Here is a 115343-nt window from a genome sequence, read left to right as displayed (position 1 = left end):
AGAGAACTTAAAAAAATTATTGTTGTCGTATGTAAGAGAAATTGAAGAATTATCAAATAATATAGAGTTATTTGAGAAAAAAGAAGCTACCTTAAAGAGAAAAGTTTACTTACTAAATTCCATAATAATTCCACTTTCAAAAGATAGTGAAACAGGAAACTTTGATATAGAAAAAATTACAAAAGAAAAGTTTTATAATTTTTTAAAAAACGCTCTGAATGAACAGACTTTGGACTCTGCAATAGGTCACGATTCAATAAAACATTTTATAAAAGAACAGTTTGATTTGGATATTCCTCTGGAAAGAAAAGAAATTTATTTTGCTCCTGGGGAAGAGGCTATTGTAATAAAATTAGAAAAAAGGCCTGAAGAAGGAAAAATCTATACAAAGGAAGAAATGGACTATATGGAAGAAAACAATTTAATTGGATACTATTATATAAAAAGAAAATTTTAAAAATTAGAGAATTGTGTATGAAAATTACGATACGAATGGTTGGAAAGAAATATAAAATAAACTACAAAATTTATCAATAAATTTTATTATTCAAAATCCCTATATGTTCTGTGATTTAGAATGTATAGGGATTTATTTGATTAAACGACAAATTATAAATTTACAAAAAAGTTGCTTGATATTAGTTATCATATATGATAGCATAAAGAGTATGATAAAATGAGTATATGGTCTTTAAAGAAATCTATTAAGACAATAAAATGAAAAGTTATAAAGATTTAATGCAAGAACTTTTAGAAGACGAAAAATTCAGAGAAATTCACTTTAAAAAAGAAGCTCTTCATCATTTTTTAGATGAAATTGTAAAAGATGAAAAGAAAAAAGGCAAATTTATAGAAGCCCTGAATCTATTATAAAAATAAAGATAGTATAGAAGAAATACAGCAAAAGTCGGAATAAAACCAATTACGTTACCCTTATTAAAATAACCCCTGAAAATCAGGGGTTATTTTAATAAGGTATATATAATTTCCACTCATAATCAGTTAAAGCTACTTTATTTGCTATATGCAAAGGATATGGAAGCTTATAATTTGTATATGGTGTGGAATGAGCAACTCTCGTTAGTAAATATATTTGTTCAATTATCTCTTCAATTGTATAATCCGTATTATTTTCAAGAATTTTTACTTCAACTCCTTTTTGATTTAAAAAGGTTTTAGGATAATAGATATATGTATTTTCGTCAAGCTTTATAATCCATTCTTTCAGATCATCATATGAATTAATATTTGTATTTTTGTTAACTTCAACCAGAGTATATTTCGTATCATTATAAGAAATAAAATTCTTGATTATTTCAATATCTTCTATAAATCTTCCGTCCCTTAAAATAAATACATTTTCAGGCGAAACATTAAATTTTTCAATATATTTTTCAAATGCCTTAATATATTCTTTTTCTAAAATATCCAGATTCATTTTTTCATTTAATTCCAGATTTTTATGTTTTCCTATATACAATATATCTCCAGTATTATCAACTGCCGCAATACAAAGATTTGTTTTTCTTGCATAGGTATCGTGACTTAAATCTATTCCTATATATAAATTTTTCTCCTTATCTTCCATTTTCTTCAATATAAATGGTTTACATTCTGGAATAAAATTTCCCATTTTATAAACATAACTTTTTATGATAAACGGTTTTATATCTTCTAATTTTTCTTTTAATATAGGTTGAAGAATTAGATTATCTGGAAAATTTCTTACAAGTGGATCTATATTTCCTATATATTTATCAAGCAAAACTATAGCCATTACATTATCTTCTATTTGATTTATAAACTCTGTATTTTTTACTGTAAATTCTTCAGGATTATATAAAAATGCTGAGCTTTTAGTTTTAGAATCTCTTAAAAACTCAACCTTTGAAAATCCAAGTTCTGCTGCTGCACGATAAAAAACTGAATGTTTGTTATGGAATAATTCTTTTAAAGATTTTTGAACTTCAAAAAACTGTTTTTTTGAAGAAAAGAAGAATATTGCCTTAAGAGGTTGTTCGTTTTTATAGAAAGAATATTTGAAAACATCTTTAGCATAACGAGATTCGCCATTTTTAAATTTATATATAACATTTATAAATATTTTATATCCATCTTTCAATTGATAATTTTCATTAAGATTAGTAATTTTATTTAAGAATCCTAATGTTTTTGGTATTTTTTTAAATCCTTCAAATACTTTATTTTTATATATTTCGTGTACTTCTTTTGAAAAACCGTATTTTTCTGCATCACGAGTTGTAAAATTAAAAAGGTAATTCTCTGGATAAGCAACTTCTACTATTTGGTTATTTCCAATATCTATTTTTAAAATTCCATCCAAGCCTGAAATATATGGAAAACTTTTTCCAGATTTTATATTATATAAATATCCGCTTTTTATGGCTGATTCTAATGCAGGTTCTTTTGAAAGGAAAGTAAACTTAGGTAGTATTGATAAATAATACTCATTGGAAATATTATGTATTTTTATTTTATAAGTTAAGTGTGCATTTACATTTTCATTTGAATCTAAAGAAAACACTTCTGAATTTGAAATAAAATTATTTCCTTTTTTAAAATAAAAATCATTGTCAAGAAAAAGTTTTTTTATGTATTTGTATAGTGTCTTTACAAATAATTTTTTATCTTCTTCTTCCTTAATTATCTCTTCTTTTTCAACTTTATACTGAAAAACGTTTTTTGGTGTAATTTGAAAATCAATATCAGGTATTTCAATCCAGACAAGGTCGTTTGAATCCTGGAATTTAAAATTATTCACTCTTGAAAGATTTCTGGCAAATAATTTAGGTTCCATGTCAGGGTTGTAGAAGTAAAGTCGTTTAATTTTTTTAGGAATGTCAATTTTATACAAATTTAAATACATGCCCCTTCCCCCTCTCTCATATTATTAAAAAATCCTTGTCGTAATACTTTCCTTTATCAATGCCTATTGTGACAATATATCTTCTACTTTCTTTAGATATGGGATAAATTCTTATGGTGTCCTCATCTTTTTTTATTTGCTTTTTTAAACCTTTTATAAGTTTTTTTAATTGGTCCTGGTTTAATTCCGTTTCAAAAACACTGTATTGAACTCTAACTCCATAACTTTCAAGATATTTTACAACCTTTCTTCTTCTTTTATCATTTGTAATATCATAACTTACAACATAAAACATTTAATTCCCCACCCTATAAAATGGAATATATTCCTCTTCATCTCCAATAACAACTCTGGCATAATGCCTTGCCTGCTTTTGAAATATTGTTCTAATATAATTTGTTTCTTCGTCTAAATGATATCGCATTTTTTGAGATATCATCTCTTCGTATTTGGATATAAATTTCTTCATTCCCTCATCTGTAAAATATATAATATTTTCATCTTTTTTATTGAAATCATCTTTGCTTATTTCATTTCTATTAATTAATTTAAGTATAAAGTTGTCTATTATGATATTTCTAAATTCTTCAACCAGATCAAATAAAAGTGATTTTTTTGATATTTCTATGGTATGAAGATTGCCAAAATATGGATCTAATCCAACGATATTAATAGCTGCCATAACTTCGTTATACAAAAGATAGTATCCAAATGATAGCATGGCATTTACAGGATCTCTTGGTGGGTGCATAATGCGTTTTTCAAATTTGAAATTTTCGTTTTTTATTAATTTTTTAAATCCTTCAAAATAATATTTAGAACCAATTCCTTCAAATCCTCTTACTTCATCAATATTTTTTCCTTTATCAACTTTTTCTATAATCTTTCTAATCGAAGCAATTTCCTTGCTTAAAGTTCCTTTAGGTAAATATCTACTTCTATTAATCAAAAAATCATATGAATTTTTCAGTTTTCCTTTAACTATTGCTTTTGAAATTTTCAGTTTGAATTTTTCATCATAAGAGCGTTCGTATTGTTTTAATCTTAATAACACATTTCTGTATTCATCGGTATATAATTTTCCTCTGTATTTTCCAGTTTTCGTCATAAAAATAACTTCTATTTCATGATCAAGAAAATAGCTAATAATTGGAGTAGTAAGGGAAATATTCCCCATTAAATTAATCTTTTCAATTTTATTTAACGGAATCTCTGAAATAATAGAATTTTCTTTAGAAATAACAAGTCGTCCTTCTCTTTTAGAAAGCACAGCTCCTTGTTCTGTGATATACAAAATCATTTAAAAATCTCCTTATAATATAATTTCTATATCATCGCCAAATCTTTTTATTGTACCTATTTCGGTTCTTAACTCTTTTGAATCGCCCATCTTTTTAGCTATCATTCTTTTTAAATTTTTAATTTCTTTTTCTATTTCAAACTTTTCAGCATTTTTTTCAACAATCTTTTTAGCAATGTCATTTATGTCAATCTTATCAAGAAACATTTCTTCTATATTTTCTACAATTGCATATGGTGAATTATAATTACCCTGAAATTTACATGTGCAGTTTTCAAGACTCAACGATATATCTTTATTCAATATAATTTTCCGTATCTCTTCACAGGTTATTGGAACGCCTAAACTTTGTTTTATAATCATATCAATACGTTTTTTTGAAAAATTAATTGTTTGAGATAATTTCATTTCTATAAACTTTTTTGAATTTTCAAGATTAGCAAGTGATTTTATAAAAATCATTTCTTCCTCTTCTGTAATATATGCCTCTTTTTCTATCTTTTCGTTAATTTGTTTTAAAATATGGCATCCTTCAATCATTTGGGTAAAAATATTCTTATTACTTTTTGGCAGCGTTTTTCTAATTGAACTTTTAATTTTTTTAGATGCAGAATTTTTAGAACTGGTTGTTCTTTTTTTATATGTAACATTAAAATCATCATAATCATTTTCATTGAATATTTCTCTAAAAAGTTTATCAATTTCAGTTGCCTTATTTTCTTTTATATTATTCAGAAATTCAATTTGATTTTCAATGACATTAAAATCATTATCCACAAATAAACATTTTTTACCTGTCTTTTTATGAACACCAAGAGGCACTTTTATTAAATTCCCTAATCCACCATTTAAAGATGTTTGTTTTGGGAATATTTCAACATCGATACCTTCTTCTAATTCAATCCTATCCAAAATTTTCTCCATAATATATTTTATTTTATAAGCAGAAACAGGAATATCAAAAAATATCCATATATGATATCCTCTATTGCCAGTAAATTCAAAATAATGAATTATATTTTCCAAATTCAATTCTCTGGATAATCGTTTAGCAACTTTTTTACTATTTTCTTCATATACAAATTTATCTTCTCTATTTAAATAATGCTTTTTTATATCTATATCATATGCTGCAAATTTAACAGTATCATTCTTTTTTAAAAGATATATTCCTAAAGTTTTTTTGCCAGAAAAATGATCTTTTATATCATGAAAATTCAAAGGTCTTCTAATTGGTCTGTATCCACCTTCATATTGAATAGAAAAAACATCTTCTCTTCCTGAAAAAAGCGTCATAAAACGTTTTATTGCATTTTGAGATGGTGCTTTTAATTCGATTTTATCTGAGAGCTCTTTCACTTTAGATTCTATTCCTAATTCTTTGTATATTTTCAATGCTTTTTCAAATTTATTATTTTCTTCATAAATAATAGCAAGTTTACTCATATACTCCGAATCATTAATTTCAGAAACTATTTTTTCAAAAATTGGTTCTGCTTCTTCAAATTTTTGAAAATCAAATAATAAATTTGCATAGCGAATTAATGAATCATCATTAATTGTTAATTCATTAAATGCTTTTTTATAATATTCAATAGCTTTTTCAAAGTCAAAATCTTCTTCAGCCTTAAAAGCTAATTCTTTAAAATTCATATTATCACCAACTAAATAAATTTGAAGTATATATTATAATTTTAACATAATGAAATTATTATGTCAATATTTATAGGAGAAATTTAAAATAGTTTTTGGTGATTAAAAGATAAAAAAGCTCCTGCTTTTAATGCAGGAGCTTTCTATCTCTTTCAGAGAGTAGTGATATTCGAATAAACATCTTCAACGTGATATTGATTATACTACACTATCAAAGTTTCTATCTCTTTCAGAGAGTAGTGATATTCGGATAGTTTTTAATCGCACTGGTAGAGGTTTGTTGTTTAAAAACGGTTTCTATCTCTTTCAGAGAGTAGTGATATTCGGATGATGCAATAATCAATTTAATGGTTGAAGAAATAGATAAACGTTTCTATCTCTTTCAGAGAGTAGTGATATTCGGATACATCATGGGGTTCGCAAAAAGGCCAGAGGAGAAGTAATTCGTTTCTATCTCTTTCAGAGAGTAGTGATATTCGGATACTTCGACGGCATAACTGGCGCTGAGTTAGTGATTCAACAGTTTCTATCTCTTTCAGAGAGTAGTGATATTCGGATAGATTAAATATAATAGTTGGGAAGATGCATATCAAGCATTGTTTCTATCTCTTTCAGAGAGTAGTGATATTCGGATTTATATGATATAATTTTTTGAGGTGGCATGTTCCACCTCATGTTTCTATCTCTTTCAGAGAGTAGTGATATTCGGATGAGATAGAATAGAAGGTGAAAGGTTAGGTAGAATAATATTGTTTCTATCTCTTTCAGAGAGTAGTGATATTCGGATTGGTGTTTACAAGAGTCTTATTATAGTTATTTCAATATTTGTTTCTATCTCTTTCAGAGAGTAGTGATATTCGGATGTAAAATTTTTGTCGGTTACGATTGGGAGTATTATATACTGTTTCTATCTCTTTCAGAGAGTAGTGATATTCGGATGAGTGGGAGTATATAATATTCCCACACATTGAAAAGCTGGAAGTTTCTATCTCTTTCAGAGAGTAGTGATATTCGGATAAAAGAATAGTGGTTTAATTAAAGGTTATGTTGTTAGATATGTTTCTATCTCTTTCAGAGAGTAGTGATATTCGGATCAGAATAAAGATTGTTCTACATATTACAATTAAAAATCAAAGTTTCTATCTCTTTCAGAGAGTAGTGATATTCGGATTAAAGTACAATAAAACGCATAAAAGACAGGTAATAAATACTGTTTCTATCTCTTTCAGAGAGTAGTGATATTCGGATTATTAGGTAAAATGAAAAAACCATATGGTGTAGAATTTATTGTTTCTATCTCTTTCAGAGAGTAGTGATATTCGGATTTAAAGCAATACAAAAAAGAATTAAAAGAATTGGAAGAAGAGTTTCTATCTCTTTCAGAGAGTAGTGATATTCGGATAGAACGAAACTTAGCTCACAATTTAGCAGAAGTTGAAAAGAGTTTCTATCTCTTTCAGAGAGTAGTGATATTCGGATAGTTATGATGAAGGTAAAGACAGTCAAGATAAAGAATGTGTTTCTATCTCTTTCAGAGAGTAGTGATATTCGGATTAAAGTGGTTTTTTCTGGTTATTCTCAGAAAGGGCAACGAGTTTCTATCTCTTTCAGAGAGTAGTGATATTCGGATTTGTAAAAAGCAAGACGGGTTACAGAAAACAGCGTTACGCTGTTTCTATCTCTTTCAGAGAGTAGTGATATTCGGATTGGCAATATAAAGGTTGGTGCAAAGTATATAGAAAAGATTGTTTCTATCTCTTTCAGAGAGTAGTGATATTCGGATATAATTGGTTATTTAAAAAAGTATTAAACGTTGAATGGGATTGTTTCTATCTCTTTCAGAGAGTAGTGATATTCGGATAGCTGGTTTCTAGAATGGTTATTATTAGCGTTTTTTAGAAGGTGATTTTTCGAACCTGTTTTTTAATTTTGAAATTTTCGGCATTTTTTCGAATAAAATCTCTGTAATCCGCTTTTCATCTATATTCGTACCTGTTTTTCAGTTTTCTTTTGTTTAAGCTGCTTTCAGAGATTTTGTGTTTTTGAATTTAGGTCCGTATACGAACTATTTTTATTATAACATTCTAAAATCCTTTTGTCAAGTGGTTTTTGAAAAGTGTTACAAAATCATAAACCTCTGCGAACCTCGTAGATATGTTTTGGTTTATTTATGCGTATTTTATAATTTTGACTATTTTGCGAATATCTTTCTTTTGTTTTTCTTTTATATTTAGTTTTTTTATAAATCTTTTATTAAATGTAATTGCAACTTATATCAAAAAATCAGTTATTTTATATATAAAAAACCAGCCATCGTAAAGAGTAGATGGCTGGAAATTTTAGTTTATATGTATATTTTTATATCTTTCAGAGTTTATTACATTTTCCATTATTTCGTATGGATTTATGTCTTTTCCAGTCAATATGTATTTTAATATTACTGGATTATATCCTGATATTAATGCAGTTCCATTTTCATCGAATTTAACAGGAACATCATTTCCATAACTACTTACATTCCAGAATATTAGTTGTGGCATTGGGTATCCTGCTTTTTCGTACATTTCTTTTATTGCTTCAAAGTTTGTTTTGCTATTGTCTGATACAGCCATATCAAACTGCATATCAGATATTATGTATATTTTTTCAGGTATATCTTCTATAGTATATCCGCCTTTTTTGGCAGTTTCTAATATTAATTCAAATACTTTTATTATATTTGTATTCGCATCCCAATATGCCTGGGATAATGTCTGGACTTTTTCGTATAATGTTTCTCCTTTTATTTCCGGTAATTCAGGTTTTTCGGAGAAGGTTATAAAGTAATTTTTAAATTTCCCTTTATTTCTTTCAGCAAAGTATATTCCCAATGAAACTGCTACTGTTATTGGGATCAAACTTTCGCCACATCCGTACATTGATCCCGATGTATCCACTACTGCTATGGCATCTTCTTCAATTCCATAGTCAGGTAGATTTTTCCATAGCATTTCTGCAGTTTCATTTTCTTCCTTTAATACCATTTTTACTATATCATGGGGATATAATGTCCCTGCGTTTATTTTCTTTTTGTTATTTTTTACTTCTTCAAGATATTTTTCATATCTTTCAGCATCATGTTTATAAAATGCTCTGTGATATTTTTTCATTGCCCGGGATGGGACTATTTCATATTCAATGTTATCCCATTTGTTTTCGCTCATATCTCTTTCTACTATTTTTATATATTTTCTTAATTCAGACAACATTTTTCTATATGTTTTTGAGTCCATTTTAAAATATTTTCTGGTTATTTTGGCAAGTTTTACAGAGTGTTTAGAACTTGTGTTTTCGGACTTTAACCATTTTGCCAATAGACTTATTGGCTTGTTATCCTTATAGTTTTTTACATCTTCTATTATTTGTTTATACATAAATTCAAATGCTTCTGTTTCTACCTTTGTTCCAACAAAGGCATATAAATCGTCCCATCTTCCATATTCTGGTACATATTTTATTATCTGCACTGCTATTTCAGGGTATAGATTTCCTAACTTTTTTAATATATGTCTAAATGTTCTTCTTACTCCCTGACCGCCTCTTACATCCCTTGAGTAAAATAATATTTTTATAGCTTTTTCTTTATCTTCTGCAAATGCATTAAGGAATAATTCTTCAAATCTTTTTGGCTGGTTCATTAAAATCCCACATCTGTAAAAGAAATCAACTAAACTATTTCCGCTATTTTTTAAACTCAATGCTCCATTTCCTGTGTAATATACGTTTCCTTCTTCTTTTAATGCTTCCATGAAATTTTTATTCATACTATTCCCTCCTCCACAATTTTTAGTATTAAGCTAATTTTCCGGATTTAAAAATACATTGTAGTTTTATTTGCTGTTGAAAGTCTCTTCTCAACGCTCGAGACTTGAAAATATTTGAGTTTTTTTGAAAACAAGACTTTTTTAAAATTCATTTGAAATGTTGAAAAAAATAAGCTCAAGAATATTTTGTTGCAGTATAAGTCTTTGGATTTTAATGATTTTTCTCTTTGAATTCCATTCCCTTTGTGGAGGAGGGAATATAACAAGGCTCGTTCATAAAATTGTAGATGAAAAAATAAAAAGCTATCTTTTGCTGTTAGAGCCTTTAAAATCCGGATTTAAATTTTTTATTTAATAATATTTTCTAAAATATCATCTCCTTTCGGTTTTGGTGTATATAATAAAAAAAGAGTCTTGTCGCAACATAATACACTTATGCTACAACAAGACTCTCCTTTCTTCAGGATTTTGAGCCTTCCAAATTACATTGATATTATAATCAATGATTATTGCGTTTATATTATCAACACTTTTCTATTTTGTAAAAATATATTTATTATAATAAATTGTCAGAAAAATTGTGACTATTTATGTAGAATGTTAGTTATAAATAAATATTTTATAGCAATCTCAAAATCCTATTTATAGCTTTTAAAATAAAAAATTAAAAATAGCCACCTATATGCTTAAATAACAACTCTCCCGGAACATAATAAAATGTCCGGGAGAGTCTTTGTTATGGTTTAAATCAAAATAGATGATATATTTTGAATACTGAAACTGTAATTAAGGAAGTTACAGCCATGATTTTTATTAATATATCCAATGAAGGACCAACAGTGTCTTTCAATGGGTCACCTACTGTATCTCCAACAACTGAGGCTTTATGAGCTTCTGTTCCTTTTCCTTCACCTTCAAGATTATTGTTTTCAATGTATTTTTTTGCATTATCCCATGCACCACCTGCATTTGCTGTATAAATTGCAAGCATTACACCACTAAAGGTAGTTCCTGCAAGGAGTCCTCCTACAAATTCAGTACCAAAAATGAATCCTGAAATTATAGGAGTTAATACAGCAATTAAAGCAGGTGTTTTCATTTCTTTTAAAGCTCCTTCACTACTTATTTTTATACATTTATTATAATCAGGCTTGTTTTTTCCTTCCATTAGTCCAGGGATTTCTCTAAATTGTCTCCTTATTTCTTCCACCATTTTTTCGGCTGCATTTACAACAGCATCAATTAAATATGCACTAAAATAAAAAGGTAATGCTGCTCCAAATAATGCCCCTGCAATTGTTCTTGGACTTATTAAATTGATATTTAAAAGTGTTTTTAAATCAACTGCCATATCCGGATTAATTTGTGAATAGACATATGATGCAAATAAGGATAAGGCAGCAAATGCAGCAGAACCAATTGCAAATCCTTTTCCTATAGCTGCAGTTGTATTTCCAACGGAATCAAGCATATCAGTGATTTTTCTTACTTCTGGGTCCAGTTCTGCCATTTCACTAATACCTCCGGCATTGTCAGCAATTGGGCCATATGAATCAACGGAGACAGTTGCGGCTACAAATGAAAGCATTCCCATTGCAGCCATTGCAACACCGTATAATCCTGAAAAATAATTTGCAAGAAGAATTCCAAACATTAGCATAAAGACGGGATATAATACACTTTTCATTCCTAAAGCCATACCTTTTGAAATGATTATTGCAGGACCGCCTTTTGCAAATGTGGCTAATTCTTGTGTAGGTTTGTATTTGTCGCTTGTGTAATATTCAGCTAATAATCCTATTATAATACCAGAAATAATTCCTAACATAGCTGATAGCCATGGTGAAAATATGCCATATTTAAATCCAAGTAGCTTTAATTCATTTTGAGGAAGGTCTTTGAGGTAATAATATCCAGCTATTAAAGTAAATATTCCTGTAAAGGTTGCAGAGAATAGAAGTGAAGTGTTTAGTTCTTTGTGAGGGTTGTCTGTGCTTTTCTTTTTTATTACATAGAATATTCCCAACATTGCGCCTATTAATCCCATGATTGCAAAGATAACAGGATAAACTATTAATTTATATGTGGTTTCATAAGATATGATGGAATTGTTTTTTGATAGAATAAAGCTGGCATATAGTATTAATATTACTGAAGAGATAATTGCACCTATATAACTTTCAAGCAAATCTGCTCCTAATCCGGCAACGTCACCAACATTATCTCCGACATTGTCTGCTATTGTTGCAGGATTTCTTGGATCATCTTCTGGTAAGGCCAATTCTGTTTTTCCAACAAGATCAGCTCCCATATCAGCGGCTTTTGTATATATTCCACCACCGACTCTATCAAACATTGCAATTACAGAACAACCTAAAGCATAACCAGAGATGACCATTGCAAATGGAATATAGCTTATCCCCAGCCAATTTCTTATTACTTTTATATTTTCGATGTTGAGTAATCCCTGCCATTTTCCAAATATTATATATATTATAATTAGTCCCAATAATGCAAATCCTGCTACTGATAATCCCATTACGCTTCCGCCTTGAAAAGCAACTTTTAGTGTTTTTCCAATATTTTTGGTTGTTCTTGCGCTGTTGGATACACGAACATTTGCATATGTGGCCATTTTCATTCCGACATAACCAGCACTACCACTCATTATAGCTCCTATAACAAATGCAATGCCGGTATTTATATCTGTTACTATAGCCAGGATAATAGAAATAAATACAATGTATATTCCAACTGTTGTGTACTCGTGATTAATAAATGTTCTGGTGCCTTCTCGTATTGCTAAGGCTATTTCACTCATTCTTTCTGTACCTTCATCCAATTTTAATACAGAACGATAATTATACATTGCGAATAATAAGGCTAAAAGAGGTACTGTTATTAATAAATACAGCAACATTGTCCCACCCCACTTTATAGAATTTGTGATTACTTAATGAAATTTTGCACTAATTCTATTTAAATAAAATTTCTCTATTTTAATTATACCACTTTTTGATAGATAAAAGTAATATGTTATTTAGATTTTTCATCTTAACATTTCTTAATATAAGCAAAAAAATGCTAAAAAAATTTAATCTATACTACAGATGTAAAAATAAAAAATAGGAGGGAATGAAGATGAAAAAAAGTATAGGGTTATTTCTTGTTTTAGTATTAGTTATATTAGGTAAAGGTTTTGCTGAAAGATTGATTATTAAAGGATCAAATACGGTGTTTCCAATTGCTCAATTATGGATTGAGGAATTAAAAAAGAATAACCCGGAAATTGAAATTACACTTGAAGGTGCAGGATCATCAACAGGAATAGCAGCTTTGTTTAATGGGACTACGGATATTGCAAATGCAAGTAGATTTTTAAAGAAGAAAGAGATAGATAAGATGAATAGAGAAGGATTATATTTTGCGCCAATAGTTGTGGGATATGACGGAATTGCAATAATTGTAAATCCAAGATTGAAGATTAATAATATCACTTTAAAAACTTTAAAGGGGATTTATACTGGAAAACTTAGAACGTGGAATCAGGTTGATCCAAATTTACCTAAAAAAAGGATTGTTATTTATTCGAGAAATACTGCATCTGGAACATTTGAGACGTTTGAAAAGAAGGTTTTAGATGGAGAAAAGATGTTTCCTACTGTGAAGATGGTTGAATCAACTCAGTTTGAAATTGATCAGGTTGCGAGAAATCCATATGCAATTGCATATGTTGGAGTTGGATATGTTTCTGAAAAGGTTAAAGTGTTAACTGTTGAAGGCGTAAAACCAACAAAATTAAATATTTTAACTGCTAAATATCCGATTTCAAGACCTTTATATATGTTTATAGATGTAACCAATGGATGGCCTGAATCTGGACCTGTTAAGGAATATATCACGTTTGGATTGTCGAAAAAAGGACAGGAACTTGTTGAGAAGGCAGGATATGTAGCGGCATATGGTTTTTAATGAGGTGATTTTTTTGAGGGAGTTAAAAGATAAGTTGAATTTTATGCTTATTAATATAACTGCATTTCTGGGGATAGGGGCTTTGATATTGATATTTGTTTTTATTATTCATGAGTCTATACCGGCATTGAAAAGTGCCGGTATAGAAATATTCACGAGTTTTAACTGGTATCCAACTTATGATGAGCCTGAATACGGTATTTTAACTATGTTAATTAATTCTATTTTATTGACGATTTTTACATCGCTTATAGTTATCCCTTTAGGATATATTGTAGCTTTTTTTATGTATGAATATGCAAAGCCATTTGAAAAAAGATTAATAAAGTCTGCAATAGATCTTCTTTCTGGAGTTCCATCTGTGATTATTGGTATGTTTCTTGTAATTTATCTTTCTCCGTTGATGTTAGAAATAGGAGCATGGTCTCCGGAAAATATGTTGTTAGCTGTGTCAGGACTTGTTTTATTGTCTTTTCCGTATACAGCATCATTAATGGAGGAAGCTTTGAGTTCTGTTGATAAGAGTTTAAAGGAAGGAGCGCTGGCATTGGGAAGTGCACGATTTACAGCGGTATTTAAGATTGTTACTCTTGCAGCGTTGCCTGGAATAGTTAATTCCATTATTTTAACAATCAATAGGGTAATTGGGGAGACAATGGTTGTATTAATGGCTGCGGGAGGAGCGAATATGCTTCCACAATCTATTTTTGATCCTGTGAGACCATTAACTGCTGCAATAGCAAGTGAGATGGGAGAGGTGGAAATTGGAAGTATTCATTATTCTGCTCTATTTGTTTCAGGGCTTGTGTTATTGGTAATTTCTGTTATTCTTACTATATCTTCAAAAAATTTTGTGAGGAGTTATGAAAATGGCAAGAGATAAGGTTGTATCTGTTGTGTTTAGAAGTATTAGTTATTTGCTTTTTGTTATAGTATTTATAATATTTGCGTTTGTTATTTTTGATGGTATAAGGTTTTTTTCTTTTGGATTTTTTATACAATTTCCAAAAGATATGATGACAGAAGGAGGTATTTTTCCTGCAATATTGGGAAGTTTTTATTTGTTATTTTTAACTCTTGCAATATCGATACCTGTTGGAGTTTTAACGGGAATATTTCTTTCAGAGTATGGCGATAATAGAATTGGAAGATTACTTGATATAGCTATAACATCGTTGTCTGGAGTTCCTTCTATTGTTTTCGGACTTTTTGGACTCGCGTTGTTTTCTATTACAATGGGATTAAAAACATCTTTAATTTCAGGAGCTTTAACGCTTTCTGTTATGGCATTGCCAATAATTTCATCTGCAACTAAAGAAGCTTTAAAGGCTATTCCAGATGTATTAAGAGAATCGGCTTATGCACTTGGTGCAAAGAAAACGGAGATGATATTTAAGGTAATATTGCCTGCAGCTAAATCGAGAATTTTAACAGCTGTGTTAATTGGATCTGGAAGGGTTATGGGAGAAACTGCCCCGGTTTTGCTTACAGCTGCTGTTTTTTATTCAACGCAATTGCCAGGAAGTATAAAAGATCCTGTAATGACTTTGCCTACACATATATATAATATTGTTATGGCATATGGAGCTGATGCACAATGGATGGCAAAGGGAACAGCTTCTGTATTGATGATAGTAGTATTAATAATATATTCTTTTGCGTTTAGATTGAGGAGGAAGATAAATGGCAACTGAAACAATAATTAAAAGTTGTAATGATATAATTACTGTAAGAAATTTTAATGCATGGTATGGTGATAAACAGGCTCTTAAAGATATTAATATAACTATTAAGGAGAATAAGATAAGTGCTATTATAGGGCCATCTGGATGCGGAAAGTCTACGTTATTAAGAAGCATTAATAGAATGAATGATACTATACCGGAATATAGAATTAGTGGGGAGATTTGTTTTGAAGGAAAGAATATATATGATAGTAAAATTGATCTTACAATATATAGGAAAAAGGTTGGTATGGTATTCCAGAAACCTGTGCCATTTCCCATGTCTATATATGAGAATGTGGCTTTTGGTTTGAAGATTCATGGAGTGAAAGATAAGCAAAAGATTGATGAGATAGTTGAAATTTCATTAAGGAAAGCAGCATTATGGAAAGAGGTAAAGGATGAATTACATAAGTCTGCTCTTACACTTTCTGGCGGGCAACAACAAAGGCTTGTTATTGCAAGAGCGCTTGCTGTTGATCCAGAGGTTATATTGCTTGATGAACCTACTTCTGCTTTAGATCCAATTGCGACTCAGAGAATAGAGTTGCTTTTAGAGGAACTTTCAGAAAAATATACTATTGTTATTGTAACGCATAATCTTTCTCAGGCTATTAGAATTTCAGATTATCTTTATTTTATGTATCAGGGTGAATTAATAGAAAGCGGAAAAACTTCTGAGATAATAGAAAATCCACAAAATCAACTTACCGAAGATTATTTAAATGGAAGAATAGGATAATGGGGGTTATATAATGAAAAATATACATCATTTTGAGAATGAAATTTTGATTTTAAAGGCTGATATATCAAAGATGTTATCGTTGATTCTTGAGTCTTTTAATATGTCAATTAAAGCACTTGAAGGAAATGATAAAATGCTGGCTAAAAGAGTATTAGATCTTGATGATAAAATTGATAATTTAAATAGAAAGATAGAAGAAGAGGTTTATCAATTAATTGCAAGGTATAATCCCCTTGCAAAAGAGTTAAGATATATAATCACAATGATAAAGTTTTCCAATAATCTCGAAAGAATAGGAGATTTGTCCTGTAATATAGCGCAAAAAACATTTGAATTTGAAGAGTTAAACGAACATGCAAAATTAAATGAAAATATGCTGAAAATGATAGGTTTATCTTTAGAGATGCTTAAGGAGGTATTCAAAGCTTTTAATGAAAGGAATATAGAACTTGCAATAGAAATATGGAAAAAGGATAACATTATAGACGAACTTGAAATAGAAAATAGAAAAAATATATTAGAAGATTTTAAAAATGGGAAATACGATGAACGTTCTATTATTCCATATGTTTTAATAGCAAGAGATATTGAAAGAATTTCTGATCAGGTTACTAATCTTTGTGAGGAGATTGTGTATATTGAAAAAGGAGAGGAAATATTGAAATATATTTAGGAGGGGAATAATGGCATCTATTTTAATTGTTGAGGATGATAGTGATATTCGCGAAATTTTGAGGACATATCTGGAAATTGAAAAATATGATGTTTTTGAGGTTGAAAATATTCAGGAAATGAAAGCATTTCTTTCTAAAAATCATGTGGATATTATTCTTCTTGATATTATGCTTCCTGATGGAGATTCTGTGGAAATTCTCCCTTATATTCGTTCAGCAAATAGAAATACCGGGATTATAATTGTTTCTGCAAAGAATACAGATAGGGATAAGATATATGGGATAGAAAGTGGAGCTGATGATTATGTAACAAAGCCGTTTAATCCGCGAGAGGTTGTTGCAAGAGTGCGTGCTCTTCTAAAAAGACTTAAAAACGAAGATGAGAAATTGGAATTTGGACCACTTGAAATTTTTTCTGGAAATTATGTGGTTAAACATAAAAATAATGTAATAGATTTAACTGCAAAAGAATTTGAAATTTTGCTGTTATTAGCTAAAAATAATAAGAAGATTTTTTCAAGAGAAGAAATTATTGATAGAATCTGGTTTGACAGTGATTATATAACAGATAGAGTTGTAGATGTTCATATTAGTATGATTAGATCTAAAATAGGAAAAGGATGGATTAAAACTGTAAGGAATTTTGGATATAAGTTTAATCCTCAGGCATGGGAAGTGGAGGAATAATATGGATACGAAAATCCTGGATTTTATAGAAGAAGCGTATATTGAACTCGATAAGATAAAAGTGAAGGAAATTAATAAATCGGCAATGGATTTTGGATTTAAGAAAGGAATTGAGTTAATAAACATAATTACGTTTAATGAGATAGATGAGTTTATTAAAGCTATTATTAATAATGAAGATTTTGAAATAGAAACCACTGTCTATTTTTTTCAGGGAGAAAGTAAATATTGTTTTTTAAAATATCTATCAAATTATAATGTGTTGATTATAAAGGATCAAACAGAAAAGGAATTGGTAAAAAAGGTGAAATCTGATTTTATAACTTCATTATCCCATGAAATAAGAACACCATTGTCTGTTGCAAAAGGTAATATATATCTTGCTATGGATATTTTAAACGATAATGAAGCGATTAAACCATTAAAGAAGGTTAGAGATTCTATTAATAAAATAGAGAGGATTCTTGATCAATTGACTTTGTTATCGTTGGCTGAATTTGAGAATTATGTTTTAAAATTCGAAATTTTTGATCCTCAAAAGATTTTTGAAGATGTAAAAAATGATCTCGAGGAGAAAATTAAAAGAAAGAATGTTAGTATTGATCTGGATTTAAATGTAGAAATGCTTAAAGGAGATCCTTTTGTAATTTATACAATATTGAGAAATCTTATTTCAAATGCAGTAAAATATTCATATGAAAACTCCAGGGTATATGTATCTATTTTTGAAGATAAAATAATAGTAAAAGATGAAGGAATAGGAATACGTGATGAAGAAAAGGAAAGAGTGTTTGAGAGATTTTATCGTGGAGTTGATGCGAAAAAATATGCTCGTGGTTCCGGTCTTGGACTTGCTATAGTAAAATATCTGTGTAATCTTGCAGGTTATAAAATAGAATATAATTCTCAATGGATGGTTGGTTCTACGTTTATTATCCATTTGAATACAGATATGTAAAAAAGTATATGATATAATATATATGCAAATTACATAGTGGATGGTGATTGCAATAGATAGAGTAAAAAAGTATATAATGGAAGAAAAACTGATAGTATTTTTATTTGTTTTTTTAATAATAATTTCATTTATGTATAAAATTTCACCAGTTCAATATCCAGAATTAATAAACTGGAAAACAATATTTTTTCTTTCGGGATTATTATTAATTACTAAATCAATTGAACTATCAAATTATTTTCACCATATAGCGATATTTATGGTTAAAAAGGCGCATTATGAAAGGAATCTTGTATATTTTTTAATAATAATTTCAACTTTTCTGGCGATGATTTTGACCAATGATATAACGCTTTTTATTGTAATTCCTTTAACAATAAAACTAAAAAAACTGGTAAATTTTGATTTTTCTCGAATAATAATTCTTGAAATAATAGCTGTAAATATTGGTTCTTCATTAACTCCTATTGGAAATCCTCAAAATATATTTATATGGCATAATTATGGCACAGGTGTGTTTAATTTTATTTTAAAAATGATGCCTTTTTTTCTTTTGGAATTTTTCCTTTTGATTGTATATGCAACATTTCTTGTGAAAAATAAGAAAATGGAAATAGTTATTAGTGATGAAAAATACGATAATAACGCTTTTTTTAATTCGTTAATAATCCTTTTAATGTACATAATTTCTTCGAATTACGAAGATTTTTTTTATTTGTTTTTAGGAGTAATTTTTGTTTATTATTTAATTACTAAAAAATCAGTAATATCTAAATGTGATTGGAATATAATTCTTCTTTTTATTCTGTTTTTTATTAATTTTAATATATTATCCATGATACCTGAAATAAAATATTTTATTGAACATTTTGGTTTGAATAATGGAAAAAATTTGTTTTTGTTTAGTACAGGATTGTCGCAGATAATAAGTAATGTTCCTGCAACTATATTTTTATCTAACTACACAGATAACTGGTATTATTTAAGTTATGGAGTTAATTTGGCTGGAACAGGATTTATAATAGGTTCTCTTGCAAATATTATAGGATTGAGAATTTCTAAGATTGAAAATGGAATGAAAACATATCATAAATATGCAATACCATATTTTTTAATTTCATTGTTATTAATATCATTAATAATAAAATAAACAGGCGCGAATTTACGCGCCTGTTTATTTTATATAATTATTTATTGTGTTTTGCTGCTATATTTAATGACCAGGCTAATCCTCCAAATAATACAACACCTGCAAAAATCATGAATGCTATTGCGCTTCCTGACATATTTTCGCCCCCTTAATCCTCTACTGTAATTTCAGTAACCTTTTCATTATACTTTTCGTCTTTTGAAGGCATTTTAGCAAGTATATATCCAATTACTGGAACAGCTAAGAAAATAACAAAACCAACTGTTAATGCCCATGCTGGATATCCGCCGTATGGATTTTTCATTTCATCATAGATATTTAATCCTAAAATGGAGATTAAAACAATAGGAATAATGTATTTTAAAGAAATGTCAAACCAAGCACCGATTTTTACTTCAGAAACTGAATTGATGTATTCTCTTAATTTTTCTGCACCAAAAACCCAGCCAATAACAATTGATTCTAATATACCAACAACCAATAATGCATATGTTCCCATATAGTGATCGATAATATCTAACCAGTATAATCCTCCTTGTGTTGCAAATAAGAGTCCGAAGATAAATCCTAATACTGAGAAACCAACTAAGAATGTTTTCTTATTTACTTTAAATTTGTCTCCAGCTGCAGCTTCTGTTGCTTCAACAAGTGAGAATGCTGAGTCAATACCAAGTGTTAATAACATAATAAAGAATGCTAAACCAATTATTGACTGAACTACAGCACCGCCAGGGATTAATGAAATAGCCTGTGGATAAACAACGAATGCTAATCCAATTCCACCGCTAACTACTTCATCAACTGGGACCTGCATTTGTGTAGCCATATATCCTAAAACGGAAAATACAGCGATACCAGCAAGGAATGAAGTTGCTGAGTTACCAAGAGCAGTAATAATAGCATTATTAGCAACATCATTTTTCTTATCATTATAACTACCATATGCAATCATAATACCAAATGCAACACTTAATGAGAAGAATATCTGTCCAAATGCATTAGCCCATACTCTTGGTTCAGCTAATTTTGCAAAGTTTGGTTCAAATAAGAAATTTAAACCTGTGGCTGCACCTTCAAGTGTTACACCTCTGATTCCTAATAAAACTAAGAGAATAATTGGTAATGGAACAGTCCACATAACAGTTTTTCCAACTGATTCTGTACCTTTTCTTAATATTAAATATACCCATAACCAGGCAATTAATAATCCAATAACTATTGGCCATCTTAATCCACCTAATTGTCCAGGGCCATCTGTTAATTTTAAGAAGTCACCAAAGAAGAAACCTTTTGGATCACCTTTCCATGCAGGACCAAATGAGAAGTATAAATAGTTAAAAATCCAGGCCATAATAACGTTATAATAAAATACGATTATAGAACCAGTTAATACAGCCCACCAACCGATAAATTCAGCACCTTTCGAAATTTTTCCCAGAGCTTTTGGAGCACTACTTTGTAAACCCTGACCTATTCCAAATTCTGCCATTAAAATTGGTATACCAGCAAGAAATAGAGCAATGAAATATGGAATATAAAATGCTCCACCTCCATTGGAATATGCCATATATGGGAATCTCCAGGCATTCCCAAGACCTGCGGCAGAACCTACGGCTGCTAAAACAAACGCCCATCTTGAACCCCACTTTTGTCTAGCCAAAGTTAACACCCCTTTCTATGTAAAGATAATATATGTTAATATTTACATCTTAAGTTTTCGATTTTAATTACTTTATTAAAATTAGTACAAAAATATAACAAATTTCCATGAAAAATATTTCATACATGTAAATCATATCCTATAATACCATAAAAATTTTTTGTTGTCAATACCCTGTAATATAAGTGACAATAATAACAAACAAAACATTAAAGTCTTTTAATAAACCATCTGCTTGACAAAAAGTGATTTTTGTGATATAATATATATGGCAACTGAAATTCCAGTTGCCAATTTTTTTATATATAGGGGTGATAGGATGTTGTATTTAATCCTGGCAGCATTTATTTTAGGGTTTGTTCTTGGTATTAAGAATAAATTTCAATTTTTGAGAAAATGGAATGTTGTTACTATTGTCACTGTATTATTGCTTTTTTTTATGGGGTTTGAACTTGGTTCTGATAAGGATTTAATACAACAACTTTCTGAAATAGGATATCTTTCATTTATAATTGCTGTTTTTGCAATTTTAGGAAGTGCGTTACTGGCCACAATATATGAAAAGTTCTTTTTTAAAAGGAATGATGTGAAATGATATTATTGCTTTCTGCTGTTGTATTAGGAATAATAAGTGGATTTTTTATAGATATTAATCTTCCATCGAATTTAATTACTGTTTTGCTTATGCTATTGGTTTTTTCAGTTGGAGTTGATATTGGATCTGAAGAACGTATATTATCAAAGTTAAAGAGTAGTTTAAAGGTAATATTAATCCAGACATCTTTAACAATTTTTGGAAGTCTTGTTTTTGGTGGTTTTGTTTCGTTTTTTACTCAATTAACTTTTAAAGAAGCAATGGGTGCTGCTGCTGGAATGGGATGGTATTCTTTATCTGGAGTTATGATTAGCTCATTATATTCGCCGTTTTTAGGTGCTGTGGCATTTTTGTCCAATGTATTTAGAGAAGTTCTTGGAATTTTATTAATACCATTATATGCAAGAGTTTCTCAATTAGGAGCTATTGGTATAGCAGGTGCTCCGTCTATGGATACGCTTCTGGGAGTTGTTTCAAAAAGTGTTGATAAGGATAAGATTTTAATAAGTTTTGGTCATGGAGTTTTGCTTTCAATATCAATTCCTATAATAATCACTTTGATTTTTTAAAAAATAACCCCGAGAACCCGAATTTAAGAGTTCCCGGGGTTTTAGTTATATTGTAGCTATAACTTTCCTATATCTTTTCTATAATATATTCCTTTAAAAGAAATCTTTGAGATTTCCTCATACGCTTTTTCTTGTGCTTTTTCAAGTGTATCTTCCATAGTTACTAATGATAAAACTCTTCCACCGTTTGTAATAAGTTTATTATCTTTTATTGCTGTTCCTGCATGAAAAACAATTTCTTCTGTATTGATATTTATTTCATAGCCTTTTTCATATTTTCCCGGATATCCATTTGAGGCTGCGACAACACAGCATGAAACTTTGTTTTTCCATTTTAATTCTACTTCATTTAATTTTCCTTCTACTGTTTTTAAAAAGATTTTTGCAATATCATTTTCCAATAATGGGAGCATAGCCTGTGTTTCTGGATCGCCAAATCTTACATTATATTCAAGGAGATATGGCTCATTATTTTTTATCATTAATCCAATAAATAAAATACCTTTGTAATTTGATTTTTCTTCTTTTATACCTTTTATTGTTGGTTTTATTATTTTTTGTTTAATGTTTTCAAATAATGTTTCGTTTAATAAGGGATGTGGAGAAATTGCTCCCATACCACCTGTATTAGGTCCTTTTTCACCTTCAAATATTTTTTTATGGTCTTTTGCTGTCTGGAATATCTTATAATTTTCTCCATCAACAAGCACAAACACAGACATTTCATAACCTTCAATATATTCTTCTATAACAACTGTTTTTCCAGCCTCTTCAAATATTTTGTTTTCCATAAAATCATAAAGAGCTTTTTCTGCTTCTTCGTAATTTTTGGCGATTATTACCCCTTTTCCAGCAGCTAAGCCATCGGCTTTTATTACCACTGGATATTTTACTTCCTTTATCTTTTCTATTGCATCGTCTAATTTATTAAATACTGAATATTCTGGAGTTTGAACGTTATATTTTTTAGCGAAGTTTTTTGCATATGATTTACTTCCTTCAAGCATTGAAGCGCGTTTGTCTGGACCAAAAATTTTTAAGCTGTCTTTTTCAAATTCATCGACTATTCCTTCAACAAGATATTTTTCCGGTCCAACTATTGTAAGGGCTATATTATTATTTTTAGCGAATTCTTTTATGTCATGAATATTGTCTATATAGACATTTTCGCATTTGTTTTCATTAAATGTGCCACCATTTCCGGGGATACAGTATATTTTTTCGACTAATGGACTTTGAGATATTTTCCAGGCTAATGCATGTTCTCTCCCGCCGTTGCCAATAATCATTACTTTCATCTTATCACCTCAATGCTTAAAGTGTCTCATTTTTGTAAATATCATGGCTATTCCCAGTTCATTTGCAGCTTTTATTGAATCTTCATCGCGTATTGAACCGCCTGGCTGTATAATAGCTTTTATATTGTATTTTCCAGCCTCTCTAACAACATCATCAAATGGGAAGAATGCATCAGAAGCTAATACTATTGGGTGTTTTGCCCTTTTTAATGCATCTATTGCTGCCCATATTCTATTTGGTTGCCCTGAACCTATTGTTGCCATTTGATTACCTGCAACGACAATTGCATTTGATTTAGCATGTTTTACTACTTTAAAGGCAAAAATTAATTCTTTTTTTAGCTCTTCATCTATATCTTTTTCAGTTACCACTTCAAATTTATTAAATAGTTCTGTATCTCTATCCTGAACAAGAACTCCACCATCAATTGTAGAAAATTCCCTTTTTTCTGATGGTTTTTTATGAGCTTTTATAATTCTTAGATTTTTTTTCTTTTTTAAGGTTTCTAATGCTTCTTCTTCAAATTCTGGTGCAATTATTACTTCTAAGAAGAGTTTTTTCATTTCAAGTGCCGTTTCTTTAGTTACTGTATGATTAAAGGCAACAATTCCACCGAATATGGAGATTGGATCACATTCATACGCTTTTTTATATGCTTCTAAATTATCTTTTCCTATTGCAACACCACATGGGGTTTGATGTTTTACAGCGCAACATGCATTTTCATTATCAAATTCATTAACCACTTTCCAGGCAACGTCTATATCTTTTAAATTATTGTAGGATAATTCTTTACCATTTAATTGTTCGAAGGTGTTGAAAAATCCTTCTTCAAATGTGTTTTCATAGAATACTGCATCCTGATGAGGGTTTTCTCCGTATCTTAATTTGTTTTTTAGTTTTAATGAAGGGGTATAATATTTGGGGAATTTTTTATTGATTAATTTGTTTAAATAATTTGATATTAATGAATCATAATATGCTGTAAGATTAAAAGCTTTTGAGGCAAGGTATAATCTTGTTTCAAAGTCAATATTATTTTCTTTAATTTTTTCTATAACCATTGGAATATCCTCAGGATCAACAATAACTATTGTGTGTTCGAAGTTTTTAGCTGCAGCCCTTATTAATGTTGGACCACCTATGTCGATAAATTCTATCCTTTCCTGTATTGTAAGTTCTTCTTTCAATTTTTCTTCAAATGGATAGAGGTTTACATATACGAGATCTATTTTTTCTATGTTATGTTTTTTTAAAACTTCTAAATCTTTTTCAATATTTCTTGCAAGAACGCCTCCATGAATTTTGGGATGTAATGTTTTTACTCTTCCATTAAGTATTTCTGGGAATTCTGTAATGTTTTCTACGGGAATTACATTTATTCCATTTTTTTCAAGATATTTTGCAGTATTTCCTGTTGATATTATTTCATAGCCATTTTCAACAAGGTTCTTTGCCAATATTTCTATATCTTTTTTATCATAAGCACTAATTAAGGCTCTTTTCATATGCAACCTCCTGAAGTCTTAATATTTTATCTATTACCTTTGGATATAATTTATGTTCGAGTTTATGTATTTTCTCTTCAAGTGTTTCCAATGTATCTTCTCTTTCTATTTTGACAACTTCCTGTGTTATTATTTTTCCTCCGTCGAGTTCATTATTAACATAATGTATGGTTATACCGGTGTATTTTACGCCATATTCAAAGGCCTGTTTTATAGCGTTCAGGCCTTTGAATGCAGGCAATAACGAGGGGTGAATATTGATAATTTGATTTTCAAAATGTTCAACTATATATTCAGGGAGTATTTTCATATATCCGGCAAGAACTATTAAATCAGGTTCTTCGCGTTTTAGATATTCGAATAATTTTTGATTGTATTCTTCTCTTGATTTATATAGTTTGTAGTTTATTAATTCATAATCAATATCAAGTTTTATGGCTCTTTGTAAAACATAAGCGTTTTTATTTTCGCTTATTAGTTTGATTTTATATTTGTTTCTTAGCTTTTTTACTATAGCTTCAAAATTGGAACCATTTCCTGATGCAAGTACAATTATTCTTTTTTTCATTGAATTCACCTCTTTTAAAGGTTTATGCGAACTTTTTCATCTTCATCTGTTTTTATTATTTTTCCAATTTCATATATAGAAATATCCATTTCTTCGAGTATTTCTTTTACTTTTTGCAAATTTTCTTGAGGTAATATATAAATCATTCCTATTCCCATATTAAATACTCTAAAAGCCTCTTCTATTTTCACACCTGCGTTTAGAGCTCTTTCGAATACTTCAGGTATTTTCCAGTTAATATGAATATTTGCCAGATATCCTTCAGGAATAACCCTTGAAAGATTTTCTCCAATTCCGCCACCGGTTATGTGTGCAGCAGCATGTATATAATCTTTTATTTTAAGTGTTTCATTTACATATAATTTTGTAGGAGCTATGATTTTTTCATCAAATTTCATTCTATTTTCGTCCAATAATTTTCTAACAAGTGAATATCCATTTGAATGAAACCCGGAAGAAGGAAGCCCTATAACGATATCTCCTTCTTTTACCTTTTCTTTTCCTGGAATTTTATCTTTATCTACTATTCCAACAGCAAATCCAGCAACATCCACTCTGTCTTTTACAAGCATTCCTGGCAATTCTGCAGTTTCGCCGCCCAATAATTCGCAGTTTACTTTTTCAAGCACTTTTATTAATTCGTTTAAAAATGCAGCACCTTTTTCTCCATCGAGTTTTCCTGTAGCATAATAATCTAAAAAGAATAAAGGTTTTGCACCCATACATACAAGATCATTTAATACCATTCCAACAAGATCATTAGCTACTATATCCCATCTGTTTCTTTCTTCAAGGAGTATCATTTTTGTTCCAACACCATCTGTACTTGAAACGAGTACAGGATTTTCATATTCGTTAATTATATTTTTTAATGGAAAAAGTCCAGCATATAGCCCGGCATTTTCTTTTAATTTATCTTTAACTTTTGAAATCATGCTATTTGCTTCATCTATATTTACACCGCTTGATTTATAATCCATAATTTCACCTCTCGCTTTTATTTCATGAAACAATGAAAACAATAGTTATTATATTCGTCTTTTAGTATTTTTTTAATTCCTTCAAGAGAGACATATCCAAGAGAGTCGGCATTAAAAGCTTTTTTCATTTCTTCTATGCTTTTATTTGCAGCAATTAATTCATCTTTTTCAGGAATATCCACTCCCCATTTACATATATTTACTACTTTTGGACTGGCTATTCTAACATGAACCTCTTTTGCTCCGGCTTTTTTTAGCATATCCACTATTTTTCTCATTGTTGTCCCTCTTACTATGGAATCATCAACAAGTATTATTCTTTTGCCTTTTATAACTCCTTCTATTGGAGGTAATTTTCTTCTTACACCTATTTCTCTATCGCTTTGATTTGGTGAAATAAAGGTTCTTCCAACATATCTATTTCTCATTAAACCAAGGTCTATGGGAATGCAACTCTCTTTTGAATATCCTAATGCAGCGGAAAGACCACTATCAAGTACCGGGACAACAATATCGGCTTCTACGGGATTTTCCTTTGCACACATTTTTCCAAGCTCTTCACGCATCATATGAACGTTTTTCCCAAAGAGATTGGAATCTGGTCTTGCAAAATATATATGTTCAAAGAAACAATATCTTTTTTCCTGTGAATTTACAGAAAATTTTTTAATTCCATTTAATGAAAACTCATATGCTTCACCAGGCTTTATTTCCTGGATATTTTTTTTATCTGGTCCCAGAAAATAAAATCCGCTATCTTCAGAAGATATGTATATTCCATTTTCGTCTGTATAGTAATATAAAGGCCTATATCCATATTTATCTCTTAATGCTATTATCTTATCTTTAAATAACAATAATAATGAATATGAAGGTGAGATGTTTTCAAATATTGTTTTTGCTATTTCTTCGAATGTCCATTCTGATATTTTTTTATTTAGTTTTTTTATTAGTATATGTAATATTAATTCAGTGTCCGTTTCTGTCAAAAATATTGTTCCCTGTTCTTCAAGTTCTTTTCTTAACTGTTCAGCGTTCTCAATTTGTCCATTATGTGCTATAGCAAAATGTTCATTTTTGAATCTAACGTGGAATGGTTGTGAATTTTGAATTTCAGAACGTCCTTTTGTGGAATATCTTACATGGCCTATAACCATATGGCTATTTAGTTTTTTCATTGTTCCATTATGGAATACATCCATTACCATTCCCATTTTTTTAAATACTTTTAATTCATCTTCTGTGACATATGCTATTCCTGCTGATTCCTGGCCGCGATGTTGAAGGGCTATTAACCCTTCAACAACATATGGCACAGCGTTATTATTGTTTTTTAATAATGTTCCGAAAATTCCGCATTCTTCCATTAACATATTTAGTCCTCCATATATTCCTTGATGGAATTGAAATATGCATCGTATAAATTTTTATAATATATCTGTCCAAATCCAAAGTCTATACCGTAATTCATAGGCATTACTTCACCAATAGCTTTATATGGTATTCCTGTTTTCTTCATAAATGTTTCAAAGAGTTCTGTTTTTTCCGGAGAAACGGAAATAATAAATCTTGATTGATTTTCACCAAAGAGTTCTTCAAGTGAATTGCCAATATTACCTTTAAATCCTTTTTTGCCATTTAACGCAGATTCTATTATTGCAATTGCAAGACCGCCTTTTGAAACATCATGAACAGAATTTACAAGATGATTTTTGATTAATTCAAGCACTGTGTTTTGTAAATTTAATTCAAATTCTGAGTTTATTGTATCCAATTCTCCTCCTATAAAATCAAAAAGGATTTTTAAGTAAAGACTTCCACCAAGCTTATTTTTATCTAATTCAGTTTTTCCAATTAAATATACTTTATCTGAGGCCATTTTAAATTGCATATCCATAATATGATTTAAGTCAGCTTCACCAACCATGCCAATTACAGGTGTTGGTAATATGGCTTTTTCACCTGATTCATTATAAAAGCTAACATTTCCTCCGGTAACAGGAACAGATAATTCCTTACATGCCTGTGTAATACCTTCTATACTCTGTTCAAATTGCCACATTACCATGTCATTTTCAGGATTTCCAAAATTCATATTATCTGTTACACCGAGAGGTTTTACACCCGTAGCAACAAGATTTCTTGCTGCTTCATATACAACATTTCTGCTTCCTTCGAATGGATTAATATATGTGTATAATCCGTTGCCATCTATGGTTACACCAATACCTTTATTTGTTTCTTTAATCCAGAGTATAGAAGCATCGGCTTTGCCAGGAATTATTACAGTGTTTGTTCCTACTTTATAATCATATTGTTCGAAAATCCAGGATTTATTGGCAATATTAGGATCTTTTAATATTTTAAATAAGGCGTTTTTTAAAGGTATATCGCTTTTTGGAATTTCTTTCTTTAGTTCTTGGATATATGAAGGTGTTGATGTTTTTCTGTAAAAGGAGGGGGCATCGACAAGAGCATTTATAGGCATATCTGACATTAATTTGCCATTCATGTATATTTTCATATTTTTACCTTCAATTGTTTTGCCTATAACTGCATAATCAAGGAAGTATTTTTTTGCAATTTCGGCTAATTTTTCTTCAACTCCTGGTTCTACAAGAAATAACATTCTTTCCTGAGACTCAGATAATAATATTTCCCATGCTGACATTCCTTCTTCTCTTAAAGGTACTTTATCAAGGTGTAATTCGCAGCCGAATCCGCCTTTAAAAGACATTTCTGATGAAGAGCTCAATATTCCAGCAGCTCCCATATCCTGACATGCAAGAACACCAGGAATATCAAGTATTTCAAGTGTTGCTTCAATGAGATTTTTTTCTGAGAATGGGTCTCCAACCTGTACTGAAGGCCTTTCGTCCTTTCCAGATAATTCTTTTGAAGCAAATGAAGCACCATGTATTCCATCTCTTCCTGTTTTAGAACCAATATACACATATAATTTTTCTGCAGCAGGAGCTTTGGAAGAGGCTATTTTATCCTTTTCCACAAGCCCCACGCACATTACGTTTACAAGTGGATTTGTCTGGTAATTATCGTCGAAATAGGTTTCACCAGCAACTGTTGGAACGCCTATGGAATTTCCATACCCGCTAATTCCTGATACAACACCTTCGAATATATTTTTTGCTTTTGGATCTTTAATGTCTCCAAATCTTAAAGAGTCAAGCAAAGCAATAGGACGTGCTCCCATTGCGAGTACATCCCTGACAATTCCACCAATACCAGTTGCAGCACCCTGATATGGTTCAACTGCACTTGGATGGTTATGGCTTTCAACTTTAAACACAACAGCATAATCGTCTATTAATACATAACCTGCATTCTCATTTTCTATATTTTTTGGAAGTTTTTTTAATAATTCTTTTGAATGTTTGTATCCACAATGTTCAGACCATTGAGCGGAGAACATGTATGTTTCAACTTCATTTGGCTCTCTATTAAGCAATTCTTTTATTCTGTCATATTCAAAATCCTTTAATCCCAATTCAAGATATAATTTATTTTTTTCCATCTTCTATAGACCTCCTGATAGATAACAATATTTCAAGTCCATCACCATTTCCAAGTGTTCTTACAGAATTTCTTTCAGGGTGTGGCATCATTCCAAGCACAGCAAAATTTTCATTATAAACTCCTGCAATATTTCCAACAGAACCATTTGGATTTTCCACATATTCAAAGGCTATTCTGTGTTCTTGTTTTAACTTTATGTATTCTGATTCGCTTATATAATAATTTCCTTCAGCATGAGCAATTGGTATTCTTAAAACTTCTTTTGAAACGAATTTTGTAAATGAACATGTTTTGTTAATTACCTTTACATCTACATCTTTACATATAAACTTTAATGATGTGTTTTTAGTTAAAGCACCTGGTAATATTCCAGATTCAGTTAATATCTGAAATCCATTGCATATTCCAAGAACAAATCCCTGTTTTTTTGAAACGTATTTTTCTATTTCATTCATTACAGGAGAAAACTTTGCTAAAGCTCCTGCTCTTAAATAATCTCCATATGAAAATCCACCTGGAATAAATATTAAATCGTATTTTCCAATTTCTTTAAAATCATGCCATACATATTCTGTATTAAATCCAGCTTTTCTTAATGCAAACTCCGCATCTCTATCACAATTAGATCCTGGAAATACTATTATTCCTGCATTTATCATTTTTCTAACTCCCTTGTTTCGAGTAATTTTAATTCATAATTTTCCAAAACTGGATTGATTAAAGAGTTATATGTTATTTCTTCGGCGATTTTTTTAGCATCTTCTTCATTCTCGGCTTCAAGATCAAAAGTAATTAATTTACCAAATCTTACATTATCGATTTTATAATTCAATCTTTTCAATACTTTTTGAGTAGCTGCACCTTGAGGGTCTAAAATTCCGTTTTTTAATGTAATTAAAGCTTCAAATCTATATATTTTCATATGTCAATCCTCCTTAAAAATTCTGTGTATTTGTCAATTAAATCACCTTTTTCTTCTCTATATACATCTTTATCAAGTGAATCCATTGTATCTTTATCCCAGAATCTACAAGTATCAGGAGAAATTTCATCGGCTAATAATATTTTATCATTGTATTTTCCAAATTCCAGCTTATAGTCAACAAGTATTATATTTTTTTCTGTAAGGAATTTTGAAAGTATTTCGTTTATTTTTAAAGCATATTCTTTAAGTTTTTCAAGAACGTCTTTTTCCACAAGGTTTAAGGATAAAATGACATTTTCACATATCATGGGATCACCTAAAGAGTCGTCTTTTAATGAAAATTCAACTATAGGATTTTCCAGTTTTATTCCTTTTTCTACTCCATACCTTTTGCAAAAACTACCCGCGGTATAATTTCTTACAATAACTTCAAGAGGAATAATTTCAACCTTTTTAGCGATAAAAGAATTTTCATCTAAATCTTTTACGAATTGTGTTGGAATTCCCTCTTTTTCTACCAGTTCAAAGAAAAATGTTGTTATCTTTTTGTTGATTTTTCCCTTCCCGGAAATAGAATCTTTTTTTATGCCATTAAAAGCAGTTACATCATCTTTGAAATATATAATAACTTCTTCATCGTTATATTTGAATATTTTTTTTGCTTTTCCTTCATATAACATTTCAAATTTTTCTATATTCATTTTTTCCCCTCCAGATCCAGAATTCTTTTTGCAAAATATGCAGCGTTTTTCATTCCGTGATTTCCAATTCCCATTGTTCCTACTGGAACACCTTTGGGCATTTGAACTATGGAAAGTAAAGCATCAACACCATTAAGAGGTCCAACAGCATTTGGTACACCTATTACGGGAAGAGTAGTTAATGAAGCAACAACGCCTGGGAGAGCAGCGGCAAGACCGGCAACGGCTATGATAACTTTAAACTCGGAGGAGAGAGTAGAGAGGAATTCTGTTAATTCTTTGAGGTTTCTGTGGGCACTGTAAATTTTAAATTCGTGCTCTATGCCCCATTCATCAAATAAATCAAGAGCCTGTTTTACAAAAGTTTCATCGGATTTACTACCAGCAATAATTAAAACTTTTGACATAATAGACCTCCTTTTAAAAATCTTAATAAAAACAAAAAACGCCTCTCAGGAAGAGAGGCGTGATTCTATACAATAATCCCACACCCCTCTTCCTGTAGTCAGACAGTTTACGGCTGCCTGGTAGAGACTCCCGAGCCATATTCCCGGGATTATACAGGAAGAGGAAAAACATTTTTTATTAACTTATATAAATTTAAATATCCTTACACCGGCATTCTATCAAAAAAAATATGAAAATGGAATAACCAAATAATTAAAATAACGTGAATTCAACAATAACAAATTTTTACATAAATTCAATATTTGCTTCCTTGAATTTTAAAGAAAAATCTGGTAATATATAACTCGGTTGTGAAAGAGATTGCCCCCATCGTCTAGCGGCCTAGGACATTGGCCTTTCACGCCAAAGACACGGGTTCAAATCCCGTTGGGGGCGCCAGATAAAAACATGAGTGGGTGCTTAGCTCAGCTGGGAGAGCGTCTGCCTTACAAGCAGAAGGTCGTAGGTTCGATCCCTGCAGCACCCACCATTTTTAAATAGTGGCCAGGTAGCTCAGTTGGTAGAGCACTGGACTGAAAATCCAGGTGTCGACAGTTCGATTCTGTCCCTGGCCACCAAAAAATCCCCGAACTTAGTTCGGGGATTTTTTTATTTTAAAGTTATTAAACTCATTATTTAGTAGTGTTTGAAATAATTTTTGATACTAATATATTATTTTTTAACATTAAAGTTACTTTGTTTTAATTGATTTTTTCTGAAAAATTCTGTATGATTTTCAGGAAAAAATTTTTTCCTGGAGGTGGATGTATGGAAAACGTGAAACACGATTTTCTTGGAAGAACACTTGCGGTTATTAACGATCTTTCTATTCAGGAACAACTTTTCCTTTATGAAAAAACAAAACAATTAAAGAAAAAATGGCTTGAGAAACAGGATTTATCCGAATTTATGATTAATAAGAATGTTGGTATTTATATTGTTTTTATAGAACCAAGTACCCGCACTAAAGAATCCTTCATTAATGCTGCAAAATTCCACAAAAAAGCTAAAGTTACTATCTTTGATTCCAATCATTCCTCGTTTAATAAGAAAGAAAGCTATTTAGATACATTTAATATGCTAACCGGTTACAGTGATTATTCCATTTTTGTGATACGTTCTAAACTTGAAGGAACATGTAGATATTTAGAACAATCTGTTTCAAAATTTGCACTTAGAAATGGCCTTCCTATTCCTTCTTTTATTAATGCCGGTGATGGAAAACACGAACACCCCACTCAAGAACTCCTCGACGAATTTACCTTCCTTGAACAAAATAACTTCGATAACTCCTTTATTCATATTGCGCTTGTTGGCGATCTTCTCCATGGTAGAACAGTACACTCCAAGGTTAATGGATTAAAAATCTTCAAAAATGTTAAGGTTGACCTTATTGCTCCGCAGGAAATTTCTATGCCTTCACATTATATTTCCCAGATGAAAGAAAATGGTTTTGAAGTAAGAATATTTGAGTCTATAGATTCGTATTTAAAATATGGTGACGTTGCAAATATATGGTATTTTACACGTTTGCAATTAGAAAGAATGGGTGAAGATATTTTAGAAAAAGAGCATATTTTAAGAAAAGCAGTTACTTTCCAGAAATCCTACCTTGAAAAAATTCCTGATAATATTAAGTTTTATCATCCTCTTCCAAGACATAAACTTTATCCTACTATTCCAACATTTTTAGATGATTTGCCATTAAATGGTTGGGAAAGACAGGCAATTAACGGATACTGGACACGAATAATTTTATTGTCAATGTTTGGTGGAGCATTGAAAGCAGATTTTGATACTTCGAAAAGCGTAAAAGAAATAAAGGAGGATTTTGTTGTGAAAGCTCCTATTGTTGATGGAACGCATGGAGTGCAAAAGGAAGGGAAAAGAGGAATTAAACCTATAGAAAATGGAACTGTAATAGATCATATTGCTAAGGGTAAAACGGAAGAAGAAATTTATCATATGATTATGAAGATTAGAAAAATATTGAAGTTATATGATGTAGATAGTGCAGATGGAATTTTTAAGTCAAAGGATGGTGTGTTTAAGGGATATATTAGTTTGCCGGATAGATATTTAACTAAAAAGGAAATTAAAAAGTTATCAGCTATCTCACCAAATGTGACAGTTAATATTATAAAAAATGCTCGAGTAACTGAAAAATATAGAATTACACTTCCGCCAAGAGTATATGGTTTTGAAGAATTGAGATGTAAAAATGAAAATTGTATTTCACATCCAAATAATGGTGAAGGAATAAAAGGATCGTTTATAAAAAATAAGGAAGGTAAATTGGTATGTGAATTCTGTGAAACACCTCATACATTTGAAGAAATCTGGAATGTTTAGGTGGTTGATGTGAGAGTTTTAATTAAAAATGGGGATATTATTTCACATTCAACATCAGGGAAAAAGGATATTTTAATTGAAGATAATATTATTGTTGATATAGCGAAAAATATTAAAGATGATGTTGATAAAATAATTGATGCAGAAGGATTAACTATTATTCCGGGGATTATAGATATGCATGTTCATTTAAGAGAACCTGGATTTGAATATAAAGAGACAATAGAAAGCGGCCTTAAGGCCGCTGTTCATGGAGGAGTAACTACTGTTGGAGTAATGCCAAATACTTCTCCGGCAATGGATTCATTAACAACGCTTCAATTTGTTGTAGAAAAAAGCAAAAGAGTAAATCTTGCAAAGGTTATGCCTATAAGCGCAATTACTAAGGAAAGAAAAGGAAAAGATCTTGTTAATATTGAAGAACATATAAAAAATGGATTTAAATTCTTTTCAGATGATGGCTCCCCGGTTTATGATTCAGAAATAATGTTTAAAGCATTAAAAGAAACAAAAAAATATGATGGAATAGTTATTGACCATTGTGAAGATAGTAGATTTGGAAATACACCCTTATTTGAATCGTTAAATATAGCAAGAAATATAGAGATAGCAAAGTATTTAGATGCACATATACATATAGCCCATATTTCAACTAAGAATTCAATAGATTTATTAAAATACGCAAAAAGCAATAAAATAAAGGCAACATGCGAAATTACATTTCATCATTTATTACTCGAAAATCACGGGAAAAGTAATCCAATATACAAAATAAATCCGCCATTGCCGGATAAAAATACACAAAAATACTTAATAGATAATTTTGAATATATAGATATTATAATTAGCGATCATGCACCACATTCAATGGAAGAAAAATCAAGGGATTATAATCAGGCGCCACCAGGAATATCCGGGCTTGATATATTTTTTCCGGCAATTTATACAGTATCCAGAAAATACAATATTCCATTGTCAGATATTGTAGAAAAGGTTACATATAATCCTGCGAAGATTTTTAATTTAGAGAAGGTAGGAGATATAAAAACTGGATATTTTGCAGATATAACTATTGTAGATTTGAATTCAAAATGGGATGGAAAAATATATTCAAAAGGAAAAAATATGCCGTATAAGGAATTGGAAGGTAAAGTAGTAATGACTATTGTAAATGGTGAAATAAAATACGATGAAAGGATGAATGAAAATGAAATGTAAGGTTATAGGAAAAGAGAATACAGAGAATTATTTGTTTCTTTCAGTAGAAACATCTGAAATAATAAATGTTTTACCAGGTCAGTTTTTTATGGTAAAAACAGAGGATTATGATTTTCCAAAACCATTTTCAGTTATTTTTCAAAAAGGAAAGGTAATAGAATTTTTAATTGCTGTAGTTGGAGATTTAACAGGAAGATTAAAAAAATTGAAGATAGGAGATTTTATTGATATTAGAGGGCCTTATGGAAAGTCATTTATAGAAACTATAGATAAAAATAAAAAATATATTCTCATAGGCGGAGATTGTGGTTCAGCACCTCTTATGCATTTTAAAAATGAATATCCTGAGCTTGTGGAAAATGAATATTATGGTTTTAGAACAAATGAGATAAAAAGTATTTTGGATACGGATAAATTACATATTGACGAGGAAGAAGGAATTTCAGTTATTGAAAGAATAAAAAGAGAAAATCCATCAAAGAATACAGGATTTCTTGTGTGTGGAAGTTTAAATATGATAAAAGCAGTAAAAAATGAATTTAAAGGATATAAGGTTTATGCATCATTAGAAGCAAGAATGGGATGTGGCGTCGGAATGTGTAAAGGATGTCCTATAAAGACTAAAGATGGAATTAAGATGATTTGTAAAGATGGTCCCGTTTTTGATTTAAGTGAGGTGGATTTAGAATGGTAAATATATGTGGGATAGAATTTAAAAATCCTATAATAATAGCTTCCGGTCCCGGGGGAAATGGTCAGGAATTGGCAAAATATATAGATTTAAATAAATTAGGAGGTTTTACAGCAAAAACGGTTACACCAGATGAAAAAGAAGGAAATCCACCACCACGTATTGTAAATGTAAAGGCTGGTATATTAAATTCTATAGGTTTGCAAAATCCTGGAATAGATAAATTTATAGAAGATGATTTGAATTTTCTTGATTCACTGGATACAAATGTGATTTTAAGTATAGGTGGTGACAAAAAAGAAGATTATTTGAATCTAATAGAAAGATTAAACGATAGTAAAGCAGTTATATTTGAATTAAACCTTTCATGTCCAAATGTAGGTAAAAATGGAATTCCACTTGGAATTGATAAAGAAGGTATTTATTCGCTTGTAAAAGAAGCAAAGAAGATATCCAAAAAACCTATATTTATAAAACTTGGTGTGGAAACATTTCTTGAAGATCTTGTTGAAAGTGCTGTAAAAGGTGGAGTTGATGGAGTAACGCTTATTAATTCACCCAAAGGTCTTAAAATAGATATAAATACCGGAAAACCAATATTAAAAAGAGCAGTTGGTGGCTTTAGCGGACCGGCTATAAAACCTATAGCACTTGCAACTGTGTATAGAATAAGAAAAGTCTTTAGAGATTTGCCAATTATAGGAATGGGTGGTGTATTTACTTTTGAAGATGCAATAGAGTTTATAATGGCCGGGGCAAATCTTGTTGGAATTGGAGCAGGAGTTATGTCTGATCCAGAACGACCAATAAATATTATAAAAGAATTAGAAGAATATTTTAAAGTACATGACTATCAAAAAATATTTAACTGCGCATTGGAGGGATAATAGATGCTTGAAAAATATTTGAAAAGAAGAGAAAGTAAAAAATCCGTTTTGTTTGCGGGATTGGATAGTGATTTTGAAAAAATAGATGGAGATGTTCTGGATTTTAATAAAAAGATTATTGATGAAACTTCTGATATTGTATGTGGTTATAAATTAAATATAGCTTTTTATGAGAAGATGGGACATAAAGGTATTGAAATACTGGAAAAAACAATTGAATATATAAAACAGGATGAGAGTATTCCAATAATTCTCGATGCTAAAAGAAGTGATATAGGAAATACAGCAGCAGCTTATGCATATTATTACTTTAATGTATTAAAAGTTGATTCATTGACGGTAAATCCTCTAATGGGATTTGATACAATGCTTCCATACCTCGAATATCAAAATGCACATCTATTTGCATTGGCATTAACAACAAACAAAGGGGCTTATGATTTTGAAATTCCGGAAAAATTATATTTGAAAATAACAAAGATGATGAATGAAAAGAATAAGGAATATAAAAATAAAATTGGAATTGTAGTGGGAGCTACAAATAGTGAATTTATTGATGAAATAGTTGAAAATTCAGAAGACATGCTTTTTTTAATACCGGGAATCGGAGCACAGCAGGGAAATGTAGAGAAATTATTCAGAAATCTTAAAGGATATAAGAATATTGTAATAAATGTTTCAAGGGGTATTATATTCAATGAAAATCCACGTGAAAAGGCTAAGGAATACAATGAATTAATTTCAAAATACTATAATTTCTAAGGGGGTTAAAAAATGGAAATAATGGAGATATTGAAAAAGACAAATGCAATATTAAATGGACATTTTTTATTATCCTCAGGGTTGCATTCAGATACATATATTCAATGTGCTCAGGCTTTAAAATATCCAGAATATGCAGAGATGCTTGGAAAAGCTTTGTCAGAAAAATTTAATGAGAAACCTGATTATGTTGTTTCTCCTGCGCTTGGAGGATTGATTATTGGATATGAAGTTGCAAGAGGACTTAAAACACCGTTTTTATTTACCGAAAGAAATAAGGAAGGAGTTATGGAGCTTAGAAGAAACTTTTTTATTGAAGAGAATGCAAAGGTTATTATTATAGAGGATGTAATTACAACAGGGAAATCCACATTGGAGGTTGTAAAGGCTCTTGAAAAGTATAAGCCGCAGATTATTGGCATTGGTTGTATTGTAAATAGAAGCAAGAAAAAAGATCTTAATAATATTAAAATTCAATCATTGGTAGAAATTGATGCAAAAACATATGAACCAGACAATTGCCCCTTATGTAAAGAGAATATTCCAGCAGTAAAACCTGGAAGTAGAAAATAATAAAACAGAGGCGATATGCCTCTGTTTTTTATAACATTTCAATTTTTATTTGTGGAAGTAGCTTTAAGACATCTTCTTTTTTGCATAATTCTGTTCCTGGAGTTAATACAGCAGCATTTCCTGCAGCATTTGCCCATCTAAATCCTTCTTCAATTCCTTCGTTTTTTTTCAATATATATCCAGCTAAGAATGAATCACCGGCTCCAACTGCACTTTTTACTTCTAAATCAACAGGATAAGCATACATAGCCATATCCCAATTAGCATAAACACTTCCATATTTTCCCATTGATACAAGTATTTCATCTAAATGATATTTTTCAAGAACATATCGTGCTTCTCTGGCAATTTCATATTTATCATCTTCAGGGACATCTTTTCCCAATAAACGGGATAATTCATGAGTATTCGGCTTAATACAATCTGGTTCAGCATCAAGACCAGCAATTAAATTTTTTCCATCAGCATCAAAGAAAACTTCTGCTCCCCATTGTTTTAATGAAAAGATAAGACCAGTATAATAATCAGGATCAACACCTTTTGGTAAACTTCCTGATATAGCAACAGTATCTCCTTCTCTTACCAGCAATTGTAAGATGTCAAAAACTTTTTGAAGTTTTTCTCTTTTAACATGTTCTCCAGGCATACTCATTCTGTATTGAGTTTCTTCTTCAAGGATTATATTCATACGTGTTTCATGGGATATTCTAACTGAAGAATATATTACACCTTCCTGGTCAAGCATTTCTTCTATTTTTCGACCGTTATCCCCACCTAATAATGCAACAGCTACTGAAACACCGCCTAATTCTTTTATTACTCTTGAAACGTCTATCCCCTTTCCTGCTGGATAATCTTTTATTTTTTTTGCTCTTATTGTGTCATCGGGTATAAGCTTGTCAATATAAATATACCTGTCTAAACTTGGATTCATTGTTAATGTAAAAATCATTGTTCTCCCCCCCAATATATTAAGGAACTTTATATCCTAATGAAGCTTCATAAATCATAAACCATTGTTCGCGGGTTAAGGTTATTTCCAGAGCTTCTACAGCATTTTTGATTCTTTCAATTTTCCCACTTCCAACAATTGGTAAAATACCAACAGGATGGTTTAATAACCATGCATATACTATTTTTTCAATTTCTGAAATTCCAAAATCTTTTGCCACTTCTTTTAAAGCTTTTTTGATTCTTTCTCCCCTATCATCATCAGGGTCAAATAATTTACCGCCAGATAATGGAGACCATGCCATTGGATTAATTCTTTTTTCAAGTAAAAAATATATATTTTCATTGAAAAAGTGTTCTAGATTATAAGGTGAAATTTCTATTTGATTTGTTATTAAAGGAAAACTTAAACGCGATTGCAAAGTTTTAAACTGTTGTATTGTAAAATTAGAAACACCAAAATATAATACTTTTCCTGATTTTTTTAGTTCATAAAAGGCTTCAGCGATTTCATCTGGATTCATAAACGGATCGGGTCTATGAATTAAAAGTAAATCAAGATAATCGGTATGAAGATTTTTTAAAGATTTTTCTACAGATTCTATTATATGTTCTTTACTCGTGTTATAGTGTTTTACACGCCTATCTGGAAATTTATCCGATTTTCTTATTATTCCACATTTTGAAATAAGTTGCATTTTTTTTCGAATTTCGGGATTTCTTTCTAATAACCTTCCAAATATTTCTTCGCATTCTCCATTTCCATATATATCAGCATGGTCAAATGTGGTAATACCAAGATCCATGACTTTTTCTATAAAATATTCAAATTCATCTATTGTGTATCCCCAGGTGTTTAATCTCATCATTCCATGTATTATTCTTGAAAGATGTAATCCGCTGTTAGATAAGTTTACAACCATAATCCCCCTCCATATTGATTTTATAATAATATAGGTTATTATTATTATACCATATTAGAGAGTTACTTTACCTCATCTCTATTAACTTTGTACCATATTCTTTCTTTTTTAAATAATGAAATAAATGAATTGAATACAATAATATATTCAAAAATAATCATAAAAGGTATTGTGATTAATGAATTAAAAATAATTCCAGGAAGTTTAATTTTTTTGTTTAAGAAAACAGAGGCTAATAGAGTTCCCCAGATTATTGTAAAGTAGTATAATAAAATATTTTTTGTGAGTAATGGATATTTAAAGGATATAGCAACAGCAAAAATTGGAATAAAAAGCATTATAATAACGAAAGCATTTAATATAAATACATCAAACCTTTTATTAACAGATGCTTTAAAAAATTCTTCTAATCCTCCAATATACCATCTTTTATGTTGAAAAAATAAATCTTTTAAAGAAGTTGCGTATTGAATTTCTGTTTTTGGTTCAATGATAAAAAACTGTGTAATACCTATTTCATTTAATTTTATTGCCATGTGTACGTCATCAACAAGGGTATTTACATCTATTGGCATAATTTTTTTAAGAATATCTTTTTTAATAAATACACCGTTTCCCATAAAAACAGCTTTTGAAAATATATTTGAATATAAAATATTTCTACTAAATTCAAAATAGATTTCCTGATAATCAAAGATTAATTTTTTATGGTAATTATAAGCTTCAAAGTCTACATATATCATTTCTGTATTTTTATTGGCAAAGTATCTTATATGTTTTTCAAGATAATCATCTGGAAGAATAGCATCAGCATCTAAGAATAATATAACATCCCCTGAAGCATATTCAAAGGCCTCATTTAATGATTGTGGTTTTCCCTGTTTTCCCTTTTTTTTAAAAACTTTGAGATTTGAAAATTTGTTTTCTAAATCTTTTAATATTTTATAAGTATTGTCTTTTGAATTGTCATCAATTACAATTATTTCGTAATTTTTATATGAATTCTTTTCAATACTTAGAATACTTTTTTCTATAACCTTTTCTTCGTTATAAGTTGGTATGATTATAGTGATTTTAGGATGTTGTATATCCTTTAAATCTTTCATTTTAAACATTGTTCTATATAAATTTATATATTTACCCAGCAACTGGAACATCATGGATAAAATAAGTGAATATAATATTATTTGCAACATTTTCATCCCTCGTTTAATTGGTTTTTATCAATGAATTTTCTTAATGCCAATCCAATTTTTTCAAGTAAAGAATACATATCTCTATTTTTATTTAATCGTTTTAATATGGTCCAGAATAACCATATGCCTACAATAATACCTATTGAATCGTATATTAAGTCCATCATTGTATCAAATAAGCTTCCTTCCTGAGCTAAACGATAACCGGGATATCCTGCAAAGATTAAATCAGAAGTAAATTCAAATATTTCCCAAATTGTTCCCATGCTTAATGCAACTGAAAAGGTATAAAAGTTGACTTTTAAAATAAGAGTAGGGATTTTTTGTCTTGAAAAAGTTAGTTCAAGAGATAATATCAACGGGAAAATAATTAATGCCAGCCATATTCCTCCCGTTAAATGCAAAATATCATCAAAAGCATCATATTTGTCGTAAAAATCAAGGAAAAGTCCAAAAAAACTATGTAGAGCTATTTGAATTATGGTAAAAGTTTTAATTTCTTCAAAAATAACAAAATTTGTCATCCATTCAAAAGCCCATACAAAATAAACTCCTAATGCGTATATTGTATATCCAATAAAATATGGGAGATTAAAATTGTAAATTGAACCAATGATGGGAATTATATTTATAAGAGAAAAGAATAAGTTAAAATGATGAATTATTTTATAATACTTTTTATTTGGTGAAAATAAAGCTTCTCGTATTTCTGGTTCTTTAAAGAGAAATTTTGAAACTTCATAACTTTCTTTTTTTATATATTCAACTACTTTCAACAGGACGCCTCCTTAATTGAAATCAATCAAAATTTTTTTTAATTTCTTCGAAAGCTTTATCTATTTTTTCTTTTTCTTCTTTTGCAAGAATTAGTTTTTCTCTTGCTATTATAAGAAGGTCAAGACTTTTTTTGTATATTTCCAAAGCATATTCCACATCAAGATCATTGTTATGTTGAAAAGTATATGAAATCATTTCAAGCATAGACAAAATATCTTTAAAGGTCATTTTTTTAATATCACTTTTCTTTAAGGATAAAATTTCATCTATTGTCATTTTTTTCTCCTCCAATATTGTTATAATAATTTATACTTTCTATTTTCCCTTTGGCTTCACCATCTTTGAATTTGATTTCTACAGGATCTATTTTTAAATTTTTTATGGTATTGACAATTTCTCCATTTTGAATGACAATTGCACCGTTGCTTAAAAATGCACTAAATGGGCTATTTTGAGTTATTTTGATATATAATTCATCAATGCGTTGAAAGGACATATTTAATTTATTTTCCATATTTTTTTGAATAAGATTTTTTTCATTATTAATTACAGAAGAAAAGTTTATCAGTTTATTATTAATATGATTTGAAATTAAGTTTATAAAATCTAATCTGGAATTAAGTGCTTTCTCATTCATTTCAAAGAATTTGTTTATGTTATTGATTTTATTCGACATTTCCTTTAAGTAATTTTCTTGATTTTTTGTGATGTTATTAAAATAAATGGATAGATTTTCAGATAAGTTTTTTAGCTTAATTTCTGTTGTTGTAAAATTAGAGTTTATTTCATATATAATATTCTGAAATTTTTCATGTAATGTTTGGTGAAAGAACTCAATTTGATTATTAATAGCCCTTGCAACTTCGGTTGGAGTTGAAAATCTTATATATGAAACAAAATCAAGAATTGTGGTATCCTGTTCGTGCCCTATACCAGTAACAATTGGAATTTTGTTATTTGAAAAATAAGCTATATGTTGAGCCAGATTAAAATCATCAAAATACATTAAATCAGCCTGAGAACCGCCACCTCTTATAATAACTACTAAATCATAATCTATTTTTGATTTTAAAATATTTTTTAAAGCACTTATTATCCCTACAGGAACTTCTACCCCCTGCATGGGTGATGGATAAAGATGGATTAATGGTGGATATTTTGTTTTGTTTATATTTTTTACAAAATCTCCATAACCAGCTGCAGTTTCTGAAGAAATTACAGCTATTTTTTTTATTGGAGGTAACATTTCCAAAGTATTATTTGCTGTTCTTAAAAGACCTTCCAATTTAAGCTTATTTAAAATGACTCTTCTACGTTTTTCAAGTTTGGATTCACCTACTGGTGAAAGAGATTTTAAAGTAATAGCAATATTTGAAGATGATGGCCAAAAAGATAATCTTCCAACAATTTTCCAGCTTTTATTTTCTAAATCAGAAACATCTTTTAATTCTAAATTTTCAAGTAAAGTTTTTACATAATAACGTGAAAGGAATATGTTTATTTTGTATGTTTTACCAGTTCCTAAACGCTGAGACACCTCAATGAATAAATCTTTTGAGGTACTTAATTTAGCTCTTGATATATCTCCTATAAAAGTAATAGAATCAGAAAATAATTCAGTTGTTTTTAATTCTGAACTTACCCAATCTATTAAAGAAATTAAATCTTTAAACTGTTTCATTATTGCTATCTCTCCCGGATAAAACTACAGTAATTTCACCACGAACCTTATTTTCAGAAAAATGAGCCAATGCTTCGCTTACCTTTCCTCTAAATAATTCCTGATGTATTTTCGTCATTTCACGAGCTATAAAAATATCCCTATCGCCAATAATTTCCAGAATTTCTTTTAATGTATTGACAAGACGTTGTGGGGATTCGAAAAATACGAAAAGTATATCGATATCCTTTATATTTCTTAAAACTCTTCTTTTATTTTTTCCTCTTGGTAAAAAGCCATAAAACATATATTTAGATCCAGGGAATCCACTTAAAGCAATTGCAGCAGAAGGAGCATTTGGACCCGGAATAATGTCAATTTCTATTCCTTCCTCCCAGCATTTATTAATCAATTGGTATCCCGGATCAGAAATAACAGGCATACCAGCGTCGCTAACAAGAGAACAAATGTTTTTTTGCTTTACAATATCAAGAGCTTTTTTAAGTACTTTGTTTGCATTATATTCGCTAAAAGTAAATAATTCTTTTTTTCCAATTTCAAGACTATTTAGTAATTTTACGGTAACTCTCTTGTCTTCAACGAAAATAACGTCGGATTCTTTTAGAGTTTCAACAGCTCTTAAAGATATATCCTTCAAATTTCCAATTGGTGTTCCAATTATGTATAATTTTCCCATAAATTCACCTCAGTATAAAAAATAATTAATAGAAAAAACCGGCATTTAGCCGGTTTGGTGGTGCCGAGAGCGGGACTTGAACCCGCACGGGCAAAAGCCCATATGATCCTGAGTCATACGCGTCTGCCAGTTCCGCCATCTCGGCACAATTTTATTTTTGAATGACTTTATTGTTCTTCAGTATTATTATTGTTTTCTTCGACAACTTCGTATATTTCTTTATATTGAGAAACAATTTCATAAGTTAATGCCTTTAATGAAACTGTGAAATCAACATTTTCAACAGCAATATTTTCCGGCAATTGTAAAGCTATAGGTGTAAAATTCAAAATTCCCTTTATTCCTGTTTCAACTAACTGATCAGCAACCTTTTGTGCAGTTTTACCAGGAACTGATAATATAGCGATTTCTATATTTTTTTCAGAACAAACTTTTTTTAACTCTTTGATATCATACACAAGAACTCCTGCGGCGATTTGAGTTCCGATTTTTTTCTTATCTTTATCAAAAGCAGCTTTTATAAAGAAACCATTTTGTTCCAAACCGGTATAATTTGCAATAGCTGAACCAAGATTACCTACACCAATGATAGCTACATTCCATCTTCTGTGTAAACCAAGAATATTTTTAATTGACTTCATTAGTTTTGGAATATCGTATCCTACACCGCGTTTTCCAAATTCTCCAAAATAAGATAAGTCTTTTCTTATTTGACTTGCTTTTATTCCAAGTGATTCTGCAAGGTCTTTAGATGATGTTTTTTTTATTCCAGCACTTTCCTTGTTTTCGAGGCATCTATAATATATTGCCAATCTTTTAATTGTTGGTTTAGGTATTTTTGGATTTTTCATAATTACCCCCTGCCTATAAAAATTTATTTATTTTTCACAACGATATTTAATAATTTTCCTTTTACAAGGATAACCTTTTTAATTTCTGCATTTTCTACATATTTTTTAATTTTATCTAATTCAAATGCTTTTTCTTTTATTTCATCTTCGCTTGCAGATGCATCAACAATCATTTTATCTCTAACTTTTCCATTAATCTGGATAACAATTTCAATTTCATCAACTTTTAGAGCTTCTTCATCAACTGTAGGCCACTGTGCATTTAGCACGAAATCTTCATGTCCCATCATTTCCCACAATTCTTCAGCAAGATGTGGCGCAAATGGTGAAATAAGTATAACAAAATCTTCAGATAATTCTTTAAGTAAATCTTTATTCCATTTTTCTTGTGGAACAGAATTTAGATAGGCATTTAATTCGTTAATAAGCTCCATCATACCACTAATTGCTGTGTTGAATTGGAAGTTCTTTTCAATATCATTTGTTATCTTTTTAATCATTTGATGTAATTTTCTTCTTAAATTCTTCTCTTCTTTTGTTGTTAAGTTGATATTATTAATATTGCCATCTTTTGAGAATTCAATGATCTTTGTCATTGAATTCCACACTTTATTCATGAATCTTGCAACACCTTCTAATCCTGCATCATTCCATTCAGCATCTTTTTCAGGAGGACCCATAAATAACATGTATAATCTCAAGGTATCAGCACCGTATTTTTCTATCATTTCATCTGGTGAAACTACATTTCCCTTAGATTTTGACATTTTTGCTCCGTCTTTGTAAATCATACCCTGAGTAAAGAGATTTGAGAATGGTTCTTCAAAATTAACATAACCAAGATCATGAAGAACCTTTGTTATAAATCTTGAGTAAAGCAAATGCAATATAGCGTGTTCTACACCACCAATATATTGATCTACGGGAAGCCAGTAATTTACGTCATCTGAATCGAATGGTTTGTCCTCCATTTTTGGATTAATATATCTCAAATAATACCAGCTACTGTCAACAAATGTATCCATTGTATCAACTTCTCTTCGTGCGGGACCTCCACACTTTGGACATGTTGTATTTATAAAATCTTCGTTTGTTGCCAATGGACTTTTTCCAGTAGGTTCGAATTTTACATCTGTAGGTAATTTTACAGGTAAATCCTTTTCAGGAACAGGAACTGTTCCACATTTTTCACAATACACTACAGGTATAGGTGCTCCCCAGTATCTCTGTCTTGAAATTAACCAGTCTCTTAATTTGTATTGAATACTTTTTTTACCATAACCATTTTCTTCAAGCCACTCTACAATTTTTGTAAGAGCTTCTCTGTTTTTCATTCCATTGAATTTGTCGGAATTAATCATTATTCCATCTTCTGTGAAAGCTTCTTCTAAATCTTCTGCTTTTAATTCTTTATCTTTTGGAGTAATAACAACTCTAATTGGAAGATTGAATTCTTTAGCGAATTCAAAGTCCCTCTGGTCATGAGCTGGGACAGCCATAATAGCACCAGTTCCATATTCAAATAAAATGTAATTAGCAACGTATATAGGGATTTTTTCTCCATTTACAGGATTAACAGCATAACTTCCAGTAAATGCACCATCTTTTTTAGCTCCCTGCGCAATTCTCTTAAATTTATCTTCTTTATTTACTCTATTTAAGAATGATTCTACTTCTTCTTTTTGTTCAGGGGTTGTTAATTCTTCAACGAGTGGTGATTCTGGAGCTAATGCCATAAATGTAACGCCCCATAATGTATCAGGTCTTGTTGTAAATACTTTTAATTCTTTATCTGTTCCGTCGATTTTAAAGTTAACTTCAGCACCAACACTTTTTCCTATCCAGTTTTTCTGCATTACTTTTACATTTTCAGGCCATCCTTCAAGTTTTTCAAGATCATTTAACAATCTTTCAGAGTAATCTGTTATTTTGAAATACCATTGTTCAAGTTTTTTCATTTCAATATCTGTTCCACATCTTTCACATTTCCCATTAACTACCTGTTCATTTGCAAGAACAGTTTTACAGCTTGGACACCAGTTTACAGCTGCATGTTTTTTGTATGCAAGTCCTTTTTCGTATAATTTTAAGAATATCCATTGTGTCCATTTATAATAATCTTCTGTACATGTAGCAATTTCTCTATCCCAATCATAACTTATACCGATTTTTTTAATCTGTTCTCTAATCGTTTCAATATTTTTAAATGTCCATTCTCCAGGATTTACGTTACGTTTTATTGCTGCATTTTCTGCAGGTAATCCAAATGCATCATAACCAAAAGGATGCAAAACATTGTATCCCTGCATTTTTTTATATCTTGCAACAACATCACCTATAACATAATTTTTAACGTGTCCAACATGAATAGTTCCTGAAGGATAAGGGAACATTGTGAGTACATAATATTTTTCTTTTTCATTCCTTTGTTCCGTTTTAAAAACATTTTTATCGGACCATTTTTTTTGCCATTTTTTCTCTATTTGAATATGATCGAATTCCATGATCTTCCCTCCTATTACCCAAGTGATAACTTTCTCATTTATTATACCAGATTTTTTGTGAAATATCAAATTTTATTTACCTCTTATTGTTGGAATATAAAGGTTTAGGTCCTCTGAAATATTATCAAGCTTTGAAGAAGGCATTTTTTTTAATCTGCGTTGGCCAGGTTCTTGAATTAAAAAGTAAACATTATCTGGATTTGCTGTTTGTATTTTGGCGTCATAAGGTATATCAATTGTATATGAGGTTTTTACAGACGGATCTTTAAAAAAATAAAATTTATAAGGATTTAATCCTGGTTTTAGCATTCCCTGAAATATATATTTGCTATTTTTATTTTTAATTCCTATCCAGACTTCTCTTGAGCCGGTAATATATATTTGAAAGTATCCTACATTCTGATCTTCCTGAGCTAGAGTTAGAAGTTTTTCAAGGTCGCTTAGATGTTTTTCAAGGTTTGTTTTATAGTTTATAAATTTTTCAACAACGCCATTAGGAGCAAAATATTTTTCTAATTCTGATAGTTTCAAATTCATTTGTGAAAGTGAGTCAGTTACCTTGGCATTTTGTCTATTGAACATACTTTCCATATAATTTTTGAATTTAGCATATCTAAATTCATTAGAAATTGATAATGTAATAGATATTATTGAAAGCAATATTGCTATGTATAAAAGAATGCGTGTGAACTTCATAATGTCCCTCCATTGGATATGGTATTATTTACATATTTCATTACTCTATTTGCTATTTTTTTGAATTTTTGAATGGTATTATCAACCTTTTTCTTTGGAACGCCAATATTTTGTGAAATTTCATCGTATGAATTATTTTCCAACCACATTTTTACAATATCTTTTTCCAGGTCTTTCATTTGATCTATAGTTCTTTCAAAAATATAATTATATATAGCCGATTGATGAAGATCAACTTCTGAAGGTACTTCAAAGTAATAATCGGAATCTTCAGAATAGTTTTCAAACATTGATTCAATACTTACAGCATCAGAAAGAACTTTATTTTTTTCTCTGTTGAGATATGTAATAAAAGATTTTATTTCAGAAGAAATATTAAGATAAGCAAATGTAGAGAATTTGGTGGTTTTTTCTTCATTATATGAATAGACAGCCTGAATTAATCCAACATAACCAATTTGCATTAAATCTTGAAATTCTGCCCAGGCACCAAAATATTTAGAAGCAATAGATATGATCATTGGCTCGAATTTAGCAATGATCATATTTAATGCTTCATTATCTCCAGCTTGTGCTAATTTAACAAGTGCTTTTTCTCTTAAGGTACGTAATTTATATTTACTCATATTATTTCACAACCATATATAAAAGGTGTTCAGCAGTATCATAAAAACTTTTTGAAAAATGCAATTCTAATTCTAATACGTCAGCCCAATATTTTGAGAAATCTTCATTAAATTCCCAGGTAAATGGCATTATTGAGAAAATATCAACTTTTTTAAATTTTTTGTGTAAAAGATTATATAAGGAATCATAAGTAAAAAGGTTAGATTTAAATGACATTATATTTGAAACCCCCACCTTCGCAGTTTTGAATTTCTCCATTGATTTTATTATACCAAATTCTTTTGAAAAAAAAGCATCGAGGATAAATTTATTTAAATTATCGACAGTTCCAATAAAGATACCGTCTTTTTTTAAAACACGGTATACTTCTGAGATAAATAAGTTTATATCTTCAGAATAGCTTAATACATCTCCCATAGCAATTATAATATCAAATGAGGAATTTTCAAAAGGTAAATTTTCTCCAATTCCTTTAAAAACTTTTAAATTTGTTTTTTTAAATCTTTCTTTAAGCATATTAACCATATTTTCAGCAGGTTCTAAGGCATAAACATCGAAACCGTTATCAAGGAAAATTTTACTCCAAAAACCAGTTCCTGCTCCAATGTCGAGCAATTTTCCATTAGAAATATCTATATTATTAAAAATAATTTTTTCAGAAACAGCATTATGCATTTGCCAGTATGAATCCTCATACATTTCATCATATTCTTTTGCTATTTTGTTGTAATATTCCCATGATTTCATAAATGTTCCTCCAGAGAAAAATAAAAATATAAAATAAAAACCCCGAATTAATCGGGGTGTTACTATGGAGCAGGTGATGGGACTCGAACCCACAACCTCTGCCTTACCAAGGCAGCGCTCTAACCTGTTGAAGCTACACCTGCAAACCCAGTCTATTATACTATAAACTTATAAAATAGTCAAGAGTTTTTCTAAAAAAATAATCTATAAAAATAAAGAAAAGCCGGTTTTACCCGGCTTCTTATAATTCAACTATTTTAACTTCATCTCCTGTTTTTAATAAAGCAGCATTTGCTTCATCTGTATCAACATGAAATTCTAAAGCATATTTTGGACTTACCCTTACTAAAACGTCACCAAAAATAAGTTTTCTATCACCTTTATCAACAATTACATATACAAGGTCTTTATCTTTAACGCCATATTTTTCTGCATCTTCTGGTAACATGTGAATATGTCTTTTTGCAAGAATTAAACCTTTTTTAATTTCAACTGAACCTTTTGGTCCTATTAATTTAATTCCAGGTGTTCCATCTAAGTCTCCTGAATCTCTAACAGGTGCTGTTACTCCTAATTTGAAAGCATCTGTTTGTGAAATTTCAACCTGTGTTTCTTTTCTAACAGGACCTAAAACTCTTACTCTTTCTATTTTTCCTTTAGGGCCTTCAAGAGTAACAACTTCTTCAGCTGCATACTGACCTGGCTGTTTTAAATCTTTAATTGGATGTAATTCATATCCTTCACCGAATAAAATTTCTAAATCTTCTTTTGAAAGATGAACATGTCTGTTTGAAACGCCAACAACAATACCTGGTTCCTTTACTTTCATTATAATACACCTCCGTATTTAAATAATATTTCCTTTTTTAGGAGAAATTAAAGGTTTTCTTATTACCATTTCTATATTTTTAGGTTTTACTACTTCAATATTCAAAGGACCTCTTCTTACAGATATCCACCCAAGGCCCGGCAATGCCAACTCTTCGTTTTCTTCAATCATCACTATTTCCTTTTCATATTCAATATCTAAAGGATAATTTTTCTCATATGGCGGATATAAAACTTCGCCTATTCTATTTTGCAATAAATCTTCCACGCGTTCTTCTTTGGTTTGATGGAAAGAAATATTTTCAGGTGCAAATATTAAGAATATTGGTTTTAAATCATCATGAGCAGGTGATAATATCTTAAATCTAAATAGTGAACTGATAAATATAACTTTTCCAACGTCGGGTTTAAATGTTTTTCTGCTAATAGTTCTTTTAGGAATCATTTCAACCTGAGTGTATATGTCAAAAAAATCTGTAAATCTATTATTTGTTTCAATTCCAGGTGTATCATATAATTCAATACCATAATCAGGAATTTTTCTCCTTACAACTCCTAAAGTTGTTCCTGGAAATGAACTTGTTGTTATTTTTACATTTGTTATTGTATTAAGTAAAGATGATTTCCCAACATTTGTTGTGCCAACAACAATAGCCTTATTAATATTTTGCCCTTTTAAAATCTTCATCAATCTATTTATACCAAAATTCTTTTTCGCACTTATTAAACGAATATTATCTTTTTTAATATTTAAGTCATTTTTTACTCTTTCTAATACCCAATCCTTTAATTCAGCAAAAGCAACGCTTTTGGGAAGTAGATCAACTTTGTTGATGATTAAGAATACATTTTTATCTTTTACTAATTCAAGTATTTGCTTGTCATAGGTACCTTCAAAATCAATTATATCAATAACCCATAGAACGGTATCGAAATTCTTGATAATCTTTTTTAATTCAGAAAGGAAATTAATATCGATTTTCATAGGCATTAATTCGCCATAATGTTTTAATTTAAAACATCTCTGGCATAATGCTTCTTCTTCATTTGAAAGGAATTTCTCAAAAACATGTTCAGGTAAAAAACCAGGCTTTTGAGGGTCAACAGTTTGTATTTCAACTCCGCAACCGTGACATTTCATATACAATCACCCCATTTTTATTTTGTTATTGAAAAGAAAATTAAACCAAGATATTCATGAAATGCGAGCGCATTAGCATATAATGCAGATATATCAGGTTTAAAATCTATCCATGTAACTTTTCCTCTGGTAACTAAATAGTTTGAAGGAACAGGAATAATTTCAACATCTTTTATATATGTTTTAAAAATTTTATATGAACGTGGTAAATGAATAGCCGATGTAACAAGATATACCTTTTCTAATTTCATATTATCAATTAAGTTTTTTACAAAAATAGCATTTTCTTTTGTTGTCATCGAATCAGGTTCCATAAATATGTCTGATGGTGAAACCCCAAATCTTACAAGATATTCCCTCATTACTAATGCTTCTGGTATATAATCAGTTTCTGGTAAACTTCCACCGCTAATGACTATAGGAAATTTTGTATTTTTATATAATTCATATCCCTTAAAAACCCTTTTGAAAGCCTGATCAGATAATTCTCCTATTTCTTCACCAGGAATGTTTTGAATAGAACCTCCACCGAGAATCACTATTATAGAAGGAATATTTTTATCTATTTTTTCATAGTTAATTGGTGGATATAAATCTTCCAAAGGGCGAGTAATATATCTTGCACTATATGGAATTGATAATAGGTAAATTATAGCCGCGACAATTATAACATACTTTTTGAAATTTTTCTGTTCCTTTGATTTTAATAAAAGGAGAATTACAAGGGCAACAAATAAACCCGGTAATTCAATAAAAGATTGTATAATTTTTCTTAGTATTATTACCATAAAACCCTCCTTTTAGCATTTGAAAAATTAATCCCAGATTTCCGGTTCAACTTTTAAGTCTTTATTATATTTTTCTTTAACAATTTTTTTTACATGATTAATAAGTTGCTGAACATCTTCAAAAGTAGCATTTTCTTTATTTATAATAAAACCTCCGTGTTTTTCGGAAATTTGAGCTCCTCCAATTGAAAATCCTTTTAAATTGAGTTTTTCAATTGTGGTGCCTACATAAAAAGTTGGTTCTGGTCGCTTGAATATGCTTCCTGCACTTGGATATTCTAAAGGTTGTTTACTCCAGCGCTTTTCCAACAAATTAAAAATCTCTTGTTTTATTTTTTCATGAATTCCCTTTTTTAATGCAATTGTTGCCCCTAAAATAATCAGATTATTTTTCTGAAAAATACTTGTTCTATAACCAAACTTACAGTTTGAATTACCTAAAAAAAGTATTTTTTTTGATTTTAGATCATAAACTTCAACAGTTTCGATTATGTTTTTCATTTCTCCACCATAAGCACCGGCGTTCATAAATATTGCACCGCCTAAACTTCCGGGAATTCCACATGCAAATTCCATTCCGCTTAAACTATTTTCCAATGCTATAAAAGACAATCTTGAAAGCGGAATTCCACTTTCAGCAATAATTTTTTCATTTTCAATTTCATATCCAGAAATATATTCAGTACTTATAACAACAAAATCATGAAATTTATCGCTAACAATTAAATTAGCACCACCACCTATTATTTTATACTCTATATTATTTTTATCAAGATAATTCAAAACCTCAATAAAAATATTTTTTGTTTTTGGAGTAACATATAATGCTACTTTTCCCCCAATTCTAAATGTTGTGTGTTTAGACATGGGTTCGTTTATTAAAACATTACAACCCATAAGATATAAATCTTTTGCTATTGTTTCAAGGTTGTTCATTTCAACATCCACTCCAGCATTTCTGATATTTCATCACCTGCTGGATGTTCTTTAACTATAGGTAATAAATCTTTATTTTTCACCAACATTTTTTGTATAGAATCAAGAATTAATGCTTTTTGCTGTTTAGAAATATTTTCAGTATATTTATTGAGTAAATAGTTAATGCTTTTGCTAACAGGAAGTTCAGCCATTGCCATAACAGCCAATTCCTGTATTTCGCCTTCATCGTTTAAATAAGTAGCAAGAATATCAAGATATTTCTCATCTTTTGTTAGTCTTAATAGTGCTTCTATGATTATTGGAAAAGCTCTTTCATCAGAATAAAGTTCGAGCATTCTTTCAAGATATGGGGCTAATTCTTTACATTCTAATTCTGATAAGATGTCTATTAAATATAACATGACTACATCATCAAGATTTTTTTGATTGAATCTTTTTAAAAATTCTTTAAATAAGTATTCTTTTGCTTCAGCACCCATTATATCTATTATATCCATTATTAGTTCATATGTTTCAGCATCACTGTCTTCCATCATATCAATCAATATAGGAATAGCTGTTACACCTTTTTCCTCGATTATTCTTTGTATAACATCTTCTCTTTTCATATTATTCCACCTCTTTTTCAAATACTATTTCACCATACATTTCTTTTATCTCTTCTATTCTTTCATCTTTGTTTAATTCCTTTAAGTTTGAGAAGGTTATTCCATCCTCTTCGTATTTGTAAATCTTAAAATGTTTATCCGCATAATTGGCAACCTGAGGCATATGTGTTATTACAATTAATTGTTTGTTTTTAGAAAAATCCTTCAATTTTTTACCTATAATATCAGCCATTCTCTGACCAACACCAGAATCAATTTCATCAAAAAGCATTGTTTCGACAATATGCATATCTCCAAGCGCCTTTTCTATAGCTAAAACAATCCTTGAGAGTTCACCGCCTGAAGCAATTTTTTCAATGGGTAATAATGGCGATTGTTTAGTAGTTTTAGCTTTTAATCTTATACTATATGTTCCATATCTTGAAGGTTCTTCTAATTTTGAAAATTCAAACTTAATTTCTGTATGTTCCATATTTAAATTTTTGAGTTCTGTTTTAATGGATTTTTCGATTTTTTTAAGAACCTTTTCCCCCTGAATCTTTATTTCTTCACCAATTTTGAATAACTCTTTTTTTATTTTGTCCATAGTTGGTTTTAATTCATTTATAAGCTTTTCCAATGAAAGAAGATCATCTAATTCTTTTTTAAATGAATTATAATGTTCAAAGACATCCTCAAGAGTAGGCCCATATTTTCTTTTTAAATTATTGATTTCGCTTAATCTATTTGATATTTCTTCAAATTTTTCCGGGTCACTTTCAATTTCGTATAATTTATTTTCAACTTCACTGTATAATTCGTTTATTAAATCCTGAATTGAAACGGCAATATCGAGTTCTGAAGAATATCCATATTCAGAAATATCAGATAAATCATCAACAACTTCTCCAATTAAAACATCTATGTTTTCTTCTTCATCTTTTAATAAAGCTAATGTTTTCGAAAGTTTATTCTTGATTTCTTCTATATTGCTTAATTTCTTATATTCTTCACGTAATTTTTCATCTTCATCTTCTTCTGGGGAAATGCTTTTTATTTCGTCAATTTGGTATTTTAATATATCAATTTTTCTATAAATTTCAGAAGGATCATCAGGAATTTTACTCATTTTGTTTTTTAAAGTAGTATATTCTTTAAATTTTAAATTATATTTTTCAATAAGAGAATTCAATTCCTTTTTTAGTATATTATATGCCAATAAATTGTGATATGAAGGTGTCCTTAATAATACTTGGGAATCTTGAGTATGAACTTCCATAACATATGAACCAATTTTTTCTAAAAAACTTTTTGGGATAATAGTTCCATTAGCTCTAAAGACAGCTCTTTTTTCGGTGAAATTTACATTTAAAATAATCTCGTCATTTTCTAAATTTAAAAAATCTTCAATTTCTTTTTTTATTTCATCAGAAACAGTAATAAAAGCTGAAATAGATCCATTTTCTCCTCTCAAGTTTTTTGGTATATTACCACTTAATAATGATATTAGGGCTTTAATAAACATGGATTTTCCAGCACCAGATTCTCCGGTTATAACATTTAACCCTTCGGAGAAATCAACAGAAATATCTTTAAATAATCCAAAATTTTTTATTGATAATGAATGAATCATATGGCACCTCCAACATCCGTAGATTATTTATATTTTACCTCATTTTCTTTAATTTTAGAAATCATTGTAATGAATTCAAAAATTTGACGATTGTAATCATTTATGTTATAATAAATTTAACCTTAATTTTACTTTAGTTTAAGAGGGAGAGATGAAAATGAAAGATTATATTTTCTATTTAAATGAAAAAAAAGAAACTCTTGTTTCACCTACAAGAAAAGTAGAGGTTAATATTGATGAAATAATGGAATTTGATAATTATTATGGTATAGAAAGAAAGTGGATAACACTTGATAATCATAATTCCATAGAAAAAATTAAAAGATTAGTTATACCTGAAAAATTAATAATGCTTACCACATTTAAAACAGCTTTTAATTCACCTCTTAAAGATTATTTGATTTACATTGACTTCGGTAAATATTCATCAAAAAATAACAGTATTGAATTTATAGATTTAGAATTGGATATTATTATAAAAAGAGATTTGAAATTTGTAATTGATGATATGGATGAATTGATTTTGGAATATAGAAGAAAAAATATCCAGCAATCTGATTTCTTTAATGTATTGGAATATAGCACATTTTTAATAAATCATTTTGAACAACTTGGTGTTTTAAACACATTAAAACAAAATTTGTCTGATGAATCTATTGAATGGTTATTAAATATTTAGGATTATTTAAAACTACGATGAAATATTTATTGAAGCCTATTTAATGTAAATTCAGGAGCGATTAAAATGAAATATCTTGTAATTGGTAAAAAGGAAGATTTTCAAAAAATATTAGATGAAATAACACTAAAAACAAATAATAAAATGCAATTTGGCGGATATTTAAATCCGAATCCGACCTCGTTTAAAGAAAACCTAAAGTATTTTGATAGGATTTTAATTGCCGATCCTTCACTGGAACATTATATAAAAAAAGAGTTAGAAGATGCACAAAAGAATGGTTATATTATAGAAATATTACCTGAAATTGCTGAAAAATATTTACAGAGAATTCCTTTAATTGTATTAAAAAAATTCAAATATTATTATTCTGAATTTTTTATTGAAAAAAGTGAAAATAGATTTCTTGATATAATTATAACTTTATTATTTTTAATTATTGCTTCACCATTATTAATAGTAATATATACCATAAACTATTTTATGTTAGGGAAACCTGTAATATTCAAACAAACTCGAGTTGGGAAAAATGAAAAAAAATTTTTGATGTATAAATTTAGAACAATACACAATAATCATATTAATAAATTCTGTAAGTTTTTAAGAAAAACAAGGCTTGACGAATTGCCGCAATTTTTTAATGTATTAAAAGGAAATATGAACTTTATAGGTCCAAGACCGGAAATGATTTCATTTCATGATATGTGCATGGAAAATATAGAATTTTATAATTATCGTCTTTTGGTAAATCCTGGTATTACAGGCTGGGCTCAGGTTAAATTTAAATATACAACAAACCTGGAGGATTATAAAATAAAAACAGAATATGATCTTTATTATGTAAAAAATAAAAGTTTGTTACTCGATATAAAAATATTATTATTAACCTTTTTAGCAATTTTTAAAGATCAAGGTTCTTTATGATATTTACAAATATAAAATTTTATGGTATAATAGGATTGCAATTTATGGCCCCATAGGATAACGGCTAGTCCATCGGATTCTCAGTCCGAGAGTCGGGGTTCGATTCCCCGTGGGGCTACCAGTCAATATCAGTAGAACCACTTACTGAACAATCTGCCCTCATAGATCGAGGGCAGATTTTGTTTTTATATCACTTTTATAAATTCCGGACTTTTAGCAATATCATCTGGGCTTATAAATTCAAGATTATCTTTTATCTTAACTCCAACATCTGCATATATTCTTGCAATCATTTCAGAACATATATAAGCATGTGGATTATCGAAATTCAAACTATTTTCAAAATCTTCTTCATTTGCAACTATTCCTACTATTTCAGAAATGCTATTTAAAATTAAGCTTTGTAGATCATAAGGCTTATTAATGTATTTTGTTGTTTCTCCATTTATAAAAGCTTTCAAATCATCTTTGATTCTTTCTCTAATTACTGCTTTAACTCTCTTATTCCTATGTCTAAAAACATCAAATTTTGAAAGTACTGAAATCGGATATTTTGCAATATGAACTCCATTCAGCCAGCTTGCCATAATATATCCATTTCCAATGTACATCTCAGCGTGAAGATAATCCTGATCCGTTAAATTTTTTATTAATTTTGCTGTGTTCTGCCCCAAAAGAGAGGCGATTATTTTGAAGGTTTCAACACTTTCTGTAGGAAGTAGTAGAATATCCCCAATTTCTAATTTCATTTTCTCACCTTCTCAATTTTTTTAAGTCTTACTAAGAAAGATTTTTTATTATCTATATATACATATTCCTCAACGATGTATCCTGGATACTTCATCGCTAGAATTTGTTTTGCTTCTTCCCAAGAATCAGAATAAACATATACGTCAATTGTAGTATCTTCTTCTTGATTTAAGTATTGTTCCACAACTACTTTACTTTGTTCTGAGTGTTGTAATTCTGTTATAGCGAAAGGCAAAATAAGAGCAATAATTCCAGCTGCAATTACTAACCAAAGTTTCAAATCATTCAAGTTCATTACTTTCATCTCCTTTCTCTAAATTCATATAAAAGACCATGCTTTCAATTATTGTGTCTATTATTCCATCAGAAACGTTAATGTGTAAATCTTTCAGCATGTTTTTAGCAACAGTTTTTGCATATTGCTTTTTTTGATTTCCGTGTAAGTCTTCAATTTTCGATACTTGCTCTACATATTCAACTGCATGTTTTATTACCTTCCTTATAGTTTTAACTTCGCTTTCAAGTTTTTTGGATTTCAATAACGAATTTACAAGGATATACACAACACCAACAGCTACATACACAATAGTTTTTAATAAAACTTCTTCCACAATAACACCTCCCGAAAAGTTTTCTATAAAAGGATTACACGCGCTAAAATTCGAAGATATTAGCGCTGTTTTTATACTTTTATGATTGTTTATATATAAATAAAAAAATAACACCTTTATAGGTGCTATATCTTTTTAAGGTTATATTTTAGTTTATTTTCTTGAATATTACTCAATAATTTTGAAGAATGTATGCTTCACTCCTTCAAATTTTGCAGCTTCAACCTTAAAAATTGTACTCGGTTTTTTCCCTGTTAAATTGAAAAAGAACAGATCACGATATACTGGACTTGATCTTAATTCAATAAATGCTCTATCCACAGCTTTGATACTTTCTTCCATTGCATCTCTTGACACATTGTTTATAACTATTTTCCTATTGTATCCAAGAAAATCTTTTTCTAAAGGATTGAATTTATATTTTTTTTGATGTAACCATCTATTCCAACCAACACAAGCAACAAGGAATTTTTCAAATGCGCTACAATTCTCACACTCTCCCATAACTGCAATAGCAAGCTTTGCTCTATAATCTTCCCAATCCATATTCTCAACCTCCAAAGAACTTTCCAATTAAAAAGCCTATAATTCCTGTTCCTAACGCACTACCTATTGCACCTAATAACCATTTTCCAGCTCTTCGTTCAAGGGCTTCATTCACTTTTTTTGAGATTAAACCATTATGAAGTTCTTCATTTAGTTTATCTATTTTTTGAGTGAGATTTTCGATTTCTTCTTTAAGTTGAAGCAAAATAACATTATGCTCAACGTTTTTTAATTTTAAATCCCCAATTTCTTTTTCATAGTCCATGTTTTCACCTCGCCAAAACTTCAACTTTATGATTTTTTTCTGTATAAAGACGTATTCTAAATATTCCTCTTGCTGTTGGTGCAAGTAATTTCTGCACCGCATATTTTTCATCATTCCATGCTGGAACAGTTACACCCACCACGTCTTTTTTTCGTATCTTTTTGTTCTTGGAATCATACTCAAAAATGGAAAACTTATGCATTTCTGGAATATGTGTATGACCAGCTAAATAAATATCAATGCCAGTAATAACATCAAAAAAATATCTATGCTGTCTCATGCTTCTTTCTGGAAATCTTCCACCGCTTGAACCATGATGACAGGCTATTTTGTAGTTTATTCTATTCTTGCTTCCTCTAAGTTTTTTCCCTTTTTGTTTTAAATTAATATCAACAACCATAAGATCATCGCTATATGGAATACCTTTTTCTTCACATAATAATGCAATTGGATCAACTCCCACTTTTCTCCATGTTCGCCTTTCGTGATTACCACCAACAACTCCCAAAATTCTTTCTCTAAAAGCATTAAATAATGCATTTACCTGTTGGATAGTTTCATGTGGGTTATCTCTTTGTGAATACACATCACCCAAAGAATTTGCAATAGCATTGTCAATTAAATCACCAAGAAAAATTATTTTTGCATTCTTTTCTTGCTCTAATGCTTTAATTATTTTGTTAAAATCTGAAGTTTCACTTCCTAAATGTAAATCTCCTATTGGCAAAATGTCAATATAATCTGTTTCAAATTCGTATGTTGCTACTTCCAAAATTCCACCTCCAAACATGAACAATAAAAAAAGAACCCCGAAGGGTTCTATTTTTCATTAGTTTTCTTTTGAAATTCTTGCTTTAACTTTGAAATTTCGTTTTTTAATTTTTCGTTTTCACTTATAAGTTCATTTATATACTCGATAATATCTTCTATAAACATATTTATATTCATGAACTTTAATTGTATTTTTTCTTTTTTCGTCATCATACACCTCCTAATTAGATAGTAGCTATTTTTTTTACACCATTTGATGTTTTAACATATAAATATCCATTATATTCTGCAATTGTTCCTACAGGACAAGTATTTAAATCACCAGTGTCCATGCGTCCAACTTTTATAGGGAAATAACTACTTAAATAAGGATTTTCTGCAGACTGATAAATAGCTAATAAATCATAATAATTTGCTCCATACCATGTATATCCATGAATAACAAAATCAAGTGATTTAAACTGTAAAAAATACCAACTTGCAGATATACCCATATAATCTGGATTGGATATAAACCTTATGCTTCTATTTTTTCCAGCATGATAAAAATATAAACTAGCACCTTTACCTCCGATTGCACCATCATATATTTCCCACCCACTATCTTCAAATATTATTTCTCCATATTCTGAACTTAATCTTAATGTTGCTCCTTTTATTTCGATATTTGAGCCATCATACTTAAAGTATTTCGAATCATCAGAACCTGAATATCCTAATTGTAATGTTCCATTTGTTAAGTCAAGTTTTGTTTCTCCTGATGAGTTTTGCAACACCCCAGCAGTTAATGTTCCTACATTTGCTGTAAGCGCTGAAAGTTCATTTACGCTTATATGATTTGCATAAACTTTATCTGCTGCTAACAAATCCGCAACTATACTATTTTTTGGAGCATTATCAGGTGTTAGTGTAATTGTAGGCGCAAGGTTTACTTCATCATAACCCACTGGCGTGATTTGATTAATTTCATCTACAAGAGAGTTAGTGAAATAAGCAATTGCTCCAGGAGGAACGCTAAAAGCAGGTTGCATAATTAATTTATCTGCGGTTATAGTTCCAGCTGCTATTCTCTCTGCATCTAAATATCCTGTTTTTATTTTACTTGCGTCTATACTTGCTATTTTAGCGTCATCTACAGCCAAATCTGCTATTTTCGCATTTGTTATTGCTGCATCTTTTATTTTAGCTTCTGCAATACTTGCATCTTTTATATGTGCTTCTTGAATTACACCTGTTGTAATATTTGCAGCATTAGTTATTATTTCATTTGTTCCAACCTTATCTGCAGTAATTGCACTAGCTGCGATTTTATCCGCTGTTATCGCACCTGTTGCTATTTCATTTGCTGTCACTGCTCCTGCTGAAATTTTTTCTGTTGTTATTGCTCCCGTTGCTATTTCATTAGCAGTAATTGCATTTGCTGCTATTTTATCAGTTGTAACTGCGTTTGCATCTAGTTTATCAGTTGTTATTGCATTACTTGCAATTTTATCTGCAGTTATAGCTCCAGCACTTATTTTATCCGAAGTAATTGCGTCTGTTTGAATATGGATCGCTGATATTGAATTAGCGGCTATCTCATTTGCAGTTACTGCACCTGTTGCTATCTTTTCTGTAGTAATTGCTCCTGCAATTATTTTATCTGAAGATATGGAATTAGCTTTTAATTTGGGTGTGGATATAGAATCATCTGCAATTTTGGTTTCTGTTATTGTTCCATTTGGGATATTATCTTCTACTACCTGTATTATGCTGTCAAGATTAACATAATCATATCCCACAGGTTTTAGATTATTAATTTCGTCAAGTAAAGAATTAGTCCAATAAGCTATAGCTCCTGCTGGTAAAGCTAATGCTTTATAACTCAATTTATCATTTAAATCAGGTATTACATTATTATTTAAATTATCTATTTCGTTCTGATTATTTGTTATATCAGTTTGTAAGTTCGGTATTGTTGTATTATTTAGAGTATTTATATCGGCTTGATTTTGTGCTATATTAGCTTCTGCATCATTTAAACGCTGACTTTCTAAATCTTCATCATAAACTTTTGCGGTTGTTGCTGAAACACTTGCGCTCCAATTACTTATATTGCCACTTTCATCGATAGCTCTGATTCTGAAATAATATGTTGTATTTGTATTTCCCGCATATGTGAATTGTGTTGCTGAAACTTTTATTGTTATTACGTTTTGTGTAAATTCGCTATCAGTTGCTACTTGTAATTCATATTCTTTGAAATCTTCTTCTGAGTTTGCATTCCATGAAACCTGTATTTTTTGAAATAATCCTGTGGCAGTTAATCCTGTTGGAACTGCAGGAGGAGTTTCATCTTTTGCACTTGTTATATTTTTTACTGAACTCCAGTTTGATTTCTTCCCCTCTGCATCTAAAGCTCGAACTTTTGCATATATTGTTTTATTTCCAGTTACTTCGATTTTTATTAGAGTATCCGAAATAATTTGGTTATCCCAATGAATTCCATCATATCCCCATGCAAATTCATAACCTATTAAATCACTTTCTGTGTTTGCATCCCAGGATGCTTTTATAAAACTTAATCCGTTCTCGTTTATTGTTGTTAATGATAGATTTAATGGAGTTGCAGGAGCTTTTCCGTCTAAATAGCTTGTTCTATTATCAACCTCATCAGTTTGTGTTTGAAGTGCTTGTACTTGCCCTTGTATTTCTTCGATTTGTGTTTGTTCAGGAGGTTTTACTACTGCATCCGACTTTATAGATTTGGTTATTATTTTATTATTAATATCAAAAGCTATATTTTTCCATTCTGTTATATCGATTACTGTTTCAAACTTTGATGGAGTAAGTTTATGATTAACTTTGTTGATAATGAATATACCATTTGCTATTCCTTTTGGCGCAAGAGAAACATCTATCAAATTTCCAGCGTAAATATCTGGATAAAATTCATTCATTCTAAGATTAAAGTGTATTTCTTTTTCTGAATTACTTTGCGCAACATCGGCAATATTTGAAAGCATACTTTGATTTGAATAATAAGATTTGATTTTTAATTCTGAATCAGGTTCATTAGTTGTATTTGGAAGCACAACATTGTCTAAACTTATTTTCTTTATAGGTCTTCCTTTAAATCCAACATAATCAATTCTATAATCAACACTACTTGAAAGATTTGTAATTTTTAAAACTAGTTTTTCCGGATATGCTGTTAATTCATCAACCCTTATTAATCCGTTGTCATCTCCTTGCTGAAAACTTCCTTTATCTTCAACTATAGTATCTCCTTCATATACTGTTAAAGTTACATATGTATCAAAATCTTTTCCATAGTCACTTGTGTATTCGAGTTCAAATGTAGCCTGTTTTCCAGCTGAAATTATTGCATTATCTCCCTGGAGTTTCGTATCTATAAGTAATTCTGTGTTTGTAGCTCCAATTTCATACCCTTCACTCTCAACAACAATTCTATTATATTTTTTATCTTTAGTTAATTCATAATTTGCAAAATTATTTTCATCAATATTTAGGGCTGTAGCTGGTTCGGTAAAGTTTTCAATTCGAGTTCTATACTTTACTTTCCCTTCCGGACTTACTGATAATCTTCCCTGTGTTGCATTCACTATTTCTTGAATAACCTGCCAATAAGTTTTATCTTGCCCTGCAATAAATACATCAAATGTCGTTGTTAATGATTGAAAATCGTGATAACTGCTATCTATTCCTGCTCTTGTTAATAAGTCTGCTATTATTTCATTTGGTTTCATTGCGGTGTATAATAACGGATATTCTAATTTCTTTTGAGAAGTTATCCATAATAAATCTTTTATTGCTATTTCTGCTTTTTTGTGTTTTTCTGCTATTCCTTGTTGTAATTTCCAGCCATAAAAAATAGGAACATCAATATGAGATGTTCCATTATCAACTCTAACAAGAATTTTAACTTCCCATATTTTATTTAAATAATTATCATTAACAGTTCCATTTATCTTTCCATTTACAGGATCGAAAGTATCATTATATTGCGTTGGAGTGAATTCATTGTTTAAGTTAGCTACTGTGATTTTTGCTTCATCAAATGCAGGTTTGGAAAGAAGTTGAATTCTATTTGTTGTTGTAATTTTTTGAACATAATTACTCAAATCATACCAATTTTGCCCATCTATTTTTGCATAAAATAATATCTTTTTATATCTCGTTGGATCTCTAATATATTGCAAATAACTTTGATCTATGCTCAAAGGCTCGAACATTATTTTCACCTCTCTTAGAAAAAAACATTAGCGGGCTTCAAATAGCCCGCTACTCAGATTAAACCATTTTGACTTTTCTGCATATAACAAAGAGTATTTCTTTTTAATTCTGGTTTGAAGTTTTGTACTTCGATCATTTTCAATTTTTTTAAAAAGTTAGAAATGATTTTTACTATAGTTATTAATTTAAGATACGAATTCTAAAAAAAGAATCCTATCACACTCCCAATTTTAAATATAACATTAATTATTTTATAAATCTTACCAGCATTATCTACCTTTTTTATTTTAAAATTAAGCTAATCCTCAATAGGATCATTTATTTCTAAGGTTAATTCGATAAGTGGCATTTTTTTACTTAGGAAATGTGATTTGAAAAGATGGTACTAAATCTAAATCAAAATCCAAAAAAACTACTTCATGATTTAAACCTCCTTAATATATATTTGCCAATAAGGCATAGATATTATATCATATTGTGTCACATATAAATTAACAAATTTAATTGTATTAAACAATAGGCATTTTTGCCGGAATTGCAAATGGTTTCTTAGCGTTGTAAAGTTCTTGAATGAATTCGTCTGTCCATATGTTTGGATCGTATGCTGCGATAAGAAGGTTGCTAATTTTTCCATTTCCTGAAATTCGCGTTTCTGGGTAAAAACAACTTCCAATCCTAATTTTATTAAAATTTAAAAAGCGTAATTCATTATCGCTTGCTAAAAAAGAACTTAAATCATCGATATCAAATTCACCTGTTTTTTTATTATATTTATAAATTTTAAATAAATCACTATTTAAATCATATATTATAGTATAAAAAATCCAATCTTCATCTGTATATGAAAAAATACCTATAGTATATTTTGATCTATTTTCTGATGTTCCAACTCTCATATCTGTGTTCCAACCATGAAAAATGTTTATAACTTTATCTATTCCGCCGTCTTCTCTATTACCTTGTAATCCTAAGATAGTTTTATCTTGTGAATAGCCATATATTGTTTTGTGCCAAAAGCTTATAACAAAACTATTACCAAAGTTTATAGGAATTTCTAGTAACCCAGCTGTTCTTGTTCCATTCACAAACGATGTTGTAAAGCTTTTATCTTCTGCTTGAACATGTCTTAAATAGACTTTTCCTGTCGAACCTGAAGGATAAAAATAAAATCTCCAGGTATAAACTGTTATTGATAAATTTGGTTTAACAGGAAATTCTTTAACTCCTGAACTTCTATGCCAATTACCATCTTTTATTGTTCCGTATATACCACTTCCATAGTTATAAGAGCCATCAGACCATTTAATATAAAATTCTGAGTAAATATAGCCTGATGTTCCAGGATCAATTTTATATTCATATGATAGTGCGAGTTCATGCGAATTATTACCAGTATTATCAGTATTTAAAATATCCAGATTTTTAAAAGAAAAACCTACAAAATAATAAACACCTTCACTAGCTTCCCATATAAATTCAGAATCATTAACTCCATCATAATATGTTAATAAATTCTCCGTACCTTCTTCCACTGCAAAACTTTTTACACCTTCAAAGGGAATATCGTCATCTCTGAGTGTTACACAAAGACTGCCATCATCGTTATAAATGAGGTTGTAAGGTGTTTTTATCAAAGCCATGATTTATCACTCTCCAATGTTTATTTCTTTTGGTATTTTAGTATTAGCTAAGGCGAGGTTTTGCATTATTTCATCTTTTTTAGCTGCATACATTGTTTTTAAAACTTCTGGAATAACATTTTTCATGAACAAATCAAATTCACTTTCAAAAACAAATTGTTCATATTCATACATTGTTTGAGTTTGCATTACTTCATTCCCTTGTTCATCAATTATTGGCATTTCTTCCCGAACTTCTTGAATATTGTAATTGAAAGCATATTTCACTCTTGTTTTTGATTTTCTAATATCATCAGTAACGCTAATTATTTGAATTTCAGAAGGTTTTACTGAACTTCTAACCATTATTTCACCTCCGTATAAAATAAAAAAGAGCCAATTAAGGCTCTTTTTTTGCTAAATCTATTAATAAATTTAATAGTAATTTTTTAAATTCCAACAATTTTATTTTAGCTAAATCAATTGTAATTCTTTTCTTTTCATATATTACTTTCTTTTTATGATTCGTTTTATATTCAATGGGTTTTTCCACATATATTTCTGTTTGATATTTGCCATCAATTATATTACCTATTATTACATTAGTATCATCATTTATTGCTTTTTGATTATTTGGGCCTTTGTTTTGTATTCTATCTTCAAAATGTGCAATAGAATTTCTAACATATCTTAAATTAGGAAAGATTTTATTAATTCTCTTAAAAAAAAGTTTTATATTCTTTTTTTTGTTAGTATACTTTTTCATTTCGCTTACTATTTTCACGCACATGTCTAATTTAATAAAATAATTCTCTGCATAATAAAAAGGTATAGAATATTGAAATAAATAATAATATTCAGGTTCATTAATTTTTTCTTTTACAAGCCAATACATTTCCAATGAATAAGCAGCTTGATTATACTGAGTAACTAGTGTTGAAATAAGATTCGTTAATTCAAAGTTACTATAAATTAGAAAAGAAATACCTTCATTATTAATATACAATTCTTCCATAAAATCCCCCCTTGAGATAATTATACCTCAAAAGAGGGGATTTTTTTATGCAAATTTCAAAGTTCCACTATCAAACAAATCTTGTACTGTTTTAGCTAACCAATCTTTAAATGCTGTTTCTGAATCAAATATAAAACTGTCATTTGCATTAACAATAATTGTATTATTTATAATTTCTGGACCCGAACGTTGCACTGTACTTGTATATTGACTTTGATAGGAATTTTCTACATTTTGTTCAACGTTCATATCAATTTCTGAAACTTTTTCATTAGCTTCTCTTACAATTTGACCAAAACTTTTTACAGCTCTTTTTCCTATGTCTACAACTCCAAAGGTTAATCCTTTAACTACATCTGAAACAATATTGTACAACAAATTAAAAGCACTTCCAATCATCCCAAATATTATATAAAATCCTCTTCCTAATGGAACAATAACTGAGTTATAAATCCAAGTTAAAACTGCTCCAATTGCTTGTAATCCAGCGAATAATGGATCGAGTAACGGTATTAATAATGTTCCTAACATTTGTCCAAGTGCTTTTAGTATATTCACGAATGGTTGTAAAGCACTATTTATTAAGGGTCCTACTACTGTCATTAAACTTTCTACAATAGTTGTTATTGGATTTAAAATAGCTACTACATTGCTAAGACTCATAATTGCTTGAATAACTGGTCCAAATATATCTCCGAGTAATCCTGTTATACCACCAAAAACGTTTTTTAAACCGTCTAATATTGGACCATAAATCGGATCTAAACTTATTTGTGATCCTAATTCTCCCATTGCATTTCCAAAACTTGAAAGGCCTCCGCTAATAGCGTTTCCAGCTGATTTGGCATTACTTTTAATCCAATTTGATATATTTTGTGCCCATGATGTTTTCATAATTCCATCAGCAACTAAAGTTCCCACATTTCTTATGCTTCCTGTTAATATATCAAATCCACCTGAAAAAATCTTTCCTAAACTTCCTAATTGATCTTTTTGAAAATTGTAGTATGTTTTTATTTCTTTGTTATCATTTAATTTAAGTATTATTTTGCCAATTAATTCTCTAAAAGGATTAAGGTTTTCTTCTGCTATTTCTCTTAAATTTCCCATTCCTAAGTTATTTTTGTTGTTATTTTTAGTTGTATTTGTATTTTCATTTAATGCATTTATTTGTTTTTTAAGTGTATCTTCTAATTTACCAATTTGTTTGTCCATATCTTTATTCATTTTAATCAAACTTACTATTGAATCTACAAGTTTTTCATATCCTTCAGTATCTTCAGAGTGTTTTGCTGTTGTTTCTAAAATAACTTTTAATTGTTTAGGTAAAATATCTTTGAATTTTGATAAATAACTTAAATTCTGTTCCACATAACCTTCTGCAAATCCTGGAAGTTTTAACGTATCGTTATTTATTGCTATAAGTAAATCTCGATATTTTCTTGCACTTTTTGCATTAATTATAGCTTCACCTTTACTTATTCTTGCTAAGATACTGTCACTTGTTTCTGTGCCAGGACCATATACAAAACCGTTTCTGTCAAGTATAGCTCCTGTGGCGAATTTTGGAATATGACCAACAGACATAAAAGGTTGTTCAGTATCTGATAAATGAATAGCTGTTCTATCAGCAACAAATGTTGCTTTTTCTTTAATTGAAGGTGTATATTTTTCTGTCTTCTTGGTTATCCAACCAAATAAATTATTTATAATTTCCTTAACGGTAGTGCTAAATGCATCAGCAAAAGCAAAACCGACTGAAAGTCCCAACATTCTAAAATCATTTATTAATGAAGGTTCTTCTTTTGATAAATCCAACATATTTTTAAGAATTCCACCCCGTATTGAATTTGGTTCATTCATCAGAATATCAATAAGATGTTGTGTATATTCTCTACCTGTTTTGTCTGCTATATCTTTTATCGACATTTCACCTTGTAAAATTTTTTGTAAATTTTGCATATCTTTTCTGACACCAGAAGATAGAAAGTTCATTGCTCCAACTGTAAATCCAACAGCTATACTTAATACCCAACCTTGTTTTAATAAATACTTTGCACCTAAACTTGTAGAAAGACCTGTTATTATAGAGTTAATTGTTTGTTGGTTATCTGTAGCTTCTTGCCATTTTACATATACAATCACTTCTTTTAACCCATTAATAATTGGAACAATTGTTAAGTTATACGTATCAAGAAATGTATTTAAATCCCATTTTAAGGTTGCCCATACGCCTTTGCTTAAGACAGTTATACTATTTAAAATACCCTTTGTTTCGTCACTCATATTCATTTTTAGTGTTCCAATATTTTCATTTAAACTGTTTTTTAAATCATCTATTATATCTTTTAGAGAATTGTTTTTTATGTAATCCCAAGCATCTCCACTTGTTTTTAATCCCCATTCTATAAATTGATTTCCTTTATTCCACAAATATTTAAAAGCGTTTTGAATATAAGGTTCTATCTCTTTCCATGTATTTTTTAACCACTCCCACGCTTTTCCGGTTATTTCAAAACTCCATTTTAGAAATTGTTCTCCTTTATTCCATAACCAAGAAAAAGCTTTTTTTATATATTCGCTTATTGTATCCCAATTATTTATTAACCAATTCCACCCAGAACCTAAAATATCAAAAGTCCATTTAATAAGTTGTTCTCCTGCTTTTATTATTAAATCAAAAGCATTTTTTATATATGGCTCTATTTTTTCCCAGTTGTTTTTCATCCAATCCCAAGCATTTCCAAGAATATTCCATGTCCATTGCACAACTTTATTTTGATTTTCATTAAACCATTTTTTCATAGCGTTGAAAATAGGTTCTATTTTTCCCCACACTTCTTTTGTTTTATCTCTTATTCCATCCCAATTTAATGTCCATGCTCCAGCTAATAATGCAACTCCAACTAATAGCCATGTTATAGGACTCATTATTAATGCTATTATTTTTGGAATCATTAATAATCCTATAGTAGCAGATAAAATTTTTACGATTGTAGAAGTGTAAGATGCAACAAATTCTTTGTTTTTAGAAATCCATTCTCCAATACCAGAAACTATTTTTTGAGTTTTATCAATTATATTCTTTATATTTTTGGCCAATGAACTTCCGAATATTCTAGCAACATTTATTGTACTTTCTTTAAGTTTATCCCATGAAGCTGATAATGTATTTAATTGCTCGTCAAGTTTTGATTCAAAATCCACATTACCAACATCTTCCAACGTTGCTTTATAATCTTCAAAATTATTTATTATTGCTAAAATCATTTCCTGTGCTGTATCAGAAACACCAAGAGAATTTAAAATTGCATTCGTTTCTGACGTTGATTTTCCAGCAGTCAATTTATATAATTGTTCCATTACTTTATTCAATCCCAAAAATTTTCCTTGAGCATCATAAATTTTAATTCCAAGCTTTTCAAAGGCATCTGATTTTTGTTGTAAATCTTGATATAAGTTTTGCAACCTATTAGCAGTTTGATCTGCCTGACCACCAAATACCTGTGTTCCAAAACTTAAAGTAAGTAATGCATTTTTGAAGCTATCTCCAAAACTTTTAGCAATAGGCAAAACTTCACCAATATTCGAAGCTAAATCCTGCATGGTTAATCTACCTTTTTGAACACCTGCAAACATTAATTTTTGAACTTCATCTGCATTCTTTATTTCATCACCATAAGAACGCAATACAGTCAATGTCGCACTGACTGCAGTAGGAATATCAGAGACACCAACGACTGCACCTTTTATTGAGCTCTCCAATATTTGCATAGCTTCTGCACCATCATATCCGGCAGATACAATATCATATAATGCATCAGCAAGATCAGTTGCAGATTTTCCGTATTTAGAAGATAGATTTAATAATCCCCTTTCCATTTCTTTAAATGTCATCTTTGACATCGTTCTTACATTAGATATTTTTCTTTCCAATTCTATAAAAGTTTTTGTCGCTCCACCTGCAGCAGCAGAAATTGCGCTTAATGCAATAGTAGCTGCTTTTTTTGCTTGTTCTGCAGTTTGTTTAATTCTTTCAAATCCCTTAGCTACATTGTTTATTTGAGGACTTGCTTTATCTATTGCACTTAATATTATCGCAAGGTTCGCTGTATTATTTAACATGATGTCACCACCTTAAGTTGCGTTATTCTGCTCTTTTAAAACTTCTTTTAATCCATTTTGTGCCATGGTGATTATTTTCATTTTTTCCCATTCCTGATCCTCTATACCAGCTGTTTTTGGTAAATGAATTATATTTCCTCTATGATCAAAATAATATGGTATTTCAAAGATAAGATCATCTAAATATTCCCAAAAATTCTCGCCGTGCTTTATAACCTTTGCTCCTTTAAATCTAAGATAAAAAATCTTAGTTATGATTTTTTCTTCTTTTAGAACGTTTTTATCAAACCTTTCTATTTCTCTACCAATATCTCGAATTATAAAACTCATATATCTATACTTAATTTTTTTTATTGTTTTCTCTGTTATTTTTTGATTAATAGACCAATCTAGTATATAACTTTGCAATAATTTAGTATATTTTTGTGTCTCAAAAAATCTTTTTTCTTTTATACTCAATTCTTTTGGATCTTTTGTTTCTATCCAGTCATTATCGAATTCATACAACATAAGAAAAAGCCTCCTTTCAGCGGAGGCTTAATCCATACATTTCCTGTAGTTTTACCCATAATCTGTTTATAATATTATTATCAAGTTTCTTGAGGTTTTCAACTGTAACTGGAACTTGTTCACTCCAACCTTTTATAACTTTTACTAGTACGTTCAAAGGAACTTGCACAGAATTTTCTACATTCATTTTGTAGCTCCCATCAGCATTAACTACCAAATCTTTTGGTGTAACTGCTTTCTTAATTTCTTCACCTAATTCAAAACTTAATTCTTCTAATACTTCAATGTAATCCTGTGTTTCTTTTTCAACTATTCTACCTTCTTCAAAATGGATTTTCACAGTTTTTTCACTTGCAAATAATCCCATAACCTCTACCTCCAATCTTAATATGTTCCAGTTGTATTTTGATAATCAGAAACTTCAATTACATCACCAGTATCAGGAATTAAAGCTGTAAAGTTTGCTTTGAACATTATTTTTTCTGCTCCTCCAATATCGTGTGTCATTTCTGAGAAATTGATTCTTGGAAGATATATTGTTAATTTTTCTCCTGTTGCTTTTTCTAATTTAATACCTATTGCTCCGTCCTGGAAGTTTTTAAATTTACTGTATTCACCACTAACAACAGAAGCATCAAAGATAATATCTAAACTTCCTGTTATTTCTAAATTACCTGCTTCTAATGTTTTTCTTTTCCCTGTTCCATCAAGTCTGTAATCGTCTGCATCTAAGTTATTACCTATATTTAGCTCAATACTTGAATAAAGATCGGTTGTTGTTTGAAAATCATCTGTGTATAGAGTTAATTCTTTAAAGAAAAATGGTTGATCATCTACATCAACTATTGTTCCTTCTGTTCCAGCTCCTACTACTTCCTCTTTACCTACTAAATCTAAACTGATTGAAGGTATTGAACCAACTGCTCCTGAGAATTTTAATGAATTTACTTTCATTCCTAAATATTTCATTTTTTGTCCTGAATGATCCACTTGAACTGTTGCAGAAGGTATATCTGAATTTAAATCAATAGGTGTAATTTTCGTATATTCATCACCACTATCAGCTGTTCCGTCAGGATCCACTAATGCTGCTTTACCTAAGGCAAGGTAAAATGCCAATCCTGCAGATGTTGGATAAGCTTCTAATTCAAGAGAGCCTTCTGCACCTTCTTTCGTAGGAGCAAGTGATTTTGTTCCTCTAATTCCAAGCAATGCCTCGGATTTTGCTGTTTCAATTTTGTGATTCAAACTTTCTGATTTGAAAGGCAACTTATATTTCAACGTTGCTTCAGTTGCGAACGAACTCTCTATTCCTAACAATACGCTACTTTTTGCACCTGTATAACTCATATATTATTCACCTCACTTGTTTTTATTCTGAACATAACAAAAAGATGTTCATCATCAGAACTAAATTCTGTATTCAATAACTGATAATTCTGCTTAAAATATTTTTCCAGAACTTCTACAATATCATATTTTTCTTGAAAAAACAATTCCGAATCTTCGCCTCTACTCATTGAAAACACACACACTATATCAACATTTACATTAATTTCATATCTCAATGAAGTCATTTGCTGATGAATAGATGAATCTAAAAAAATTGAAGCTGAAGATAAATAATCATCGGCTTTCAAAGCTCCAATACCTACTTTTTGAAAAACATTTTTGTTATTATATGTCATTCCTTTTAAATCTGATTTTATTGAATTTAATAAATCATTATACATCTTCCATCATTCCTTTTTTAAAGATTGTCAAAATCTTCTCTTTATTATCTTTCAATGTTCTTGCAAAGAAATATTTCCCTTTTGTTCCTGGATGTCTTACATGTTTAGCTACTGCCCAGTATTTTTTATCTCCCATATATCCTTGTGGTTTAGGTTTTGGCCCAATATACCAACTTAAAGCTTTTTTCCTTTTTGGGAAAATATCGTGTGCTTTAGTTCCATATTCTAAAAATATTGCATGTATTTGGTCAGTATAAACCTTTCCATGTTCTGTAGAAACTTCTGTAAAAACTTTATTTTTTATCTTAGATGAGTTTAACTCTTTATCATACAAGAGTTTTAAATAATTAGCTAATAAAGATGTTGCAATGCCAAAGGCCTTCCTTCTTCCAGAAGGCCCTAAATTTTTTCCTAATTGTTTTAGTCTTTTATTTAATTTCTTATCACCTACAATTTCAATCTTCATAACTCATCTCTCCAATAACCAAATCCCACTCATATTCTCTTGTAATCCTTTCAATTTCACGTATCAATGAAGTTTTTGAATAACTCTCCTGATAATCACCTCTCGTTGTTGTTTTTGCCGAATCCCAATCCCTAAGCAGTTGTCTCAAAGCATCTCTAACCGCAAGCATTAAAGATATTTTGTTTTCTGCAGTGTATAAATCATCTTTATTTAATCCATGATCACTAAGCCATGCTTCTAATTCTGAATCAGAGAAAACCTTCCCATTTGAATCCCTTAATTCAATTCTTATTCTCTCCAGATTTGTCATTATTATCAGCTTCTTTCTTTGAAGTCTTTACAGCTTCTATAACTTTTCTTTTAATCAAATCTCCAACTGGATAATTTTTATCTAATTCCACAATTTCGCCTTTTTTCCAAACTTTTCCATCTAAAGTCAATGGAATTAATACCTTATATTTCATTTTTCTAACCTCCAATTTTTAATTTTGTAAACAATAAAAAAATCCGCCCATCAGAGCGGATTATATTAAATAACTGTAGCACTTACTGTATAATCAGCATATGGCATAGAAGGAATTTGAGCAGCTGCAGCTTTTGTCCATAATGTAACTGGTTCTGTTGATTCCCATTGTACAACTGTTATACCTTTAAGTTCTTTTTTCTTCTTACCTGCATCTTCTAATAATGCTTCGGCTGTTGGACCAACGAGTGTATCTCCTGCTACTCCATTTCCAGGAAGCAATACGAATTTATCTTCATCAAAGAATCTTACTGTATTTCCACTCAAATCTCGTGCTTGTAAATCGTAGTGAGTTAATGCTGGTAATCCTTTTGAAGTAAAGTAAGAGTTCAATGTTCTTAAATCAAGCAATCTGTCTGAATTTACACCAAATATTGCTTTCCTTAAATTTACGTTTCTCAATAAGTAATTTACAACTTTTAAAGAGGTTACAGCTTTTGTTGGTTGAGGTCCTCCTTTTTCAATGACCATTGATACCCATGTGTAAATATCATTTTCTGGATCTGAATTTGTGGTATCGCTCCAAAGAGTTGCAACAGTTGGTTTGTTTTCAGAAGGCATGAGATAATCTATTGAGTATTGAAAACCATCATTTGTAAAATCAAGTTGTCCTTTACATAATGCTTGCATTCTTAAATATTCAATTTTGTTTTCAACACTATCAAATACAGCAGTTACGTCATCAAAAATCTTTCTTATTGTACTTTCTGGAATGTCATATCCTCTTTTTTGGAATTTTTTTAATTTAATATACTCTTCTTCATCAAGACTTCTTTTAATTTTTATAACTGGAATTTTTCCTGAAACTGTTGATACTCCATCTCTTCCCATAATAGCAGCTTCAGCACCAAATGGTTGAACTCTGGCCATTACCGGAAGATTATTTGCACCTTTAACCCATTCAAAAGATAATGTATCAATCTTTTTTCTTGGGAAAATGGCATCACCTAAGAATTTTCTGTCAGGTCTATTCAACATGTAATTTAAAAATGTTTTTGAATCCAAAAGATTTGTAATAGTTTTCATGCTATATCACGCTCCTTATATAAAGATAATATGTGATAATTGTGTTTTTGCTGTGGCATCAATACCTGTAAGTTTTGATTCTTGAACAACACCGTGAATTACGTAATTGGCCATTTCATCTTCTTTAGTCACATCTACATCATGTACTAAAATACCAACTGCTGTTTGTCTTCCATCACTTGCAGTAGAATCATATGGTCCAAATTTTCCACTTGCAGTTATTTTTCCTAAGACTGTTCCAGCTTTTAAGATTTTATCTCCATCTGAATCGGCAGTTACTGTTGAAGAATCAATTACACAACCTAACATTACAAAATGATCACTTACCAAAAATGCTACACTACCTGCATAATCTTTTTGATTAAGCATTTAAATCACTCTCCTTTCTTATTTCCAAAAATCTTCTATTTTAGGCGCTCCTGTTTTATCAACACTTAAAATACTTTCTATTTCAGATTCTAAATGTTCCATGCTGTCTGTTCCAGTTCCTTTAAATCCTTTGCCTTTTTTTAAATCTTCTATTTTAGCTTGAGTCAATTTTTCAATTACAGTTTTAAGTGTTTTTATATTCTTTTCTGTAGTTTTCACGTCATCTTTCATAACTATTGGCATTAGCGAATCTGCATACTCTGCAAATCCTTCTTTCATTAATAATTTTTCAGTTTGATAGATTAAATCTTTTTTGGCCAATTCTGCTTTCAACTTTTCGATTTCACTCATAGGATTAGTTTCATCATTTTCATCATTTTTGCCGGGTTCAGTTTCAGTTTTTTTGTTCGATTTTAATTCCTCAATAATCTTAGTTAATTCAGAAATCTGTGTTTTCAACGCTTCAATTTCTGTATTTTTTTCTGGTTCTTGTGTAGGTTCATTGTTTTGTCCATTTTCGTTTGTGGGATTATTCTGTGGTTCTGTTCCATTTTCACCTCCTTCACCATTTTCTGCAAACAACTGCAAATCAAAGTTAAAATCTAAATCTTTACCTTTCACTATTTCACCTCCATGATATTTTGGCAATAAAAAAAGGAGCCTAAAAGGCTCCAATTAATTTTGTGTATCAATAAAAAAACCGCTCATATGAGCGGCTTAAGTTATATTCTTTCTAAATATTTTAGTTCTTTTTTATCCATATCAGAAAGACCTGATAGTATTCTAATTATATTTTTACGTTCTTTTTTTAGAATTTGATCCGTTTCTTCAATTATTTTTGTAACCTCTTTTTTTATACGAGGATCAGTTACTTTCTTTAATTTTTTTATTGCCATTTCACGAAAATATGCTGCATCTTCAGCATAATATGGATCATCTTCATAATCTGTTATTGCTGAATTATACCTATATGCATATACTAAAGCATCTATTTTCTTTGCCATAGTAACACCCACTTTTTTAATTTCTTTTTTAAAGATTTATCTTCTTTAGGAAATGCTGATTTTATATTTCCAAATAAAACATTTACTATTACAACAAAATTTTTTGAATCAGGCACATCATCAATATATTTGGATATTTCATTTTCAGAATAAATTTTTACTATATTAAGTACAGAAACAGGACCTTCTTTAAACTGTTCACTATTGATTATACCATATATATCTCCAGATTTCAATGTATCTTTAACCATATCATTATAACTTGATTTACTTTTAAAATTATACTTATCTTTGTATTTGCGTTTTACATAATGAAAAGTAAGTAAATCAACTTCTTTACCAATCTCAAACTCTGGATTTTCAACGTCTATTATCTTTTTAAAACTTTTATCCCAATCTACATTGTTCAAATATTTTTCTAAAGATTTTCCTTCTTCTTCAGTTAAACTTTCTCTTTTTTCGATTTTTTTCAATAAAAATTGATTTCGTTGTTTATCTGTCATTTTGTCAAATGAAATTCTATCACTCATATTATCGTCCTTTTTCTTGTTTTTTTTATCAATTATACCATAATCTTCCAGAACTTTTTCATCAAAAATTTCAGTTTCAAAACAATTGCACCATGGATGATCAGGAACATGAGGATAATATTTTATCGGATATACACCTCTTCCAAGCCCAAAAGCATTTTGTGTCGCGTTCTTTTCACAGTTACAATCATATGCTCCGTATTTATGTTTATGTGAAAGATTCCATTTCATTCCTTTTATCCATTCCTTATCTTCAGCAAGTTTCAATGTAGTTGTTCTATATGCTCTTTCAATTTCAGCTTCTACAAGTCTTCTTGTAAGATAATTTGTCTTTTTTACTGTGTATAAATCTATTATTTCCTCTATTTTTTTATGCGACATCTTCTCAAATTCTTTTTCTAAATACTCCGGAATTTTTATTTTAGGCGATTTTATCTCCTGCAATTCCATCATTGTATCCCAAACAGACTCACCTGCAAGAATATTCTTTTTTAATGAATCAAATATCTTATCTCTTATTTGTTTTGAATGACCCCATAATCTTTTAGAAATAGTTAATCCATCTTGTGCTTGATAAGATATCAAATAATCCATAATATTTTTATTCCATTTTATATGTTCAACTAAATTTTCCATTCCTACTTTAAAATAAATTTCTTTCATGTCTTCAAAAGCCCTGAAACTTGATTCTTCTAAAAGATTTAATGTGGTAGATTTATATCTTTTATAGAACTTATTTATCTCTTTCTTCAAATCTTCTTTTATTTGATTTAAATAAATTGCTCTAATATTTCCCATATCGTCTTTGTATTTTTTTATTCTATTGTTTAAATCATAATAAAGCTCTTTAAATAATTTTGAATATTCGGTTCTATATTTTTCTTCAAGTTCTTTTATCGTTGTATTTAAATAATTCTTTCTTAATTCCAGCATTTTAGATTCAAAGTCTTGTTTTATCATTTTTTCACCAACCTAAAGGACTAGCTTGGTTTTCTTTTTCTAAATTTTTCATTTCCTCTTCCGCATTATTAATAATTCCTTCTTTTTGCAATTTCTCCAATTGCCATTTTTTGCTTAAAAGACCTGAAGCTTTAGTAACTTCATTTATTACATCATCAAAATCACGTGGAGTTATTGGTTCAAATTCTATCTGTGTTTTTATTTTTTGATCAAATATTAACCAACTTATTAATTCGTTTAATTCTTCCAATCCATTTTTTAAAGATCCACGAGCTAAATTAATATGTGAGCTTATTTCTATTAATTTCTTTTCTAAACCAGGCCCAGTGATTTGTCCTCCAGCTTTTAAAATATCCATCAAAACAACTTCAGGGAAAAGTTTTTCAATTGTCTTATTTATTTTATCTTGTTGAACTTGTATTCTCTCAGCCATTGCGCCATTTGATTCAAGAAGGTTTAATCCTTTAGAATCTCTTGGATAATGCAGAAACTTCCTTATTTTTCTTTTATCTTTGCTAACAATTATCTTAGTTTCTTTATTGGCCTGTTGTTTTGCCATAAAAGCTTCGCCTAAATCATCGTAAAGAATTGGATCTGCATGTAAATCAAAAAGAACATCAAGATATGATTCATATAGATTCAATCTATCCTGCAATCGAATTAACCCTATAATCCTATAATTTTCATTATCAATCCTTATAAAAGGAATTCCGTCATATAAATTCGGCTTTCTCTCTTCTTTATCACCTATTTTGGTTATTATTTCATCTTCGGTAAGAATCTTTTTTGTTTGTACTTTTTTTCCATCAATAAAAATCTCACTTTGAATCTCAACTTTTACTATTTCATTTGCCACTTTTTCAATTGAAACTGCGCTTGGATGATGAAGTATTATTTTTGTCCCTGAAATCTTATCAGTTGTATCTTCAAGAACAGCTTCTAAATTGACCTGATTATACAAGAAAAAATGTTTTGCAATTTCATATTTCAAAGTTTGCATATTATTATTTTCCCAAATACTCCAAATTTGATCTACTTTATCTTTTTCACTTCCATCACCAACAAGAGAAAGTTTTTTTTGCATTGTAAGAGCAATTGATATAATAATAAATTTTGGAATGAAATTATATAAAAAATCAACATCCTCTTGTTCATATTCAAATTCATCTTTAAACATCGAATCTAACAATTTAAAATCTATTTTGTCGTGAAATCTCATTCTCACCACTCCATTTCTTCTTCTATATAAGTATTTTCTATAATCTCATCTTCAATACCATATCTAATTGCATCAATAGCATGATTATCCTTATCTTCTGGGATAGGTAAGGCTTCACCATTTTTATTTTCTTTCCACTTATGTACTGTAAATTCATTTATTGTATTCTGACATTTTGGATCTATGATTATTTCTAATTTCTGTAAGAATTTATATCCTGTTTCTAAACTTCCCTTTCCTTTTTTTGCCCCACGTGCATTTACACCGTATTTTCTTAATTCTTGTATAGATTTAGGTTCTGCACTATCACAAGTAACTAATTCACTACCTATTTTTTCTTTGATTAATTTAGCTAATTCTTCATTGTCCAGTCCAGTTGCATATATTTCATCCAGGATAAACAGCCTATTTCTTTTCCTATCAAAACTCATTCTTACAAATGCAGCTGGATCATTAGCAAATCCAAAATCAAGCCCATTAATATATCTATCAAAATTATACTTAGAAGTATCTTCCACCTTCCAGTTTCTGAAAATAACATTGCCTAATATTCCCCAGTTACCTTCAATATAAACGTCTCTATAATACGGATCAGTTTCGCTCTCTATTCTTTCAATATCATCAGCAGTTAAAAATTTATTGTTTCTATATGTAGTTTTTAATATATACAAATCTCTTCCCTTGTTAATGAATTCTTCTTTGTCATCAACCCAACCTTGGAAAAATTCTTTGTAAATCCAGTGTGTTTGATAAATAGGATTAAACATCAAGGTAATTCTTTTCTTTACATCACTTTTACCCCTTAGCCTCTTTGTTAATTGTTTAAACGCATCGTATCTTATTTCAGTAGCTTCTTCGATAATAATATCTGTAATTACTCCTTTAGCTGGTGTAATTGATTTTAGTTTTTCAACATCATCAAGTCCTGCAAATAAAATTTGATTTCCATTAAATGCTGTAATTGTCATTTCTGATTTATTTATTTTGAAGTAATCTGTTAAGTTAAAATTTGCTATTCCTTTAAGGACTTCATTAAATGTAGAATGTCTGTTTGTTCTTGCAACATTTCTAACAATAAGAAAATTTCTATTTGAGGTTAAAACATCCAATATAGTTCTTTGACCTAAAATAAAATAAGACTTTCCAGAGGAAGCCCCACCAAAATATATTTGTGTCCCATAAGTATTTTTGAGGTTTTTGAAATATACATCATTAAATATCTTTTCAGGATGTTTAATCCTCAGAATCATTTATCTCATTCCCATCTATTACTAATTCAAAATTACCAGTGAATTGATGCTTTTGAATGAATTCATTTTCTTTTTCATAATACAATCTCATTGCTGAAACATCGCCTTTTAAAATCTTTTTTAATAATGCTTTATTGACTAAATTTTTACTGCGTTTAAAAAACTCTTCTGATTGTCTATTAAGTTCTTCAATAAATTCTTCTTTTCTGAGCCATTTGTATAAAGTTGACTCATCAATTTGTAGTAAAGACGCTATATCTCTTTTTGTGTAATCTTTTTCAATATCTATCAACATTTCAATTGCTTTTAATTGTTTTTTTGAAAGTCCTTTTTTCTTGACTTTTCTTGACTTATTTTTTCTCATTTCACATCACCTCTCTCATCTCCTCTTTTCAAAATAAAAAGCAGGGGCGCCCGTCAAACCCCTGCATGTCGCGACCTCCTTTCTATTCTGGAATTATGCCAGTCAGAATATTAACCAGCATAATAATTTAAATTAGTATAATTGTAATTAGTAATAAAAAATCCGGCATATAAAATGCCGGAAAAGTGCCGGAAGCTGCCGGATTAATGCCGAAGTGCCGGTATATTTATTTCAAGGAGGGAAGAGCTGGTCAGGATAGCAGGACTCGAACCTGCACCTCCACATCCCAAGTGTGGAATGCTACCATTAACACCATATCCTGATTTGTCACAACACTCTACAAAAATTCTACAGTTGTCACATAGTCACAAATGTTGTCGAACCTGTCGAAATCTGTCGATGTTTGTCGGAATAATAAAAAAAAGAGCCTGTTAAGGCTCCTATAAAATTATTTCTTCATCATGATCAGTATTTATATATTTTTCATCTTCATGTGTAATTTCGCTTAATTTTTTTGCAGATAAATTAGCGTATTTTTTAATAATTTCTTCAACAATTTCTTTTTCTTCATTTGTTAAATATTTTATAGCAGTTTCATCTTTAGAGTTTATCTTGTAAGTTTCATTTAAAAAATCAGATGAAAATTCCACATTAATATCAATTAATTTCTTTTTATTAAGATAATTTAAAAAGATACCTTCATCATTTTTAGCTCCTTTTGGGATAGGACCATAATAATAATGAATAAAACTTAAATTAGCAATTTGTTTTCCGAACCTTACTTTTGCTTCTTTTTCAATAAACCATAACATTTTAAAAAATGCAGTTTTGTATAAATATGTATAACCATATATTTTTCGTAGATAATAAAATATTGCAGAAATCAATCCCTCTAATTTTTCTATTACTAAAGATTCGTGATTAGAAAGTAAAATTTCTTCTAATTTTCTTAATTCAAATTCTTCCTCATATTGTTTTAATATGTTAGATAACTTATTTTTAACCCTTTGGTAGTCAGTGACAGATAAATTATCTTTGTTGTTTTCTAATATATTATTAAATTCTATAGGATCAGCAGCACGTTTAATTAAATCACTATTAGCTTTTGTTGGCAAAGAACCCCTTTCATATCTTTGAATAGTCGCTTCTCCCAAACCTAAAATTAAAGCAAATAAAGTTTGTGAAACTCCATACATTTCTCTAATTTTTTTAATTTCTTCAGGCAAAACTAAATTATGTTTTTTAGCGTATATTTTATAAGCCTTTTTCAAATTTTCATTTTCATAATATGGTTCAAATAGTTCTTCACCGCACTTTTCGCATACAGCGATAGTGCTTTTTATTCTTATCTCATCTTTTTTTATTTTAAATATTTCATCTTTTTCAGTAATAGTATAAGATACTAATTTTCCACACTTTTCGCAATATAACCTTTCTTTTGGTTCGGTTATTTTAAACATAAAACTCACCTCTCAGCCTCATGAAACGAAATAAGAACCATAAAATCATCTGGACTCGTATATTTTATTTTAATATAAATTTTAATTTCTTCGTTTTCAATTGAGGCATATTTAATAAAAATGTACATATCTCCATCATCAAAATCTGAATCCTTTTCTTTATCTTTATATACAAAATCTTCAGGAGTTAGTTCATTGTAAAGGAATTCATAAATATCTTCAACAGTCCATCCAAATTTTGCCAGGAATTCCTTGTTCTTAGTTCTACAGATAAATTGTATAGTATTATTTTCTATGGATTTTTTTAATAACATTAAAAACATCTCTATCATGATTTCCTCTCCAATCAAATTATACCATCAATTGATGGTATTTTCAAGTTACAATTTAAATGGGAGAGTTACCTTCCTCAAAGTACACTCTCCCATCATAATAAATTATACTACATTTTGTCCGGAAAAGTCAATGATATACTATATATTGTATTGTAAAATTTTTGTTAAGCTCTTTTGCATCAAATCATAAACCGTACTTTTAGGTAAATTCATTTTTTTAGAAATTTCCCTAATACTCAATGTTTTGTAATGATTTCCATTCTTTTCAAAATCATGATTTATATAAGCATGAAATAACACTATTTTTTCTTTAGTAGTTAAAATATTCATCCACTCATCGATTAATTTTAAAATCACTATAGAATCAACAATTTCTTTTGGGATTCCATTTGTAATTAAAGAATTGAAATCTTTAACTTTTAGTGCTTTAAAAGCTTTTATTTTTTGATATTCATCATTTTTAAAAGCACCTTCAACATGTATTTCTCCATCTTCATCAATATACAAGTGAATTCGTCTTCCCATTAATATTTGCAATGATTTTTTGTATTGTTGAAGTAAATCTATTATTGTTTCTTTATCTATTCTTAAACTCGCAAAAAAAGAAACAACTTCATACATTCAATATCACGCACCTTTATATTATCGCAGGTTTCTTTTTACCTTCTTTCAAAATTTTTGTATCAGCCTTGAATTCCACATGTATAATTACATCGTGAATATTTGAAAGTTGAACTAAATTATCTAATTCATCTGTGAGTATAGGATTTTTTGAATTTAAGACTTTTAATAGCGATTGAGCTTCTTCTAATTCCTCGATATATATTTGTTTCAAATGTCTTGAATTAAAGAAATTATACTTTTTCATGTTTCTCATCCCTTTCTAAATACAAAGATAAATTTGCTAAATTTGTTTTTGCAAAATTCTCAAGTTTAATCCACTTATACAGTTCTACATGTAATTGTCTTATATGTTCTTCAATATTTTCCTTAGCTTCTTCATTTCTTGCATTTCCAATTGAATTTTCATAATTTTTAATCATGGAAATGCATTTCTCTTTTTTTCTTCGAATATTTTCCAATGCTTCAAGATTATATTCATATTCAAGATGTAATTCTTCATTAATCATTATCCCACCCCATTTTTAAAATCTGTAATAATATTTAAAACCTTTTTCTCTACCATACTATCTTTGCTTAAATAAATATAAAATTCTGTTAATCCTTGATCTATTCTTAATATATGAGTTCCTTTTTGTATTCCTTCATCAACTATTTGTTTTACTAAATCTGTATCTGATACATAACCTTGAATATCAAAAGTATATGGTTCATCTATATTATCGATATTTTTATACAAATAAATGATAAATTGTAAGCCAGTTAAAAGATTTTTAATCATTCTATCTTCCCCTTATAAATTAATTCATAAACTGCCAACAAAAGATAATCTCCATGTTTATAATCATCACTATAATTTTCCATTTTGACTTCCAATAATGCATCTCTATCAAAATCATAAATCCAAAAATTTTCATAATACAATGGGAACTCTTCTTGTGCGTCAATTGAATTAAAATCAACTACAGCATAATTTTTAAATAATGTATTTAATATTTCTTCAGGTTCTTCAACTTGTATATCGTCATCATCGAATTTAGGAAATTCTTTTCTAAATTCATCAACATCATAAACTTTATTTATTTTTATATTATGCTTTTTGTAAAGGTTATTAATTTTTATTCGTGCTTTTTCCAAATCATAATAAAAAGCTGTTTCGATTAGTTTTGAATGTAATTCGGTTGCAAAACTTATAAATTTTGGCAATAACATTTTTGAAAAATTCCCTTTTGTTTTAAGCATTTCATTCCCTCCTACTTCTCAAACACAACCAGAGTTTTATTTTCTCCAGTGATGCTTGAATTTGTCTCAATATCAATATTTCTGTCATTTTCAAAAACTACACCCTCCAGGGCATCAATAAGAATCTTAAGTAAATTATTTGGATCAGGATGCCGCCTGTTTTTAAAGTAAAAATACACTTTCATTTTGTAAAAACTCTTATCGTTAGGAAGTCTAGTCCATTTTGCTTTTCTCATTGCTTTAACAGCAAGATAATGAACATACTCTTTAAATTCCCTTGCAGTTGCGGTCATATACATTCCATATCCATTCCCTCGTTTTCTATAAGCGTGATTCACCGAGGGCGGGATCCCTTCGATTTCAATTTTCAACTTCACACTTTCCCCTTCTTAACTTCATATTTTCTGCAAAAAGTTTAGCATTTTCAAGAGATAGTTGTTTAATTCTTTTTTTTAATATTTTATTTTTTTCTGCTAAATCACTATTTGCTTTCTTTTTTCGTAAAATCTCAGCTGTTAATTCTGCTTCTTTAGAAGTTATTAATAAACTTATCCCAAAAACTCCAGCAAATGTTCCACAAAAAAATGAAAGTAATATTCCCCATATCATTTTCACACCCCCATATAATTTGCTGCAGTAAACATCAATTTATCTATCCGATCTTTCTTTATTACCCTATACACTTGTTTTCCCCTATATAATCTAAGAACATAAAAATAATCATCTTTAGATATTTCAATCTTAGTAAATTTTTCAGGTAATTTTTCTAAAATCTGTTCATATTGTCTTTCAAAATTTATTACTCCAATCATTATCTCACCCCCGTAGATCCGAATCCTTTCGTTCCTCTTTCGGTATCTTCTTCAGCCTTGCCGAGTAAGATTTCAGCGTGTAATAATACAGGAACAATTAATATTTGTGCAATTCTATCTCCGGCTTTAATTTTTAATGTTTCTTCTCCTAAATTCAGCATTATTACTCGTACTTCTCCACGATATTCACTATCAATCACTCCACCAGTAACAACAATTCCTTTAGCAGCAAATGATGATCTTTCTTTTATAATTCCAACATGTTTATAAGGTATTTTCATTGTTAATCCTGTAGGAATAATTGCTCTTTGCATAGGTTTAATTTCTATATCAATTTTCGAACGAATATCATATCCAGCATCAGTCCAATGTTTTTTAAAGGGCTTTACCATATTGTTTTCATAATAAAGGCTAAACACAAATCATCCCTCCTCATCTACTGGAAAAAATTGCGGAAAATCATCATCTTTTATTTCCGGAATATCTCCAAAAGGTTCATCAATATTATTTTCAACCTCGTTAATATCTTTAAGGTATTTTTCCTGATACTCATCAGCGGGATCTTTCTTTTTCTCCAAAAATACAATATTGCTACTAACAACATAGGATTTATTATGCCATTGTCCGTTCTCATCTTGCCAATTATCTATTTGTAATTTACCTTCAACCATTATTTGCATTCCTTTTCTCAAGTACTGTTCCACAAACTCAGCGCTTTTGCCAAAAGAAGTAATAGGTATAAAATCTGTTTTGCTTTCTTCCTTCTCTTTTCTATAACTTCTATCTACTGCTAAAGTAAAATTTGAAACTTTTATATCTGTCGTTGTTAATCTTATTTCTGGATTTTTAGTAAGTCGCCCGATTAAAATTATCTTATTAAAACCTGCCATGTTTTCACCTCGCTAACGCAAGATCGAAGAAATGCGAATACTTTCCAAAAAAACCTAATTCAACTATGCCGGTCTCACCTTCTCTTTGTTTGCCAATAATAACTTCAATCCTTTCAGCTTTATTTTCATGTTCATCTTTTTCTTTTACTTTTTTTCTTGCATAATATGCTGGACGATATAAAAACATTACAATATCAGCATCTTGCTCTATTGTTCCAGAATCTCTTAAATCACTTAACATTGGTCGTTTATCTTCTCTGTGCTCAACGTTTCTGGAAAGTTGTGAAAGTAGGAAAATTGGAATGTCTAATTCAAGAGCAAGAAGTTTTAATTGCCTTGTTATTATCCCAAGTTCCTTTACAAGATCTGTAGTCTTAGTCATAAGTTGGAGATAATCAACAAATAGTCCTTGGATTTTATACTCTCTTTTTAATTTTCTTGCTACAGATTTAAGGCTATCAATGGTTAAATTAGTTGTTTTTCCAAGAACAATAGGAACTCTTTTAAGCTGATTTATAATATCTTTAATAATCGTTCTTTCATTCCCGTTTATAAATCCATGAGCAATTTTGTTATATTCAATGTGAGTTGCTGAAGCTAAAATCTTATTTCGTAATTGCTTTTGATTCATTTCTAAGCTGAAAAAGGCGCTAGGATATCCTTTTCTTGCCATATTCGTTGCTATATTGAGAGCAAAAGTTGTTTTACCCATTGCCGGTCTTCCAGCAATAATTATTAACTGCCCACCTTTGAATCCGCCTAAAAATTTATCTAAATCATTTATCCCTGAAGGTATTCCAACAAATTCATTATTCAACCTTCTTTTCTGCATTTCTTCTACTTCATCAAAATATGTTTCCAATGTTTCTTTTAAAGTTTCATATATTCTTTCACCGATAACTTCAATTCCCAAGACTCTTTTTTCTACATATTCCAAAATTTCATACACATTTGCGTTATCTAAAGTCTTTGAAATATTTTCAGCAACATGTTTTAATTGTCTTTTAATACTTTCTTCTTTAAGCTTTTTTATAGCATTTTCGAAATTAAAAAGATCAGGAACACTATCAATAAAATCTTCTAAAGTTTCTGGCGAAAGTTTCAAATCAGCTGATGCAGTAAAGACGTCTATTACTTCACCATTCTCAAGTTTGTTTTTTAAATATTCAAAAACAACACCGAAATTTGTGTTTTCAAAATCATCTTTTGTTAATACAGAAACATCAATAGAATCATCTAAGAACATATACCCGATTATCCATTTTTCTAAATCCTTCATGGTCTATCACCCACTCATTTTCGATTACTGAATCCATAAAATCGATCAATTCTTTATCCGCAAAACTTTCAAACATTAAAGCTCTTTTTAATAGCTTATACTTGTAGATAATTTTTTTATCAATGATTTTTGCGTATTTTGTATGTGAAAGATTGTACCGTTTAAAATGCAAATCTATTAAATCATCTAAAAATTTATAAAAATCCATATAATCATCCTCCATAAGGATATTCAATAAATAAAGTATCTGTATTTTCATTACTTTCAAGACTCTCATTCAAATAAGCATCAAACTTTTCAGAATTAAAAAGAGTAGAAGGTCTTAAATATTGCTTCATTTTAGGATCATTAATCCATTGTTTTACTTTTAAATCTATAACTTTAAAAAAATCTTCTTTTTGATATTTTTCTTTGAGTCTTGCATTAATGTATTTAAGATTTCCTTTTGTAGGTTTAAATTTCTTATTTGCTTTTTCGTTTAAGTAGTCCAAAATCTCAATCGCGACATTATATATATCTGTATCTTTATTATCTTTTATATCTTTATTATCTTTACGGCTTCTGTAATCAGCAAATAAAGCATTTTTTAGAAAGTTGCTGTTGCGTTGCTGTTCGGGTGCCGTTGCGTTGCTGTTGCGTTGCTGTTGCGATGCTGTTATAGGTGCTGTTCTAAGTGGTGTGTCATTTATTAGAACGGCATTTATTTTTATAATCATTTTTTCATATTGGTTTTTTGCCTTTATAAATTCGATTAATCCTGCTTGTTGCAATTTATTTAAATGGTTAAAAAAAGTAGATTTGTGTTTTATATCAACCTGCTCCATCAATACCCATGTCGGCACTGCTAAAGAATCAGGCCAATAGCGGCTATTGTATTCATCTAATATGATGAAGTACAGAGCAGTCTCTATCGGCCCCAGACCTTTAGCTCGGCGGATCATGTGAAATTGATTAATGAGGTCGATATAGGTTAATTCCATATAATCACCTCTTATTCTTTGCCATATTCATTCCAAAACTAAAACTCGAATATTAACTTGTCAAAGAGCTTTTTAAAAAAAGGGGCGGGGGGAGCCCCTAAGGATGTAAACTTAATTCCAGCCCTTCTTCTGCAATATAAACTGTTTTAAAAGTCAGTTCTTCTATTTCTTTTTTAAATCTTTTCGCATCACTGTTATTATCAGAAAGATGAATTAAAATTATTTCTTTAGTTTTGGTCAAATCATTAGCTTTAAAAAATTCTTTTAAATTACTTAATTCAAAATGACTTTTAAAAACTCTTTTTGCAACAACATCTGGTATATATCCTTTTAAAATATTTTCTACAAGAATATTTTTATCGTAATTAGCTTCAATCATTATATGATTCACATTTGGAAATTTATATTCAAGATAAAATGTATCTGTTGCAAATAATAGTGTTCCTAACTCATTATGTTTTATTAAAAATCCAACACTTCCAGGACAATCATGCTTTGTTGAAAAAGGTAATATTTTAAAATTTCCAATATTAAACATTTGTTCAGGAATAATTTTATGAAGTCTATAATGATTTATGTTCAAAGCCTCTATTGTTTCTTTTGTCATATAGCAACTAATTCCAGTTTTCAGAAAATCTGATGTATATTTTGAATGATCACCATGAGAATGTGAAATCAGGCACCCTACAACATTTGATAAATTAAAGTTCAATTCCTTTTTTACTTGTTTGATATTTATTCCAGCTTCGATTATTAATGTTTCATTTTCTCCAATAAGAAGATATCCGTTTCCTTTGCTTGATGATCCTAATATTTTCAATTTCATTAGAATCCAGGATCCTCCGCAAATAATTTTTGATGAACTCTTTTAGTGGCTGAAGTTTGTTCTTGTTTTTTATCTTTAACTTCTTCTTTGATTTCTTCTTGCAACGTTTCATGTTCTTGTGATTCTTCAATAACTAAAACTTTTTTATTTGCATTTTCTTTAATCTCTTGGATTGTTTCAGCTTCAATTTCTTCGAAAACTGGTTCAGGTTCTTGTGAATTTTCGTATTCATTTTCTGTTGTTTTATTGAATGCTTCGATTAATAAATCACTATCATCAGAAGTATTAACGAACATTTTGCAAGCTCTATTAATAACAGTTTTCTTTACCATTTGATCAGTGAAAATTTTGTGTGCGTTAGAATTTCCTTTCATTTTTCCCTGATTCCATGAATCTTTAATTTGATTAATATTCATAATTTCAACATAATTTGGCTGATCATCTTCAGTAACTATAACCGCATATGCACCAAGAATTTTATGTGGATCAATATTTCTAAAATCTTGTTTATGTTTTATTATTTTATAAACTCCTGTTTCTAAATCTATTGTGTATTCAAATTCGTCTCCTTCATAAATTATGTTTGCAAAAACATTTTTAACTCCTTTAAGTCTTTTTATAACTGCTACAGTTCCAAAATAGCTTCTTTGAAGTTGTAATTTATTACCATAAGGAATAAAATAACATTGTTTCTTAGCTGGTGATAATCCTTGAATAACCATATCTAACAAAGAATTTGTAATACTTTCTTTTGTGCATGATTGTAATACAGGTTTTCCATTTTTATCAGTCATGCTTTTTAACATTAACCATGCGCTTTTTAAAGCATTTGCATAACTATAATTTGGCGGAAATTGTATAACGCCTTCTTTTTCCAGTTCTTTTACTCTTTCTAACACTATTTCTGAATAAGATTTTTTAGGTGTAATGTCTTTCTGAACGTTTTCCATTTGTACGCTTTCTGTCATAATCTCACCTCTTCTAACTTTTTATTTTCTACTCTTAATTTCTTATCTTTGGCACTTACAAATAAATTAATTATTTGACTATTAGTTTCTGGTAATTCTACGATCGATTCTCTGTTATCAATAAACACAGGTGCATATACATTAAAATGGTCAGATAAAACGTTTATAATATCAAGACCTACACTAATTTTTGCTGCATTATTTGCATCTTGGAAAGGTACTCCTTCAATAAGCGTTTCACATGTTTCCTCTATTGAACCATTAACCAGAACATTAAAAAGTTTAAATTTTACCTGTTTAAATTTGCTGTTTATCTTTTCTTCAAGCATATCTACTTTTGTTTTTATAAATTCATCACATAAATATTCATATCCTTCTAATTCTGCAATTTGATTTGCTAATTCTCTTTCTTTATTTTGTAATTCTTCTATTCTTTTTTTAGCTTTTTCTTGTTGCTCTTTAAAACTTAATTTATTCTTTAGTTCATCTATTTCTTTTAAAATTTTTCTTTTTTCAACTTTCAATATCTCGATAGTATTTTCATCTGGTTCTTTTACTTCATTTTTTAGTTTCTCAATTTTAGCTTTTAATATTTTCTCTTCTGGTGTTTCTATAATTATGGGCTTAAAATTCTCTATTCTTTCTTCAATTTCTATTTTTTTAGCTATATATGTTTCAAGATCATCTTTGTTGTTATCTAATTCAATTTTCAATTCATTTATTTTCTTATTGATATTTTTGATTTTCTCTTCAAAGTCTTGATTTTTTTGTTCTAATTTTTCAATTTCGTTTTTATTTCTCATCCCAGAATATCTTATATTTTCAAGTATTTTATTTTTATTTGTTTCAAAATTTAATTCCATTTCTTTTATTTTTTCTTCTTTTTGATTTTCAGGAAGCATCTGTCCACACGTTGGACAAACAAATTGTTTTTCATCAATAACAAATTCTTTAGATTTTTCTTCCTGCCATTTTTTCCTGAGTTTTTCATTTTCTATTTGCAATTCTTGTATTTTTTCTTTGTTATATTGAATTTGCTCTTTATAATCTTTTTCCTTTTCCTGAAGCCTCTCTATTTCATTCTCAAAATCTTGAACATTGCTTTGAATGTTTTTGATTTCATATTTGATTCTTCTTAACTGCTCTTCTAATTCTCTTTTGGGTGCTTCTTGATTAAGCTGTTTTTCATATTGTATTTTTTGTAATTCATTTTGTTTTTCATAAATTTTGCTTTTTATTTTAGAATTTTCTTCATATATCTTTGATTCGTCAAGTATTTTATTTTCTATTTCTTCAAGTTGTTTATTGAGTATTTCAATATTTTTTTCTATTTCTTTAAAATCTAAATTATAATCTGCTAAAGACTGGTTTATTTCATCGATCCTTATTGGTATAGTTTTTATTTCATCATTAAGTTTCTTCTTTTTATATGAGATCATCTTTTTGAATTCATCAATTTCTTTATCCTTTAAGAATTCTTCTATTTTAGATAAGCTTCTTTTAGATTTTATTATTTCATCATTCGAAACATCTCCAACAATTTCAAGTAATAATTTTCTTCTTTCAGTCCAATGAAGCTGTTCATTGAAGTAAAGAGGATTCGTAACTAACTTAAATATTTTTTCATCTATTATTTCATTGATTCTTTGCTGATATTCTGATTTTTTCACTGGAATATCATCTATAAAAAAATCAGTTACATGACCTGTTAGTTGTTTTGTTGATTCTCCCCTTCGTTTAGTCCATTTTTCTTTATAAATTTTTTTAAAAGACGTTTCTTTTCCATCAATCTCTATGATTGCTTCGACACTGTGTTCTAATCCATGAATGACATTTCCATTTTTATCAAGTGTTTTGATTTCAAATTGAGTTCGGTTAGTAGAGTCTTTATCAAACAGGAGCCAAACAAAAGCGTCGAAAATAGAAGTCTTTCCAGTTGCGTTTGCACCAAAAATCGAAGTCTCTTTTTTATCGAAAGTTATTTCTAAATCTCGTATTCCTTTGAAATTTTTCATTTTTAATTTTTTTAAAATTAATTTCATCGCTTCTCCCTCCTCTTCAAATTTAAAAAAAATATGATATAATAATATTGGCAGAAATATGGAATTTTTCCCTATCTTCCGCGCTCACACTGTTCCCGCGGTGTGGGCGTTTTCTTTTAAAGGTAAGCTTATAAGTCTTGCTTGTTCTTCTTTGTATCGTTTAATCCCTTCTCTAATCTTCCATTTTTGATATGGGCCATGAATATCGAAAAATTTCAATAAGCCATTTGATTTTCTATTTTCCACACCAATCTGGATACTTCTAAAAAAAATCTGTATAATAATTTCATCTTGTGGATTGTCAATTCTATTTATTGTTTTCAAAATATCTTTAAAATACGTTTTATATGGTTCCGGCGATGTTCTTATTAACTTTTGTAATTTTACTTTTAATTCATCTTCAATTTCTTCCAGATAATTATATTTTTCCAATAAGTTTTGAATGATCATAGAATTGGCTATTGAGTTGCTGTTTTCTTGAATTAATTTCACTATCTTTATTTTCGAAACTGCTACCTCTCGTATTTCTCCCATTTTTTTCACCTCCCTCTTCTAGTATCAGGTATATCCCCACTAAAGTTTCTAAATATCTTTTACTAATTTTTGTTTTCATTGCATCACCTCCCTGCTAATGGTGTATCTTTAAAATCGAAGAGTTCTTCCACTGTTGTTCCTAATATCCTTGCTATTTTTATTGCTTTGTCGAGTGGGGGTTTGCTTTTTCCTGTTTCCCACATGGCTACAGTGTTTTGTTGTACATTTAAAAGCTTTGCTAGTTCTTTTTGAGTTAAACCTTTTTTTAAACGATAAATCTTTAATTTTTTCATTTACTCACCTCCTATATCATTTGAATCAATTTTTTTCTTCTAAAAATCATTTACATTGATATTATATATCAATTGAATTGATATGTCAATTACAAAAATATGAAATTTATATTAAAAATTGATATTCAAAATATAAATATCAATATTATTGATTTTAGTGTATAATTATTTTTGAGGTGAAATTGTGGAAAAATTTGCTGAAAGGTTGAAACGTGCAAGATTAAATAAAAATTTAAGACAAAAAGATTTGGCTGATTTACTTCATGTAGGTCAGTCCACTGTTGCTATGTGGGAAAGAGGAAAATCAATTCCTGATATTAAAATTGCTTCAGAATTAGCAAAATTATTAGATGTCTCAGTAGACTTTCTTTTGGGAATAGATAATAAAATTAAAAATATCGAAGACAACAAACTCAGTTTAAAGCAAATTCCTGTATATGGATATGTTGCAGCAAATAGTCAGCATGGTGAAGTTGCATATGAAGAATTACTCGATTTTATCGTTATCCCTGAAGGAATGCGAGGAGATTTTGGTTTAATAATCAAAGGAGACTCCATGGAACCTCGTCTTAAAGACGGTGATATTGCCGTAGTTTTAAAACAACCTATTCTTGAAAATGGCGAAATCGGAGTGATTATTATTAATGGAAATGAAGGCGTAGTAAAAAAATATTATCAATCTGAAAATGCTATAACATTAATTAGTTTAAATGAAAATCATCCGCCAATAGTAATCCCAAAAAGAAATTGGGACGACATAATTATTGTTGGTAAAGTAGTAGGGAAATATGAAAGATGGGAATAAAGCGAGACCTCGAGGGTCTCGCTTTTTTAATTAATATATCAGGTGATATATTAATTCAAATAAAAATGGGGGGATAATATGAGCATCAATTGGAAGCTAGAGAATTGGAAAAATAAACTTTTTTTTGGGGATAATTTAGAAGTTATGAAAAAATATATACCAGATGAATTTGTTGATTTGGTATATTTAGATCCACCTTTTAATTCGAAAAGAAGTTATAATGTTATTTTTAAGGAAATGGATAAAAATGATTCGCCTGCTCAAATAAAAGCTTTTGATGATACGTGGCATTGGGGGCCTGATTCTGAAGAAACGCTAATAGCTATTCGAGAACATCCAAATTCAACACCAAAACTAATAGATTTAATTAATGGTTTTGTCAAAGCGTTAGGAAGAAATGATGCTACTGCATACTTAGTTATGCTTACTATTAGATTATTAGAAATATATAGAATAATGAAACCAACTGCTTCAATTTATTTGCATTGTGATCCAACAATGAGTCATTATATTAAAGTAATTATGGATCAAATATTTGGAGTAAAGAATTTTAAAAATGAAATTGTATGGTGTTATAAATCAAGACCAAATTCAAAGAAAAGATTTAACAGAAAACATGATATTATCTTATTTTATACTAAAACTAATAAATATTATTTTGATTATACAAAGGTTTTAGAACCTTTATCTGAAGAAACAATAAAAAAATATAAATTAATTGACGAAACTGGAAGAAAATACCGACTTTGTGGAAGAGGAATTGTAGGTTCCCCTATAAAAAGTGCAAAAGATGTTGATCCTATTTGGGAAAAAGAACATCCTGAATTAACTGTTCGAGTTTACCTAGATGAAAGAAAAGGATTAACTGAACCTGACTATTGGTATATAGAACAATTAAATCAATCAGCTAAGGAAAGATTAGGCTATCCTACACAAAAACCTCTTGAGTTATTAAAAAAAATTCTTTCTGTATCATCTACTGAGGGAAATATTGTTTTTGATCCATTTTGTGGTTGTGGAACTACAATTGATGCTGCGCAAAACTTAAATAGAAAATGGATTGGAATAGATATTACTCATTTAGCTATTACTTTAATAAAGCATAGGTTGTCTGATAGATATGGTATTGATATAAAAGATACATTTGAAGTTCACGGAGAACCTTTAACAGTTGAAGCAGCTAAAGAATTAGCTTTAAATGATAGAATGGAATTCCAAATTTGGGCTTGTGGGTTGGTTGGAGCTAAACCATTGGAAAAAAAAGGAGCTGATGATGGAATCGATGGAATAATATATTTTGATGAAATAGAAGAAGTTAAAAAAGCATTGGTTCAAGTAAAAAGTGGTAAAGTCTCCGTCAAAGATATTAGAGATTTTGTTGGAACAATTGAAAGAGAAAAAGCCCCTTTTGGGATTTTTATAACTCTACAAAAACCAACTCGACCAATGTTAAAAGAAGCTATAAGTGCTGGAAAATATAAGCCAAAATATTCTGAAGATTCAATACCAAAAGTTAGAATAATTACTATAGAGCAGTTATTAAATGGGCAAAAATTATATATTCCTTTACAAAGAAAATATTCTAGAAAAGCTCCAAGAAGAAAAGAACCAGTAAAGAAAATAAAATTATTTTAGTGAGGAAAGATAGAAAATTATGATAAGAAAATAATTGTTGTATTATGTATTTGCTTTATTTTAGTTTTTATCTTTGATTTAGCTTTCGGATTAGTTAAATTGTAAATAATACTAAAATTTTAACGGCGAATTGGAGGGATATTATGATTAAACTCATGACCTTTTTGACTCTTATTTCTGGAAGTATTTTAGGTATATTAATTAGCGGAATAGCTAAAGATATTACTTTTAATGGGATGAATGTTAATAACCTACTATTTTATATATTAGGTTTTCTTTTTTTATTAGAATTTATAATTCTCTTTTCAAAAGCAATGCGTATGGAGATTATTAAAAAAGATATCAATAAAAAGAATAAACTTATAAAAGCATTAAAAAAAGAAGCTGATTCTTTAATTAATAAAGCTGCTGAAATAGAAAGGAATTTGACAGGTAAAGAATGGACTTATAAAAAGAAAATGGCTAAAGCTGAAAAGTTAAAAAATGAAGCTAAAAATATTTACGAAAAAATTCATAATATAGAAAAAGAGATAGAAGATTTAGAATTTCATTTAAAAGAATTAATGGGTAAAAAAAATAATCAAGATAAAAATGAAGATATATCTTATGAAGGGAAGATAAACTCTAAAGAAGAGGATAAAAAATATAAGGAAGAGCCTAATTCAAATGTTGATATTGTTCTTGCCAAAGCACAACAAAAAGCGCAATATATTATAGCTGAAGCAGAAAAGAAAGCTAAAGAAATTCTTGGTGATGCTTATGAAAATGCAAAGGAAAAGGAACAACTTGAAAAGAAAATTGAAGAATTAAGAAAAATTGAAAAAGCTTTGAGAAACACCATAAATGGTTATGGGAATGAATATATTATACCAACTTATACTGTTTTAGACGAGTTAATTGAAGAATATGGATATAGCGAAGCATCTCAAAAGATTAAAGAAATTAGAAAAACCATGAGAAAAATGATTAAAGATAGAACAGCCGCAAAATGTGATTATGCAGATCATTATAGAGCAGATAACGCTAAAGATTTTGTTATAGACGCATTTAATGGAAAAGTTGCTACTATTATGGCAAAAGTAAAACATGATAATTATGGTATTTTAAGGCAAAAAATTATAGATGCATTCCATCTTGTTAATAAGTTAGGGAAGCCATTTCAAAATGCGCGAGTTACAAATGAATATTTGCAATTGAAATTAGATGAATTGAAATACGCAACATTTTTAAAAGAATTAAAACTTAAAGATATGGAAGAACAAAGAAGAATCAGAGAACAAATGAGAGAAGAAGAAAAAGCAAGAAGAGAAATCGAAAAAGCATTAAAAGAAGCTCAAAAAGAAGAAGAAATGTTGCAAAAAGCTATGGAAAAGGTTAGAGCCGAACTTGCAGTAGCTACTGAACAGCAAAAAGCAAAATACGAAGCTCAATTAGAAAAATTGAAACAAAAACTCGAAGAAGCCGAAGCACGAAATCAAAGAGCTATATCTATGGCACAGCAAACAAAAGCTGGTCATGTTTATATAATTTCAAATATAGGTTCTTTTGGTGAAAATGTTTATAAAATTGGTATGACAAGAAGATTAGAACCGCTTGATAGAGTTAGAGAATTAGGAGATGCAAGTGTTCCATTTCCATTTGATGTTCATGCTTTAATTTATAGTGAAAATGCTCCGGAGTTGGAAAACAGATTACATAAATTCTTTGAAGAAAAAAGGATGAACAAAGTAAATTTAAGAAAGGAATTTTTCAAAGTAACTATAGCTGAAATCAAGGAATTTCTTGAAAAAGAAGGAATTGAAGCAAAATGGACAATCCAGGCTGAAGCAGCAGAATATAGAGAAACATTAGCTATTGAAGAAGGCTTAAAGAAAGGAACATATACAAAAGATAGATTTGGACATTTTGTTCCTGTTAAACTCGAGGAGTACGAGAGGAATTGAGGGGATAACCTCTTGGAGGCTAAAATAAAAATAAGATTTAGGAGGGATACCATGGAAGTTATTGAACTACCAAACAAAGTTACTTTAGATAATGTTTTAACCTTAATTAATTTAACTCAGCAATCTTTTAATAATGGAAATGAAATTTTATTCGATTTTTCAAAAGTTAGTTTTGTAGATCCTTTTGGAGCAAATTTTTTGGTTCTTTTGATAAAAAATTTAGAAAACAAAGGAATTAAAATTAATGTTAATATTTTAGAACTAAATTCAGATGTGTTTGATTACTTAAATAGAATGAATTTTTTTGATAAGTTAGGAATTGATTATTTAGAATATCCACATGTTAAGCATGATTCGAATAATCGCTTCCTTGAAATGAAAGAAATATATTCAATAGAAGAAATACCAGATGTTGAAAAGCATTTTCAAAAAGTAATAAAAGATGAAGATTTAGCAAGATTTTTAGGATATCAAATCAGAGAATTGCTGGATAATATATTCTCTCATGCCGAAAGTTCGATCGGAGCTTTATTAATGTCTCAAAAATATCATTCCAGTTCTACTGAAAAAATAATTTTTAGTGTTGGTGATCTTGGAGTCGGAATACCTGCAACTTTAAAGCCTTTTTTCCAAAATATAAGTATGGATCACTTACTAATAGAAAAATCTTTGGATTTTGGTGTTTCTAGCAAAAAAAATAGTGGAATATATTTTGGGAGTGATCATCGGGGTGCTGGATTATATTATATAAAAAGATATGTTCAAATGAATAAGTGGAATTTGTTAGTAATTTCAAAAAAAGGGTTGTATTTTATAAAAAGAGGAAAAGAAACTATAAAAAAAGAATTTAAATATAATATAATAGATGGGACGCTTTTTGCATTGTCTATTAATAATGAAAATATTTTTGATTATGACATTTTACATGAAATGCTTTTAAATGAAACATCAGAATACTTGAATAAAAATGTAAATAGTGATATAATACTAGATGAAGATTTCGACGAAGAATGGTAAACAAGGGGGCGATTATATGCTCATAAAACTTTTTGAAATGTATAACACTGATATTTTAGGGACAAGATATGAAGGAGAAAAGTTAAGAATAATTTTAAAAAAATATCTTGAAAATACAAAAGATATTATATACATAGATTTTAATAACATAAATGTTGTTACTCACAGTTTTTTAGATCAAGCCGTAGGAACGCTTTTTTCTGAGTATGGCCCTATAGTATTCAAAAGGATAAAATTTAAGAATGCACAAAATTCAGTAAAATCAATAGGCAAATTAATAAAAATAGATAGAGTTAGAGATTTTATTTTTAAGCCTGATAAATATGCTTATAAAAAAGTTCCACTTCATATTTTAAATCATTTTAAAAGTAATTATCATAGAATATAATGCCGGACTAAAATTCCGGCATTTTTTTATTTTGCAAAATAACAAAAATGTAGTATAATATATGTTGATATTAATCTTAAAAGTTTAATCATATTAATTAAATTATTTTGCATCACTTCAGTAAGAAAATATTAAAATGTGTTTGAGGTGATGCAAATGATTATAGTTCGTGTATTAGTTAGTGAAGAAGATTTAGACTTACTTAAAGAGTTTGGATTTATGTTTTGGGATGAAAGAAAACTCAATCAAGACGAACTTTACGCATTTTATAAGTTTTTGCTTTTACTACAAAAGGTTAGCAAGGAGGGAAGTGAATAACTATGAAAAAGGCTGCAGCTTATGCAAGAGTTTCGACAAAAGATCAATCAAAAATATCAATTGAAGGGCAGTTTAAAACAATAGAAAATTTTGCAAAACAATATGGATTTAAAATTGTAGATTATTTTTCGGATAAAGACTCTGGAAAGAAAATGAAAAGAGAACAGTTAGACATTCTTTTAGAAAATGCATATAAAGGGAAATATGATGTAATTCTTGTTGAAAAGTACGATCGTTTTTCCAGAGCTGGTATTGATGGACAGGTTATAATTCAGGATTTAGAAAAGAATTACAATGTTCTTGTTATTGCTGCTTTAGAACCTTTCGATGTTTCAACGCCTCAAGGTCGTTTTACAAGAACTATAATTCTTGCTTCTTATACACTTGAAGGAGAAATGATTTCGCAAAGGACAAAAATGAGAATGAAAGATATTGCCTCAAAAAAATACTGGATGGGTGGGAATCCACCTTTTGGTTTTGATAGTTATCAAATTATTGACGATGAAGGGAAGAAAAGAAGAAAGCTAAAAATAAACGAAGAACAGGCTAAGATTGTAAGGGAAATTTTTGAATTAAGATTAAAAAATATTGGTTATTCTGAAATCGCCAAGCGTTTAAATGAACGAGGTATAAAAAATGCGCGTGGAAATCTATGGAGAGGATCAACGATTTTAGATATGATCAACAATCCATTATACGCTGGGATATATATTTATGGAAAAGGTAATAAGAGAAGTAGGAAAAGATCATCAGAATTGAAAGATGCAGTAATTATAGAAAATTTTGTTGAACCTATTATCAGCAGAGAAGTTTTTGAAGAAGTAAATAGAAAAAATGGGAAACTAACTAATGCATTAACAAGACATAAGTATCTTTTAAAAGGGTTAATATATACTGAAAACGGAGACAGAATGGTAGGAGCAGGAGGAAAAACTCCATCTTATGTTTCTTCCGCCTGGCATTCTGGAAAAACAAGAGGATATATAGGTATAGCCAAAAGCAAAATTGAACGTGAAGTATTTTTACACGTTAAGCATAGGTTATTGGAATTTGATTTTGACGATGATGAATTTTGGGAAGAATTTGCTGAAACACTTAATTATGTAAAAAAATTAAAAATGAATATTGAAAATGAAAAAGTTTTAGCTTTAAGAAAAAGATTAGAAGAGATTGAAGAACAACTGATAAATATTACAAATGCAATAAAAGCAGGAATAATTAATGATGAAATAAAAAAAGAAAATGAGTTGCTAACTAAAGAAAAAAATGATATCATAAACCAAATTAAAATGGCAGATATGCATTTTGATACGGAAACACCTGAAAGATTAAAGAAAAAATGGAGAGAAAAAATTCAAGCGTTAGAAAATTATGATGAAGATAAATTAATAGAAATTTATAATCAGCTAATTGAAAGGATTATCGTTTATAAAGATAAGTTTATTGAAATTAATTTTAAACAGATTGAATAATACTGTGGTTTTACTATTCCGTTTAATACGGGGTGGGGCTGCCATAAAAAACAGCGACGTTTATTAAAACGTCGCTGTTTTTTTATCAAGTTTTTGTTAAATAATTGATTTCCCAGAAATTCCACAGATATTCTGGTCCTTTTTTATATAATAATTTTAATGAATCAAGTTTTTTATTGTTTGAATGCCAGAAATCTATAATGGCGAACATTCCTGATATTGCAATATATTTATCCCAATAATTATTTGCTGTAATTCCCTTTATTAAAAGATTTTTATCTAATTTATTTTTCAATTTTTCTTTTAACATTTCATATGAATATTCTCTTTTTTTAATATATTTTTTTTCGTTCCAATTAATTTGTTCTATGTTATTTGAATAGGATAAAAAATGTGCAAATCCCTCGTCAAAAAATAAATATTTTAATTGATTTTCGATTTTTTGTGGATATTGAAATCTTTGATGAATGTAGTAATGAGCTAATTCATGAGTGATTAATAAGGATATATTTTCTTTTAACTTTGGAAGATTGTCAATATTTTTTCCAAGTAAATATATATCGAAAATCATCAAAGTATTTCCGTTTTCATCATATCTTATCATTGCTTCGTAGGGAGATGGAGCGCCAATGATTGGGAAAATAATGAAGCTATTATCTGTATTATCAGATATTTCAAATATATTTTTCCATATATTATAATTACAAGGTTTAAATGAAAAAATGATATTTTTGAATAAATTATAAGTGTTTTTAATTTTTTGATAAGATTCCTCTGGAGGTGCTTCAAATAAAATTTTTCCATTTTCAATAAGAGAAAAGATTTTATTGTTTGAGATTTTTTTTAAATTTTTTTCCATTAAATATGTATCTATTATTTCTGTATTTATTTTCATTTTCCATTTTTCTCCTTTCATGAGTTTTTATATTTAATATAATATATTATACATTATTTTTGGTGGAAGACTTTACTTTTTGAAATTTTTGTAGTATAATATATGAAAATTATTATAAAGAGGTTTTGTGTATGGGAAATTATTATAATAGAAATATAGTTGTAAATACAAATTTTAATAGCGTAAATTGGTGGTGGACGCCCGGTGGGTGTCTACTGCTTTGTCATGCTTCGGAAAAATGAGGCATTAAAGCGAGTGATTATTAATTAATGTAGGCAGTCACCGGATATCCAAATTGGATATCCGGTTTTTTTATTTTAAATTACAAATTTGAAAGAAAGGGGTTGGTTTTATGGGTAAAAGAGAAAGAGTTTATTTGTCTGTTGAGGAGATGCCAAAATACTGGTATAATGCATTAGCTGATTTGCCATTTGAACTTGATCCACCTTTAAATCCACAAACTAAGGAAATAATGAAACCAGAAGAATTAGAGGCAATTTTTCCAAAACCAATTGTAGAGCAGGAAGTTACAAAGGAGAGATATATAAAGATTCCTGATGCAGTTTTAGAGGAATATGCAATTTTCAGGCCAACACCACTTATTAGAGCAACTAATCTTGAAGAATACCTTGAAACACCTGCAAGGATTTATTATAAATATGAAGGTGTTTCTCCAACCGGCAGTCATAAGACTAATACTTCTATTCCTCAGGCATATTATAATAAAATTTCTGGTGTTGATACTCTTGTCACTGAAACAGGTGCTGGACAATGGGGAAGCGCTTTATCTTATGCAGGTCTAAAATTTGGATTGAACATAGAGGTATATATGGTTAAGACAAGTTTTGAACAAAAGCCAATGAGGAAACATCTTATTAATCTTTTTAATGGTAAGGTTACTCCAAGTCCAAGTTTAGATACTGAATTTGGTAAAAAGATGATTTCAATGGATGAAGATAATCCAGGTAGTTTAGGAATAGCAATTAGTGAAGCATTGGAAGTTGTATTTACCAAAAAGAATGCAAAATATGCTCTCGGCAGTGTTTTAAATCATGTTTTATTGCATCAGAGTATAATAGGACTTGAAATTAAGAAACAGCTTGAAAAGATTAATGAAAGTGCTGATGTTGTTATAGGATGTCACGGTGGAGGTTCCAATCTTGGTGGAACAATTTTGCCGTTTGTTCCAGAAAAACTTTCTAATGATAATATTAAATTTCTTGCATGTGAGCCGAAGTCCTGTCCTTCTTTAACTGAAGGTGAGTATAGATACGATAATGGCGATACTGCAGGTTTAACTCCTTTAATGAAAATGTATACACTGGGAAAAGAATTTATTCCTCCTAAGATTCATGCAGGTGGATTACGTTATCACGGTTCTGCACCAATTATTGCAAGGTTAAAACATGAAGGGCTTTTAGATGCTGTAGCTTTTTCACAGGATGAAACTTTTGAAGCTGCAAAATTGTTTGCGAAATTAGAAGGTATTGTTCCAGCTCCTGAATCTTCCCATGCAATTGCTGGTGCAATTAAGGAAGCAATTGAAGCAAAAGAAAATAAAGAAGAGAAGGTTATTGTATTTACATTGTCCGGTCATGGGCTTCTTGATTTAACAGCGTATTCTTAATAAAAAAGCCAGCCAGGATTGATCCTGGCTGGCTTAAATTATAGTATAAACTCATTTATTATCACAATATATTCTAATTTTTAAGGTTACACTTTTGTTTATGCACCTATTTCAAGAAACTTAAATTGTGAAAGATATAAATTGTAATAAAATCCTTTTTTAGACATTAGTTCATCATGATTCCCGGATTCAATGATTTTTCCATTATCAATATAAAATATTCTATCGGCATTTCTAATTGTGGATAGTCTATGAGCAATAACAAATGATGTTCTACCTTTTAATAATTTTTTAATCCCATCTTGTACTAATTTTTCTGTGTGTGTATCAATATTTGATGTCGCTTCGTCTAAAATTAAGATTTTTGGATTTGCGAGTAAGGCTCTTGCAAAAGAGATTAATTGTCTTTCTCCAATTGATAATCTTACACCTCTTTCGTTAACTTTTGTATCATAACCTTTTTCTAATTTCATAATAAATTCGTGAGCATGAACAGCTTTAGCAACATTGATAATTTCTTCATCTGTGGCATCCAATTTTCCATATCTAATATTTTCTTTTATAGTATCTGAAAATAGAAATGTATCCTGCAGCATAATTCCCATTTGAGAGCGTAAAGATTCAAGATCCACGTTTTTAATATCTATTCCATCAATTAATATTTTACCTTTTTGGGGATCGTAAAATCTGCTAATTAAATTAATTACAGTTGTTTTTCCTGCACCGGTTGGTCCGACTAGAGCTATAGTTTCTCCTGCATTTACTTTAAAAGACATGTCTTTTAATATAATTTCTTTATCGTATGAAAAATATACATTTTTAAATTCAACTTTTCCCTTTATTTCAGGCATAATTCTGGCATTTTTTGAATTAACAATAAGTGGTTTAGTATCCAGTATCTCAAATATTCTTTCTGCTGCTGAAATATTGGTAACAAGCGAGTTATAAAAATTACTTAAATTCATAATAGGTCTCCAGAACATACCTATATAACCAATAAAAGCTACAACAGTTCCAACGGTTATTTCATTTAAATCTATCATTTTGGTACTTAAATAAAATACAACAACACTTCCAATTCCCCAGGAAACCAAAACCATTGCCCAGAACCAATCATTTATTTTTACAGCATTAACAAATGAATTCATCATTTTTTGAGTTAAAAATCTGAATTTTTTATTTGTTTTATTTTCAGCAGTAAACGATTTAATAATTCTAATTCCTGATATATCTTCATGTGTAAAAGCATTTAATTCAGAACGGTTTTTTCTATAATTCATCCATCGTTTTCTACTAATGTTTTCAATTAGAAATAAACCAAAAAGCAGAAATGGCAATATTATCATTGATGCAAGGGCTAGTTTAAAGTTCATCGAAAACATTATTATTGCTACAAAAACAAGAGTTAAAAATTCAGGTACTAAACTTGTTATACTATTAGAAAATAGTTGTTGAAGTGAATTTACATCATTCACAACACGTGCTAAAATTTTTCCTACAGGTTTAGTATCAAAAAAGGAAAATGAAAGTTTTTGTATGTGTTCGTATAATTCATGTCTAATATTCACAACGATTTTATTTGTAATTTTACCCATTAATATAATGCGCATTCTTGAAATAAAAAGTGAGAGCAGGTTTAAAAACATTACAGCTACTCCAACTATTATTAAACCGTTGAGATTATTATTTGCAATGTATTTATCTATAGCTATTTTAAAGAAATAGGGGTTTATTAAATTAATACCCATTACTATAATCATAAGAAAAATAACCATAATTGTTTGTTTAAAGAACGGTTTTAAGTATGAAAATATTCTTAAAATAGTTTTTGTTTTTTCAAATTTTAAATTCATTTATACCACCTCATCTTCAATTAAATCCTCAAAGTCCTTAAATTGCTCAGCATAAATTTCATAATATCTTCCTTTCATATTTAATAATTCATCATGTGTTCCTCTTTCGATGATTTCGCCATTATCAAGATAAATTATTTCATCGGCATTTTTTACAGCAGAGATTCGATGAGCAATAATAATTTTTGTGTTTTGTAGTTCTTTTGAATATATACTTTTTAATAATTCATATTCTGTATCCATATCAAGAGCTGAAGTTGCATCATCAAAAATTATTATAGGAGCTTTTTTTATAAGCGCTCTTGCAATTGTTAATCTTTGTTTCTGGCCTCCCGATAATCCCAGCCCTCTTTCTCCAATAATTGTGTCAAATTTTTCTGGTAATTTCATAATAAAATCATAAGCCTGTGCTTCTTTACAGGCGCTTATTATTTCTTTATCATCAATATTGTCTTTTCCATATTTTATGTTTTCTTTTACTGTATCTGAAAATAGAAAAGTATCCTGGAAAACATAGCTTATATTTTTTCTAAGTGTGTTTAAAGAAAAATCTTTTATATTTATTCCGTCAATTAAAATTTCACCTTCATCGATTTCATAAAATCTGGATAATAAACTTATTAATGTACTTTTTCCACATCCAGTTGGACCCATTATTGCAAGTGTTTTTCCAGGTTTAATCTTAAAATTTATATTTTTTAATACGTATTCATTATCATATTTAAAACTTACATTTTTAAATTCAATCTCACCATTTAATTTTTCAATCTTTATTCCTTTAAAATCTTCCGTATCTTCCTTTAAAATTTTTTCTATTTTTTTAGCTGAAGCATTTGCCTGAGAAAAAATATTGGAAAGCCATCCTATTAGTCGCATTGGCCATACAATCATCCACATATAACCGTTGAAAGCAACAAGAGTACCAATAGATATATTTCCTTTTATTACTAAAGCTCCACCTACAGTTACAACTAGTATTAAAGCGCCATTGCCAAGAAATTCAATTGTGGGAAAATATTTGCCCCATATTCGAGATTTTTCAAGATTTAATTCATAGTTTTCGTTATTTAATTTTAAAAATTTCATGATTTCATATTTTTCTCTTGCAAAGGCTTTAACAAGACGAACGCCAGAAATATTTTCCTGAGCTGTGGTATTTATCACAGCAGCCTGATCGCTTATCTTATCAAATGCTTTTCCTATTTCATTTTCTAATTTAGTTGCAAGATATGCAATAGCAGGAGCTGAAATTAAACTAATTAAAGCGAGTTTCCAGTTTAAATAAAATAAAACAAGACTTCCAAGAATAAAATATAATGCAAACTCAACAGCAATACTTATTCCAAAACCAAGAGCATTCCAGATATTATCTACATCTTCTCCTATTCTGGACATTAATTCTCCAGTGTTAGTTTTATCAAAATAGGTAAAAGGTAACTTTTGAATATGTTTAAAAAGGTCGTTTTTGATATTTTTGCTTATCTGAGAACCAGTAAAATCAAATAAAAATTCCTGAGAATACCCCATTAATGCTCTGAAGATAGTTATAAAAAATATACCGGATAAAACAGGAAATAATAAGTTTCTTTTCCCACCAACGATAATGTCATCTATAACAATTTTATTCAGGTATGGGAGTATCAGCTCTGCTGATACTCCGCCAATTAGGCATAAAGATGCAATAATAATAAATCTTTTCTGTTGAGAAACATATTTTAAAATACTTTTCATGATATAACCTCCTAAATCTGTGAGCGTTTTAGTTCAATTAGAATATCTTTTAACTTGTCCATAACGTCAAAACCTTCATAATATGATGTTTTTTTGTTTTTCAGCAAAAAATCATTCTTATACTTTTTCATAAAAATCCCCTCCTTAAATTTTGTGAAAAATTTATAAAAAAGGGCTATGGTATAAATACACCATAGCCCTTTATGTAGATAAATATAAAAAATGGGCTATGGTGTGATAACCATAGCCCAAATTTTATGTCTATATTCAACAACAATTGACCTTTATTTGAGCGAGGTTATCACATGAAGTAGACACACTTCTCCCACTATCAAATTGTAATAATTCAAATCTTACAAATGCTAATTTATTCATGTGATACCCTCCTTCCGTGAAATTTTTCATTATTTACAATATAACATATTTTTTTTATATTAAAAAATGCTATTATTAATAATGACTTTTAATTAAACGGAATTATTATAAGTTATAACCAAAAAACCAATTTTTTCTTAATGAGTAAAAATTTTAAGGAATTTCTAAGTGAAAACTAAGTTTTCTTTAAGTTTTAAAGGTTAATATATAAGTATCGAAAGACAGGAAGGAAAACAAAAAATAAAAAAACAAAATTACTATGGAGGTGTTATTATGAAGAAATTATTAACAGCATTATTAGTAGGTGGATTGATGACAGGTTCAATTTTTGCATTTAATGCAAATGCACCAAGGGTATATCAAGAAACGTCAGGAACAGTACCAATGTATCAAAATTATCAAGGAGTACCAGGTGGATATTTATTTACTGAAGAAAATATGCTAACAGTAACTGGAGTAATTGAATCAATAGAAGAAAATGAGGATTATCCAGGATTATTGGAAATAAAAGTTAAAACAGAAGCAGGAGAAGAAATAGAATTACATGCAAATGCATATTTTGCTGGAAGTTTAGAAATAGGACAAACAATGGAAGTAACAGGATGGTCGGTGGAAATAAATGGAGAAAAAATCTTTAGACCAGCAGAAACAAAAATAGACGGAGAAGAAGTATTATTAAACGGTTTTAGAGGTTCAGCAAGAGGAACAGGATATGCATCACAGACACAATATCCAGCACAACCTGGAGCATATGCAAAACCAGCACCAAGAGGTAGAGGTCATGGTGGAAGAGGAAGATTTTAATAAACAGGGCAACAGCTTGTTGCCCTAATTTGGTAATTAACAAAATTGAAAATTGCGAAACAAGTTGTTGCGCATTTAAATATCTTTATCCTTTTTAACCAAATTCATATTATTAATTATCTCTTGACTTATTGCTTTATACTTCTCTTCAAGACTATCATAAGCTTCTTTTAACCTTGGATTTTTTCTAAAAGCATTTTCCTTATATTCTTCATAATCATATAATTTTATTTTTTTGATTTTTATCACCATCCTAATTTTATGTTTAAAATTATTTTTTCAATTCCTTATAGTTACGATAAAAACAGTTGTTGATTTAACTTCCTGGTTGCAAAATATTTTTAGTTTTCAATTCCTTATAGTTACGATAAAAACCGCGGAAAAAGTTGGAGTAACGAGACAGACAGTGAAGTTTCAATTCCTTATAGGTACTGTAGAAAGTGTATACATTCCGTTTTCACGAGATAATTTTTTTAAATTTCAATTCCTTATAGGTACTGTAGAAAGTATGTTAAATGCAAAAGAATTTAATTTTTATTTTTAATTTCAATTCCTTATAGGTACTGTAGAAAGTTAAAAGAGTGCCTTCAGGCTTAAAAGGATTTATTGTTGTATTTCAATTCCTTATAGGTACTGTAGAAAGATATAAACAGGGATTATTTAATATAACAAGAATTTAATTTCAATTCCTTATAGGTACTGTAGAAAGGATAATACATCAGAAAGTTTTGGTAAAATTACAGACAGATTTCAATTCCTTATAGGTACTGTAGAAAGAGCTTTACATTTACCAGCTTATTATTGGTTAGTCTTATTTCAATTCCTTATAGGTACTGTAGAAAGAAATTTAGATATTGCCGAACAGCTTAACAAAGATTTATTTCAATTCCTTATAGTGGATTTGACCAACAAAAGTGGGCACCGAAAAGTTAACAAAGGAATAGTATAATAAAACCAGAAAGAAGGTGACCACATGAGTAAGAACGGTAAAAGATATAGTGCCGAATTTAAAGAACAAATAGTGAAATTGCATGAAATGGGAAAAAAGGTATATGATTTAAGTCGCGAATATGGCATAAGCAATGTAACGATATATAAGTGGATAAAAGAATCCAAACCGGTAATAGAAGGTGGTATCAGCAAAAAAGAATATGAGAAAATGCAAAGGGAACTGCAGCAATTAAGAATGGAGAATGAAATATTAAAAAAAGCTACAGCCATATTCGCACGAAAACAACAAGACAAATAGTAAGGTTCATAGAAAAATACAAAAAATATTACCCAGTAAAAACAATATGTAAAGTACTAAAATTTCCAAGGAGCACATATTACAAAGCGAAAAATCACAAAATAAGCAATAGAGCAAAATTTAATGAAAAACTTGATAAAAGTATATTGGAAATATATATAGATAGCCACAAACGCTATGGAGCTCCAAAGATGCATAAAGTGCTTGAAAAGAAAAATATAAAGGTAAATATAAAAACAGTACAAAAACGGATGAGAAATCTAAAAATTAGATCAATAGTAGCGAAGAAATTCAAAAATCATAAAACAAAAGAAAAAATAAAACAATTACCAAATATAATAAACCAGGATTTTGAAACGACATCAATAAATCAGAAATGGTGTGGAGATATAACCTATATATACATACGCGGAACAGGCTGGACATATTTAGCAAGTGTAATGGATATGCATACAAATAAAATAATAGGATATTCATATTCCAAAAAAATGAATAAAGAATTAGTAATAACAGCGCTGAAAAATGCCTGTATAAATGTAAAAGAAACAAAGGGAATAATATTTCATAGTGATTTAGGAACACAATATACAAGCAAAGAATTCAATGATTTACTAAAACAGAAAGGAATACAACATTCATACAGCAAAAAAGGAACACCATATGACAATGCAAAAATAGAATCATTTCATTCGATTATAAAAAAAGAAGAAATATACGTAAATAACTATAAAAGCTTTGAAGAAGCAAAAATAAAAATCTTTGAGTATATAGAATCATTCTACAACAGAAAAAGAATACACAGTTCAATAAATTATCTGACTCCACAGGAAAAAGAAGATGAAGCTCTAAAATTGTTAGAAAAAAGTAACATAGCTTAAAAGGGACTATCCAAAATACTGTGTAAATTAATTATAGTTGGTTATAAGAGATTATTTGTGTTTAGGAATAAATATGATGTTTATTCTTAATAATTCAAGAAAATTCAATACTTTGTGAAATCAAAATATTAGAGTTATAATTTTTAATGAGATATTAAAAATTGTTTGAATAATTTTTTTAATAATCTTTTTGTTTTTTAAGAAGCTAATTTTTGAGTTTTCACTCCTTTTGCACAATTTAGTGCAATCTTTTAAGAAATATTCACTTTTCAAAGTTTAATATATACAGAATTTTGAATTTTCTTTTTAATCGTTTGTTCTGTAAATAGGCACTCTATCATCTCCAAAATATATTCTTAACTCATTTAATATTTGTCCCCAATCCCTAATTCTTGTAGTCCATTTTTCCGTTATTCTCATTGCTGCAAAATATATTGCTTTTATCAATGAGTCATCTGTTGGAAATACGCTTTTGTTTTTGGTTATTTTTCTAAATTGTCTATGAACATTTTCTATTGGATTGGTTGTGTATATCAGCCTTCTTATTGGTTCTGAATATTTAAAATAGGCTGATAATTTATCCCAATTATTTTCCATATTTGTACTGCCAAGGGGTGAGTTTCGCCCCATTTTTTTTCGAAATCTTCAAGTGCAGCTTCAGCAGCTTCAAGACTTGGAGCTTGATATATAGGTTTTAAATCCTTAACAACAGCTTTTCTATGCTTATGAGGGACATATTTAAATGTATTTCTCAATTGATGGACAATACACATTTGAACTTCAGCATTAGGGAAAGCGGTATGGATTGCATCAACAAAACCATTTAACCCATCAACAGAAGCGATTAAAATATCTTTTAACACCTCTGGCTTTTAAATCATTCAAGACATTCATCCAGAATCTTGAGGATTCAGTTTTTTCTATGTATATACCAAGGATATCCTTATATCCATCAAGATTAATACCTATGACGTTATATATAGCCTTTCTTTTAACAACACCATCTTCTTTTACTGAATAAAATGAAGCGTCCAGATATACAATAGCATATATCTCTTCCAAAGGTCTATTTCTCCAATCATTTATTAAAGGCATTACAGAATTAGTAATCATACTGATTTTCTCTGGAGAAACTTCCACATCATATATTTCTTTAATATGGTCTCTAATATCCCTGACACTTAATCCTTTTGAATATAGCGATAATACCAAATCCTCAATAACAGAAATATGTCTTTGTCTCTTTTTAACAATTTGTGGTTCAAATTCTCCATTCCTATCCCTTGGAACTGTTAATTCCATCTCACCATTTTTAGTTATTACAGTTTTTTTAGAATAACCATTTCGATAATTATCGTTATCCTCAGGTTTTCTGGAATACTTTTCATATCCAAGTTCATAATCCATTTCTGCTTTCAACATTTCTTCAAGCATTATTTTTACAAGCTTTTTGCTTATATCCTCAACATCATTCCAATCCTTAATTCCATTTTCTTTTATATATTGTTTTATGAAATTCCTATCCACATTGCCAAGAATCTGTTCATTTTCCTCTTTTCTTTTTCTCGGCATTACTATCCCCCCATGTAACCTTTTTTTCAAAATCCCCTTTCTCTTTCACCACACTACTGGGCTTCTTTTTTTCACATATTCATTCTTTTTATTTTTCTATTTTTTTATTTACACACTTTTTATTATACTACCGCTTAAAATGCTATTTTTTTAGGTTAAACTCAGGCTGTCCACTAATTTGGGGTAAGTGCATAGGTACTGTAGAAAGTTAAATTTGCTTCTAAGTTTAAATTTTCAATTTCTATTTCAATTCCTTATAGGTACTGTAGAAAGTATTGTTGGAACTTGATTCATTAAATCATCATCTTGATTTCAATTCCTTATAGGTACTGTAGAAAGTGTTTCCTCTATTTCATCCAAAACAGCTGGATTTTATTTCAATTCCTTATAGGTACTGTAGAAAGTGGGAAAAATTGAAAATCATAAAATTATTTTGAAGTGAGGATTTCAATTCCTTATAGGTACTGTAGAAAGTCAAATAACATGATTAAACAACCTCCTTAATTGGTATATTTCAATTCCTTATAGGTACTGTAGAAAGCATCAATTCCACTCCCTCACTAACAACTGTATAACCGATTTCAATTCCTTATAGGTACTGTAGAAAGTTATTTAAAAAGCTCATGTTTGAAGCTGTTGAAATATTATTTCAATTCCTTATAGGTACTGTAGAAAGCATGCATTAGATACCAATAAAAAAGTTCTTAAAAAATTATTTCAATTCCTTATAGGTACTGTAGAAAGAAGAATTTAAAAAAGCATATCAATTTAGATTAACAGAATTTCAATTCCTTATAGGTACTGTAGAAAGGTAAGAAGTTATATATTTTATCTTTTCCTATCCATCATTTCAATTCCTTATAGGTACTGTAGAAAGTTAATTCCACCATAAGTAACGCTATCATGAGACTGATTTCAATTCCTTATAGGTACTGTAGAAAGCGGAGAAAACGAACAAACAACTTCAATTATAGCATCGATTTCAATTCCTTATAGGTACTGTAGAAAGCATAGAAGAAAGACGACGTAATTGTTGAATTATTAAGATTTCAATTCCTTATAGGTACTGTAGAAAGAGTAATTTTTTTATAGTTTCTTAATTAATATAATTATTATAGATGAATTATATCATATTTTTTTATTTAATTTTCTATTTGTCATTTTTTTTTACAAAAACGAAATTAAAATTTCGGTCTAATTCCTGTATTTTACTGATTATTCCATATCGACAGAATCTTATATAAATTTATTATTTTCTTTTTTATCAATTCCTATTACTTCTCTTTTACTATAATTCATACTTCTAAATTCATATATTATTATAGAATCGTTATCTTTAACCTTTGTTTTTAATTCATATTTTAGTTTTTCCAGATTTGCTTTTGTAATTTCACCCTCAAAAACTGAATTTTGCACCCAAGTTAAATATTTTCGACATACTTTCAAAAATTTTGATACTCTTTTTTCATTTGCATCATAATATAATATTACAAACATATTTACCACTCCATTACAAAAGGTTTGTATTCTTCTTCTCCAATTAAGTGTTTTTCAAGTTTATATAATTCTATTTTTATTAGATATCTATAGCTTACTCTTTTATTTAATTTATAATGTTTTATTGTTTGTTTTAATCTTTCTTCTAATTTTTCAAGAAATTTTTGTTTTCCTTTGTTGTTCAAAAAGACTCCACTTATTCCAGTTTCAAAATGTTTTTCGTTTATTATTTTTTTATTTATGACATTAAATATTGTTCTGTCTCCTATTACTGGTTTAAATATTTCTGCTATATCAAGATTTAATGTGAATCTTCTAAAATTTGTAGTATGTAAATAACCTATCCTTGGGTCAAGATGAGTTGTATATATTTCTTTTAAAATCATATTATATATTATAGAATTAGAAAAACTTATCAATGCGTTTATTCTATCTTCAGGAGGTCTTTTGCTTCTTTTGGAAAATTCAAAAGCTTCATTTTCTATAATTATTTTAAATGTTTTATAATACTCTTTTTTTATTTCTGCTTCAATTGTCATAATTTCTTTAATTTTCGATTTCTTTTCTAATTTCATTAAAAGAGATTCTATCTTCTTTATATATTCCTCAAGATTTTTTTCTCTACGATTATAATATTTTAAAATTTTTAAGGAGTTTTTTGTTGCTCCTATTACAAAACTTTTTGCAAGTTTGCTTCTTTTTATTTCATTTATATAATGTTCAGCTTGTTTTAAAATCATATATCCCGAATTATAATGCTCTCGAGGATAATAACTTCCCATATAATATCCATAATAATTATAAAATGAAACTATTATTTCCTTTTGACTTAAAAATTCAAGCGTTTTTTTAGTAATATTTACTTCTCCAAAAATCAATATTTCTTTTAAATTTTCAATAGGTATGTATCTTTTTTTGTTGTCAGAAGTTATAAAAACTATTGAATTATCTTTTCTTTTTAATTCGCCACTACTAAATATATATATGGTCTCTTTCATTTTTTCATCCCCAACAAAAATTTTGATATGAACAAGTTTTACAATACTTTATTTTTTCTGGCATTGGAGGTAATTCTTTATTAATTATGGTTATAATTTCTTCTTCTATTTTCTCTAATTCTTTTTCTTTTTCTTCTGTTAA

General features: G+C 29.2%; 120 protein-coding genes, 7 tRNA genes, 1 pseudogene, 2 CRISPR repeat arrays and 1 riboswitch (2 of these 131 only partly in view). Of the genes and pseudogenes, 34 read left to right on the top strand and 94 right to left on the bottom strand.

The window, feature by feature from the left end:
- Both MARPI_RS01990 and MARPI_RS11065 read left to right on the top strand, forming a co-directional pair.
- On the top strand, window positions 1–457 hold the 3' end of the coding sequence (locus MARPI_RS01990; RefSeq protein ID WP_014295922.1) for an STIV orfB116 family protein. Its footprint begins 1235 nt before the window's first position; only the last 457 of its 1692 coding nucleotides appear in the window; its start codon lies beyond the left edge, outside the window; the stop codon is at window positions 455–457.
- A gap of 260 nt (window positions 458–717) precedes the next feature.
- A complete protein-coding gene (locus MARPI_RS11065) occupies window positions 718–873 on the top strand; it encodes a hypothetical protein (protein ID WP_156865381.1) in 156 nt (51 codons plus the stop codon).
- Between the two features lie 94 nt (window positions 874–967).
- Here MARPI_RS11065 and ago read toward each other — a convergent pair whose 3' ends face one another.
- The 6 genes from ago to MARPI_RS01960 form a co-directional block, all read right to left on the bottom strand.
- Window positions 968–2887 (bottom strand): protein argonaute, encoded by a 1920-nt coding sequence (gene ago, locus MARPI_RS01985; RefSeq protein ID WP_014295921.1) that lies wholly within the window; start codon window positions 2885–2887, stop codon window positions 968–970.
- Window positions 2888–2903: 16 nt separating this feature from the next.
- Complete coding sequence (gene cas2 / locus MARPI_RS01980; RefSeq protein WP_014295920.1) at window positions 2904–3182, bottom strand: CRISPR-associated endonuclease Cas2; 279 nt, start codon at window positions 3180–3182, stop codon at window positions 2904–2906.
- Window positions 3183–4187 (bottom strand): CRISPR-associated endonuclease Cas1, encoded by a 1005-nt coding sequence (gene cas1 / locus MARPI_RS01975; RefSeq protein WP_014295919.1) that lies wholly within the window; start codon window positions 4185–4187, stop codon window positions 3183–3185.
- Window positions 4188–4199: 12 nt separating this feature from the next.
- Window positions 4200–5840, bottom strand: coding sequence for a CRISPR-associated primase-polymerase type A1 (locus tag MARPI_RS01970; RefSeq protein WP_014295918.1), 1641 nt, complete (start codon window positions 5838–5840; stop codon window positions 4200–4202).
- 139 nt (window positions 5841–5979) lie between these two features.
- Window positions 5980–7701: a CRISPR direct-repeat array (repeat unit 36 nt; unit sequence GTTTCTATCTCTTTCAGAGAGTAGTGATATTCGGAT).
- Window positions 7702–8179: 478 nt separating this feature from the next.
- Window positions 8180–9643: a DUF2828 family protein gene (locus MARPI_RS01965; RefSeq protein ID WP_014295917.1), complete on the bottom strand. Its 1464-nt coding sequence runs from the start codon at window positions 9641–9643 to the stop codon at window positions 8180–8182.
- Between the two features lie 748 nt (window positions 9644–10391).
- The gene (locus MARPI_RS01960) at window positions 10392–12563 is read right to left on the bottom strand and encodes a sodium-translocating pyrophosphatase (protein ID WP_014295916.1); all 2172 of its coding nucleotides are present in this window, start codon (window positions 12561–12563) and stop codon (window positions 10392–10394) included.
- A gap of 221 nt (window positions 12564–12784) precedes the next feature.
- Between MARPI_RS01960 and MARPI_RS01955 the strand changes: the two genes are divergently transcribed.
- Genes MARPI_RS01955 through MARPI_RS01920 form a run of 8 tightly spaced genes read left to right on the top strand, consistent with a single transcriptional unit; the run spans window position 12785 to window position 19553 of the window.
- On the top strand, window positions 12785–13615 hold the full coding sequence (locus MARPI_RS01955; protein ID WP_014295915.1) for a phosphate ABC transporter substrate-binding protein PstS family protein: 831 nt from the start codon (window positions 12785–12787) through the stop codon (window positions 13613–13615).
- A 13-nt stretch (window positions 13616–13628) separates the two neighbouring features.
- Window positions 13629–14498, top strand: coding sequence for a PstC family ABC transporter permease (locus tag MARPI_RS01950; RefSeq protein ID WP_014295914.1), 870 nt, complete (start codon window positions 13629–13631; stop codon window positions 14496–14498).
- Complete coding sequence (gene pstA / locus MARPI_RS01945; RefSeq protein WP_014295913.1) at window positions 14485–15309, top strand: phosphate ABC transporter permease PstA; 825 nt, start codon at window positions 14485–14487, stop codon at window positions 15307–15309. Before MARPI_RS01950 ends, pstA begins: the two co-directional genes overlap by 14 nt.
- Window positions 15299–16081, top strand: coding sequence for a phosphate ABC transporter ATP-binding protein PstB (pstB, locus tag MARPI_RS01940; protein ID WP_014295912.1), 783 nt, complete (start codon window positions 15299–15301; stop codon window positions 16079–16081). Before pstA ends, pstB begins: the two co-directional genes overlap by 11 nt.
- 13 nt (window positions 16082–16094) lie before the next feature.
- Window positions 16095–16757: a phosphate signaling complex protein PhoU gene (gene phoU / locus MARPI_RS01935; protein ID WP_014295911.1), complete on the top strand. Its 663-nt coding sequence runs from the start codon at window positions 16095–16097 to the stop codon at window positions 16755–16757.
- 10 nt (window positions 16758–16767) lie between these two features.
- Window positions 16768–17445, top strand: a complete 678-nt coding sequence (locus tag MARPI_RS01930; RefSeq protein ID WP_014295910.1) for a response regulator transcription factor — start codon at window positions 16768–16770, stop codon at window positions 17443–17445.
- Between the two features lies 1 nt (window position 17446).
- A complete protein-coding gene (locus tag MARPI_RS01925) occupies window positions 17447–18403 on the top strand; it encodes a sensor histidine kinase (RefSeq protein ID WP_014295909.1) in 957 nt (318 codons plus the stop codon).
- A 43-nt stretch (window positions 18404–18446) separates the two neighbouring features.
- The gene (locus tag MARPI_RS01920) at window positions 18447–19553 is read left to right on the top strand and encodes an SLC13 family permease (protein ID WP_041638444.1); all 1107 of its coding nucleotides are present in this window, start codon (window positions 18447–18449) and stop codon (window positions 19551–19553) included.
- Window positions 19554–19590: 37 nt separating this feature from the next.
- On the opposite strand, the gene MARPI_RS11000 is transcribed toward MARPI_RS01920, so the two are convergent.
- Window positions 19591–19689, bottom strand: a complete 99-nt coding sequence (locus MARPI_RS11000; protein ID WP_014295907.1) for a MetS family NSS transporter small subunit — start codon at window positions 19687–19689, stop codon at window positions 19591–19593.
- Between the two features lie 12 nt (window positions 19690–19701).
- Complete coding sequence (locus MARPI_RS01915) at window positions 19702–21222, bottom strand: sodium-dependent transporter (RefSeq protein ID WP_041638442.1); 1521 nt, start codon at window positions 21220–21222, stop codon at window positions 19702–19704.
- Window positions 21223–21532: 310 nt separating this feature from the next.
- On the opposite strand from MARPI_RS01915, the gene MARPI_RS01910 reads away from it, so the two are divergent.
- Window positions 21533–21808, top strand: a complete 276-nt coding sequence (locus MARPI_RS01910) for a LysO family transporter (protein WP_041638440.1) — start codon at window positions 21533–21535, stop codon at window positions 21806–21808.
- A complete protein-coding gene (locus tag MARPI_RS01905; RefSeq protein ID WP_014295904.1) occupies window positions 21805–22377 on the top strand; it encodes a LysO family transporter in 573 nt (190 codons plus the stop codon). Before MARPI_RS01910 ends, MARPI_RS01905 begins: the two co-directional genes overlap by 4 nt.
- Before the next feature lie 56 nt (window positions 22378–22433).
- Here MARPI_RS01905 and purD read toward each other — a convergent pair whose 3' ends face one another.
- From purD to MARPI_RS01855, 10 genes are read right to left on the bottom strand one after another with little or no spacing between them, the layout of a single operon-like run.
- Complete coding sequence (purD, locus tag MARPI_RS01900; protein WP_014295903.1) at window positions 22434–23675, bottom strand: phosphoribosylamine--glycine ligase; 1242 nt, start codon at window positions 23673–23675, stop codon at window positions 22434–22436.
- A gap of 9 nt (window positions 23676–23684) precedes the next feature.
- Complete coding sequence (purH, locus tag MARPI_RS01895) at window positions 23685–25184, bottom strand: bifunctional phosphoribosylaminoimidazolecarboxamide formyltransferase/IMP cyclohydrolase (protein ID WP_014295902.1); 1500 nt, start codon at window positions 25182–25184, stop codon at window positions 23685–23687.
- Window positions 25165–25752: a phosphoribosylglycinamide formyltransferase gene (gene purN / locus MARPI_RS01890; RefSeq protein ID WP_014295901.1), complete on the bottom strand. Its 588-nt coding sequence runs from the start codon at window positions 25750–25752 to the stop codon at window positions 25165–25167. Before purN ends, purH begins: the two co-directional genes overlap by 20 nt.
- Window positions 25753–25766: 14 nt before the next feature.
- Window positions 25767–26732, bottom strand: a complete 966-nt coding sequence (gene purM, locus MARPI_RS01885) for a phosphoribosylformylglycinamidine cyclo-ligase (protein WP_014295900.1) — start codon at window positions 26730–26732, stop codon at window positions 25767–25769.
- A gap of 17 nt (window positions 26733–26749) precedes the next feature.
- Complete coding sequence (gene purF, locus MARPI_RS01880; protein WP_014295899.1) at window positions 26750–28105, bottom strand: amidophosphoribosyltransferase; 1356 nt, start codon at window positions 28103–28105, stop codon at window positions 26750–26752.
- A gap of 2 nt (window positions 28106–28107) precedes the next feature.
- Entirely contained in the window at window positions 28108–30264 is a 2157-nt protein-coding gene (gene purL, locus MARPI_RS01875) for a phosphoribosylformylglycinamidine synthase subunit PurL (protein ID WP_014295898.1), read from the bottom strand.
- Window positions 30251–30922: a phosphoribosylformylglycinamidine synthase subunit PurQ gene (purQ, locus tag MARPI_RS01870; protein ID WP_148265185.1), complete on the bottom strand. Its 672-nt coding sequence runs from the start codon at window positions 30920–30922 to the stop codon at window positions 30251–30253. The genes purL and purQ overlap by 14 nt, the downstream gene beginning before the upstream one ends.
- On the bottom strand, window positions 30922–31188 hold the full coding sequence (gene purS, locus MARPI_RS01865; RefSeq protein WP_014295896.1) for a phosphoribosylformylglycinamidine synthase subunit PurS: 267 nt from the start codon (window positions 31186–31188) through the stop codon (window positions 30922–30924). Before purS ends, purQ begins: the two co-directional genes overlap by 1 nt.
- Window positions 31185–31886, bottom strand: a complete 702-nt coding sequence (purC, locus tag MARPI_RS01860) for a phosphoribosylaminoimidazolesuccinocarboxamide synthase (RefSeq protein ID WP_041638732.1) — start codon at window positions 31884–31886, stop codon at window positions 31185–31187. The genes purS and purC overlap by 4 nt, the downstream gene beginning before the upstream one ends.
- 2 nt (window positions 31887–31888) lie before the next feature.
- Window positions 31889–32299 carry a 5-(carboxyamino)imidazole ribonucleotide mutase gene (locus MARPI_RS01855; RefSeq protein ID WP_014295894.1) on the bottom strand — a complete coding sequence of 137 codons (411 nt, stop codon included), beginning with the start codon at window positions 32297–32299 and terminating at the stop codon, window positions 31889–31891.
- 75 nt (window positions 32300–32374) lie between these two features.
- Window positions 32375–32476: riboswitch (purine riboswitch) on the bottom strand.
- A 186-nt stretch (window positions 32477–32662) separates the two neighbouring features.
- On the opposite strand from MARPI_RS01855, the gene MARPI_RS01850 reads away from it, so the two are divergent.
- From MARPI_RS01850 to pyrE, 9 genes are all read left to right on the top strand, one after another.
- A tRNA-Glu gene (locus MARPI_RS01850) sits at window positions 32663–32738 on the top strand.
- Between the two features lie 15 nt (window positions 32739–32753).
- Window positions 32754–32829 (top strand) — tRNA-Val (locus tag MARPI_RS01845).
- A 12-nt stretch (window positions 32830–32841) separates the two neighbouring features.
- Window positions 32842–32917: transfer RNA gene (locus MARPI_RS01840), tRNA-Phe, on the top strand.
- Window positions 32918–33116: 199 nt separating this feature from the next.
- Complete coding sequence (locus MARPI_RS01835) at window positions 33117–34691, top strand: bifunctional aspartate carbamoyltransferase catalytic subunit/aspartate carbamoyltransferase regulatory subunit (RefSeq protein WP_041638731.1); 1575 nt, start codon at window positions 33117–33119, stop codon at window positions 34689–34691.
- Window positions 34692–34700: 9 nt separating this feature from the next.
- A complete protein-coding gene (locus MARPI_RS01830) occupies window positions 34701–35909 on the top strand; it encodes a dihydroorotase (RefSeq protein WP_014295892.1) in 1209 nt (402 codons plus the stop codon).
- The gene (locus MARPI_RS01825) at window positions 35899–36603 is read left to right on the top strand and encodes an iron-sulfur cluster-binding protein (protein ID WP_014295891.1); all 705 of its coding nucleotides are present in this window, start codon (window positions 35899–35901) and stop codon (window positions 36601–36603) included. The genes MARPI_RS01830 and MARPI_RS01825 overlap by 11 nt, the downstream gene beginning before the upstream one ends.
- Window positions 36597–37487, top strand: a complete 891-nt coding sequence (locus MARPI_RS01820; RefSeq protein ID WP_014295890.1) for a dihydroorotate dehydrogenase — start codon at window positions 36597–36599, stop codon at window positions 37485–37487. The genes MARPI_RS01825 and MARPI_RS01820 overlap by 7 nt, the downstream gene beginning before the upstream one ends.
- 3 nt (window positions 37488–37490) lie before the next feature.
- On the top strand, window positions 37491–38249 hold the full coding sequence (pyrF, locus tag MARPI_RS01815) for an orotidine-5'-phosphate decarboxylase (RefSeq protein ID WP_014295889.1): 759 nt from the start codon (window positions 37491–37493) through the stop codon (window positions 38247–38249).
- 12 nt (window positions 38250–38261) lie between these two features.
- On the top strand, window positions 38262–38822 hold the full coding sequence (pyrE, locus tag MARPI_RS01810; protein ID WP_014295888.1) for an orotate phosphoribosyltransferase: 561 nt from the start codon (window positions 38262–38264) through the stop codon (window positions 38820–38822).
- A 28-nt stretch (window positions 38823–38850) separates the two neighbouring features.
- On the opposite strand, the gene MARPI_RS01805 is transcribed toward pyrE, so the two are convergent.
- From MARPI_RS01805 to MARPI_RS01710, 20 genes are all read right to left on the bottom strand, one after another.
- Window positions 38851–39774 (bottom strand): 1-phosphofructokinase family hexose kinase, encoded by a 924-nt coding sequence (locus tag MARPI_RS01805; protein ID WP_014295887.1) that lies wholly within the window; start codon window positions 39772–39774, stop codon window positions 38851–38853.
- 19 nt (window positions 39775–39793) lie between these two features.
- On the bottom strand, window positions 39794–40696 hold the full coding sequence (locus tag MARPI_RS01800) for an aldo/keto reductase (RefSeq protein ID WP_014295886.1): 903 nt from the start codon (window positions 40694–40696) through the stop codon (window positions 39794–39796).
- 62 nt (window positions 40697–40758) lie between these two features.
- The gene (locus tag MARPI_RS01795; protein WP_014295885.1) at window positions 40759–41892 is read right to left on the bottom strand and encodes a glycosyltransferase family 2 protein; all 1134 of its coding nucleotides are present in this window, start codon (window positions 41890–41892) and stop codon (window positions 40759–40761) included.
- 2 nt (window positions 41893–41894) lie between these two features.
- Window positions 41895–42668: a DUF2238 domain-containing protein gene (locus MARPI_RS01790; protein WP_014295884.1), complete on the bottom strand. Its 774-nt coding sequence runs from the start codon at window positions 42666–42668 to the stop codon at window positions 41895–41897.
- Window positions 42669–42690: 22 nt separating this feature from the next.
- The gene (locus tag MARPI_RS01785) at window positions 42691–42945 is read right to left on the bottom strand and encodes a hypothetical protein (protein ID WP_014295883.1); all 255 of its coding nucleotides are present in this window, start codon (window positions 42943–42945) and stop codon (window positions 42691–42693) included.
- On the bottom strand, window positions 42932–44350 hold the full coding sequence (xseA, locus tag MARPI_RS01780; protein ID WP_014295882.1) for an exodeoxyribonuclease VII large subunit: 1419 nt from the start codon (window positions 44348–44350) through the stop codon (window positions 42932–42934). The genes MARPI_RS01785 and xseA overlap by 14 nt, the downstream gene beginning before the upstream one ends.
- A complete protein-coding gene (gene rsmI / locus MARPI_RS01775) occupies window positions 44337–45026 on the bottom strand; it encodes a 16S rRNA (cytidine(1402)-2'-O)-methyltransferase (protein WP_014295881.1) in 690 nt (229 codons plus the stop codon). The genes xseA and rsmI overlap by 14 nt, the downstream gene beginning before the upstream one ends.
- Before the next feature lie 58 nt (window positions 45027–45084).
- Window positions 45085–45171: transfer RNA gene (locus MARPI_RS01770), tRNA-Leu, on the bottom strand.
- 22 nt (window positions 45172–45193) lie between these two features.
- Entirely contained in the window at window positions 45194–45877 is a 684-nt protein-coding gene (locus MARPI_RS01765; RefSeq protein WP_014295880.1) for a redox-sensing transcriptional repressor Rex, read from the bottom strand.
- 23 nt (window positions 45878–45900) lie between these two features.
- Window positions 45901–48384, bottom strand: a complete 2484-nt coding sequence (gene leuS, locus MARPI_RS01760; protein WP_041638726.1) for a leucine--tRNA ligase — start codon at window positions 48382–48384, stop codon at window positions 45901–45903.
- A 69-nt stretch (window positions 48385–48453) separates the two neighbouring features.
- On the bottom strand, window positions 48454–49077 hold the full coding sequence (locus MARPI_RS01755; protein WP_014295878.1) for a hypothetical protein: 624 nt from the start codon (window positions 49075–49077) through the stop codon (window positions 48454–48456).
- Window positions 49074–49703 (bottom strand): sigma-70 family RNA polymerase sigma factor, encoded by a 630-nt coding sequence (locus MARPI_RS01750; protein ID WP_014295877.1) that lies wholly within the window; start codon window positions 49701–49703, stop codon window positions 49074–49076. Before MARPI_RS01750 ends, MARPI_RS01755 begins: the two co-directional genes overlap by 4 nt.
- Before the next feature lies 1 nt (window position 49704).
- On the bottom strand, window positions 49705–50451 hold the full coding sequence (locus tag MARPI_RS01745; protein WP_014295876.1) for a class I SAM-dependent methyltransferase: 747 nt from the start codon (window positions 50449–50451) through the stop codon (window positions 49705–49707).
- A 65-nt stretch (window positions 50452–50516) separates the two neighbouring features.
- Window positions 50517–50594, bottom strand: a tRNA-Thr gene (locus MARPI_RS01740).
- 98 nt (window positions 50595–50692) lie between these two features.
- Entirely contained in the window at window positions 50693–51280 is a 588-nt protein-coding gene (gene pduL / locus MARPI_RS01735; protein WP_014295875.1) for a phosphate propanoyltransferase, read from the bottom strand.
- Between the two features lie 18 nt (window positions 51281–51298).
- The gene (gene yqeH, locus MARPI_RS01730) at window positions 51299–52420 is read right to left on the bottom strand and encodes a ribosome biogenesis GTPase YqeH (protein WP_014295874.1); all 1122 of its coding nucleotides are present in this window, start codon (window positions 52418–52420) and stop codon (window positions 51299–51301) included.
- 17 nt (window positions 52421–52437) lie between these two features.
- Window positions 52438–53208: a YdcF family protein gene (locus MARPI_RS01725; protein WP_014295873.1), complete on the bottom strand. Its 771-nt coding sequence runs from the start codon at window positions 53206–53208 to the stop codon at window positions 52438–52440.
- A gap of 27 nt (window positions 53209–53235) precedes the next feature.
- Complete coding sequence (gene murB, locus MARPI_RS01720; RefSeq protein WP_014295872.1) at window positions 53236–54144, bottom strand: UDP-N-acetylmuramate dehydrogenase; 909 nt, start codon at window positions 54142–54144, stop codon at window positions 53236–53238.
- Window positions 54141–54755, bottom strand: a complete 615-nt coding sequence (locus MARPI_RS01715; protein ID WP_014295871.1) for a HEAT repeat domain-containing protein — start codon at window positions 54753–54755, stop codon at window positions 54141–54143. Before MARPI_RS01715 ends, murB begins: the two co-directional genes overlap by 4 nt.
- A gap of 1 nt (window position 54756) precedes the next feature.
- On the bottom strand, window positions 54757–56367 hold the full coding sequence (locus MARPI_RS01710) for a DNA repair protein RecN (RefSeq protein WP_014295870.1): 1611 nt from the start codon (window positions 56365–56367) through the stop codon (window positions 54757–54759).
- Between the two features lie 157 nt (window positions 56368–56524).
- Here MARPI_RS01710 and MARPI_RS01705 point away from each other — a divergent pair, with 157 nt between their 5' ends.
- The 3 genes from MARPI_RS01705 (at window position 56525) to MARPI_RS01695 (ending at window position 58091) form a co-directional block, all read left to right on the top strand.
- Window positions 56525–57046, top strand: a complete 522-nt coding sequence (locus MARPI_RS01705; RefSeq protein WP_041638434.1) for a DUF402 domain-containing protein — start codon at window positions 56525–56527, stop codon at window positions 57044–57046.
- Between the two features lie 66 nt (window positions 57047–57112).
- Window positions 57113–57970 carry a sugar transferase gene (locus MARPI_RS01700; RefSeq protein ID WP_014295868.1) on the top strand — a complete coding sequence of 286 codons (858 nt, stop codon included), beginning with the start codon at window positions 57113–57115 and terminating at the stop codon, window positions 57968–57970.
- Window positions 57971–58016: 46 nt separating this feature from the next.
- Window positions 58017–58091, top strand: a tRNA-Glu gene (locus MARPI_RS01695).
- Between the two features lie 64 nt (window positions 58092–58155).
- On the opposite strand, the gene MARPI_RS01690 is transcribed toward MARPI_RS01695, so the two are convergent.
- The 48 genes from MARPI_RS01690 to MARPI_RS01460 form a co-directional block, all read right to left on the bottom strand.
- Window positions 58156–58719, bottom strand: coding sequence for a hypothetical protein (locus MARPI_RS01690; RefSeq protein WP_014295867.1), 564 nt, complete (start codon window positions 58717–58719; stop codon window positions 58156–58158).
- Entirely contained in the window at window positions 58716–59015 is a 300-nt protein-coding gene (locus MARPI_RS01685) for a hypothetical protein (protein WP_014295866.1), read from the bottom strand. The genes MARPI_RS01690 and MARPI_RS01685 overlap by 4 nt, the downstream gene beginning before the upstream one ends.
- Window positions 59002–59331, bottom strand: a complete 330-nt coding sequence (locus MARPI_RS01680) for a phage holin, LLH family (RefSeq protein WP_014295865.1) — start codon at window positions 59329–59331, stop codon at window positions 59002–59004. The genes MARPI_RS01685 and MARPI_RS01680 overlap by 14 nt, the downstream gene beginning before the upstream one ends.
- Before the next feature lie 168 nt (window positions 59332–59499).
- On the bottom strand, window positions 59500–59877 hold the full coding sequence (locus MARPI_RS01675) for a hypothetical protein (protein WP_014295864.1): 378 nt from the start codon (window positions 59875–59877) through the stop codon (window positions 59500–59502).
- Window positions 59878–59881: 4 nt separating this feature from the next.
- Window positions 59882–60142, bottom strand: a complete 261-nt coding sequence (locus MARPI_RS01670) for a hypothetical protein (RefSeq protein ID WP_014295863.1) — start codon at window positions 60140–60142, stop codon at window positions 59882–59884.
- 4 nt (window positions 60143–60146) lie between these two features.
- Window positions 60147–60914, bottom strand: coding sequence for a metallophosphoesterase (locus MARPI_RS01665; RefSeq protein ID WP_014295862.1), 768 nt, complete (start codon window positions 60912–60914; stop codon window positions 60147–60149).
- 47 nt (window positions 60915–60961) lie between these two features.
- A complete protein-coding gene (locus tag MARPI_RS11060; protein ID WP_014295861.1) occupies window positions 60962–61123 on the bottom strand; it encodes a hypothetical protein in 162 nt (53 codons plus the stop codon).
- A gap of 14 nt (window positions 61124–61137) precedes the next feature.
- Window positions 61138–65148 (bottom strand): phage tail protein, encoded by a 4011-nt coding sequence (locus MARPI_RS01660; protein WP_014295860.1) that lies wholly within the window; start codon window positions 65146–65148, stop codon window positions 61138–61140.
- 510 nt (window positions 65149–65658) lie between these two features.
- Window positions 65659–66789, bottom strand: coding sequence for a hypothetical protein (locus MARPI_RS01655; RefSeq protein ID WP_014295859.1), 1131 nt, complete (start codon window positions 66787–66789; stop codon window positions 65659–65661).
- Between the two features lie 6 nt (window positions 66790–66795).
- Window positions 66796–67134, bottom strand: coding sequence for a hypothetical protein (locus MARPI_RS01650; protein WP_014295858.1), 339 nt, complete (start codon window positions 67132–67134; stop codon window positions 66796–66798).
- A 34-nt stretch (window positions 67135–67168) separates the two neighbouring features.
- Complete coding sequence (locus tag MARPI_RS01645; RefSeq protein WP_014295857.1) at window positions 67169–67783, bottom strand: hypothetical protein; 615 nt, start codon at window positions 67781–67783, stop codon at window positions 67169–67171.
- A 45-nt stretch (window positions 67784–67828) separates the two neighbouring features.
- Window positions 67829–71908: a phage tail tape measure protein gene (locus MARPI_RS01640; protein ID WP_014295856.1), complete on the bottom strand. Its 4080-nt coding sequence runs from the start codon at window positions 71906–71908 to the stop codon at window positions 67829–67831.
- Window positions 71909–71920: 12 nt separating this feature from the next.
- On the bottom strand, window positions 71921–72418 hold the full coding sequence (locus MARPI_RS01635; RefSeq protein WP_014295855.1) for a hypothetical protein: 498 nt from the start codon (window positions 72416–72418) through the stop codon (window positions 71921–71923).
- 16 nt (window positions 72419–72434) lie between these two features.
- On the bottom strand, window positions 72435–72785 hold the full coding sequence (locus MARPI_RS01630) for a hypothetical protein (protein WP_014295854.1): 351 nt from the start codon (window positions 72783–72785) through the stop codon (window positions 72435–72437).
- A 17-nt stretch (window positions 72786–72802) separates the two neighbouring features.
- Window positions 72803–73768: a phage tail tube protein gene (locus tag MARPI_RS01625; protein ID WP_014295853.1), complete on the bottom strand. Its 966-nt coding sequence runs from the start codon at window positions 73766–73768 to the stop codon at window positions 72803–72805.
- Window positions 73765–74151, bottom strand: a complete 387-nt coding sequence (locus tag MARPI_RS01620; RefSeq protein WP_014295852.1) for a hypothetical protein — start codon at window positions 74149–74151, stop codon at window positions 73765–73767. The genes MARPI_RS01625 and MARPI_RS01620 overlap by 4 nt, the downstream gene beginning before the upstream one ends.
- The gene (locus tag MARPI_RS01615) at window positions 74144–74617 is read right to left on the bottom strand and encodes a hypothetical protein (protein ID WP_014295851.1); all 474 of its coding nucleotides are present in this window, start codon (window positions 74615–74617) and stop codon (window positions 74144–74146) included. The genes MARPI_RS01620 and MARPI_RS01615 overlap by 8 nt, the downstream gene beginning before the upstream one ends.
- Window positions 74607–74927 carry a DUF6706 family protein gene (locus tag MARPI_RS01610; protein ID WP_014295850.1) on the bottom strand — a complete coding sequence of 107 codons (321 nt, stop codon included), beginning with the start codon at window positions 74925–74927 and terminating at the stop codon, window positions 74607–74609. Before MARPI_RS01610 ends, MARPI_RS01615 begins: the two co-directional genes overlap by 11 nt.
- Entirely contained in the window at window positions 74899–75081 is a 183-nt protein-coding gene (locus MARPI_RS01605; RefSeq protein ID WP_014295849.1) for a hypothetical protein, read from the bottom strand. Before MARPI_RS01605 ends, MARPI_RS01610 begins: the two co-directional genes overlap by 29 nt.
- Before the next feature lie 65 nt (window positions 75082–75146).
- Window positions 75147–76166, bottom strand: coding sequence for a major capsid protein (locus tag MARPI_RS01600; RefSeq protein WP_014295848.1), 1020 nt, complete (start codon window positions 76164–76166; stop codon window positions 75147–75149).
- Between the two features lie 15 nt (window positions 76167–76181).
- Window positions 76182–76535, bottom strand: a complete 354-nt coding sequence (locus tag MARPI_RS01595) for a head decoration protein (RefSeq protein ID WP_014295847.1) — start codon at window positions 76533–76535, stop codon at window positions 76182–76184.
- Window positions 76536–76553: 18 nt separating this feature from the next.
- Window positions 76554–77156: a capsid assembly scaffolding protein Gp46 family protein gene (locus MARPI_RS01590; RefSeq protein ID WP_014295846.1), complete on the bottom strand. Its 603-nt coding sequence runs from the start codon at window positions 77154–77156 to the stop codon at window positions 76554–76556.
- A 101-nt stretch (window positions 77157–77257) separates the two neighbouring features.
- Window positions 77258–77539, bottom strand: coding sequence for a hypothetical protein (locus MARPI_RS01585; RefSeq protein WP_014295845.1), 282 nt, complete (start codon window positions 77537–77539; stop codon window positions 77258–77260).
- Window positions 77524–79029 (bottom strand): hypothetical protein, encoded by a 1506-nt coding sequence (locus tag MARPI_RS01580; RefSeq protein ID WP_014295844.1) that lies wholly within the window; start codon window positions 79027–79029, stop codon window positions 77524–77526. Before MARPI_RS01580 ends, MARPI_RS01585 begins: the two co-directional genes overlap by 16 nt.
- Before the next feature lie 4 nt (window positions 79030–79033).
- On the bottom strand, window positions 79034–80248 hold the full coding sequence (locus MARPI_RS01575) for a phage portal protein (protein ID WP_014295843.1): 1215 nt from the start codon (window positions 80246–80248) through the stop codon (window positions 79034–79036).
- 2 nt (window positions 80249–80250) lie between these two features.
- On the bottom strand, window positions 80251–81498 hold the full coding sequence (locus tag MARPI_RS01570) for a PBSX family phage terminase large subunit (protein WP_014295842.1): 1248 nt from the start codon (window positions 81496–81498) through the stop codon (window positions 80251–80253).
- Window positions 81482–81862: a phBC6A51 family helix-turn-helix protein gene (locus MARPI_RS01565; RefSeq protein ID WP_014295841.1), complete on the bottom strand. Its 381-nt coding sequence runs from the start codon at window positions 81860–81862 to the stop codon at window positions 81482–81484. Before MARPI_RS01565 ends, MARPI_RS01570 begins: the two co-directional genes overlap by 17 nt.
- Before the next feature lie 247 nt (window positions 81863–82109).
- A tRNA-Pro gene (locus MARPI_RS01560) sits at window positions 82110–82184 on the bottom strand.
- 118 nt (window positions 82185–82302) lie between these two features.
- Window positions 82303–83322 (bottom strand): type II TA system antitoxin MqsA family protein, encoded by a 1020-nt coding sequence (locus MARPI_RS01555; RefSeq protein ID WP_041638431.1) that lies wholly within the window; start codon window positions 83320–83322, stop codon window positions 82303–82305.
- 5 nt (window positions 83323–83327) lie between these two features.
- Window positions 83328–83654 (bottom strand): type II toxin-antitoxin system MqsR family toxin, encoded by a 327-nt coding sequence (locus MARPI_RS01550; RefSeq protein ID WP_014295839.1) that lies wholly within the window; start codon window positions 83652–83654, stop codon window positions 83328–83330.
- Window positions 83655–83795: 141 nt separating this feature from the next.
- A complete protein-coding gene (locus MARPI_RS01545) occupies window positions 83796–84278 on the bottom strand; it encodes a sigma-70 RNA polymerase sigma factor region 4 domain-containing protein (RefSeq protein ID WP_014295838.1) in 483 nt (160 codons plus the stop codon).
- Window positions 84279–84294: 16 nt separating this feature from the next.
- Window positions 84295–84525: a hypothetical protein gene (locus MARPI_RS01540; protein WP_014295837.1), complete on the bottom strand. Its 231-nt coding sequence runs from the start codon at window positions 84523–84525 to the stop codon at window positions 84295–84297.
- Window positions 84512–84787, bottom strand: a complete 276-nt coding sequence (locus tag MARPI_RS01535; protein WP_014295836.1) for a hypothetical protein — start codon at window positions 84785–84787, stop codon at window positions 84512–84514. Before MARPI_RS01535 ends, MARPI_RS01540 begins: the two co-directional genes overlap by 14 nt.
- Window positions 84787–85059, bottom strand: coding sequence for a hypothetical protein (locus MARPI_RS01530; protein ID WP_014295835.1), 273 nt, complete (start codon window positions 85057–85059; stop codon window positions 84787–84789). Before MARPI_RS01530 ends, MARPI_RS01535 begins: the two co-directional genes overlap by 1 nt.
- Window positions 85056–85520, bottom strand: coding sequence for a hypothetical protein (locus tag MARPI_RS01525; RefSeq protein ID WP_014295834.1), 465 nt, complete (start codon window positions 85518–85520; stop codon window positions 85056–85058). Before MARPI_RS01525 ends, MARPI_RS01530 begins: the two co-directional genes overlap by 4 nt.
- 11 nt (window positions 85521–85531) lie before the next feature.
- Window positions 85532–85897, bottom strand: a complete 366-nt coding sequence (locus MARPI_RS01520; RefSeq protein WP_014295833.1) for a RusA family crossover junction endodeoxyribonuclease — start codon at window positions 85895–85897, stop codon at window positions 85532–85534.
- Window positions 85881–86129: a hypothetical protein gene (locus MARPI_RS01515; protein WP_014295832.1), complete on the bottom strand. Its 249-nt coding sequence runs from the start codon at window positions 86127–86129 to the stop codon at window positions 85881–85883. Before MARPI_RS01515 ends, MARPI_RS01520 begins: the two co-directional genes overlap by 17 nt.
- Before the next feature lie 2 nt (window positions 86130–86131).
- Entirely contained in the window at window positions 86132–86332 is a 201-nt protein-coding gene (locus MARPI_RS01510; RefSeq protein WP_014295831.1) for a hypothetical protein, read from the bottom strand.
- Window positions 86332–86751 carry a dUTP diphosphatase gene (gene dut / locus MARPI_RS01505; RefSeq protein WP_014295830.1) on the bottom strand — a complete coding sequence of 140 codons (420 nt, stop codon included), beginning with the start codon at window positions 86749–86751 and terminating at the stop codon, window positions 86332–86334. Before dut ends, MARPI_RS01510 begins: the two co-directional genes overlap by 1 nt.
- A 3-nt stretch (window positions 86752–86754) precedes the next feature.
- Complete coding sequence (locus MARPI_RS01500) at window positions 86755–87222, bottom strand: single-stranded DNA-binding protein (RefSeq protein ID WP_014295829.1); 468 nt, start codon at window positions 87220–87222, stop codon at window positions 86755–86757.
- Window positions 87223–87226: 4 nt separating this feature from the next.
- A complete protein-coding gene (locus MARPI_RS01495) occupies window positions 87227–88501 on the bottom strand; it encodes a replicative DNA helicase (RefSeq protein ID WP_014295828.1) in 1275 nt (424 codons plus the stop codon).
- Window positions 88455–88709 (bottom strand): hypothetical protein, encoded by a 255-nt coding sequence (locus tag MARPI_RS01490; protein WP_014295827.1) that lies wholly within the window; start codon window positions 88707–88709, stop codon window positions 88455–88457. Before MARPI_RS01490 ends, MARPI_RS01495 begins: the two co-directional genes overlap by 47 nt.
- A 4-nt stretch (window positions 88710–88713) precedes the next feature.
- Window positions 88714–89481: a conserved phage C-terminal domain-containing protein gene (locus MARPI_RS10590; RefSeq protein ID WP_014295826.1), complete on the bottom strand. Its 768-nt coding sequence runs from the start codon at window positions 89479–89481 to the stop codon at window positions 88714–88716.
- A 97-nt stretch (window positions 89482–89578) separates the two neighbouring features.
- Window positions 89579–90307, bottom strand: a complete 729-nt coding sequence (locus MARPI_RS01480) for an MBL fold metallo-hydrolase (protein ID WP_014295825.1) — start codon at window positions 90305–90307, stop codon at window positions 89579–89581.
- Entirely contained in the window at window positions 90307–91275 is a 969-nt protein-coding gene (locus MARPI_RS01475) for a recombinase RecT (protein WP_014295824.1), read from the bottom strand. The genes MARPI_RS01480 and MARPI_RS01475 overlap by 1 nt, the downstream gene beginning before the upstream one ends.
- Complete coding sequence (locus MARPI_RS01470; protein ID WP_014295823.1) at window positions 91272–93317, bottom strand: ATP-binding protein; 2046 nt, start codon at window positions 93315–93317, stop codon at window positions 91272–91274. Before MARPI_RS01470 ends, MARPI_RS01475 begins: the two co-directional genes overlap by 4 nt.
- Before the next feature lie 84 nt (window positions 93318–93401).
- On the bottom strand, window positions 93402–93851 hold the full coding sequence (locus tag MARPI_RS01465; RefSeq protein ID WP_014295822.1) for a hypothetical protein: 450 nt from the start codon (window positions 93849–93851) through the stop codon (window positions 93402–93404).
- A gap of 83 nt (window positions 93852–93934) precedes the next feature.
- The gene (locus MARPI_RS01460) at window positions 93935–94144 is read right to left on the bottom strand and encodes a helix-turn-helix transcriptional regulator (protein ID WP_014295821.1); all 210 of its coding nucleotides are present in this window, start codon (window positions 94142–94144) and stop codon (window positions 93935–93937) included.
- Between the two features lie 184 nt (window positions 94145–94328).
- Between MARPI_RS01460 and MARPI_RS01455 the strand changes: the two genes are divergently transcribed.
- From MARPI_RS01455 to MARPI_RS01430, 7 genes are all read left to right on the top strand, one after another.
- Window positions 94329–94949, top strand: a complete 621-nt coding sequence (locus tag MARPI_RS01455) for a helix-turn-helix domain-containing protein (protein ID WP_014295820.1) — start codon at window positions 94329–94331, stop codon at window positions 94947–94949.
- 78 nt (window positions 94950–95027) lie between these two features.
- Window positions 95028–96584 (top strand): DNA methyltransferase, encoded by a 1557-nt coding sequence (locus MARPI_RS01450; RefSeq protein WP_014295819.1) that lies wholly within the window; start codon window positions 95028–95030, stop codon window positions 96582–96584.
- Window positions 96585–96727: 143 nt separating this feature from the next.
- Complete coding sequence (locus tag MARPI_RS01445; RefSeq protein ID WP_014295818.1) at window positions 96728–98527, top strand: SNIPE associated domain-containing protein; 1800 nt, start codon at window positions 96728–96730, stop codon at window positions 98525–98527.
- 51 nt (window positions 98528–98578) lie between these two features.
- Complete coding sequence (locus MARPI_RS01440) at window positions 98579–99544, top strand: STAS domain-containing protein (protein ID WP_014295817.1); 966 nt, start codon at window positions 98579–98581, stop codon at window positions 99542–99544.
- A gap of 16 nt (window positions 99545–99560) precedes the next feature.
- Window positions 99561–99932 carry an STAS-like domain-containing protein gene (locus MARPI_RS01435; protein ID WP_014295816.1) on the top strand — a complete coding sequence of 124 codons (372 nt, stop codon included), beginning with the start codon at window positions 99561–99563 and terminating at the stop codon, window positions 99930–99932.
- A 156-nt stretch (window positions 99933–100088) separates the two neighbouring features.
- Window positions 100089–100250 (top strand): hypothetical protein, encoded by a 162-nt coding sequence (locus MARPI_RS11055; protein ID WP_014295815.1) that lies wholly within the window; start codon window positions 100089–100091, stop codon window positions 100248–100250.
- 2 nt (window positions 100251–100252) lie between these two features.
- Window positions 100253–101722 carry a recombinase family protein gene (locus MARPI_RS01430; RefSeq protein ID WP_014295814.1) on the top strand — a complete coding sequence of 490 codons (1470 nt, stop codon included), beginning with the start codon at window positions 100253–100255 and terminating at the stop codon, window positions 101720–101722.
- A gap of 85 nt (window positions 101723–101807) precedes the next feature.
- Here the strand turns inward: MARPI_RS01430 and MARPI_RS01425 are convergent, their stop codons facing one another.
- Window positions 101808–102617, bottom strand: a complete 810-nt coding sequence (locus MARPI_RS01425) for a hypothetical protein (protein WP_014295813.1) — start codon at window positions 102615–102617, stop codon at window positions 101808–101810.
- Window positions 102618–102969: 352 nt separating this feature from the next.
- Between MARPI_RS01425 and MARPI_RS01420 the strand changes: the two genes are divergently transcribed.
- Window positions 102970–104244, top strand: coding sequence for a TrpB-like pyridoxal phosphate-dependent enzyme (locus MARPI_RS01420; protein ID WP_014295812.1), 1275 nt, complete (start codon window positions 102970–102972; stop codon window positions 104242–104244).
- Between the two features lie 98 nt (window positions 104245–104342).
- On the opposite strand, the gene MARPI_RS01415 is transcribed toward MARPI_RS01420, so the two are convergent.
- Together MARPI_RS01415 and MARPI_RS01410 are read right to left on the bottom strand one after the other, a co-directional pair.
- Entirely contained in the window at window positions 104343–106097 is a 1755-nt protein-coding gene (locus MARPI_RS01415; RefSeq protein ID WP_014295811.1) for an ABC transporter ATP-binding protein, read from the bottom strand.
- The gene (locus MARPI_RS01410) at window positions 106098–107828 is read right to left on the bottom strand and encodes an ABC transporter ATP-binding protein (protein ID WP_014295810.1); all 1731 of its coding nucleotides are present in this window, start codon (window positions 107826–107828) and stop codon (window positions 106098–106100) included.
- A 648-nt stretch (window positions 107829–108476) separates the two neighbouring features.
- Between MARPI_RS01410 and MARPI_RS01405 the strand changes: the two genes are divergently transcribed.
- The gene (locus tag MARPI_RS01405) at window positions 108477–109007 is read left to right on the top strand and encodes a hypothetical protein (protein ID WP_014295807.1); all 531 of its coding nucleotides are present in this window, start codon (window positions 108477–108479) and stop codon (window positions 109005–109007) included.
- Window positions 109008–109082: 75 nt separating this feature from the next.
- Here the strand turns inward: MARPI_RS01405 and MARPI_RS11050 are convergent, their stop codons facing one another.
- A complete protein-coding gene (locus tag MARPI_RS11050) occupies window positions 109083–109256 on the bottom strand; it encodes a hypothetical protein (RefSeq protein ID WP_171814207.1) in 174 nt (57 codons plus the stop codon).
- 724 nt (window positions 109257–109980) lie between these two features.
- Here MARPI_RS11050 and MARPI_RS01395 point away from each other — a divergent pair.
- A protein-coding gene (locus tag MARPI_RS01395; protein ID WP_202945936.1) for an IS3 family transposase occupies window positions 109981–111134 on the top strand; the annotation gives its coding sequence in 2 pieces (ribosomal slippage) (window positions 109981–110218 and window positions 110218–111134; 1155 coding nt in all).
- A gap of 306 nt (window positions 111135–111440) precedes the next feature.
- Here the strand turns inward: MARPI_RS01395 and MARPI_RS11380 are convergent.
- The 4 genes and pseudogenes from MARPI_RS11380 to cas4 form a co-directional block, all read right to left on the bottom strand.
- Window positions 111441–112706, bottom strand: a pseudogene (locus tag MARPI_RS11380) (IS256 family transposase).
- A 243-nt stretch (window positions 112707–112949) separates the two neighbouring features.
- A CRISPR array of direct repeats spans window positions 112950–113782; the repeat unit is 30 nt; unit sequence ATTTCAATTCCTTATAGGTACTGTAGAAAG.
- Window positions 113783–113942: 160 nt separating this feature from the next.
- Window positions 113943–114203: a CRISPR-associated endonuclease Cas2 gene (gene cas2, locus MARPI_RS01385; RefSeq protein ID WP_014295803.1), complete on the bottom strand. Its 261-nt coding sequence runs from the start codon at window positions 114201–114203 to the stop codon at window positions 113943–113945.
- Window positions 114204–114205: 2 nt separating this feature from the next.
- Window positions 114206–115201 carry a type I-B CRISPR-associated endonuclease Cas1b gene (gene cas1b / locus MARPI_RS01380; protein ID WP_014295802.1) on the bottom strand — a complete coding sequence of 332 codons (996 nt, stop codon included), beginning with the start codon at window positions 115199–115201 and terminating at the stop codon, window positions 114206–114208.
- 4 nt (window positions 115202–115205) lie between these two features.
- On the bottom strand, window positions 115206–115343 hold the 3' end of the coding sequence (gene cas4 / locus MARPI_RS01375) for a CRISPR-associated protein Cas4 (RefSeq protein WP_014295801.1). 366 nt of this gene lie beyond the right edge of the window; only the last 138 of its 504 coding nucleotides appear in the window; the start codon falls outside the window, past its right edge; the stop codon is at window positions 115206–115208.

The sequence above is a fragment of the Marinitoga piezophila KA3 genome, from assembly GCF_000255135.1.
Taxonomy (GTDB): domain Bacteria; phylum Thermotogota; class Thermotogae; order Petrotogales; family Petrotogaceae; genus Marinitoga; species Marinitoga piezophila.
The sequence above is the reverse complement of the archived record's forward strand: the minus strand, read 5'-3'. Positions and strand labels throughout refer to the sequence as shown.

Coding starts and splice junctions, on each gene's coding strand:
- MARPI_RS01460 (WP_014295821.1), bottom strand. CDS start 94,144: ATGAAAAAATTAAAGATTTATCGTTTAAAAAAAGGTTTAACTCAAAAA.
- MARPI_RS01710 (WP_014295870.1), bottom strand. CDS start 56,367: ATGATTCATTCATTATCAATAAAAAATTTTGGATTATTTAAAGATATT.
- MARPI_RS11065 (WP_156865381.1), top strand. CDS start 718: ATGAAAAGTTATAAAGATTTAATGCAAGAACTTTTAGAAGACGAAAAA.
- MARPI_RS01625 (WP_014295853.1), bottom strand. CDS start 73,768: ATGAGTTATACAGGTGCAAAAAGTAGCGTATTGTTAGGAATAGAGAGT.
- cas1 (WP_014295919.1), bottom strand. CDS start 4,187: ATGATTTTGTATATCACAGAACAAGGAGCTGTGCTTTCTAAAAGAGAA.
- MARPI_RS11000 (WP_014295907.1), bottom strand. CDS start 19,689: ATGTCAGGAAGCGCAATAGCATTCATGATTTTTGCAGGTGTTGTATTA.
- MARPI_RS01905 (WP_014295904.1), top strand. CDS start 21,805: ATGATATTATTGCTTTCTGCTGTTGTATTAGGAATAATAAGTGGATTT.
- MARPI_RS01465 (WP_014295822.1), bottom strand. CDS start 93,851: ATGGGAGAAATACGAGAGGTAGCAGTTTCGAAAATAAAGATAGTGAAA.
- xseA (WP_014295882.1), bottom strand. CDS start 44,350: ATGAAACAGTTTAAAGATTTAATTTCTTTAATAGATTGGGTAAGTTCA.
- MARPI_RS01480 (WP_014295825.1), bottom strand. CDS start 90,307: ATGAAATTGAAAATATTAGGATCATCAAGCAAAGGAAACGGATATCTT.
- pyrE (WP_014295888.1), top strand. CDS start 38,262: ATGGAAATAATGGAGATATTGAAAAAGACAAATGCAATATTAAATGGA.
- MARPI_RS01470 (WP_014295823.1), bottom strand. CDS start 93,317: ATGAAATTAATTTTAAAAAAATTAAAAATGAAAAATTTCAAAGGAATA.
- MARPI_RS01615 (WP_014295851.1), bottom strand. CDS start 74,617: ATGAAGATTGAAATTGTAGGTGATAAGAAATTAAATAAAAGACTAAAA.
- MARPI_RS01655 (WP_014295859.1), bottom strand. CDS start 66,789: ATGGCTTTGATAAAAACACCTTACAACCTCATTTATAACGATGATGGC.
- MARPI_RS01930 (WP_014295910.1), top strand. CDS start 16,768: ATGGCATCTATTTTAATTGTTGAGGATGATAGTGATATTCGCGAAATT.
- MARPI_RS01620 (WP_014295852.1), bottom strand. CDS start 74,151: ATGTATAATGATTTATTAAATTCAATAAAATCAGATTTAAAAGGAATG.
- MARPI_RS01670 (WP_014295863.1), bottom strand. CDS start 60,142: ATGGACTATGAAAAAGAAATTGGGGATTTAAAATTAAAAAACGTTGAG.
- MARPI_RS01415 (WP_014295811.1), bottom strand. CDS start 106,097: ATGAATTTAAAATTTGAAAAAACAAAAACTATTTTAAGAATATTTTCA.
- MARPI_RS01515 (WP_014295832.1), bottom strand. CDS start 86,129: ATGATATGGGGAATATTACTTTCATTTTTTTGTGGAACATTTGCTGGA.
- MARPI_RS01795 (WP_014295885.1), bottom strand. CDS start 41,892: ATGTTGCAAATAATATTATATTCACTTATTTTATCCATGATGTTCCAG.
- MARPI_RS01425 (WP_014295813.1), bottom strand. CDS start 102,617: ATGAAAATAAATACAGAAATAATAGATACATATTTAATGGAAAAAAAT.
- MARPI_RS11055 (WP_014295815.1), top strand. CDS start 100,089: ATGATTATAGTTCGTGTATTAGTTAGTGAAGAAGATTTAGACTTACTT.
- MARPI_RS01690 (WP_014295867.1), bottom strand. CDS start 58,719: ATGAAATTAGAAATTGGGGATATTCTACTACTTCCTACAGAAAGTGTT.
- MARPI_RS01405 (WP_014295807.1), top strand. CDS start 108,477: ATGAAGAAATTATTAACAGCATTATTAGTAGGTGGATTGATGACAGGT.
- MARPI_RS01510 (WP_014295831.1), bottom strand. CDS start 86,332: ATGATTGGAGTAATAAATTTTGAAAGACAATATGAACAGATTTTAGAA.
- MARPI_RS01960 (WP_014295916.1), bottom strand. CDS start 12,563: ATGTTGCTGTATTTATTAATAACAGTACCTCTTTTAGCCTTATTATTC.
- MARPI_RS01580 (WP_014295844.1), bottom strand. CDS start 79,029: ATGATAAAACAAGACTTTGAATCTAAAATGCTGGAATTAAGAAAGAAT.
- pyrF (WP_014295889.1), top strand. CDS start 37,491: ATGCTTGAAAAATATTTGAAAAGAAGAGAAAGTAAAAAATCCGTTTTG.
- MARPI_RS01530 (WP_014295835.1), bottom strand. CDS start 85,059: ATGATTAAAAATCTTTTAACTGGCTTACAATTTATCATTTATTTGTAT.
- MARPI_RS01745 (WP_014295876.1), bottom strand. CDS start 50,451: ATGAAATCATGGGAATATTACAACAAAATAGCAAAAGAATATGATGAA.
- cas2 (WP_014295920.1), bottom strand. CDS start 3,182: ATGTTTTATGTTGTAAGTTATGATATTACAAATGATAAAAGAAGAAGA.
- MARPI_RS01955 (WP_014295915.1), top strand. CDS start 12,785: ATGAAAAAAAGTATAGGGTTATTTCTTGTTTTAGTATTAGTTATATTA.
- MARPI_RS01750 (WP_014295877.1), bottom strand. CDS start 49,703: ATGAGTAAATATAAATTACGTACCTTAAGAGAAAAAGCACTTGTTAAA.
- MARPI_RS01685 (WP_014295866.1), bottom strand. CDS start 59,015: ATGAACTTGAATGATTTGAAACTTTGGTTAGTAATTGCAGCTGGAATT.
- pstA (WP_014295913.1), top strand. CDS start 14,485: ATGGCAAGAGATAAGGTTGTATCTGTTGTGTTTAGAAGTATTAGTTAT.
- MARPI_RS01825 (WP_014295891.1), top strand. CDS start 35,899: ATGAAATGTAAGGTTATAGGAAAAGAGAATACAGAGAATTATTTGTTT.
- MARPI_RS01595 (WP_014295847.1), bottom strand. CDS start 76,535: ATGCTTAATCAAAAAGATTATGCAGGTAGTGTAGCATTTTTGGTAAGT.
- MARPI_RS01610 (WP_014295850.1), bottom strand. CDS start 74,927: ATGACAAATCTGGAGAGAATAAGAATTGAATTAAGGGATTCAAATGGG.
- purL (WP_014295898.1), bottom strand. CDS start 30,264: ATGGAAAAAAATAAATTATATCTTGAATTGGGATTAAAGGATTTTGAA.
- MARPI_RS01660 (WP_014295860.1), bottom strand. CDS start 65,148: ATGTTCGAGCCTTTGAGCATAGATCAAAGTTATTTGCAATATATTAGA.
- cas1b (WP_014295802.1), bottom strand. CDS start 115,201: ATGAAAGAGACCATATATATATTTAGTAGTGGCGAATTAAAAAGAAAA.
- MARPI_RS01585 (WP_014295845.1), bottom strand. CDS start 77,539: ATGGCAAAGAAAATAGATGCTTTAGTATATGCATATAGGTATAATTCA.
- MARPI_RS01535 (WP_014295836.1), bottom strand. CDS start 84,787: ATGATTAATGAAGAATTACATCTTGAATATGAATATAATCTTGAAGCA.
- MARPI_RS01650 (WP_014295858.1), bottom strand. CDS start 67,134: ATGGTTAGAAGTTCAGTAAAACCTTCTGAAATTCAAATAATTAGCGTT.
- MARPI_RS01800 (WP_014295886.1), bottom strand. CDS start 40,696: ATGGTTGTAAACTTATCTAACAGCGGATTACATCTTTCAAGAATAATA.
- rsmI (WP_014295881.1), bottom strand. CDS start 45,026: ATGGGAAAATTATACATAATTGGAACACCAATTGGAAATTTGAAGGAT.
- purM (WP_014295900.1), bottom strand. CDS start 26,732: ATGGATTATAAATCAAGCGGTGTAAATATAGATGAAGCAAATAGCATG.
- MARPI_RS01475 (WP_014295824.1), bottom strand. CDS start 91,275: ATGACAGAAAGCGTACAAATGGAAAACGTTCAGAAAGACATTACACCT.
- MARPI_RS01925 (WP_014295909.1), top strand. CDS start 17,447: ATGGATACGAAAATCCTGGATTTTATAGAAGAAGCGTATATTGAACTC.
- MARPI_RS01410 (WP_014295810.1), bottom strand. CDS start 107,828: ATGAAAAGTATTTTAAAATATGTTTCTCAACAGAAAAGATTTATTATT.
- phoU (WP_014295911.1), top strand. CDS start 16,095: ATGAAAAATATACATCATTTTGAGAATGAAATTTTGATTTTAAAGGCT.
- MARPI_RS01970 (WP_014295918.1), bottom strand. CDS start 5,840: ATGAATTTTAAAGAATTAGCTTTTAAGGCTGAAGAAGATTTTGACTTT.
- MARPI_RS01575 (WP_014295843.1), bottom strand. CDS start 80,248: ATGAGATTTCACGACAAAATAGATTTTAAATTGTTAGATTCGATGTTT.
- MARPI_RS01600 (WP_014295848.1), bottom strand. CDS start 76,166: ATGAAAACTATTACAAATCTTTTGGATTCAAAAACATTTTTAAATTAC.
- MARPI_RS01965 (WP_014295917.1), bottom strand. CDS start 9,643: ATGAATAAAAATTTCATGGAAGCATTAAAAGAAGAAGGAAACGTATAT.
- MARPI_RS01755 (WP_014295878.1), bottom strand. CDS start 49,077: ATGAAGTTCACACGCATTCTTTTATACATAGCAATATTGCTTTCAATA.
- MARPI_RS01645 (WP_014295857.1), bottom strand. CDS start 67,783: ATGGAAGAATTGTATATTAATAATGAAGGTATTTCTTTTCTAATTTAT.
- MARPI_RS01420 (WP_014295812.1), top strand. CDS start 102,970: ATGGGTAAAAGAGAAAGAGTTTATTTGTCTGTTGAGGAGATGCCAAAA.
- MARPI_RS01440 (WP_014295817.1), top strand. CDS start 98,579: ATGGAAGTTATTGAACTACCAAACAAAGTTACTTTAGATAATGTTTTA.
- MARPI_RS01820 (WP_014295890.1), top strand. CDS start 36,597: ATGGTAAATATATGTGGGATAGAATTTAAAAATCCTATAATAATAGCT.
- MARPI_RS01630 (WP_014295854.1), bottom strand. CDS start 72,785: ATGGGATTATTTGCAAGTGAAAAAACTGTGAAAATCCATTTTGAAGAA.
- MARPI_RS01500 (WP_014295829.1), bottom strand. CDS start 87,222: ATGGCAGGTTTTAATAAGATAATTTTAATCGGGCGACTTACTAAAAAT.
- MARPI_RS01675 (WP_014295864.1), bottom strand. CDS start 59,877: ATGGATTGGGAAGATTATAGAGCAAAGCTTGCTATTGCAGTTATGGGA.
- MARPI_RS01450 (WP_014295819.1), top strand. CDS start 95,028: ATGAGCATCAATTGGAAGCTAGAGAATTGGAAAAATAAACTTTTTTTT.
- MARPI_RS01545 (WP_014295838.1), bottom strand. CDS start 84,278: ATGTATGAAGTTGTTTCTTTTTTTGCGAGTTTAAGAATAGATAAAGAA.
- MARPI_RS01910 (WP_041638440.1), top strand. CDS start 21,533: ATGTTGTATTTAATCCTGGCAGCATTTATTTTAGGGTTTGTTCTTGGT.
- purD (WP_014295903.1), bottom strand. CDS start 23,675: ATGAAAGTAATGATTATTGGCAACGGCGGGAGAGAACATGCATTAGCC.
- ago (WP_014295921.1), bottom strand. CDS start 2,887: ATGTATTTAAATTTGTATAAAATTGACATTCCTAAAAAAATTAAACGA.
- MARPI_RS01785 (WP_014295883.1), bottom strand. CDS start 42,945: ATGACAATAGATGAAATTTTATCCTTAAAGAAAAGTGATATTAAAAAA.
- MARPI_RS01565 (WP_014295841.1), bottom strand. CDS start 81,862: ATGAGAAAAAATAAGTCAAGAAAAGTCAAGAAAAAAGGACTTTCAAAA.
- MARPI_RS01490 (WP_014295827.1), bottom strand. CDS start 88,709: ATGGATTTTTATAAATTTTTAGATGATTTAATAGATTTGCATTTTAAA.
- MARPI_RS01540 (WP_014295837.1), bottom strand. CDS start 84,525: ATGAAAAAGTATAATTTCTTTAATTCAAGACATTTGAAACAAATATAT.
- MARPI_RS11060 (WP_014295861.1), bottom strand. CDS start 61,123: ATGACGAAAAAAGAAAAAATACAATTAAAGTTCATGAATATAAATATG.
- MARPI_RS01640 (WP_014295856.1), bottom strand. CDS start 71,908: ATGTTAAATAATACAGCGAACCTTGCGATAATATTAAGTGCAATAGAT.
- MARPI_RS01550 (WP_014295839.1), bottom strand. CDS start 83,654: ATGATAGAGATGTTTTTAATGTTATTAAAAAAATCCATAGAAAATAAT.
- MARPI_RS01445 (WP_014295818.1), top strand. CDS start 96,728: ATGATTAAACTCATGACCTTTTTGACTCTTATTTCTGGAAGTATTTTA.
- MARPI_RS01435 (WP_014295816.1), top strand. CDS start 99,561: ATGCTCATAAAACTTTTTGAAATGTATAACACTGATATTTTAGGGACA.
- MARPI_RS01555 (WP_041638431.1), bottom strand. CDS start 83,322: ATGTTTAAAATAACCGAACCAAAAGAAAGGTTATATTGCGAAAAGTGT.
- MARPI_RS01700 (WP_014295868.1), top strand. CDS start 57,113: ATGAAATATCTTGTAATTGGTAAAAAGGAAGATTTTCAAAAAATATTA.
- MARPI_RS01705 (WP_041638434.1), top strand. CDS start 56,525: ATGAAAGATTATATTTTCTATTTAAATGAAAAAAAAGAAACTCTTGTT.
- murB (WP_014295872.1), bottom strand. CDS start 54,144: ATGAACAACCTTGAAACAATAGCAAAAGATTTATATCTTATGGGTTGT.
- MARPI_RS10590 (WP_014295826.1), bottom strand. CDS start 89,481: ATGGAATTAACCTATATCGACCTCATTAATCAATTTCACATGATCCGC.
- MARPI_RS01855 (WP_014295894.1), bottom strand. CDS start 32,299: ATGTCAAAAGTTTTAATTATTGCTGGTAGTAAATCCGATGAAACTTTT.
- MARPI_RS01725 (WP_014295873.1), bottom strand. CDS start 53,208: ATGGTAATAATACTAAGAAAAATTATACAATCTTTTATTGAATTACCG.
- purF (WP_014295899.1), bottom strand. CDS start 28,105: ATGTTAATGGAAGAATGCGGAATTTTCGGAACATTATTAAAAAACAAT.
- MARPI_RS01525 (WP_014295834.1), bottom strand. CDS start 85,520: ATGCTTAAAACAAAAGGGAATTTTTCAAAAATGTTATTGCCAAAATTT.
- MARPI_RS01765 (WP_014295880.1), bottom strand. CDS start 45,877: ATGAAAAATCCAAAAATACCTAAACCAACAATTAAAAGATTGGCAATA.
- MARPI_RS01635 (WP_014295855.1), bottom strand. CDS start 72,418: ATGTTGTATGAATTCGATAATGACTGGATAGAAACAAAAGATCCAAAA.
- pduL (WP_014295875.1), bottom strand. CDS start 51,280: ATGAAAGTAAAGGAACCAGGTATTGTTGTTGGCGTTTCAAACAGACAT.
- MARPI_RS01570 (WP_014295842.1), bottom strand. CDS start 81,498: ATGATTCTGAGGATTAAACATCCTGAAAAGATATTTAATGATGTATAT.
- purN (WP_014295901.1), bottom strand. CDS start 25,752: ATGAAAAAAAGAATAATTGTACTTGCATCAGGAAATGGTTCCAATTTT.
- purH (WP_014295902.1), bottom strand. CDS start 25,184: ATGAAAAGAGCCTTAATTAGTGCTTATGATAAAAAAGATATAGAAATA.
- MARPI_RS01605 (WP_014295849.1), bottom strand. CDS start 75,081: ATGAAATATAAGGTATTAATTCCATTGACTTTAGATGGAAAAGTTTGG.
- MARPI_RS01805 (WP_014295887.1), bottom strand. CDS start 39,774: ATGATTTTTACATTAACAATGAATCCAAGTTTAGACAGGTATATTTAT.
- MARPI_RS01430 (WP_014295814.1), top strand. CDS start 100,253: ATGAAAAAGGCTGCAGCTTATGCAAGAGTTTCGACAAAAGATCAATCA.
- MARPI_RS01715 (WP_014295871.1), bottom strand. CDS start 54,755: ATGAAAAGAGAAGATGTTATACAAAGAATAATCGAGGAAAAAGGTGTA.
- MARPI_RS01495 (WP_014295828.1), bottom strand. CDS start 88,501: ATGAAGGATTTAGAAAAATGGATAATCGGGTATATGTTCTTAGATGAT.
- cas2 (WP_014295803.1), bottom strand. CDS start 114,203: ATGTTTGTAATATTATATTATGATGCAAATGAAAAAAGAGTATCAAAA.
- purS (WP_014295896.1), bottom strand. CDS start 31,188: ATGAAAATATATAGATTTGAAGCTTTAATTACATTAAAAAACGGAATT.
- pstB (WP_014295912.1), top strand. CDS start 15,299: ATGGCAACTGAAACAATAATTAAAAGTTGTAATGATATAATTACTGTA.
- yqeH (WP_014295874.1), bottom strand. CDS start 52,420: ATGAAATGTCACGGTTGCGGAGTTGAAATACAAACTGTTGACCCTCAA.